The sequence below is a fragment of the Hyphomonas sp. genome, from assembly GCF_018402285.1.
Taxonomy (GTDB): domain Bacteria; phylum Pseudomonadota; class Alphaproteobacteria; order Caulobacterales; family Hyphomonadaceae; genus Hyphomonas.
In genome coordinates, this window is record NZ_JAGYJH010000006.1 from 407,398 (window position 1) to 522,397 (window position 115,000).

The window sequence follows — 115,000 nt, forward strand, 5'->3', positions numbered from 1 at the left end:
ACCCGTTCCACGCCTTCCTCGGCGTGCCGATCCTGCGCACCGGCGGGGTGATCGGCGTGCTGGTCGTCCAGAACCGCACCGAGCGATCCTACCGCGATGAAGAGATCGAAACCCTCCAGACCATCGCCATGGTGCTGGCCGAGATCGTCCACCGGATCGAGGAAGACCAGTCCAGTCCCCAGCCCGAACGACGTTTCCGGGGCCAGAGCGGGGGAAATCTGCGCGGCCGGATCTTCTGCGAGGGGCTCGGCTATGGCCGCGCCGTGCTGCACGATCCGGTGGTGCCAGCTGCTCGCTTCTTTGCGGCCGACCAGAAGCAGGAAGCCCTCCGCCTGACGCAGGGTCTTAAGGACCTGCGCGTCTCGATTGACCGGATGATGCTGATCGACGGGGCCGCGCTGGGTGAGGACCCGCGCGACGTGATGGAGGCCTACCGCCTGCTGGCGCACGATAACTCCTGGGCCGAAAAGCTGCAGGAAGGCGTGCGCTCTGGCCTTTCAGCAGAGGCCTCCGTCGACCGCGCCCGGCGCGAGCACCGCGCCAAGATGCAGGCTGCGCGCGATCCCTACCTGCGTGAGCGCCTGCATGACCTGGAAGACCTTGACAACCGCCTGCTGCGTATCCTCGGCGGGGATGAGAACAAGCCCCAGATCACCGGTGAAAACAGCGTGCTCGTCGCCCGGCGCCTTGGTCCGGCTGAGCTTCTGGAATACGCCAAGACCGGCCTCATGGGCATCCTGATGGAGGAGGCGGCGGCCTCGTCCCATGCCGCCATCGTGGCCCGCGCGCTCAGCATTCCTGCCATCGGTGGCATCGAGGGGCTGACCACCCTGATCGAGCAGGGCGATTATGTCATCGTCGATGCCGAACAGGGGCAGGCCCACATCCGGCCAGATGACGCCGTTTATGACGCCTACAAGTCCCGCGTATCGCTGCGCTCCGAGCGTCAGGCCATCTATGCCAGCCTCAAGGGGCTGCCGGCGCAGACAAAGGACGGCCAGGGGCTCTCCCTGATGCTGAACGCGGGTCTCGATCTCGACCTCGACATGCTGGATCAGGCAGGCGCTGATGGTGTCGGGCTGTTCCGCACCGAATTCCAGTTCCTTGTTTCCGAGACCCTGCCGCGGCTGGAAGACCAGGTGTCGCTCTACCGCCGCGTGCTGGAGCGGGCCGGTGGCCGACCGGTGATCTTTCGCACGCTGGACCTCGGCGGCGACAAAGTGCTGCCAATCCTCAACCAGCTGCGCGAGGAAAACCCGGCGCTCGGCTGGCGCTCGATCCGCTTTGCGCTCGACCATAAAGGCCTCTTCCGCCGCCAGCTGCGGGCGCTTGTCCGCGCGGCCGGGGAAGGGCCCCTGACCGTCATGTTCCCGATGGTGACGACGCCTGAAGAGTTCCGCGCGGCCCGCGCCCTACTCGAGGAAGAGGTCGAGTGGACGGCCGGGCGGACTGGCAAACGCCCGTCCAAGCTCGAGATCGGGGTCATGCTGGAGACCCCGGCGCTGGCCTTTTCGCTATCAGACCTGGCCGGGGAGGTCGACTTCCTCTCGGTCGGCACCAACGATCTTCTGCAATTCTTCTTTGCCGCTGACCGGATGACGCCTTCTGTCTCAGAACGCTACGACCTTATCAGCCCGGCGGCGCTGCGCTTCCTCCGGATGGTGGCCGAGACCTGCCGGACGGCAGGCATCCGCCTGTCGGTCTGCGGCGAGGCGACGGCGGCGCCGCTGGCAGCGTTCTGCTTTGCCGCTTTTGGCTATTCCAGCCTGTCTATGTCGGCCTCGGCCATCGGGCCGGTCAAACAGGCCCTAAGGTCCATTGATCTTGGCGGATTCCGGAAGGGGCTCGACAGCGCCCTCGAAAAGCCGAACGGAGCGTTCCGTAACCAAGTATTAGGGATCGCGATTGAACATGGGGCGGATATACCGGACGCATGAAGCCGGCTATGACGGGATGATGGCTTATTTTTCATGGCCTGGACCGTTTTTTGCCAAAATTGATACCCATATGGCAGCGGTCAGAAAGACTGGTAGACTATGGCACACAATATGACGCCCGAACCGGTAGAGGACGGACAGAAGTCCGAAGAAGCTGTGACGGAAAACGGAACGGATCGTTCGAATGTAACCCCCATCTCCCCGCGCGCCGCGCGTGAGCTGGAAGTGCGCGAAGGCCGTGTCCGCGCTGAAGAGATTTTCCGCACCGCAGAATATGAAGGCGAAGCGCTCCGCATGGGGCAGGTCCTGCGCCGCGTTCGCGAAGTGCTCGGCTATCAGCTGACCGAAATCGCCAAGGAAACCCGCATCCGCGACAATTTCCTGATGGGGATCGAGCGGATGGAAGTGCAGACCATCGCGCCGGGCTATCTGAAGGCGTACCTGCTGACTTATGCGCGTTATCTTGGCCTGCCAGAGCAGGAAGTCGTGCAGCGCTATACGCGTGAATGCGGCGGGCTTGATGAGGTCAAGTCGGCCGCGCCCGTGCCGAAAATGGGTCAGATCGATAAAAATGCCACCAAATGGCCCCTGATCGTGGCGGGCGCTGCTCTGCTGGCGGCGGTGGTCGCCGCCGGTGTGACGGCCATGGTCATGATGAACAACGCGCCCGAAGAGCTCCTGAGCGAAGCGCCGGTGGCCGTCTCCGGCGCCCGCGACAGCCTGTTTGCCGATGTGCGCCCGCAAGCTGGTGCCCCGGTGGAACTGCCGCTCGAGATTTTCGCCGCCCGCCAGGGCTGGCTGGAAGTGCGCGGCGCCGATGGCACCATCTTCCTCAGCCGCACGCTGGCGGAGGGGGAAACCTACTTCCCGCGCCTCAACGCCAGCTGGACCGTGTCAGCCCGCAATGGCGGCGATTTCCAGTGGCGCGTTGGTGACGTAGTGATCGGCCCCATCGGTCCGGATGGGGCGCAGGTCTTCTCGGTCTCGGTCGATGAGCAGCTGCCGCTGGCCGCCGAAATGCTGGCCCCGCCTGCCGTTCCAGCCGCCGAGGACGACCCGGCGACACAGTGAGGCCTTTACGGGGCCGCCTGCAGGCGCCACATCTGGCTTCAGCCTGCCTGCAGGTTCAGGCAAGATCCGTGATGCGAGACGCCCTATGAGCCACAATCCGATCCGTCCCTGGCGCAATATCGACCGGCGCAAGTCCCGTCAGATCCGGGTGGGCAATGTTCTGGTGGGCGGGGACGCGCCGATTGCCGTGCAGTCGATGACCAACACGCCGACCGAGGACGCGGCCGCAACCATCGCCCAGATCCAGCTCTGCGCAGACGCCGGCGCCGACATCGTGCGGGTGTCCTGCCCGACAGAAGAGTCAACCAAAGCGATGCGCGAGATTGTCAGGGCTAGCCCCGTTCCGCTCGTCGCCGACATCCATTTCCACTATAAGCGCGGCATCGAAGCCGCCGATGCAGGCGCTGCCTGCCTGCGCATCAATCCGGGCAATATCGGCTCGCCGGCACGGGTGAAGGAAGTCGTTGCCGCCGCGCGCGCAAACGGCTGCTCGATGCGGATCGGGGTCAATGGCGGCAGCCTGGAACGCCATCTTCTGGAAAAGTATGGCGAGCCCTGCCCGGACGCGATGGTGGAAAGTGCGCTCGAGCATGCACGCATCCTCGATGACCTTGGCTTCCACGACTACAAGATCTCGGTCAAAGCCTCCGACATGTTCCTGACCGTGGCGGCCTATCAGCTACTGGCAGAGGCCACCGACGCGCCGCTGCATCTGGGTATAACGGAAGCCGGCGGACTTCGTACGGGTACGGTCAAATCCTCCATCGGCATGGGCGCACTGCTCTGGGCTGGCATCGGCGACACGATCCGCGTTTCCCTCTCGGCCGAGCCTGAGGAAGAGGTGAAGGTCGGCTTCGAGATGCTCAAATCCCTCGGCCTGCGCACGCGCGGGGTGAATATCGTCGCATGCCCGAGCTGCGCGCGTCAGGGCTTCGATGTCATCCGTACGGTCGAGACGCTGGAGAAGCGCCTGGCACATGTGTCCGAGCCGATCTCGCTCTCCATCATCGGCTGCGTCGTCAACGGCCCCGGCGAAGCGGCCATGACCGATCTTGGCTTTACCGGCGGGGGCAAGGAAAGCGGCAAAATGTTCGTCAACGGACGGGCAGATCACAATGTTTCGAATGCCGACATGGTCGAGCACATTGTCAAGCTGGTCGAAGACAAGGCTGCGCGCCTCAAGGCGCAGCGCGAGGCCGAGACCGAAGAAGTTCCGGCAGAGTAGCTGTCGGCTCAGAGCGGCGCGCAGCGGCTCGCCGGGATCAGGGCTGCTGCGGCATCATAGGCCGCCTGCGTCGGGGCAAGTCTGCGAATGAGCGCGAGCGCCTGCGGCTTTGCCAGGATCACCTGTTCGGCATCGCCATAGTCATAAAGGTCCTGACCGTCCATCGCGACGATCACGCGGCGCACACCGGTCGCCCCTTCGGCCCGCGCGTCAAGTGACCCGGCATAGACATTGTCCGTGTCTGCCTCAAAGATCGACAGTGATCCATATTCCGGCCAGGCGGGCACTGACAGCTCCACCGGGCCTTCCGACACATCAATCAGGCAGATGGCATAGGCAAGATCAGGCGAGGGGCGCACCACCGACTGCGTCTCCGGGTTTATCCGCGCGCTCATGGTCCAGCTGTGCGCCGGGATACCGGTGTCGGCCATGCGTTCGCGGACGGTCGACATGATGCGACCGGGCAGGGCGCTGAGCACGGCAAAGTGCGCCAGAAGGAAGGTAACAACAAATGCGGCAAGGCCGGTCAGGAAGGGGCGCATCACGCGTCTCCTCCGCAGGTCAGGCGTTTCACGCTGGGCGTGGGCAGAACGCCTTCGGGATCGGCGATCAGCTCGGGTGTCGGCTTGTAAATGCGCAAGGTCATGTCGAAGTCGCCCGCCTTGTGGCTTGACACCCAGTTGCCGGTCTGGGGACCTTCGGCCGCGACCTTGAACGACCAGGCCGCGCTGTCTCCGGACACGGCCGCCTTGGTCATGTCGAACGACAGGGCGTTGTCCTTGTTGCGGGGCAGGTAGCTGGTTGCGTCATAGAGGGTGATCGACCACCACTGGCCGGGCATGTCCCCGCCGCTCACCTCATAAGTGCAGTCTTCGGACAGGCGGTTTCCGCCTGAGTCCACATTGGTCGTGAAATAGACCGCTTCTTCCTTGGTCAGCGCCAGGAGGCCATGCCGGGCGACCCGCGCGCGCGTCCAGGGGTTGGCCGCCGGAGAGCCTATGGTCCAGTCGCTGTTCCAGCCATTGACGCCGATCTGGTTGCCCACACTGGCCCCCGAGCCGATCATGCCGGCGGCAGACAATGCCGTGACAGCGCCCGCTGCAAGCCCGAGCACGCCGCCCATGAGAAGAGTGAGACTACGCATGGCCTCACGCTATCGTGACTGTGCAATACGGCAAGGGGCAAACAGAAGAGGGCTGGGACGCACCCCCGCGATGCGCTAGCACAAGTCGGTGTAATGGGCTTCTTTTCCGGGTGTATGTGATGGTGCTGCGGGTTCTTCGCTGGATTGGCATCGGCCTCCTGGCCGGCCTGATGCTGCTCATCGGGTCGAGCTGCACCCTGCTCGGCCTCAACTATGCGAGCCTCGACACTTACAACAAGCCCGCGGCCACTCCGCCTATTAATGTGGCCGCGCTGATCTCCGATCCGGCTGAGCGCGACCGGCTGAAGGGTCTCTTACAGGACACCCTCTATGGCAGCTGGCCAGGCGGTCTGGCGGTCTCCTTCGGGGACTGGCGGGTGATCGTGCCGGACTATCTGGAAGGGCGCGGGTCTCTGGAAGAGATCGACATCACGATCGGCGCCGGGGCAGGCGCGCGCACGTTCCAGCTGGTGGCAGCATTTCCCTACGGCGCTGCCGGCGCGCCGGTCGTGATCGCTCAGACCTTCGGCTCCAATTGCGCGACCTTTCCCGAACAACCCGTCACCAGCATGGATGGCGACCCCTGCGCGGTGCATGACTATGGGCCGATTGTCGGCTTCATCGTTTCGTCCGTGTTCGGGGAATACATCGCCGAAGCGCCGGTGAGCCTCTATTTCGATGCGGGCTTTGCCTATGCCAGCTTCCACGCCAGCGATTTCGTGCCCGATGACGCGGACGAAGCCGGCCCTGCCATCGCGGCGCTCGGCGGCGACCCGGCCCCCGGCAGCGCGCTCATGGCCTGGGCGTATGCTTTCTCGGCGGCCATCACGGCGCTGGAATCAGATGACCGCGTGGACGACAGCCGCATGGCGGTTCTCGGTCATTCGCGGCATGGCAAGGCGGCCTTGCTGGCCGCCGCCTGGGACAGGCGCATTGACGCGGTGATCGCCCATCAGACCGGTTTTGGCGGCGCGGCACTGTCGCGTTCGCCGTCGGGCGAGCGGCTGGACCGGATGGTGGCGTCCTATCCGCACTGGCTGGCGCCGTCGGCTCCCGGGTACGCCGCCGATCCCGACACATTGCCGTTCGACCAGCACCATCTGCTGGCGCTGATTGCCCCGCGCCCGCTGTTCCTGGGTAATGCGCGGCGGGACGTATGGTCAGACCCCAACTCCAGCTACCGCGCTGCCTATGCGGCCAGCGAGGTCTGGCGCGCTTTCGGAGAGACAGGCCTGAAGGATGAGATGACGCATTTCGATCCGGCGGCCGATATCGCGTTTTTCATGCGCCCCGGCGGGCATTCCATTGTGGATGACGACATAGAGGCGTTCCTGGCATTCCTGACGGCGCATCTGGGCACAAAGCGCCAGTTGCCAAACCCGATGACGGCGCCCTAACCTCTGCAGCAATAACAACGCTGTGGGAGGCACCATCAATGGCAATACCGGAAATCGAATTTCTCAAACCTGTCCTCGCGCTGGTCATCTGGACCTGCGTGATGTGGATCTGGATGTACGCGCTGCGCCTGCCGGCGTTCAGCAAGGCGGGCATCAAACCCGATGATGCGCGCCATCCGGGCACCTATTCGGACAAGCTGCCCCCGCATGTCCGATCGGCCGCGGACAATTACAACCACCTGCACGAACAACCGACCATCTTCTATGCGCTGATGTTCTTCATGGCGCTGACCGGAGGCGGGGACACTCTCTCCACCACCGTGGCCTGGGTCTATGTCGGCCTGCGCATCGCGCATTCCTTCGTGCAGGTTGTCATCGGTTCTGTGGCGCTGCGGTTCCTGGTGTTTGCGGCTGGCACGTTCTGCCTGTTTTTCCTGGCCGGTAAGGAAGCCCTGCGTATCTTCGCCTGACCGGCAGCCCGGGCTTCCAAGAAGCATGAAAGCGGATTAAAGGGCGGGCCATGTCAGCCTTGTCCCAATTGCGCCTGCAGCAGGTGATCGACCGGTATGAGGAGGTTGAGGCCCGTATGGGCGCAACCTCCGACACGTCGGAGATCATCACCCTTTCCAAGGAACACGCCGAGCTGCGCCCGGTGGTCGAGAAGGCGCGCGCGCTTCTGACTGCCCGGAAGGGACTTTCCGAGGCCGAGGCCATGATTGCCTCGGGCGACAAGGAGATGGCCGAACTCGCCGAAATGGAGATTGAAGATCTCCGCGAACGCCTTCCGGTGCTGGAGCAGGAAATGCAGCTCCTGCTGCTACCAAAGGATGTCGATGACAAGGCCGACATCGTGCTTGAAGTGCGTGCCGGCACGGGCGGGGATGAGGCGGCGCTTTTCGCAGGTGACCTCTTCCGCATGTATACCCGCTTTGCCCAGCTGATGGGCTGGAAAGTGGAGATCGTGGACGCCTCGGCGGGCGATGCGGGCGGCTACAAGGAAATCATCGCCAACGTGTCGGGCGACGGCGTGTTCGGGCGGATGAAATGGGAGAGCGGCGTGCACCGTGTGCAGCGCGTTCCCGCCACCGAAACGCAAGGCCGCATCCACACCTCGGCGGCCACGGTGGCTATTCTTCCGGCGCCGGAGAATATCGAGATCGAGGTGCGCCCGGAAGACATCCGTATCGATACCATGCGTGCGTCGGGCGCTGGCGGCCAGCACGTTAACAAGACCGACTCGGCGGTGCGCATCACTCACCTGGCAACGAACATTGTCGTGACCAGCTCGGAGAAATCCCAGCACGTCAACCGCGACAAGGCGATGGAACAGCTGAAGATCCGCCTTTACGAGCGCGAGCGCGCCGAGAAGGACGCGATCCGTTCCGAGGCGCGCGCAAGCCAGGTCGGCTCGGGCGATCGCAGCCAGAAAGTGCGCACCTATAACTATCCGGAAAACCGCCTGACCGATCACCGCATCGGACTGACGCTCTATTCGCTCGACAGGATCATCACCGGCGACAAGCTGGGCGATGTGATCGATGCTCTGATCACGGAAGACCAGTCCCGGCGCCTCGCCTCCCTGGAGGCAGGTGCGTGAGCGGCGGACTTGCCGGGCGGGTGACAAGCCTCTGGCGCCATCCGGTGAAGGGATTTACGCCCGAACGCCTGAGTGAAGTAGTCCTCACAGAAGGGGCCCATTTTCCGTGCGACCGGATGTTTGCAATTGAGGATGGCCCGTCGGGATTTGACCCTGCTGCGCCGGTGCATATCTCCAAGACGCGCTTCACGGTGCTGGCCCGCTTGCCGAAGATTGCTGCGATCCGTACCCGGTATGATGAGGCAACAGGCGTTCTGACCGCCTCACATCCTGACTTTGAAGACGTGCAGGCGCAAATGAATGAGGCAGCTGGACGGGACGCGCTGGCCGACTGGGTCGCGCAGGTTCTGGGCGAAGACGCGCGGGGGCGCTGAAGGTTCTTCCGGCACCGGACGGTCATCGCTTCATGGACAGCCGCTCAGGCTTTGTGTCGATCATCAATCTCGCCAGCCTGCGCGATCTGGAAGCCAGGACCGGCCGGGCGATCGATCCGCTGCGCTTTCGCGGCAACATCCTGGTCGATGGCTGGCCGGCCTGGAGCGAGCATACGCTGGCCGGAAAAACAGTGACACTGGGCGGCGCGGCGTTGAAGGGCATCAAACCCATCACCCGATGCACGGCCACGCATGTTGATCCGGTCACGGCGGAAGCCGACATGAACCTTACCGCCGCGCTCTATCAGAATTACGGCCATATGGAGTGCGGCCTCTATGCCGAAGTCATGGCAGGCGGGCGTATCTCGCCGGGCGATGAGGCGGGCGCGTGAGCGAAACACTGGCGGCGGCTGAGCGGCGTATTGCGCAGGAACTGGCCGCGGCCGGTATCGGCGAAGCAGCTCTGGAGGCGCGCCTTATGCTGTCGCACGTTACCAGGCTGAGCCGGGCGACGATGATTGCCCAGTCTGATCGGGCTCTGACGCCGGACGAAACGCAGGCATGCCGGCAGGCGCTCAGCCGCCGTTCGGCGCGCGAACCTCTCCAGCACATCCTGGGCGTGACGCAATTCTACGGCCTCGACATTCGCACGGACGCCCGCGCCCTCATTCCGCGCCCGGACAGTGAATGCGTCGTTGAAGCTGCGCTTGACCGGCTGCCGAAGGATCAGTCGCTCGCGCTTGCAGATCTCGGTACCGGAACAGGCTGCCTCCTCGCCGCGCTGCTCACCCAGCGGCCCCAGGCGCGCGGGGAAGGGGTAGAGGCAAGCCCTGAGGCGGCTGAACTTGCCCGCGAAAACATCGAAGCCCTCGGCCTGACAGACCGCGCCAGCATCTTTTCCGGCTCCTGGGCAGACTGGCACGGATGGGCCAGGGCTGACCTCATCATCTCCAACCCGCCCTATATTGCCTCGGGCGTGATCCCGGCCCTCGAGGCAGAAGTGCGCGATCATGATCCGATGAGCGCGCTGGACGGCGGCGCCGACGGGCTGGACGCTTATCGCCAGATCATTTTTCTGGCCAGAGCAGCGATGAAGCCCGGCGCCTGGCTGGTCCTGGAGACCGGCTACGACCAGAAAGCAGCCGTCATGGACCTGCTGGCCGCTTCCGGCTTTGTCGAGGCGGCGTCCGGGGCTGACCTTGGCGGCAATGACCGCTGGGCGGCCGCCCGCAGACCCCTTTAATTCTGCTCACATTTTCCCTTGGCGGACCCTGCGATACACGTTACATAAGGTGTCGGTGAGGGGCCGCCCGCAATTTGCGCGGGTGCAGATGCAAGCTCCCGCCCGGGATCGGTTGAAACGGCAGCGTCGATACTCAAGCCCCGTCTGCATGCAGAAGCTGATGGTTCTGACATATGCTTGCCGGCGATCACAGGCATACTTTGAAACAGGATACTCCGAATGAAACGCTCACGCGGGCGCAACAGACGCTCAGGCGGCAATCCGCAGAATGCTTTCAACAATCCCAACCGCCACTATGAGAGTGTCGGTCCGGACGTGAAAATCCGCGGCTCCGCTCAGCAGGTCCTGGAGAAATATCTCCAATATGCCCGCGACGCGCAGACCAGCGGTGACCGCATTCTCTCCGAAGCCTACTACCAGTTCGCCGAGCATTATCAGCGCATCGTCGCCAAGCAGACCGAAGCGCGTGTTCAGCAGCAACAACCCCAGCAGAACAGGGGCGACCGGCGCGATGATCGCGACAACCGCCCCAATGGTGACCGTGACTATCGCGGCAATCAGCCCTCTGAAGGCAGCGATGCCGGCGATGAGGCTGCCGGTGAAGCCGTCGTCACCTCCACGCATCCGCGTCATGATGATGAGGGCGAGCGCGCTGATTCGCTCCGCGTCATCGACAATGACGATGGCAGCGACGACGCCATCGCCGAAGAAGCCGGTGAAATCGCCGCCGAGGACGCCCCGGTCGAGCGCGACCGTGGTCCCCGCAGCAATGCCCGCCGCAAGCCTTACAAGGCACGTGAAGAGCGCGCGCCCCGCCAGAAGGAAGAGACGGCAGCTGAGCCTGCCTCGGAAACAGATGGCGTGATGAAGACCCTCTCCCGTGGCCGCCGCCGCCCTCAGCGGAAGAGGCTGCCCCGGCCGAGACGACCGACTGATCCGGTCACGCAAGGTCTAGGTAATTCTACTGCGACGCCCCGCCCTTCCGGCGGGGCGTTTCGTTTTGCGCCGCAGTGCTTGCGCGGCGGGCCCATCGTTCCCAAATCCACGTCAACACCGGCTGCCGCTGAGCGGGGCCGGGCGAACTCTTCAATCTGCCTCCAGAAGGGGATGAACCCATGAACCTTGACCAATACACAGAACGCGCCCGCGCCATCATCCAGGGCGCCCAGACATCCGCGCTGGCCATGGGCCATCAGGTGCTGACCCCGGCGCATATTCTCCAGACACTGCTGGAAGACCGCGACCAGCTGGCGGTGAACCTCATCCGCGCAGCCGGCGGGCGGCCGGAGCTGGCCGTGCAGGGCATCGACGCTGCGCTCGGGCGCGTGCCGAAAGTGTCCGGCGCCGGAGCAGGGGGCCTGCGCCTCGAACAGGCCGGCGCCAGGCTTTTCCAGGACGCCGAAGCCGGCGCCAAGAAGGCCGGCGACGCGTTTGTCACCGCAGAGCGCCTGTTGCTCGCCATTGCCGGGCTCGCTGGCGATCCGGCCGCGGATGTGCTCAAGGCTGCGGGCGTTACTCCCAGGACGCTTGAGGGCGCCATCGCCCAGCTGCGCCAGGGCCGCACGGCCGACACTCAGAATGCGGAAGAAGGCTATGAAGCGCTCAAGAAATACGCCCGCGACCTGACCAAGGATGCCCGCGAAGGCAAGCTTGACCCCGTGATCGGGCGCGACGAGGAAATCCGCCGCGCGATCCAGGTCCTCTCGCGCCGCTCGAAGAACAACCCGGTGCTGATCGGTGAGCCGGGCGTCGGCAAGACGGCGATCGCCGAGGGCCTTGCCCTTCGCATCGTCAATGGCGACGTGCCCGAGAGCCTTAAGGACAAGAAACTCCTGGCCCTCGACATGGGTGCGCTGATTGCGGGCGCCAAGTTTCGCGGTGAGTTCGAGGAGCGGCTGAAAGCCGTCCTGAACGAAGTTCAGCAGGCAGACGGCGGCATCATCCTGTTCATTGACGAGATGCACACGCTTGTGGGCGCGGGCAAATCTGAAGGCGCAATGGACGCATCAAACCTCCTGAAACCTGCGCTCGCGCGCGGGGAGCTGCACTGTATCGGCGCCACGACGCTGGACGAGTACCGCAAATATGTCGAAGGCGACGCAGCGCTCGCCCGCCGCTTCATGGCTGTGTTTGTGGATGAGCCGACCGTGGAAGACACAATCTCGATCCTCCGGGGTCTGAAGGGGCGCTACGAGGCCCATCACGGCGTGCGCATTTCCGACGCGGCCATTGTTGCCGCCGCCACGCTGTCAAACCGCTACATCACCGACCGTTTTCTACCCGACAAGGCCATTGACCTGATGGACGAGGCCGGGTCGCGCCTGCGCATGCAGGTCGATTCCAAGCCCGAGGAACTCGACGAGATCGATCGGCGCATGTTGCAGCTGAAGATCGAAGCTGAAGCGCTCAAGAAGGAAAAAGACACCGCCTCGCAGGACCGCCTGAAGACGCTGGAAGGCGAGATCGCGGGCCTCGAGACGCGCTCGCGCGAACTCACCACCGCCTGGAGCGCAGAGAAGGACAAGCTGAAAGGCGCCGCTTCTGCCAAGGAGAAGCTCGACCGGGCCTATTCCGACATGGCCGAAGCCCAGCGCCAGGGCGACCTTGCCAAGGCATCCGAGCTGAAATTCGCCACCATCCCGCAGCTGGAGAAGCTGATCGCTGAGGTGGAATCCAAGGGCGACGCAGAAGGCGGGCTCGTCTCAGAAGTCGTCCGACCAGAGCATATTGCCGGCGTGGTTTCAAAGTGGACCGGCATCCCGGTCGACAAAATGATGGAAGGCGAGCGCGAGAAGCTGCTGCGCATGGAAGATTCCCTGCGCGGACGGGTTGTCGGCCAGGAAGACGCCCTGCTGGCGGTCTCCAACGCCGTGCGCCGCGCGCGCGCAGGTCTGCAGGACCCCAACCGTCCGATCGGCTCCTTCCTCTTCGTTGGCCCGACAGGCGTAGGCAAGACAGAACTTACCAAGGCGCTCGCCGAATTCATGTTCGACGATGACACCGCCATTCTCAGGCTCGACATGTCGGAGTTCTCAGAGAAACACTCGGTTGCCCGCCTGATTGGCGCGCCTCCGGGTTATGTCGGCTATGATGAAGGCGGGGTCCTGACCGAGTCCGTCCGTAGGCGTCCTTATCAGGTCGTTCTGTTTGACGAAGTGGAGAAGGCCCATCCGGACCTTTTCAATACGTTGCTGCAGGTGCTCGATGATGGCCGCCTCACGGATGGCCAGGGCCGCACGGTGGACTTCAAGAACACGATTATCATCATGACCTCAAACCTCGGCGCCGACGCGCTGGCGAGCGGGGAAGAGGGAGAGGTGTCCGAGCAGGCCCGCGAGCATGTGATGGGCGCCATCCGCCGCCATTTCCGCCCGGAATTCATCAACCGGATTGACGAAATCGTCTTCTTCAAACGCCTTGGTCGCGGCGAAATCGATCATATCGTTGACATCCAGATGGGCCGCCTCGAGCGGCTCCTCAAGGACCGGAAAATGAAGCTCGACCTCAGCCTTGATGCGCGCAACTGGCTTGCGGCGCGGGGCTATGATCCGGTCTATGGCGCGCGCCCGTTGAAGCGCGTCATCCAGAAGGAGCTGCAGGACCCGCTCGCGCGGCTCTTGCTGGAAGGCCGCATCCTCGACGGAGAGACGATCCATGTCGGCGTCGAAGGCGACGGGCTCTCCATCAACGGCGTACCCAACGACTTCGCCAAGGGCCGGGCCGCGCTCAACTAACGCGGCCTGAAAATTGTGAAAGCGGATGAACTCGCCTCGGCGCCCTCAAGGCGCCGGGGCGTTTGTTATTCCGGAGGCTGCTGTGCTTGCGGCAAACAGCTGCCCGCCCGGCGCCTGATTGCGGAACGCGTCAATCGTGTCGCGGTAGGCTTCAAAGGCGGCGAAGACAGTTTTTTCCTCTGTCAGATCTCGTCCGGTTGGTAGCGCCAGCGTTACAGGGTTCACGTAGAAGCCGTTGCGCAGCACTTCATAATGCAGGTGCGCGCCCGTGCTGGATCCGGTCGAGCCGACATAGCCGATTACGTCGCCGCGCATCACGGTGCGTCCCGGGGTCAGGCCTTCGGCAAAGCCGGACATGTGGGCATAGACCGTCTCATAGCCGCGTTCATGCTGAATACGGATGAACCAGCCATAGCCGTCGCCCCAGCGCATGTCTGTCACAAGCCCTGATCCTGCCGCGCGAATGGGCGTGCCGATTGGCGCGCGGAAGTCGAGGCCCGCATGGAGAAGCATTTCGCCTGTAATCGGGTGAAGCCGGTTGCCGAACCCGGAATTGACCTCTGCCCCGCGCACGGGATCGCGCAGCAGGAACTCATCCCCGGCAATGCCGCTGCGGCTGTAGAATTCAGGCAGGCCAGTGTCTTCCGGGGTAAACCGGTACCAGCTGCCGGAAGCTTCTTTGCCATTGAACGCAGCAAAGACAAGGTCGCCCGCTTCCAGGAAATTGCCTCGCTCGTCGGTGACCACTTCGATCACGGCGTCAAACCGCTCGCCCTTGCGCCCACCTTTGGCGAGGGCAGGGTCTTCCGGGAAGAGACCGGCAAACATTTCGGCATGCTGGCGCGTGCCGCCGCCTTCGGTGATGGCATCGGCAAGGGTCGTGTCGATGCGGCCCGCCACGCGGTGGAGCACCGTTGTCGTGCGCGCCGAGAGCAGATTGGCCGTAAAGCCGCCTTCGGCGCTCCGGCTGGCAACGAGGGTCGCCTTGGGGCTTAGCTTGGCGCTGACGCCGGCGAGGCGTTCTGCGCCATCGCCGCTGTCTTCAAACCAGGCTGACAGCGGCGTTCCCGGCCGCAGGCGCTGGCCACGGGTGGGCGAGGCATCGCGCAGGGCCACGGCTGCGGCGGCCGCGTCTCCCGGGCTCGCGCCGAGAACTTCCAGGACATCGACCGTCGAAACGCTCGCCGTGACTGTCCCGGTCCGGGTCACGGCCTGGCTTTCGCCGGCTTCGGCGCGCAGGTCGTTGAACTGGAGAAGGCCCAGGGGCTTGAGGACTTCAGGCTGCGCCCGAACGAGCAGGAAGAGGGCCAGGATGAACACGATCACGGCGGCCCCGCCGATCCGCTCCATCGTGCGCGAAGACATGTCCAGACGCCGCACAGCGACCGGTATCCGAGGCGGCTTTCGCGTCCGTTTCATGCCGTGTCTCCCATCCTGGGCCCGTTAAGGGGCGAGGTCTGGCAGGGGCCAAGCAAGAAAGGGACCAGAATCGCCCCAGACGGGAGAAACTTCCGCAGACACTCACGCAGTTGGCTAGAAATTCAAAGATTTATCAGGGACCTACAGGCGTACCTTGAGGCCGCACTACCGCCGCCATCGGACCGGTCGAGCCACCCGTGCGAAGCGCGTCGATCGCTTCCTTGTGCTGGCGGAACTCGGCCAGCATCGCCGGGTCGTCGGCCAGCTTCCGCCCGGTCGGCAGCTTAAGCGACATCGCGTTGACCGGTTTGCCGTCGACATACACTTCGTAGTGCAGGTGCGGCCCGGTCGAGGCGCCCGTCGAGCCGACATAGCCAATGATCTCGCCCTGGCGCACCTTGCGCCCGGATTTCAGACCCTTGGCGTAGCGCGAAAGATGAGCGTACGCAGTTTCATACCCACGCGTGTGCTTGACCTTGATATAGTTGCCATAGCCGCCATTCCAGCTGGCCCGCTGGATGGTGCCCGAGCCGGCGGCATAAACCGGCGTACCGGTCGGCGCGGCAAAGTCAGTGCCCTTGTGCAGGCGGGTATAGCCGGAAATCGGATGCCGCCTTGTGCCGAAATTGGAAGAGATGCGCGCGCCATTGATCGGCGTCTTCATGAGGAATTTCGTGGCGCTTTCGCCATTCTCGTCGAAATAGTCCATCACGCCGTCATCGCTGGGCGCAAAGCGGTAGAAGCCGCGCTTCAGCGCTTTGCCGTCGAGGGCCGCATAGAGCACTTCGCCATTGCGTACGGAATTGCCGCGCTCATCGACAAAGGTCTCGAAGAAGATCTCGAACCGGTCACCCGGGTGAATTTCCCTTTGAAAGTCAATGTCATAGGCGAAGGCGCTGGCAAAATCGACGACCTGCTGATCCCCCGCACCCAGCTTCAGGGCCGCGTTGTAGATCGAGCCGTCAATCTCTGCGGCCACGCGCTTATAGCTAGGTGTCAGTTTCGCATTCAGCTCTGTCGCCTGCCATCCGCCTTCCAGCGTGCGCGTCACCAGCAAGCTGCGATCAGCGTCCGCCTTGATCGCCAGCGCCGTCAGGCGCCCGTCTTCTACAAAGGTTTCCGCTTCCAGACCGGGGCGCAGGCGCCGGTGGTCGATCAGGTCCTGCCCATAAACCGCCTGCAGCGCTGCATTGGCTTCGCCCACAGGCGCCCCCAGTCGCGTCACCAGGCCAGTGAGGGTTTCGTTTCGTTCCAACTTGCCTTCTGCCTTGATCAGTGCCTTGGGCGGGCCAGCCACATCCACTGCCGAAACAAGCCGCGCGGCCAGCGGGAGGGGCGTTGCGGCCTGGGCTGACTGCACCATCGCGGCGTCAGGACGCCCAGCCATTACCAGCCCGGCAATCGCCGAGGCAGAGCCAAGAACGCCGAGAACGACGAGGCTTTTCATGCCCTGGGAGAGGCTGCGTTTCGGCGGGTTTGCCGGGGCGATGTGTAGGTCGTCCTGGGTCAAGCTCGGTATCCTGTCTTAGACGCCCCCCGGCCGTTCGGGCTGGAAAGTAACTCCACGCCGCAAAATCGTCTCCTGATCAACTTAAGGATTCGAGAAGTTGGAACGTCTGAATTACATGCCACTTTAGGACTTTATGGCTTAGTAGAAGCAAGAAGCAAGCCGGTCGGACCAGTGAAACAAGTCGACTCTTCCGAGATGAGGCGCCTGTCTGAGGGGCCTATGCCGCGCTCTTTTGTGTGGGCGCGACGGTTAATACTGGGCTTTTTCCTGCTTCTGGGATTTTTCGTTGTTCTGTTGTGGCTGCTGCGCAAGCCGGTTGCCGAGCAGGCCCTGGAGGCCTGGTGCGCCGACCGCGACCTGACCTGTGATGCCAAATTCACCCATATTGGCGCGGGCGGCGCGACGCTCACCGGTGTGCGCATAACGTCTGGCGCAGATGTGCCCGCGCAAGCTGAAGAGATAAGCGCCCGAATCTCCTGGCCGGGCTTTTTCACCCCCCGCATCGACGGGGTCTCGATCACCGGCCTGCAGATGCAGGGCACGCTCGATTACACCGGCCTGAAATTCTACGGCCTGGAACGCCTTATTGCTCCTACCGGAGGGCAGGGGGGCGCTGCCCCGCCGATCACGATCCGCGATGCCCGCATTTACCTTGAGACACCCTTTGGCCCGGCGGCCGCAACGCTGAACGTCTCCGGCCAGGTGCCTGAAAACGCCGCTGCCTCCCTGGAACTCGATCCTGCGCGCCTGGCTCTGGGGGACGCCCGAATGGTGCTCGGCGAGGCGCTACTCCAGGCCCGCATCGTTGACGGGGCCGTCACCGGCGAGCTGCGCCTGGCGTCTGACGCGGCCGAGGCCAGCGGGCGCGCCGCCAGCGGCTTCAGCCTCGCCGCAGAAGCCGCTTTTCCGCTCAGTGGCGACGGGCCTGCCGCGCTCGAATGGTCGGCCCGCCTCGCAGAAGGCACAGCGCCGGAAGCCAGCGTTTCCGGCCTGCGCACGCGCGGCCGCGCCGAGTTCGACACGCTGCCGGAATTCTCCGCCAGCAGCCTTCTCGATGCGCTGACACTCGCGGTGGCGCAGGCAGAGTTCGACCAGGCCGCGTCCGGAGACTGGAAGATCGGCCAGACGGTTTTCAACACCGAGCTTGAAGGCAAGGACGGGGCGTTTCAGGGGCCGCTCGCCCTGGAAGCCGCCGCGCTGTCAGGCCCGCCGGGCACTGCCTTGCAACTCCGCCTCGCCGGAGACCTGATCCGGTCGCCGGACGCAACGGCGGTGTTCAATGGCGGCGTCCAGCTCAACGCGGCCAATCTGACATCCGACACGCTTGCCCCGGTCACCAATGCGCTGACCCTTACCGGCCCTCTGGAGGCACATGGGGCGGCGCTGTCAGGCGCTCTGCGCCGCGCAGCCCGGGATTTCGATACCGCTTTCGGCCTGCGCGCCAGCTTGAAGGATCGCAGCCTTCTGGCCGAGGCAGATGGCCCGTCAGCCCTCGCCGCCGCTTCCGGCATGCGCCTGGAGGCCGGCGGGCCCGATGGCAGCAGCTGGCTGCGCGTGGAAGATGGAGGCGTCCGGATGACCGGCGTCCTGCGCCTCTCGGGCGGCGGCGCGCCGGAGCTAACGGCCGACCTTGGAACGACGACCCTCAGCGCCGGCACGCTGGAACTCAGCGGCGCTGCGGTCCGCCTTGCGCCCTGGTCTGCGGGTGGCCGCACGATTGCCGCGGATCTTTCCGGTCTCGACTACGCGCAGCAGTCAGACGGCTTCCAGGCAAAAGGCACCGGCGCCTTCACGCTCACCGGTGAACTTGAAGGCGTCACGCTCGACCGCGCGCGGCTCTCGGGCGGTCTCAGCGCCGTTCAGGATGCTTCGGGCCTGCGGGTCCAGTCTGAAGGTGCGTCCTGCCTGAACGTCACCTCTGACGGCATCGTAACCGGCGGGGTCACGATCCCTGAAGCTGCTTTCGACATCTGCCCGGTTGACGGCCGTTTCATCCGTCAGGGCGGGCCGCTTGGCGGCCTGGCGCGGCTCGGCAATATCGATGTTCCTCTCCAATTTTCCGGCGGGCAGGGCACCCTCGGCCTGCGCGGCGCCGTGGTTGACTGGTCCCTGGTCCGGGGCTTCTCCATGCTGGTCAGCGCCGATACACTCAGTATGCCGATGATCCTCGGCGAGAACACGCTCACCCTTAACAGCAGTGACCCGGAAATCCGCCTCACCACGGGCTCAGGCCCGGTCGGTATCGATGCCGGCCTCGGCCAGACACAGTTTGGCGGCGGCATGATCCCGGCCAATGTGTCGGCGCGGGAATTGGGCTTTACCGGCACCAGCGCGCCGGGCGGCCTGTCAGGGGATGTCAGGGCCAGCGGCGTACGGATTGCCGATACGCTGAAAGACGCAATCTACGAGCCGGTCGTGGGCGACTTTGCCGGGCGGATCGAAGGTCAGCGTCTGGTGGCGTCCGGGCCGTTCCGGCTGGAAACTTCCGGCACCCGGATTGCGTCTGCAACCGCCGGCATCAACATATTTGATCTTCAGGGCACCGCCGCAATCGAGTCCGAACGTCTCGTCTTTTCGCCCGGCGGGTTCCAGCCCTCAATGATTTCAAAACGGCTTGTCGGCCTTTTCACAAGCGCCGAAGGAGAGTTCACCGGCGACGCCGCCTTCACCATCGATCGCGGCGACATTCAGGGTACGGCAAATCTGAGTCTTGCCCGTTTCGGTTTCCAGACAACCCGGCTGGGGCGTGTTTCGGGCATTTCAGGCGACGTACGTTTCACCGACCTGATGAAGCTCACCACGGCGCCAGAGCAGCAGATCTCTATCGACAGCGTCAATCCAGGCGTTCCGTTCTCCAACGGGCGTGTGGTGTTTGCGCTGGACGAAGGCAAGACGCTGAAGCTTGACTCGGTCGCCTTTCCCTTTGCGGGCGGGGAGCTGGCGCTCGCCCCGCTTGACTGGACGCTCGGCGAAGTCACGGGCCAGAGCGTGGAAGTGACCGCCAGCCGGCTCGACCTCACCCAGCTGATCGAGGTGCTCAAGCTGCCAGACACGGCCGCAGAGGGCACGGTCAGCGGCTCTTTCCCGATCGAGTTTTCCGCAAACTCCGTCATTGTCCGCGACGCGCGCCTGAAAGCTGACAGCGGCGGGCGTCTTTCCTATACAGGCGGCGCCGTGAACGCGGCTGCCGAAAGCGATCCGACCGCCGCCATGGCCTTCAATGCCCTGCGGGATCTGGAGTTCTACGTTCTGGAAGTCAGCCTCTCGGGCGATCTGGCAGACCAGATGCAGGCCGGCATAATTGTCGCCGGGCGCAACATCCGCTCGGTCCCGGTAGGGGACGCGATCACGATGCCGCCCGGCCAGGCGTTCGAGTTCTCCATGAACTTCAACCTGCCGCTCACCCAGCTGATCGAGCAGGGGCTCCAGTCGGCCAATGCCACCACCCTGATCGACCTCGCCATCCCGTCAGGCGAAGAGGAAGTGCCTGCGCCTGAGTGAAGCCATGTGAACGGTGGGCAACAGCCGCGTCGATTGACGTTAAGAACGGGCATGTCATTGTCCCCCCGTAATATGAGGAGTTCCGCCTTATGAGGTTCCAGCCAATCCTACTTGCCGCGGCAGGGGCAATTGCCCTGTCGGCCTGCACGCACACCGTGAAGCTCGAGCCGTCGGACAAGCCCATCAAGATCGATCTCAACGTCAACATCACGCAGGAAGTGCGCATCAAGCTGGACCGGGAAGTGTCCGACCTGATCGCCGAGAATCCTGACCTGTTCTGATTGCCTAGGTCCCCTGGGGAGACACACATGACCACATTTCGTACCCTGATCCTCGGCCTTGTTCTGCTCTTGGGCGGTGTCACCGTCACGCAGGCCTGGGCCCAGGGCAGCGCGCAGATCGAGACGGCCCGTTCTACAGGCGTCATCGGTGAACGCATCGACGGTTATCTCGGCGTGGTCGGCTCAGCTGACGCCGAGATCGTCCGCAAGGTGCAGGACATCAACAACCGCCGCCGCGCCCTGTATGAAAAGACTGCCAGCGAAACCGGCACAACGGTTCAACAGGTCGCCCGCATCGCCGGCGAGAAGCAACTCGCAGAGCGCGTGAAGCCCGGCGAGTTCTACATGGACGAGTCGGGCACCTGGAAACAGAAATAGGCTTCGGCCTGGATTGACCCCGGACAGGAAAACCCTGTCCGGGGTTTGTCTTTTTCTGGTTCCAGCTATGTCCTGAAAGGCGGGGATTGTCCCGGTCTTGCCAAAAATGGCACTCTTTTTGTCGCGGATTTTCCCGATGTCGCTACGCCTGATCCTGTGGATTGGCGGCGCTTTTGCCGCTCTCGCACTGCTCCTCTGGGGCGTCACCCAGCTCTGGGGCGGGGCCGCCTACGGCATGTCCGGCCATGGCTGGTTTGCCTATATTCTGGGCGGTGTGCTCACGCTTGCCCTCTCCATCGGCCTGTTCCTGCTGACATTCCACAGTGCCCGCCACGGTCACGACGATATAGACCGGCCTGACGCCTGAAACGGGGCAGGCTGTTACCAGAGTGTCATCGCTCGTTTGTTGACAGTCCCGGCGGCGCACCTGATCCTGCAGCACACGCTGACAACATACGGGCTGAACCAATGAACCTTGATCATGCGCGTTTCGCTGCATTCCTCTCCGCGCGGCTCTGTCACGACATTGTCTCGCCGGCGGCCACCATGTCGCTGTCGCTGGAAATGCTCGACAGTCCCGGCAGTGCCGAGGAGAAGGAGCATTCCGAGCGCACCCTGCGCGAGGGCGCCCATGGCGTGACCGCCACGCTGCAATTCCTGCGCTATGCCTTCGGCTCGATGGGCCTTCAGCCCGGCACGGCCGATGTCCACCAGTTCAAGAAGCTGACCGACGACTATCTCCGCTTCCAGAAGCCCAGCATCGAATGGGATCTGGGCACGCCGGAGCTGAACTTCTCCGAAGCCCGACTGATCATGAACCTCATCATGGTGTGCCTCACCGCGACCGTCCGGGGAGGGGTGATCCATGTGAATGTCCGCGAGGAAAACGGCCAGAAAACCTTAACGCTGACCTGCAAGGGCGACCGGCTGAAGCTCAAGGAGGACGTGGTCAAGGCGCTCAAAGGCGAGGAGCCCGAGCATGGCTGGCGCCCGGAGAACATCCAGCCCCTCTTCGCCAAGCTCACTTGCGATGGCCTTGGCGGCACGCTGCATGCCCGCCAGGCGCCCGATGGCACTGTCGTGTTCATGGCGACCGGGATCAAGCCGCAGAGTTAACCCTTTGCCGGTCAGGCTTTGTTAACCCGCTTGAGGCAGGCATGAGGCAAGTCTGCCCGCATTCCTGCCAGCCCGGAGCCCGCCCGCCATGCGCACCTGCCTAATCGTGGACGATTCCCGTGTTGTCCGCAAAGTCGCGTCCCGCATCGTCCGGGATCTCGGTTTCTCGGTCACCGAGGCCGGCGACGGCGCCGAAGCGCTGAAAATGTGCCGGGAATCCATGCCGGACGCGATCCTGCTGGACTGGAACATGCCGACCATGAACGGCATCGACTTCCTGCGTGCCCTGCGCCGGGAAGAGGGCGGCAAGGTACCGCGTGTTGTGTTCTGCTCGATTGAAAATGATCCCGAACACATCAATGAAGCCCTGCGCTCCGGGGCCGATGAGTTCATCATGAAGCCATTTGATGCCGACATTCTGGAGAGCAAATTCGCGGAAGTCGGGCTGATCTGAAGCCTTTCTTAAGAAAACGCGGCTTAACGGTAACCTTTGGGGCGCGCGCGCCTCTCTGGCGGAGCAATAGATGCAGGAGACGGTGTTCAACGCGCTCGCAGACCTGGCCCTGAAGGCCACCGGTCAGGCGATCCCGCCGTCGCGCGCCTATCTCATGGAGGCGCGCCTTGCGCCGCTTGCCCGCCGCGAGGGCTTCGGCACGATGGCCGATCTCGTCCACTGCCTTGACTCCCGCCAGAACGCGGTCTTCCGCAGCGAGATCGCCTCCGCTCTCCTGACCCATGACACCTGGTTCTTCAGGGAACGATCCGTCTTCGACATGGTGATCAACACCCTCCTGCCAGAGCGCCTGAACGCCACCCAGTCCGGCCGTTTGCGGGTCTGGTGCGCCGGCGGCAGCACCGGCCAGGAGGCCTACTCCCTCGGCATGTTGCTGGAAGACGAGCCCGGCGCCAGCCTGCGCAGCGCCAAGATCGAGATACTCTCGACCGATTTCTGCAAATACTCCACCGAACGGGCGCGGAGCGGGATCTACAACCATTACGAGGCCCAGCGCGGCCTCTCGATCTTCCGGCTGCTCAAACACTTCAACCGGATGGACAGCGGCGACTGGCAGGCAAACGAGACGCTGCGTTCCCGGGTCAGTTTCCGTCAGCACAATCTGATGGAAACCGCCTCGGGTCTCGGCAAGTTCGACCTGATCTTCTGCCGGCATGTCCTCTCGGGCATGGCCAAGCCCGCCCGCATGCGGGTGGCCGAAGTCCTCGCCGCCCAGATGGCGCCCGGCGCGGTCATCATCCTTGGGGAAGGGGAAAGCTTCCAGGGCCTCACCGAACTCCTGGAACCCGCCCGCGACATCCGCCAGGGCTGGGTAGCAGCCGGAACGGCGAACAGGGCAGCGGCTTGATCTGAGGTCAAAACCTCTCGCATCCCGGATAATCCTGCCCTATATCCCCCTCCAACCAGCTGCTCCGGGCCTTGACCCCGGTGGGAGTGAGAGATGACGACTGAGACCGCTGCGTGGCCCGAAGGCCGCGTCAATTCGCTTGGATTTGCCAAGCCTCCCCATGAAACGCGCGTTGTGGCGGCCATGTCTGGCGGCGTCGACAGCTCCGTTGTGGCCGCGATGCTGAAAGCCGAGGGCTATGACGTGATCGGCATCACGCTGCAGCTCTACGACCACGGCGCCGCCATCGAGAAGAAGGGCGCCTGCTGCGCGGGCCAGGACATCCACGACGCGCGCAACGTGTCCGACGCCATCGGTATCCCCCATTATGTGCTCGATTACGAATCCCGCTTCCGCGAGCAGGTAATGGAGGATTTTGCCGATACCTACCTCTCCGGCTCCACGCCCATCCCCTGCATACGCTGCAATCAGACGGTCAAGTTTGCTGACTTGCTGGCGACGGCAAAAGAGCTCGGCGCAGATTGCCTCGCCACCGGCCACTACATCCGCCGCTCGGACGGCCCGGAGGGGCCGGAGCTTCACCGCGCGCATGATGCGAGCCGCGACCAGTCCTACTTCCTGTTCGCCACCACGCGCGCGCAGCTCGATTTCCTGCGCTTCCCGCTGGGCAGCCTTCCGAAGAGCGAAGTCCGCGAACTGGCGGAAAAGTTTGGACTGCAGGTTGCCGCCAAGCCCGACAGCCAGGACATCTGCTTTGTGCCCGACGGCTCTTACGCCAAGGTCGTCGAAAAGCTGCGCCCCGGCTCAGGCCGCGGGGGCGAGATCGTGCATCTCGATGGCCGCGTACTGGGCCAGCATGAAGGCGTAATCCACTACACTATCGGCCAGCGCCGGGGCCTTGGCGTGGCGACCGGCGATCCGCTGTTCGTGGTGAAGATCGACGCGCCCGCACGCCGGGTCATCGTTGGCCCCCGCGAGGCCCTGATGACGCGCGGCCTGCTTTTGGAAGAGCTGAACTGGCTGGGGCAGGGCAGCCTGGAAGAAGCCGCCGGCAACGGCGCGCCCGTGCTGATCCGTGTGCGGTCCACCCGCCCGCCTGTGCCCGGACGTCTTGGCTATGAAGACGGAGCCCCCGCAGTGTTCTTCGATGCGCCCGAAGAAGGCGTCGCGCGGGGCCAGGCGGCGGTGCTCTACGACCCCGAAGGCAGCACCCGCATCCTCGGCGGCGGCTTCATCGCCCGGCCCCTTCCTGCCGACGAGCGCGTTGCGGCGGCCTGATGGCAACCGTAATCGTCCTCAACGGCACCAGCAGCGCAGGCAAGACGTCGCTCGCCCGCGCCATACAGGACCTGTCTGCGCATGCCTTCCTGCATGTTCAGATGGATAGTTTCCTCAGCATGCAGCCTGCCCGGATGGACAATCATCCGGACGCCTTTGTGTTCCGCCCGGTCGCGGGCGCCGTGCCACCGGAAGTCGCCATCGAAACCGGGCCATATGGCGCCCGGCTGCTGGATGGCATGCGCCGGTCAATCGCGGCGCTGGCGGACGCCAGCCTGAACGTGATTGTGGATGATGTCTGGCTCGGCATGGACGAGCAGCAGGCCTATGAAAGCCTGCTGCGCGGGCACGATGTCAACTTTGTTTGTGTGCGGGCTTCTCTGGAAGTCTGCGAAGCGCGGGAAAAGGTGCGCGGTGATCGGGATATCGGTCAGGTGCGCTGGCAATTTGCCCGGGTTCATCAGGGCGCCCGATATGATCTGGAAGTGGATACGACCGACAGCCCGCCCGAACAGGCTGCTCGCAAAATCGTCGATGCTTTCGCTCTTTAGAGCAGGGCTCAGTCCAGCCAGTCGGGCGCTGTCACGCTGGCGCCGCCACCAAAGGCCGGGGGCGGATAGCGCTCGAGCAGATTTTCGACAACAAGGTCAGCCACGCGCTCAGCTTCGCGCAGGGGCTCGTAGGACCATTGTTCGATCTGACCGGTAAACCAGCGCGCCACCCCGCGCTGCATGAGGCTCTCATGCAGCCGGTCAAACTTGTCGGCGCGCCCTTCCAGCTTGGCGATATGCACCGGCAGGCCATGCCAGGCCGCGTCTGACAGCATGTTGGCGCTGTCTTCGGTGACGATGGCGGCGTTGGAGAAAAGGAGCCACGCGACATAGGGGTTAGGCCCGTCCTGGGGCCCGGCCCAGAAGGACGCGCCCAGATTGCCCGCCATCTGACGGAACCGAGCGGCTATCGGTACCGGCGTGCGGCGCGAGGTGGTGATCCGCAGGCGCCACCCATCGGCGGCGAGCTCGCGCATCTGGCCTTCTAGCCGGTCTGCCGCGGCATTGGTGAAGGTGTGGACCCGGGAATCCCCGCCGAGGATCACGATCGCTGAGCGGCGGGTTTCATCGGCCAGATCGGCAAAGGCCTGCGCGGCCTCTTCCAGGGCTTCCGGCGTGAAATAAGACGGCGACCCAACCGTGCGGACAACATTTGGTCCGCTGAGGGCGTCATGCTCGGGCACAACCAGCAGGTCAAAATTCGATGGGGCGATGTAGGGGTCGAGGATCTGTACCGTGAAAGTTTTCCCGCCGGACATTTCCCGCGCAAACTTCGTCAGGGATGCAGAGCGGCGGCCAGCCGCGATCCATACGGTCGGCCAGGGCGCGGCCAGGCAGGCGCGCTGCGCCTTTGGCAACGCCTGAAGCGGGGAAGGCCACCTGTCCGCCGGCAGCCAGCGCCAGGGCGCGCGCGGCGTCAGCACCAGCGGCTCCTGACGGTGCGCCGCGCCCGCGATATGCGCAATCTTCAACCACCGGCCGGTCGCGCCCAGCGCAGCCGTAAGGGCACGCACCTGCGCCGCATTCCCGGCGCGGCCATCAGAGACCGCCCAGATAGATGGGCCGAGGGAGGCCATGGCGGCCGGTCCTTTGTTTGCGGTTAGGCCTTACTTGTAGACGACCTTGATCACTTCATAGGCGCGGGCGCCGGCGGGCGCGGCCACTTCGGCCTCGTCGCCTTCTTCCTTGCCGATCAGCGCGCGGGCGATGGGGGAGGTGACAGAGATCTTGCCCTGTTTTACATCCGCTTCATCCTCGCCGACGATCTTGTAGGTCTGCTCTTCTTCGGTGTCGACATCGGCAATGGTGACGGTGGCACCAAAGCGCACTTTCGCGCCGCCAAGCTTGGACACGTCGATAATGTCGGCCCGGGCGAGCTTGTCGTCCAGCTCGCTGATGCGGCCTTCGATGAAACTCTGCTTCTCCTTGGCCGCATGATATTCGGCGTTCTCCGACAGGTCGCCATGCGAGCGGGCTTCGGAAATAGCCGCAATGATGCTGGGGCGCTCAACGGATTTGAGCACCTTCAGTTCAGCCTGAAGTGCGGCGTGGCCTTCGGCGGTCATCGGTATGCGTTCCATTGTGAGTTCCCTCATCGTCAGCGGCAAAAAACGTTGTCGCAAAAACCAAGGGCGTCAAGTGGGAGCCATTCAGGCGCTTTGCAAGGCGCGCACCGAGATTTCCTGTGATTTCATGCTGGCGATGGCCTTAACCGCAGCCAGGGAAGCTGCAAGCGTTGTGAAATAAGGAATTTTTCTTGCGACAGCCGTCCGGCGAATGGACGCAGAGTCTGACAGAGAAGCGGCCCCTTCGGTGGTGTTGAACACCAGCTGGACATCGCCGTTGATCATGGCATCAACGATATGCGGCTGGCCTTCCAGCACCTTGTTGACCCGTTTGACCGCAATGCCCTTCGATTCGAGATGATCTGCGGTGCCGCTCGTCGCCAGGATCGTGAAGCCGAGCCCGGCAAGGCCGCGAGCGGCTTCTTCTGCGCCCTTCTTGTCGCTGTCGCGCACGGAAATGAACACCGTGCCTTCGGCTGGCAGGCGGATACCCCCGCCCAGCTGGCTCTTGAGGAAGGCCATGCCGAAATCATCGTCCCAGCCCATGACTTCGCCGGTCGAGCGCATTTCCGGGCCAAGCTGGGGGTCAACGCCCGGGAAGCGGGCAAACGGAAACACCGCTTCCTTGATGGCGATGCGGCGCGGGCGGGCATATGAGAGGTCGAAGCTGGAGAGCGCCTCGCCCGCCATCACCTTCGCTGCAATGGCGGCAATCGGTGCGCCGACAGCCTTCGCCACGAAGGGCACAGTGCGACTGGCGCGCGGGTTGGCTTCCAGCACATAGATTTCCTCACCCTTGACGGCGAACTGAATGTTGATCAGTCCCCGGACGTTGAGCGCCATCGCCAGTTGGGCCGCCTGGTCGCCGAGGCGTTTCTGCAGTTCCTGCGAGAGCGTGAAGGGCGGCAGGGCGCAGGCGGAGTCGCCCGAATGGACACCGGCTTCCTCGATATGTTCCATGATGCCGGCCACATGCACCGTCACGCCATCACAGATCGCGTCAACATCCACCTCGATGGCATCGGAGAGATAGCGGTCGATGAAGAGTGAGGCGTCGCCGGACACGCGCAGGGCCTCGGCGGCAAACTTGCGCAGGTCTTCATCATTGCGCGCAATTTCCATCGCCCGCCCGCCGAGCACAAAGGAGGGCCGCAGCATGACCGGATAGCCGATCTCGTTGGCCTTGACTTCGGCTTCTTCCACGCTGCGCGCCGTGCGCGAGGGTGCCTGCTGAATGCCGAGCTTGTCGAGCAGGGCTGCAAACTGTTCGCGGTCTTCGGCAAGGTCGATGGAGGCCGGGCTGGTGCCGAGAATGGGCACCTGCTCGTCAAACAACGGGCCAGCAAGTTTCAGCGGTGTCTGACCGCCAAACTGAACGATCACACCGGCGAGTTCACCGGCGGACTGTTCCACATGGATGATCTCAAGCACATGTTCGATGGTCAGCGGCTCGAAATAGAGACGGTCAGACGTATCATAGTCGGTAGACACCGTTTCCGGGTTGCAGTTGACCATGATGGATTCGATGCCGAGGTCTTCCATCGCAAAGGCGGCGTGGCAGCAGCAATAGTCAAACTCGATGCCCTGACCGATGCGGTTGGGCCCGCCGCCGAGGATGATCGCCTTCTTGCGCGTCGAGGGACCAGCCTCGCACTCTGCGGCGGCCTGTCCGAACGGGGCGTGTTCATAAGTGGAGTAAAGATAAGGCGTCTTGGCTGCAAACTCGGCCGCGCATGTATCAATACGCTTGTAGACAGGCCGCACGCCGAGGCGGTGGCGGTGGGCGCGCACGCCGTCCTCAGTGTTGCCGGTGAGTTCGGCCAGGCGCTTGTCGGAGAAGCCCATGGCCTTGATCTCGGTCAGGCTGGCAAGATTGCCCGGAAGGCCGTTGGCAACAATCAGGGCCTCTGTCTTCACGATCTCGTCGATCTGGCGGAGGAACCAGGGATCGAAGGAGGTGACTGTCTGCACGTCCTCGATGCTGAGGCCCATCCGGAAGGCCTGCGCGATGACGCGGAGGCGATCTGGCGACTGGATGCCGAGGGCCTGGCGCAGCGCGCTCTCGTCTTCAAAGGGCAGCTCGTTGAGGCCGGAAAGCCCGGTCTCCAGCGAGCAGAGCGCCTTCTGCAGGCTCTCCTGGAAGCTGCGGCCGATAGCCATTGCTTCGCCCACGGACTTCATCGCGGTGGTCAGGACAGGCTCGGCGCCCTTGTATTTTTCAAATGCAAAGCGCGGGATCTTGGTCACGACATAGTCGATCGTCGGCTCGAAGGAGGCGGGCGTGACGCCCGTGATGTCATTGTCGAGTTCGTCCAGCGTGTAGCCGACCGCGAGCTTGGCGGCGATCTTGGCAATCGGGAAGCCGGTGGCTTTCGAGGCCAGCGCGGAGGAGCGCGACACGCGCGGGTTCATCTCAATGACGACGAGGCGCCCGTCCTTGGGGTTCACCGCGAACTGAACGTTGGATCCGCCTGTCTCCACGCCGATCTCGCGCAGCACCGCGATCGAGGCGTTGCGCATCACCTGGTATTCCTTGTCGGTGAGCGTCAGGGCAGGGGCAACAGTAATGGAGTCGCCGGTATGCACGCCCATCGGGTCAATATTCTCGATCGAGCAGATGATGATGCAATTGTCCGCCGTATCGCGCACGACCTCCATCTCATATTCTTTCCAGCCGAGCAGGCTTTCATCGATCAGGATCTGGGCGTTGGGCGAGGCGGCAAGGCCCGAGCGGCAGATTTCTTCATACTCCTCGATATTGTAGGCAATGCCGCCGCCCGTGCCGCCGAGGGTAAAGGCGGGTCGGATGATGGCTGGCAGGCCGACCGTCTCCAGCGCGTCCATTGCCTCCTTGAGGCCCGTGAGGCGGTCATAGCGCTTGGGCTTGCCGGGCTCGGCGGGCAGCTCTGGCGAGGCAATGATCGCCGCGCGCGGATTTTCGAGGCCAAGGCGGTCCATCGCCTCGCGGAACAGCTTGCGGTCTTCGGCCATCTCGATGGCCTCGGCCTTCGCGCCGATCAGCTCGACGCCGTATTTCTCGAGGATGCCGGCATAATGCAGGTCCAGCGCGCAGTTCAGCGCTGTCTGACCGCCCATCGTCGGCAGCAGCGCGTCAGGGCGCTCGGCCTCGATGATCTTTTCGACCACTTCAGGCAGGATGGGTTCAATGTACGTCGCGTCGGCTAGCTCCGGATCGGTCATGATCGTGGCGGGGTTGGAGTTCACCAGGATCACCCGATAACCCTCTGATTTCAGGGCCTTGACGGCCTGAACCCCCGAATAATCGAATTCGCAAGCCTGGCCGATGATGATCGGGCCGGCGCCAATAACGAGGATCGAGGAGATATCTGTGCGCTTGGGCATGGGTTCGTGGTCTCCTCACAGGCGGTCAAACGGCTGCCCGATAGCAGGGAGTCGGGCGCGGGGGCAAGGCGCAAGGTGCGTGCCCGACCCCCGATACAGGGGGAAGCACGCTGCCTTGCGCGGTGCTACGGGGTGTAGCGAAGGAAATCCAGATGAAACGCTCTGCGCGCCGCATTTGTGTCCAGCCCGATTGCCCCGCGCGGTGACACAGAGGCGGCCCGATTCGCGATCGTTTCCGGAAACAGGGATCAGAGGAGGGACCAAACCATGAAAGCCACACTTTTCGCCGCCGCAGCGGCGCTGCTCCTGTCTGCTTGCCAGACAGCTTCTGAGGCCGCGCCGCAAGCTCAGCCGGCCGTTGAACGGATCGAAATCATCAAGGAAGTGCAGGTCGAGACCACACCCAATCTCTTCATTCTCTACACGCTGAAAGAGGGCGTCACGCCCGAGCAGTTCGAGAACTGGGTCGTCACCACCGACCAGCCCGCCATGCGCAGCCTCGCCCGCGTCCAGTCCTTCCGCACCTACCGTGCCGAGCGCCTGCTGATGGGCGAGGGCGCTCCCGGGGTCGGCTATATCGAAGCCTTTGCCATCCCCGACCTTGAAGGCTTCACCACTGAGGACATGGGCGGCGAGACCGTCCAGAAAGTGATGGGCGAATTCATGGGCCTTGTCGAAGCCCCCCAATTCATCATCGTCTCTGAGGTCAAATAGGTATCGCAGGGTTGGCATCCATTGCCAAAGCCCTGCATTCTGCCGCCTGAGTAGAGGAGGGAATGGACATGGTACTCAGATTTCGCATTGCAGCCTTTACCTTGCTGGCATGGGGAATGGCCGCAACCGGCGCCCATGCAGACACCTGTGACACCGAGCGCCTGCCGCAGGCGCTGGAAACCAGCATGCAGCAGATCACGAGCGCCGAGCAGTTCCAGAAATCCCTTCTGGAGATCGACGGGCATGTCGGGCGCTGCCCGGATCATCCCTGGATCAACCTGATGGGGGCAGCCATGGACATGCAGGTCTATGACGCGATGGTCCGAGGCTCCAATAATCAGATCAATCAGGACTCTTACAGCTATCTGTTGCGGGCCTTTTCCCGGTCCAACAAGTTCATCGAAGTTCCGGCCGAGAACCGGCAGGATCGTCTGGCCGTTCCGCTGCCTGGGGGCGGTGTGGGACAATTGAAGTACCAGGCTGCCTCCACCAATCGCAGGACCATCATTGAAACGTTGATGCAGATCGCCAGGCTCGGCTCCGTCCACCCCTATCTCGCTGCAGAGACCCCGCCCGCCTGCTCGGGCTGGCTCAACTCTGATACGCAGACGGTTGGCTACGCCATCAAGAAAGAGGCCGACCTGATCTTCCAGCCTTTCATGGACGCGGCGGCAGCTGCCTGCAGGGACCCTGAAGAAATCCGCCTCCGTTTGCCGCTGGCCGTCACCGCGACAACCTATGCGAACCTTGTCGGACGGGAGGAAGTCACCGAGCCTGAAAAGATCCGCGAACTGCTGGAGAAGGCGCGCGCGGCGCGGGACGCTTATCTGGATGGGCGCGATTTCGACACCTTCTATTCAAAATTTGATAATGGCCGGCTCGACACCCAACTGCGCAAGCATGGCATTGATCCGCAGGCGGGCCTCCTGCCGCGCGATCTCTGGTTCACGCCAGAGCATATCCGCAGCGAGAAGATGGTGTTCTCCCTCGCCATGGCGCTCAGCGAGGAATGGGCCGGTATTGCCGCCCGGATGGCAGCCGGTAGCGAAACTGCGTCCTCGGGCGGCGCGCTCTACACCCGGTTCGCGTACGGTGTGCTTAATGAAGGACGCGCGGCGGGGCTGGAGGATGAGACGCGCGGCGCCCTGCGGTCTGCGCTCCGGGATGTACAGGAAAGCCGCGTGCGTGCCCCTTCTATGGACGGGCAGGAGCTGCCGCCGCAATGGCTGTTCGACACGCTGATGAACACGGCCGCTGCTCTACCATCAGGAGATTGATATGATCCGTCGACTGAAATATGCGCTGATTGCCGGCATTGCTACTCTGACAGCGCCGGCGGCGATGGCAGAGGACTGCGGGCCAGAAGAGATCACAAAGGCAACACTGGACCTGCGGAAAATGCTGACGCTGGGGACGTCGGACGGACAGGCACAAGCCGCTGCGAGCCGGATCGATGCGCAGGCGCGCGCCTGTCCGGAAACAGCCTGGATCCGCGTGATCGCGGCTGGGGCAGAGATAAATCTGTTCGAGCGTCATGAGGCCGCCGAGCCGCAGGCTTCAGACTCAATGCTGGCGCAACGCTTCGGGCATGTTGAGCGGGCCTACGCGCATCTTGAGTATTTCCGCCTGAACAAGCCGGAGGATTTCCGGCACGGGGCTGTTCGCCTCGCCTATGATGAATGGGCCGACGTGGCGGAAAGGGTGATGCAGGCTATGCTGCGGGTTGCAGAGAAGGGGCATGTCCATCCGCTAGTTTCAGAGACACCGCCACAGCTGGCCTGCGACTATGTCGTCAAGCGCATGGCCACGACGGCGAGCGGTTACCGGTACAGGGCGAGCTTTCCGGCATTGAATTACCTGAACGCGGCCGCCGATGTCTGCCGTCAGTCGCAGGACCGGCTGGATTGGAGTGTGCTCAATCAGCGAGCCGAGCAGCTGGTGATCCGAGTAAAGGACGGGCACATATCCGATCCGCTCCGTGTCCGCTGGGCGCTGCGGGAAGCCTACCGGGATTCGCGCCAGTTTCTGGATGGGCGCCCGGCGCCTTACTCGTTTTGGGCACAGTCTGACGAAACGGCTCTCATGGAGCTGATCGCGCAACACAATGTCAGCCTGAAGTTCTACGACGACAGTACCGAAATTCCGAGGGCGGACTGGTTCACGCCGGAGAACACCGGCAGCGAAGACACGGTCTACTCGATTGGCCTTGCCGTCAGCCGGATGTGGACACCGCTGGCGGCGGGCGTGACAGATGCGCAGATTTCGGATGTGGCCAAGGCGCGCAACACCGTATTGATGGCAATTCGGGAATTTGGCGCCGAGGCGGACGCCGCCGGGCAAACCGTTGCCGGGCGCAAAACGATCCTCGAGGCTGTCTCTGCTTTCCAGGCGGGCGACATTCGCACCCCGGAAACAGCAACACTGCCGGCTATGCCGGATTGGTTGGTCAGTCTGATCGAAGGAACATTTCAAAACAGGATTGATGAAGCGGGTTGAAGCACGCCTCCGCGCGAGACCCTTTTGAATGAAAATCCCGTCCCCAGGGGAGGCGTGGGAACGGAGCCTTCACTTGCCATGGGCTGGAAATTACCAGCTGCGGCCGTCATTGGGATACCGGTCGCGGGCATCGACAACGCCGTCGCCATCGCTGTCATAGTTGTACGGATCATAATTGTCCGGGCGGTTGCCGGTTCCGCAGTCGCCTGCCTTGCTGCAACCGCGCGCCGCGCCGGCAACACCGCCGACCGCTGCGCCAATGGCTGCGCCGCGTGTGGCGTCGCCGTCACCAACATTGTTGCCGATGGCTGCGCCGGCTGCGGCGCCAAGGGCTGCGCCCGCGACGGCATTGCGCTCGGCTGTGCCGGAAGATGTGCAGGCCGCCATTGCCAGAGCGCTGGCGCCGATCGCGGCAAATTTCAGATAACCTGTCATGGGACGTTCCTTTTCTGTCTGATGGAGTAGGAACGTCGGGTCATCAGGTTTGTTCCGGCATATTACGCCGAGGTCAGCTCCAGCGCTTGGAGAGCCGCTGGCCGATAAGGTCCACATCGCCTTTTTCAGCGCCATTATAGCCGGTCACGGCATCAGCCACGAACGGGTTGTCCAGGCGCTCCTGGCCAAAGGTGGACATCGGCCCATGGCCGGGCACAAACCGCATGCCCTCGCCGAGCGGCCAGAGCTTTCCGGTGATCGAGTCGATCAGCTGCTGGTGATTGCCGCGCGGAAAATCCGTCCGCCCGACAGAGCCCCGGAACAGAACATCTCCGACAAAGGCCAGCGCGCCCTCCTGATGATAGATCACAACATGGCCTGGCGTATGTCCGGGGCAGTGGGCGACGCCAAACTGGTTGCCGGCAAGCTCCAGAACATCGCCGTCATCAAGGTAACGGTCGGGCGTCACATTCTTTCCGTCGCGAATGCCATAGCGCGCGCCGCTGGCTTCCACTTCGTCCAGAAGCCACTGGTCGTCCTCGTGCGGGCCGATGATCGGGCAGCCAGTGCGCTCTTTGACCGCCATGGCGGCGCCGACATGGTCTAGGTGCCCATGGGTGAGCCATACAGCGACAATCTTCACGCCGAAATGATCGGCCGCCTGCATCAGCTTGTCGATCTCCCCGCCGGGGTCCACGAACACGCCTTCCATGGTCTGGGTGGACCAGATCATCGAGGTGTTCTGCTGCAGCGGGGTCACCGGAATGATCCGGATCTCGAGTTTCGGGGCGGGGGTTTGCTCGGTCATCCTGGCAAGATAGCGATCCCGGCCGTCTTCGCAATGCAGCCTGTTCTCCCTTTTCGCCTGCCGGACGCCGGGTTAACTAGGTAACGACACGTTTTATCAGGAGCGCTCCGCCATGCCGCAATCCCGCCCCCCCATCCGCGCGAACGGACTTGGCGATATTCTGGGCGGGCGCGGCAGCATCATCCTGATCGCCCTGATCGGCCTCTTCATCTACTGGCAGTCCAACCAGAAGGAAGTGCCCTTTGCGCCCGGCAGCAAGCAGTTCAACACCATGTCAATCGCCGACGAGATCAAGCTCGGCCAGCAATCCTATCTTCAGATTCTCCAGCAGGAGCAGAGCCAGGGCAACACGGTGCTCTGCGCCGATGAGGCGAGCTGCCAGGGCGACGCGCGCGTGCTGACGGAAAAAGTGCGCGGCATCGGAGAGCGCCTGCAGCGCGCCGCCCTCGAGCTGGAAAACGATTATCGTCGCGCCGGCTACGACATGCCCGGCGTCGTGGAGCAGTTCAACTGGACCTATTATGTGGTCGACTCGGCAACACCCAACGCCTTCTGCCTGCCCGGCGGCTATGTGGCCGTCTACACCGGCATCCTGGATATCACCGGAAACTATGATGGCCGTGTCACGCTTGATGACGTTGCCGATGAGAACAAGCTCGCCGTGGTCATGGGCCATGAGATCGGCCACGCACTCGCCCATCACGGCGCGGCGCGGATGAGCACGCAGCAGATGATGCAGATTGGACAGGTCGCGCTCGCCGTGGGGGTAGGGGACATGGACGCGGGCCAGCGCATGGCGGTGCTCCAGGCGTTCGGCGTCGCTGCGCAGGGAGGCTTCCTGGCCTTCTCGCGTGACCATGAAACCCAGGCTGACAAGATCGGCCTCGATCTGCTGGTGCGCGCCTGTTACGACCCGCGCGAGGCGCCCGAGCTCTGGGAGCGGATGGGCGAGATCGGCGGCGGCCAGAGCCCGCCCGAATGGATGAGCACCCACCCGGCCTCTGAAACCCGCGCGGAAAACTTCCGCAAATGGATGCCGGACGCCATTGCCGAATATGAGCGCCGCTGCGGCGCGCTCAACTGAAAACGGCCCCCGCCGCAAAGCGAGGGCCGCCAAGGGCCATTCCCCATCGTGAAAGGGCGCAGCCTTGCGAGCCTTGCCCTTCCGCCCTTCAAATCTGAGTAATCCGCCAAACCTGAACCATCGGCAACAATGCCGGCAGTCACGGTTCAGTGAACTGTCTGGACGCCGAAACGGCCCGGCCCTAGCGTTGTCCGTCAAAAACCGGGGGAGACTATAGTCCGTGCAATCGATCTATTGGGTGCTCACCTGGGCATGCCACCGGCGCTGCGTGCATTGCTATGATGACCGCTTCCGCCCCTATGTCCGCAGCGCGCTGACCGACGTCGTCGCTGAAGGCCAGCGCGCCTATGAGGCAATCCTCGCCAATCTGCCCGATGACCTTGGCTGGACCGATGCCGAGGGCACCCGCCAGCCCACCACGCTCATCCTGGCGGGCGGCGAGCTCCTGATCGACGGGGTGCGCGAGGAGCTTTTCTACCCCGTGCTCGACGCCATCGCGCGGCGCTGGCCGGACAATCCGCCCCGCATCTCCATCCAGACAACCGGAGACGTCCTGACGCCCGACCATCTCGATGCCATTCTGGCGCGCGGCGTCTGCGCCATCGCGATTGCGTCCATTGATGATTATCATGTCGGCATGAAGGGCGAGCGCAAGTTCCGCTTCATGCAGGAAATCCGTACCCTGATGGCGTCGCGCGGCGTTCAGGAAACCTCCATTGGCGGCGCAAAGGACGCGCGCCTCAAATCACCGGATGCCTCCAGCCGACCGGAGAAAGGCGCGCCCACCTTCCTCTTCTTCGGCGCCCAGCCCGACCTCTGGATCGGCGAGCTTTGGCCACGCGGCCGCGCCTGGGCCAACGGCCTCTCGAATGCAGACTATTCGGTGAATTTCTGCGCGCGCTGGTCAGGCGCAAAAAACTTCCTGAAACTCGGGCAGGCGGGCAGCGAAATCGCGCTGGAGCCGGACGGCGCCATCTATCCCTGCTGTCTCAAGACCAAAGCCCCCCTCGGCTCGCTCGCCGAAGAGCGCCTTGAAGATATCCTCCAAAGCGTCGCAACCCTGCCAGCCATCCAGGCGCTCAACGCCGGAGACCCGGAAGGCATGGGCCTTACCTCTGGCTGGAGCCGCGAGGAATTCCGCCAGAAAGCCGTCGCCACCGATGGCAAGGGGCGCCAGGTCGCCAATGTCTGCCTCGGCTGCGACCGGTATTTCGACGAGCATCTCAGTGCAGAGCTTCGGGATCTGCGTGCCGTGCGCCGCTCCCGCGCCGCCCTGCCAGCCTGACCGGTGGCGCAAAAAAAAGCCGCGAAGGCTCCTCCTCCCGGAACCTTCGCGGCCATGCAATGCAGTCCGCGCCGTCCACCGGCGTCACCCAGCCTGCAGTGTATAAAGTGAGCAGCGTGGGCCCCTCCAGGCCCGCAACCAAAAAAGGCTACACTTTTTTACATACCACTGGTATGCTGGGACGCAAGGGGTGTGGGGATGCCTAAACGCACAAAAGAGCAGGCCGCTGAAACGCGCGACACATTGTTGCGCGCGGCCAGGGAATTGTTTTCAAATCAAGGCTTTGCGAATACCAGCCTGGCCGCCGTTGTGGCCGCAGCCGGCACGACCAAGGGCGCGCTCTTTCATTATTTTAGCAGTAAGGAAGTGCTTTTTCTCGAAGTCTGGACCGCGCTCCAGGTCGAAATGGACGCCGCCGCCCGCCAGGCCGCCGTTGCGGCGCGCTCCAGATCCGACCCCTACGCGGCTTTCCTTGCCGGCTGCCGGGTGTACCTGGAATGGGCGACAAGGCCGGATTATCAGACCGTCGTCCTCATCGATGGCCCCTCTGTCCTGGGCATGGCCCGCTGGCATGAACTCGATTTCCAGCTCGGCATGGACAACATGACCCGAGGCGCCGCCTACCTCGCCGGCCAGGGTCTCCTGCCGGAAGCCAGCATTCGCCCCGCCGCAGTCCTCCTGCAGGCCGCGCTCAACGGGGCGGGCTTTGCCCTTGCCTCCAGCTACCGGGATGTCACCGCCGAAGAACTCTTCGCCACCTTCGAGCAGATCCTGCGCGGGCTGAAGCATTCCGCATAGACTTCGCGCCTTGATGCCAGCTCGCGGGGTTTATTATGCGGCCGAAAGCCGATACGGGTCACCGCGAAAGAAACGGAAGGTCCTCTCCTCATGTCTCATTTCTCGCCGCTCTCCACCCTGCCGCCCGATGCCCTCCTTGGCCTGATGACCGCTTACCGCGCTGATGAGCGCAGCGAGAAGTTCGATCTCGGCGTGGGTGTCTACAAGGACGAGAATGGCGAAACCCCGATCCTCTCGGCGGTGCGCAAGGCGGAGGCAAAGATGCTCGCCTCTCAGACCACCAAGGTCTATGAGGGCCCGCGTGGCAACACCGATTTCTGCGCTCACATCGAAAAGTTCGTGTTCGGCAAGGATCATCCCGCGCTCAAGGAAAACCGGGTCCTTTCCTTCACCTCACCGGGCGGCTGCGGCGCGCTTTTCCTCGGTGTCGGCCTCATGCGCCGCATGGGGACGCGCCGCGTCTGGGTTTCGCGCCCCACCTGGCCAAACCACCCCAACGTCGTCAAATCCCTTGGCCTTGAGGTGAAGGACTACACCTATTCCCGTGATGGCGCGTTCTACCGGCTTGGCGCGCTCGCCGATCTGTCCACCGCAGAGCGCGGTGACGGCATCATCATCCAGGGCCCCTGCCACAACCCCACCGGGATCGATCCGTCAACGGAAGACTGGCGTGAGCTCGGCAAGCTCTGCAAGGACAAGGGCATCATCGCGCTCCTCGATGTTGCCTATCATGGCTTTGCCTCAGGGCTTGACCGCGACATGGACGGCGTACGCGCCTTCATTGATGAGGCCGGCGAAGCGATGATCTCCTATTCCTGCTCGAAGAATTTTGGTCTTTACCGGGAGCGCACCGGCTGCTTCCTCGCCATCGGCGCAGAGCCCGAAGGTATTGCGGCGGCCACCACGCATGTGGCCGACATGGGCCGCGCCACCTGGTCGATGCCGCCGGCGCATGGCGCTGGCATCGTGGCAACGATCCTTGATGATGCAGACCTGCGCGCAGAATGGGAGGCAGAGCTCTCGGCCATGCGTACCCGGATGATCGGCCTGCGCGAGGCCCTGTCCGATGCCCTGGTCAGCCATACCGGCTCAAACCTGCTGGCAGCCCTCAAGACGCAAAACGGCATGTTCTCCCAACTGCCGATCTCGGCAGAAGACACCGCCAAGGCGCGTGAGGCCGACGGCATCTACATGCCGTCCTCCGGGCGCATAAACATTGCGGGCCTGCACCCGAGTGACATTCCGCGCCTCGCCGAAATCCTCGCGGGCTATCTGGTCTAGTCAACCCTGCTCATTCCCGCCTGTGCGGGAATGAGCAGGGTTTTAAGGCCTAAACTAAACGCCTTCGACAAAGATCACGCGGTAATCAGCTGCCTGATACCGGTGGGCGCGTGCGGCGGTGTATTCCGGGCTGTCATACCAGGCCTTGGCCTCGGCCATGCTGGGGAAGGAGAGGATGACGACGCCGTCAGCGTCTGCCCCTTCGGTCACTTCATGTTTGCCATAGAAGGCCAGCGGCGTGATCTTGTGGTCGCCGCGTGCATCTCCGGCGGCTTTGGCATAACGCGCCATCGCTTCTTCGTCGCGCAGCTTCTCGCGGATCAGGATTACATGAGCGGCCATAGGTTTTCTCCCCGTTTCTGGTGGCCCACCTTCAGCGGGCAGGGCAGGATTTGTAAATCCCTGCCGTTGCGGCGGTCAGATCGAGAGGCCCCTGGGCGCAATCCTCTCCAGTTCGTCCAGCATTTCGGGCTGGGCGGCCACGGCCTTGCGCGCATCAAGGTCCAGCGTGATGGCCACCACTTCACTCGTCGCCCAGGGCTTGCCTGAGGCGGGGTCCATCACCCAGTGAACGAGGGAATGGGTCTTGCCGTTCACCCCGCCAAAGGATGAGTGGGCAATGAACCGGTCTCCCGCGCGCGGAAAACGGTGATAGCGCAGGCGGTACTCCAGAACGGCCGCGCCCATGCGCTTGCCGCCGCTCGTCGTGCCCACGCGCATGCGCCAGTCATAGAGAAGATTGGGCACCATGTCCGACAGGCGCCCGATAAACCAGTATGGCTCCATCCATCCGTGCACCCCGCAATGGCCGGGCGGCACCGCCCCCATGCCGATGCGCGGCGCGCCAACGGATGCCACATGATCCATCGTGATCTGCGAGACCGCCATGCCGGGTTTTTCAGGATCAAAACTACGGGGCAGGGCCTCTTCAGGCGTCGTGCCTACCAGCGCTTCCATCCGCGCGCGCGTCTTTCCTGTCCAGGGAAACGGCTCGCCCTCGGCCGTGTCAATATGCCTGATCCGGGTCCGGAAGGCGGCCGCAAGGGCGCCATCGGTATGGCGCAGTTCCTGATAGATGACTGCGTCGCACTCACCATATTCCAGAACGCAGCCCTGCATCGAGATCGGTTTGCCCGGCAGAACTTCGCGCACGAAGCGGATATGCTGGTCTACCGGTACGACCGTCGAAGGCGAATTCTGCCGGAAGGCTTCGGGCATGGCCAGTTCATGGGCGAATGCCACAAGCCCTTCCAGCTGTTTCTCGACATAGATGCGCACATTCATGTGCCCCATCTCATCGCAGTCCCACTGGTTACAGCTGCCCTGCCAGAGTGGGATCATGCGGTACATCTCCTGCAGCGCCCGCGCACTTCGATCACGGCGCGGGTCATCTGGAAGCCTGCGGCTTCAGTTTCTTTTTTGAGGGCCTGGCTGGTGGTCACGGCGTGAAGTTCTTCGGCGTTCCTGCAGACCTCACAGATCAGGAACACTGCCGAATGATTATGGCTCGTATGCCCGCACGCCACATAGGCGTTTAGGCTCTCGATCTTATGGACGAGGCCAGTCTCCTGGAGGAAATCCAGCGCGCGATAAATTGTCGGCGGCTTGGCCGCGCCTTCGCCGTCGAGATTTGCCAGCAGGTCATAGGCTTTGGCCGGCCCGTCATTTTCCAGCAGCAGGCGCAGCACCTTGCGGCGGATACGGGTCATACGCTGGCCCTGTCGAACCACGAGGGCTTCGGCCTCGGCAAGGAAGGCGTCCACGTCCTGCGGAGCGCAGGGCGTGTTGGCTGAGCTGTGGTTGTGAGTGTGGGAATGGGCCATGTCCCCAATGTCTGGTGTTTTGTGCCGAATGTGAAGGGGGCACGCCGCAAGAGGCACTGGACGGTGCCTGCAAATCACCTGAGATTCTGCCCTGTGCCGCAGTAATCGTAGCGTGGAGGATTGGCCGGGATGCAATTGTCGGAGCGGGAAGGGCTTGAGCTCTGGCGGAAATCGGTCACAGCCTCGGTGCGCTCGGATGCGCCAGACCTCACCGCGCGCCAGCAGGCAGTCCTCATGACCATCGCGCTGACGCCTGGCCCGCACACGGTGCGCGGTCTCGCCGAGCATCTGGGCATTGCCAAGCCGGCCGTCACCCGGGCGCTCGACGCGCTTGAACGCCTCGATTTCATCCGCCGCCTGCCTGACGATACCGACCTGCGCTCGATCTTCGTGGAACGCACGCCCGAAGGCATGGGCTATCTGCGCGCCTTTGCGCGGCTTGTGCTGGCGGCCGCTTCCGGCGAAGAAACCGGCTCGGGCAAGCCCCCGCGCCGCAATTCCGCGGTCGCCTGAGGCAGGTTGCCCGCTGGGAGGCCGCCCCCATGCTGGATTTCAATGACGTGCGCCTGGCCCGGCCGGAAGGGACGCCGTGCGCTTTTCAGGTATCGGCCGGCGCCACCGCCATCCGCCAGACACCCGCGCCCGATGGCCTGGTGATGACCTTTGCCCTGCACGGAGAGACGCTCGACCTCTTCCGGGAGGAAGGTGAGTTCGGCCTCGTTCAGTGCCGGCGGGACCGCTATATTGGCTGGACCCTTATGGAGGCGCTGTCTGCGCCTGTTCTGCCGGTCACCCACAAGGTGAAGGCCCTGCGCACCTACGCCTTTTCCCGGCCAGACATCAAATCCTCCCCCCATTTCATGCTCAGCCTCGGCGCCCGCGTGGCCGCCACCGGCCGCCAGGAAGGCCTCCTCGTCGAATGCGACCGGGCAGGGTGGGTTCACCAGCGTCACCTCGTCCCCCTCGACGCCTTCGAGGACGATCCGGCCGGTGTCGCCCGCCGCTTCCTGGAGGCACCCTATCTCTGGGGCGGAAGGGAGAGCCTCGGGCTCGACTGCTCGGGTCTCCTCCAGCAGGCCTTCGAGGCGTGCGGTGTCCTGCTGCCCCGGGATTCGGACATGCAGCATGCCTGGGCAGGGTCTGAAATGGCCGGAACTAGCCGGATCTGTCCTCAAAATGGCATGCTTTGGCGCGGAGATGTCGTGTTCTGGACCGACCATGTCGGCGTCCTGACCGGCCCTGACACGCTCCTCCACGCCAACGCCCATCACATGGCCGTGGCCGAAGAGCCCTTCGCTGAAGCCATTGAAAGAATTGAAAAATCAGCCGGACCTGTCCTGGAAATACGCCGGCTCGATCTCGCTGTCCTGCGGGGTCTGGGACCGGGCTGGCTCACCCCCTGAACGCAAGCGCCTTGTTTCCAAAAGAAAAACCCCGGTTCTCACCGGGGTTTTGTCATTCTGGTCTCAAGGCTGATCCCGTTTACTCGGCCGGAGCGTCCTCGACAGGGGCTTCCTCGGTCGCCGGCGCGGTCTCTGCAGGCGCAGCGCCCTCTGCTGCCGCTGCCGGGGCTTCTTCGCCTTCGGCTGGAACAACAGCGCCTTCAACCGGAACCGCTTCTCCGTCGATCAGCTCGCCTTCGCTGGGAACAGGGTCGACTTCGCCGTCATCTGCCGCTGGCAGAGGCGCCGGGAATGCCGGTGCATTCTCTGTATTGGCTGCCAGATAGGCAATCACCGCCGCCCGGTCCGTGTCCCGGCGAATACCAGCAAAAGACATCGATGTCCCGCGGACATAAGCGGCCGGATTCTTAAGCCAGGCGTCCATGTTTTCGTAAGTCCAGGCACCCTCTGCGTTCGTCAGGGCGCCCGAATAAGCGAAACCTGCAATGTGGGCCTTGTCGGCGCCAATCGTGTTGTAGAGGTTCGGGCCCGTGCCGTTTGCGCCGCCGGCATTGATGGTGTGGCAGGTCGAGCACTGGCTGGCGAACACGCGCTCGCCGCGCGACAGGTCTGCGCCTGCCAGCGCCGCGCCCAGGTCAAACAACTCTTCAACCGCTGCTGCCCCAGCACTGGCCGCCTCGGCCACTTCCACGCAATAGTGGAACTTCTTGCACATCTGTTCCGAAAGGGTCGCCGCTTCGCCGTTATCGTAACCATGGCCTGCGCTACCGGCGAACACGACGTTCGGGAGCTGCATGAGGAACATGATGCCGAGCGCGCTTGCGAGCACTGCGCCGATGATCTTGTTTAGACCGAGCTCTCCCATGGGGCATTCCTTCGAATCTGTAGCACTATTCTGTCTTGGCGGGCGCCTTTTGGCACGCTAACCGGGTGCGCACAATATAAGGGGTGCCTCTCCGGGGCGCTTCCCCCCGCACTCGCGGCGATCAGACGCATGCCGGGGCCAGTCAATACAGGGAATTCCGGCATGACCAGTAAAATTGCCTATCAGGGCGAACCCGGCGCGAACTCGCACATTGCCTGCGGTGAAGCGTTCCCGGGCTTTGAGCCAATGGCCTGCCGGACATTCGAGGACTGCTTCATCGCCGTCGAGCGGGGCGAGGCTGACCTTGCGATGATCCCGGTCGAAAATACCATCGCCGGACGGGTCGGCGACATTCACTACCTGCTGCCCACGACCCAGCTGCACATCACAGGTGAATACTACCTTCCGATCCGTTTCCAGCTGATGGCCCTGCCGGGAACGAAGCTTGCCGACGTTAAAAAGGCCCGCTCCCACATCATGGGACTCGGGCAGTGCCGAAACTTCCTGCGCAAGCATGGCATCGACCCGGTCACTGCCGCCGATACGGCCGGCGCCGCCCGGGAAGTGTCCGAGCTCAATGACCCGGCCATCGCCGCCATCGCCCCGCGCCTGGCTGCAGACGTCTATGGCCTCGAAATCCTTGCCGAAAACATTGAGGACGCCGCCCACAACACGACCCGCTTTGTCATCATGTCCCGGGACCCCGCCGAAATCGATGCGGAAGACGGTCCGGCGAAGACAGCCTTCATCTTCGAGGTCCGCAACATTCCAGCGGCGCTTTATAAGGGGCTCGGCGGGTTTGCGACCAACGGCGTCAACATGACCAAGCTTGAAAGCTATCTCGTAGGCGGCTCGTTTGAGGCTTCGCAATTCTATGCCGAGATCGAAGGCCATCCCGACGAGCGCCCCGTGCAGCTCGCGCTCGAAGAGCTTGGCTTCTTCTCGCAGTCGCTGAAGATCCTGGGGGTCTTTCCCAAAGCGCTCAACGCGCGGCTATAGCCGCCTCAAGCCGGGCCAGCGAACAGGCGTGGGCGATCGCCGGTTCGATATGCTCGACAAACAGCCGCGCCTTGCCGCGCAGCTTGCCTGAGGTCCATACAGCATGGATTGACAGGGAAGGGCCTTGCCAGTCCGGCAGCACACGGATCAGGCGTTGATCTCCAAAACACTCCGATGCCAGCCAGGCCGGCGCCAGCATGATGCCGAGCCCGCCGGCTGCTGCCTCCAGCAACGTCTCTCCCGATGAGGCCCGGAAGGGTCCGTCAACACGCGCCTCGAAATGTTCGTTGCCCCGCTTCAGGTCCCAGATCGTCTGGCGGGTGTGGCGAAACACGACGGCGTTATGGTTGACGATGTCTTCCACCCGCTCCGGTGCGCCATGGCGGGCCACATATTCCGGCGAGGCCCAGAGCACCTGCGGCGCTTCACCAAGCTTCTTCGCCATCAGGCGCGAGTCGCGCAGCTCGCCAAGCCGGAAGGCAATGTCGACGCCTTCAGCGACAAGGTCCGTAATCGCATCGTCGGATACGAGGTCAAACCGGATGCTGGGAAAGGCTGCCAGGAAACCCGGAACCGCCGGCGCCACAACCCGGCGCGCAAAGGAGTGCGAACACGAGACCCGCAGGAGCCCGACCGGCGAATGCTCGAGGCCGCGCGCTTCGGCCTCGGCTTCGTCATACTCGGTGAGGATGTCGACAGCGCGGCGATAGAAACGCTCGCCCGCCTCGGTGAGGCTCAGCGCCCTTGTCGTCCGCTGGAAGAGGGTTGTGCCAAGGCTCGCTTCCAGATCCTGAATCCGGCGTGACACCGTCGGCTGGCCCAGCTCAAGATCGGCAGCCGCCCGGGAAAAGCTGCCGGCATCGGCGACCCGAACGAATAGCTGCATGGCTTCAATTCTGTCCAAGCCTGACCCCCGGAAACTGACCCGCTGCAATCACGCGGCTGTGTAGGTTCCTCACGACTACTTGCTTTGCGGCCAAAACCCAAGCGGGAGTAAACCTTGCGCAAGCTGGATATGGGGAGACTTTCTTGGCCTTGAACATCAAAACAATTGTGCCGGCAGGCTACAGCGTGCTGGCGTCACTCGTCTTCCTCGACAGCCTGCGGTTCAAATTTACCGATGCGCCGGAGACGCAGACGATTTTCGGCAAACTCGATGCCTGGGCGATGACACTCGGGGCCGGTGGCCTGTTTGCCCAGACCGGGCTGTTCAGTCAGTATGTCATCGGCTCTGCCGAACTGCTGGCGTCTGCCTTCCTGCTCGCGAGCCTGGTGCCGCGCCTCAGTCGGCTGCGCGTGATCGGCGCGCTGATCGCGGTGGCGGTCATGTCCGGCGCCGTCAGCTTCCACCTCTTCACGCCTCTCGGCATTGACCCCAACAATGACGGCGGCGGTCTCTTCGCGATGGCCGTTGTCGTCTGGCTTTCCTCGATTGCCATGCTGGTGGCGGGCCGGGAAACGCTCGCGCGGCTTGCCGGCGCTGTCTGGCAAACCCTCGTCCCTCCGCGACCAGCCGCTTCGGCGCCGGGCCCCCTCAACACATAAGGAAAGACCTCTACGGATGAAAACGCGCCACCTCATCGCCGCGCTCGCCATTGCTGCTGTACCCCTCACCGTCATGCCCGCTCCGGCAATTGCTGAGCCCCCGATCTATACCGACGTATTTTCCGATGTCGCCGTGCAGGGCCACGACGCTGTTGCCTATTTCCGGGAGGGCAAACCGGTCAAAGGATCGAAAGACTTTACCGTTGACTATCAGGGCGCCAAGTTCCGCTTCGCCAGTGCAGCAAACCGCGACGCCTTCCTGGCAGACCCGGAGGCTTTTGCGCCTCAGTTTGGTGGCTACTGCGCATGGGCGGTAAGCCAGGGCTATCATGCCAAAGGCGATGCGCGCTTCTGGAAGATCGTCGATGGCAAGCTCTACCTGAACTACAACGCCTCGGTTCAGAAGAAGTGGGAAGACGACATCCCCGGCTTCATCAAAAGCGGACAGGACAACTGGCCCAGGATCAACAAGTAGGCACGCAGCCTTGCTGCGCTGCCAAGCGCCTGTTCCGGATCGGGGCAGGCGCTTTTCTTTGCCTCACCGGTTCCCCCGGGTTTGCATCTTGCGACTCTGGTATGTAAAATCGTTTTACGCAGGCGGGAGAAATCGGGCGGACTTGCGCCCGACCTCATCCTTCCGCAACCCCCTGATTTAAAACATAAAAAAACGGGCGAGACTGGCTCGCCCGTTCTATCAATTGAAAGTCCGTAGACTTACTTCTTTTTTGCGGCTGGCTTTTTTGCGGCCGGCTTTTTGGCCGGTGCAGCTTTAGCAGCAGGAGCTGCCTTGGCTTTCACTGCAGGCTTTTTGGCCGGTGCAGCTTTGGCAGCAGGCTTCTTAGCCGGTGCTACTTTTGCGGCCGGCTTTTTGACTGCCGGCTTTTTTGCCGGGGCTGCTTTGGTGGCAGCTTTAGCGGCGGGTTTCTTTGCAACTGCCATGTCTGATCTCCTATCATCTGGCCAGCCAATAATATCGTGATTCGGGAGAAATCAACCGCTGATTTTCACAAATGAGGAGAATCTGTGGAGCCTTCCGTACACGATCAATCGTTTCGGAAGGCCCAGACCTTCATGATGTGATGGGCAATGGCGGTCGCAGGCGGGCAGAATAGTTCGGCATGTTTGCCGTTGAGGATGTCCTGCATCTCTTCGCGCGAGACCCAGCGCGCGCTTTCAAGTTCGTTGGAGTCGATGACGATTTCATCCGAATCAGCCGGCAGGATGAAGCCCATCATGAGCGACGACGGGAACGGCCATGGCTGGCACGCAACATACTCGGCCCTGCGAGGATCACAGCGAATTCCGGCCTCTTCCATCATCTCTCTTGTGGCTGCCTGTTCGATCGTTTCACCCGGTTCGCAGAAGCCGGCAAGACAGGACATGAAGCCCGGCGGCCAGAACTTCTGCCTGCCGATGAGCGCGCGCCCGTCCTTCACCGCCAGCATGATGGCGACAGGATCGGTACGCGGAAAATGTTCAGCCCCGCACATGGCGCACTGTGCCTTCCATCCGGCTTCGACGATGCCATTCTGTCCGCCGCATTTTGCGCAGAAGCTGTGGCTCTGATGCCACAGGAAAAGACTGCGCGCAGTCGATGCGCAATTGGCGTCCATGTCAGGCATGCGTGCTGATGCCTGACGGAAGTCGAGAAACTCGCCCGCTCCGGCGATCAGGGAACCGGCAAGATCGAACTTCGCCGGTAGCTCGATTGCAAAAACCGGCGCGCCGGTCTTGTCTTCACCCAGGAAGAGGCGGGGACTGCCCGGCGATATGCGAAGGGCTTCGGGCCCGAACCAGTAGAGCGCCCCCTCCGGCGTAACGAACGGATCGCCCGCCCGAAGCATGAGGATGAGCGCCCTGTCTTCCTGGATGGCGGTTTCAAGCCAGGCTTCATTCGTGCGGCGGTGGGCAGCGCGGTCGATGGGCTTGGCGGCGAGAGGCATGTCGTTCGAGTTCGTCATGGGCCAGAGGACTAGATTGGTTTTTCCAGGAAGGGAACACCGGACGCAGCGCCAGCCTTGCCACGCGGCTGCCACTACTCCGCCGCAGTCGGATGGCGTAGTGTGCCTCAATGTTTGAGGGGACGCATATCATGAAATGGACTACCGGATTGCCGCTGATCGCGCTCGTACTGGGCGGATGCAGCCTTTTTGAATTCCGCCAGCCAATCCTTCCGGACTTGCCCGAGCCGCCCTCGCCGCACGAGAACCGCTTCGCGGGATATGAAGTGCCCGAGCAGGACGAAACGCGCGCCGTGTTCGAGGACCCGGCGCTGGACGCCCTGCGGTCTCCGGCGCTTTCCCGGTTTCGCAGCGAAGAGGAATTCAAGGACTGGATGAGCGCGGCGCGGGCGGCCGCTGAAGACCGCGGCATGGGATATGTCTACCCCGTCGCCACCGCGTCCGCGCCTTCAGACATGGCCATGGCGGTCGGCGAGGCACCGCAAATGGAATCGGCTCCTTCCGAAATCGTGGTTACGGGAAGCTCCATACCGGGCGCCGAGGAAAATCCCGAGATCACCAACAACCAGAAAGCCGGTGTTGATGAAGGCGGCATCCTTAAACAGATAGGCCAGCACCTGGTCATCCTTCAGGATGGGCGCCTCTTCGTCACTGATCTGATGCCGGAGGGTAGAGCCGGGTTGAAACTCACCGACCGCGCCGATGTCTATCGCTCGAGCGACGAAGACACCTGGTATGATGAGGTACTGGTTGCCGGGCGCACGATCCTCGTCACCGGCTATTCCTACCGCGAGGAAGCCACCGAATACACGGTGCTCAACCTGGGTGAGGACGGGAAGGTATCGCGCCAGGCCACCTTCTACATTTCCTCCAACGACTACTATTCCGGCTCCAACTATGCGACGCGCATGATCGACGGAAAGCTCGTCATCCATACGCCCATTTATCTGGCTGGACGCGGCTGGTGGGACGAACTCGATATCCCTGTCATCCGCGAATGGCGCCAGGAAGACGGTGATGGCTTCCGCGAGCGGACGGAACTGGAAGACGGCCGCCCGCTGTTCAGTGCTACCGACATCTGGATGCCTGTGCAGCAGACGCTGAAACCCGTGATCCATACCGTCACTGTCTGCGACATCTCCGGCGTCACCGACACAGCCATCCCGGCCTGCAAGGCGACCGCAATCGTTGGTACAGAGACCCATGAGTTCCTGGTTACCAGGGACGCCTTCTGGCTCTGGATGAGCCCTGCCGATGAAGAGCGCGATCGTGAGATCGAAGACCAGGCGGAAGAGTTTGACTGCTCGGCGGGCCCCCGGCCGGAACTTCCCGCGATCGCGCCGTCTGCGCTTGTCCGCCTGCCGATTGATGGCTCGAAGCCGGGTGTCCTCGGTGTTCGCGGAGAGCCCCAGAACCAGTTCTCGATGGACATGGACGCGGGCACTTTCCGAGCCGTCGTCGACTGGCGGCACAAGGACTGCTTGTCCTGGTACAGCAAGGACGAAGCTGACCTCGCTTTCTTCGATACGCCTCTCAGCGCGCTGGGCGATGTTTTCGAAGATACTGCCGGCGGACGCTATTTCGACCTGCCCACCCCGGGTGCCTCATCCTACGAAGCACGCTTCACCGAAAAGCACCTTGTCTACGGCGCCCGCGACGGATGGGGCAGCTGGCCACCCAATGAAGGCGAAACCCGCGAGGCTGGCCGCGCCATCATCGTCCCCGTGGACGCCCCGGCAAAACCGGTCACGGTGGAACTGTCGCATGATGTCATCCGCGCGGAACGGGCAGGCCCCTACATGGCGCTCACCGGTTATCACGACCATACCGGGCTCAGCCTCTCACTCATCGACTTGCGCGCAGAGCCCCATGTCTCCGGAACTCTGACACTGACGAGCCGTTTCGAGAGCGAAAGCCGGAGCCACGCCTTCAACAGCCGGATCGGTCCGGACGGCGCCGGCCTGATCGGACTTCCGACCGTTCAGATGTCTGAGGAGGCTGATCGCTGGTGGTGGTGGTCAAGCAGCTCCGACATGAGCTACATCGCGGCGGACGTGGACGGCGGCCTGTCAGAGGCCGGCACGCTCGCGGCGACCCGCCTGGACCCCGACCTGCCTTCGCAGACCGGATACACCTGCGAGGTGTCTTGCATCGACTGGTATGGCAACGCCCGGCCGATCTTCACCGGCGGGCGCCTTCTGGCCCTGATCAATTCCGAACTTGTCGAGGGCGCGCTTGAGAACGGCAAGGTCGCCGAGATCAACCGCATTGATCTCACCGCGCCATTGCTTTGACAGGGTAGGGCGGTCCGGCCGGGCGCGTCAGCCCCGGCCGCTGGCCGCTCCGGCATTGAGCCGTTCGATCAGCTCGGGCGTCACCGTTCCCGTCACGGCAATGCCCTGGCTGCGCTGATACTCGCGGATGGCGCTGGCCGTCTGTGATCCCAGCACGCCGTCCGCCTGGCCCGAGAGGTATCCCAGACGGGCGAGCGCGGTCTGCACGGCCTGAACCTGGAGCGGGTTGCCCGTGTTCCAGCGCTGGGCGCCGAACCGCCCATTGGCGAGCGCAATGCTTGGTGTTTCGGTCCAGCTATCAGCCGCCGTCATCACTTCCCGGACTGTTGCCGGAGGCAACCGGCCCGACAGATTGCGCGCTTCAAGGGCCGCGCCGCTGTCGCCCTGACGTGAGGCCAGCTCAAACCAGTACAGCGCTTCAGGCAGGTTCTGCTCGGCGCCGATTCCTTCTGCGAACATGACGCCCAGATTATACTGCGCGTCCAGGAAGCCGTGATCAGCCGCCTTGCGGAACCAGTCGACCGCGCCGCGCTCGTCAAGCGCGCCGCCTTCGCCTTCCGCCATGAACAGGGCGATGTCATACATCGCGCCGACATGGCCTGCTTCAGCGGCCTTGGAGATGAGGCTGCGTGCCTGGATCATGTCCTGGTCGACGCCGATGCCCTGTTCGTAGAGCTTGCCAAGATCATACTGCGCGGGCGCAGCGCCCTTCAGGGCAGCGCGGCGCAGCAGCGGAATGGCGGCGTCCAGATCGTCCTGCGCCAGATGGCTCTGGGCCAGCTGGTACTGCGCAATCGCGTTTCCGGCATTGGCTTCGGACTCAACAGTCACCACGGACGGGATGCGGGGATAGCTGGCGGCCGGCTGCGGGCTGAGCGAGGCAATCGTCGGGGTCTCTGCCGCCGCTGCTATCGCTGGCGGCGCCTCAACCTCATCCTCCTGCGCGCCGAAGATGTCTTCTTCGATGGCGCCGGCAGCGCTGTCGAACAACTCGTCTTCTTCGGCGGCCATGTCTGGCGCGATACCGAAATCATCAAGGTCCGCGAGGCTTGCAAATTCTGGCGCTTCGATTGGCGGCGTCGACGAAAAGACCGGGTCGACATAGGTGTCAACCGGCCCGGTCATCGCAGGTTCATGCGGCTGCTTTCCCCTCAGATAGAGATAGCCGCCAGCTGCGGCGCCCGTGAGCACGGCGGCCGAGGCTGCGATCAGCAGTGGCGCGCGGTTACTGCCCTTTGATTTCTGGTTGAGCGGCGCAACGGGTATACGGCGGGATTTCGATTGGGGCTCAGCGGCCGCGAGGGCCGCGCGGCGCGCACGCGCAATATAGTCGCTGGTCTCTGCGTCCATGTCGGTGACCGCATTGTCGAGCGTGTCGATGAGGCCGCTGTCTTCCTCGCCTGTCATTCCGGGTTTAGTTTCCGCAATGAAGGCCTCGCCTTCGTCCTCATCATCAAAGATGTCAGACTCCCGGGTTTCGCTGCGCGCGTCTTCCAGGCCGGCAAGTTCTGCCAGTGGATCATAATCATCGCCGCCAGTTTCGGCGGCCGCAGACGCTGGCACGCCCGGCGTGAAGGCTTCGTCTTCAAGATCGTCTTCAAAGTCGTTCTCGAAGGCATCGTCGAACATGTCTTCGGCGGGGGTGTTTCCGGGGCGGGTCTCGGCGGTGCGCGCCTCGTTCTCTGCGCTGGCGCTGCTCAGGCGTTCCACGGCGGCGCGGATTGCGTCGAAGTCGGAGCCATAGGGGCTGTCGTCGGCCTCGTCTGCTGCTGCTTCGGGCGAGGTGGGAATGGCTGGCTCATTCCAGTCGTCAAGTCCGGAACTGAAGTCTGATGTTTCAACCGACATCAGATCCGCGAAAGAAACCTCCGGAACACCGGCTTCGAATTCTGCCTCGTCCACCTCCTCTTGGCTGATCGCTTCAGCGGGCGGCAGCGTGTCCTGCTCGGCATAAGGGTCGGCGCGCCCGTCTTCTTCGGTGAAGGATGTCGGCGCTTCAGGCGTCAGGGCAGGCGGGGGCAGCTCTGCGCCGGGAGGAACGGTAAAGGCTTCCAGGCTCTCAAGGCGCGAGGCGAGCGTGGCAATTGCCCGCTGCATCGGAGAGAGGGAGTCGGTGGACTGGTTGTGGATTTCTTCCAGCCGTTCGGACACACCGGCAAGCGCATCGGAAAGTCGCGCATCGGTCGTCCTGCGACTCGCTTCGATTTCCTGGGCGAGGGCGGAAAGCGCTTCGTCCTGACGTTTCTGCAGGCGCACGGCGGCTACGGTAACCTGCTCGCCCACCTGTTCGATGGCCTCGGCGCTGCTGAATTCGCTTTCTTCCAGACGCGTCTCGACATGTTCGGCCAGCGCGTCGATCCGTTCCGAGACGGTCGAGCCAAGGCGCTGTATTTCTTCGCGGACGCCCGCGGTCAGCTCTTCAGGATCGCGCGATTCCACTTCGGCAAGGCGGGCCTTGAGTTCGCCAATCTCGGAGCGCAGCTGCGTCTCGGTTTCCGCGTCCTGCTCAGCTGCGCGGGTGATCTCGCCGGCAAGTTCCATGCGGGCATTGTCGACCGTTGAGCGCACGAGCTGCGTGATGTCTTCAAAGCGGGCATCGAACTCCTTGCGCAGGCGCTCGGCAAGTTCCGGGTCTACGGTCTTGGCAACGGCGTCTATCCGCTCGTCGAGCGAGGCAAAGGTGGACTCCAGGCCCTTGAGCGCTGCGTCAGTGGTCGTTTCGGCGCGGTTGAGCCGCTCCTGCACACGCAGGAGGGTTGCCTCCATCGAGGAGAGGGCGCCCGAGACATCGTCTTCGACAGCGTTGAGGCGTTCATCCGCTTTCTGAGCATCTGAAAGGCGCGCCGCTGTCTGCAATTCCAGGTCATCGACGCGGCCCTTGAGCTCGGCTTCCAGCTCGCTGGCGCGTTCGTCGAGACGCGTCTCAAGCTGGGCCGTCTGCTCACGCACTTCGCCTTCCAGCTTGCCCATCCGCTCCGACAGGTGGCGGGTAACGCCTTCCGCGCGTTGCTCAGCCTGCTCGACGGCGCGGTCGATGCGGGCGGCGGTTTCAGACAGGCTGCGCTGAACGCGCGTCTCCACGCCTTCGACACGCTCGGTAACTTCGGAAAAACCCGATTCGATGCGCCCCTTGATCGCAAGGGCTTCGTTCTGCGTCAGCTCGGCTTCTTCATAGACATGATTGGCGAGCTTCCCGAGCGCAGATTCGAGCGCCTTGAGCGCTTCAAGGTTCTGCTTTCCGGTTTCGTCCTGCTCCATCCGGCGGACCTTGGCCTGAAGCGCTTCATGCGTTTCACGCATTTCATCGATCAGGCCTTCGACATGGCCGGCAACGGCGGCGCTTGTCTGTTCAGCGTTCTGGATGCGGGCAACGAGGCCGAGCACGGTATGGTCGATGCCGGTGATGGCGAGGGTTGAGCGCGCTTCGGTTGCCTCGATCCGGCGGGAGAGGCGCTCCAGCGCCGAAGCAGCGTCCTGCTGCGGGGGCCGCTGCTCGGGGCGATACTCATTGCGCTGCGGGCGCGGCGGATTGCGATAGGACGGATTCCCATAGGACGGGCCGTCATAGAGCGAGCGCATGTCTTCATAGTGTGCGTCTTCCGCCGACATCAGCAGACGGTTGAGGTATTCGCCCAGCGTTATGCCTTCAGCCATTGCGGCTTCCCGCGCGGCCTCCCGGGCTCTCTGATCGATTCCCTTTACGCTCCAGGGTCCCGTCTGGCTCATTGCGCCCACTCCTTGCGCACCCATACCGCTCCACCAGGTTAAGGCGAGCGGCGGATTTGTTCACACTTCTGCAGAAATGCGGCGCATTCCCTTAAGGGCGCGTTAATTCTGTTAATTCCGGGGACTAGCTGAGAGGTGATCTGCTGTCAGAGGGCATGCCGACACTTTCCGTTCGCGTAAGCGGAAAATTGACGTTGACGTACGCGGAAAGCTGGATAGTCTGCGCTGACTAATAATAAAAACAATAAAAAAACCGGACATTCAAGGGAGACAGCCATGCACAAGCCGACCTCATCCATTTCCGCTGCGGAATCCCGCACCTACACGATCTCTGAACTCGCCCGCGAGTTTGGTGTTACCCCCCGCGCCCTGCGCTTCTATGAAGACAAGGACATGCTGCACCCGGCCCGTGACGGCATGATGCGCCTCTATTCCAACCGCGACCGTGCCCGCCTCACCATCATCGTTCGCCTCAAGCGCCTCGGCCTGCCGCTGGCCGATATCCGGGAAATCCTTGACCTTTACGCGCTGAATGACGGCAAACGCGCCCAGACGCGCATGATGCTGGAAAAATTCCGCAAGCAGGCCCGTGAACTCGAAGTCCAGCGCCAGGACATCGATACTGCTCTTACTGAGCTCTACAAAGGTATCGACTGGCTGCAGGGCATCGTCGAAAACCCCGGCCCGTCCGAGGAATCCAAGCGCCAGGCAGCTGCCTACGAGCAGGTTGCCCGCAAGCAGCTCGACGAAGTCTGATCGTCGGCTACTGACATTTTTGAAGATAATGAAGCGCGTTGGAATGACTTTTCCAACGCGCTTTGGCATTGAGGGCTCCTGAGTTTCTTTTCTTAGGAGTTTTCCAAAGATGCCCCGTTATGACGCCCCTGTTCGCGACATGCAGTTTGTGTTGCACGAGCTGCTGCAACTGCAGAACCATGCAAACCTCCCCGGCTTTGCAGACGCTTCACCAGAAACGATCGACCAGATCCTCGATGAAGGCGCAAAGTTCGCCAAGAATGTCCTCTTCCCGCTGAACGCCGTGGGCGACAAGCAGGGCTGCAGGCGCGCCGCCGACGCCAGCGTGAAGACGCCGGACGGTTTCCCCGAGGCCTACAAGCAGCTCGTCGAGAATGGCTGGCCGCTGCTGTCGGCTCACCCCGAAATGGGCGGGCAGGGGCTTCCCCACGTCGTCAACATCGCCTGGACCGAGATGGTTTCCTCCTCGAACATGGCGTTCGGCATGTATCCCGGCCTCACCCACGGCGCCTACCAGGCGCTGATGGCGGGCGGCTCTGATGAGCTCAAAGCCAAGTACGGCCCCAAGATGGCATCAGGCGAATGGGCCGGCACCATGAACCTGACCGAGCCCCATTGCGGCACAGACCTCGGCCTTATGAAGACGAAGGCCGTTCCCCAGGGCGACGGCAGCTACAAGATTACCGGCCAGAAGATCTGGATTTCCGGCGGCGAGCAGGACCTCACCGGCAACATCATTCACCTTGTCCTTGCCCGTATCGAGGGCGGCCCCGAAGGCATCAAGGGCATCTCGCTCTTTGTCGTGCCCAAGTATTTCGTCAACGAGGATGGCAGCCTCGGCGCGCGCAATGCCTGCCAGTGCGGCGGCCTCGAAGAAAAGATGGGCATCCACGGCAACGCCACCTGCGTCATGAACTATGACGGGGCGACCGGCTGGCTCGTGGGCGAAGAGCATAAAGGCATGCGCACCATGTTCGTCATGATGAACGAGGCGCGCCTCGGCGTCGGCCTTCAAGGCATGGCCCAGGCAGAAGTCGCCTACCAGAACGCCCTCGACTTCGCCAGGGACCGCGTCCAGGGCCGCTCGCTCACCGGTGTTCAGGCGCCGGAAAAGCCCGCCGACCCGATCATCGTCCACCCCGATGTGCGCCGCATGCTGCTGGAACAGAAAGCTTTCCTCGAAGGCGCCCGTGCGTTCGTTTACTGGATGGCCTTCCAGGGTGACCTGCAGCACAAATCCCCGGACGCAGCCGTCCAGCAGAAAGCCGAAGACTATATGGCGCTGCTCACCCCGGTCGTGAAAGCCTACCTCACCCATAAAGGCTATGAGAGCGCCAATCTCGGCCTGCAGGTGCATGGTGGTTCCGGCTTCACGCGCGAATGGGGTCTGGAGCAGATCGTCCGCGATTGCCGCATCAGCCTGATCTATGAAGGCACCAACGGCGTCCAGGCGCTCGACCTCGTCGGCCGCAAGCTCGGCGCAAATGGCGGCCGCGCTGTCTTCTCCTTCTTCGCTGAAATCGACGAATTCATCACCGAGAACGAAAAGATGGAGGGTCTCGAACTCTATATCGAAGGCCTCAAGACGGTCCGCGCCCAGCTGCAGGATGGCACGATGTGGCTGATGCAGAACGGCATGAGCGACTTCAACAATGCCGGCGCCTCCAGCCATGACTACCTTCACCTGATGGGTCTCACCGCGCTGGCCTTCATGTGGGCCCGCATGGCGAAGATCGCGCTTGAGAAGAGGGACAGCGGGGACCCGTTCTACGCTGCCAAGCTCGCCACCGGCCGGTATTTCGTCGAGCGCATGCTCCCTGATGCGCCCGCCCATCTCGCCAAGGTCAAGACCGGCGCCGCCGCCATGATGGCCCTCGACGCCGCGCAATTCTGACGCGCCATCCCTGACGTGGCGGCACGGCTGGAGAATCCGGGCCGCCACGCTTACATGCTGACGTGAACGTAAGCGGCAACTTTACGCTGCGACAAGTATGTGGAGAGACCGATGCATGAGAGCCCCCTGAACGTCCCCAAGGCCGCCTGGCGCCAGGACGAAGAGCTCGACATTTTCGCCGATGCCGTCGGCCAGTTCTTCGAGAAGGAATGCGCTCCGCATGTGCCTGCCTGGCGCAAGGCGGGTATCGTGCCGCGCGAGATCTGGAAGAAGGCCGGCGAAATGGGCCTGCTGGGCGCCTCGGTGCCGGAAGAATATGGCGGCGCAGGCGGTGATTTCCGCCATGAGGCCATCATTATCGAGCAGCAGCAGTGGAAGGGCATAGACGGCTTCGGCATTACCCTCCACAATGCCATTATCGCTCCCTACATCACCGCCTATGGCACGCAGGAGCAGAAGCAGCGCTGGCTGCCGAAAATCTGCTCGGGCGACCTCGTCACCGCCATCGCGATGACAGAGCCGGGCGCCGGCTCAGACCTTCAGGGCATGAAGACCACGGCAAAGCTTGATGGCGATCACTATGTCATCAACGGCTCGAAGACCTTCATCTCCAACGGCCAGACCGCGGACCTCATTCTCCTTTGCGTCAAGACCGACCCGACCAAGGGCGCCAAGGGCATTTCGATCATCTGTGTCGAGACAGATGCTGTCGAAGGCAAAGGCGGCTTCCGCCGTGGCCGCAACCTCGACAAGGTCGGCCAGCATGCCGCTGACACGTCCGAGCTGTTCTTCGATGACGTGCGCGTTCCCGCCGCCCACCTTCTTGGCGGTGAAGCCGGGAAGGGGTTCATCCAGCTGATGCAGAAGCTCCCGCAGGAGCGCCACATCATCGGCCTTCAAGGCGTCGGCATGATCGAACGCGCCATCCACGAGACCGTCAATTATGTCAAAGGCCGCAAGGCCTTCGGCCAGACCATCTTCGATTTCCAGAACACCCAGTTCAAGCTCGCTGAAGCCAAGACTGAAGCCACTGTCGCAAAAGTGTTCGCCGATCACTGTACAGAGCTTCTCCTGAAGGAGGAGCTTGATGCGTCCACGGCTTCAATGTCAAAATACTGGATCTCTGATCTTCAGTGCAAGATCATCGATGAGTGCCTCCAGCTGCATGGCGGCTTCGGCTATATGGATGAGTACCCCATCGCCCAGATGTATGCTGATGCTCGCGTCCAGCGCATCTATGGCGGCGCCAACGAAGTGATGAAAATGCTGATCGCGAGGACGCTGTAGAGGTATCATGCCTGACCGCCATCTGCTCCGCGAAACCTTTCCGACTCCTGCGCGCAGCTCGCTGTCCCTCGGCTTTGAGATCATTGAGCTGGACGCGAAGGCGATGACCACTCGCGTCCGGTTCAATGGCAGCCCCGACTTCACCAACCCCGCCGGCTATATCCAGGGCGGTTTCCTCGTTGCCATGATGGACGATGTCATTGGCATGCTGACGACCGTGAAGGCCGGTACGTCGAAATACCCCTCCACGGTAGACCTCCACGCGCACTTCCTCCGTCCCGTCCGCGTCGGCCCCATTGAAGTTGCCGCCCGCCTTCGCAATGTAGGCAGGGCCATGATCTTCGCCGAGGCTGACCTTTTCGACTCGCGCGGCAAGGAAGCCGCGCGGGCCACCGCCTCCCTCACGCTCAATCCGGTAAAAGCGCCGGCCAAAACACCCAATTCCTGAACTCCAAAGGAGCCACCCATGCCCGAAGCCTATATCTACGACGCCGTGCGCACCCCCCGCGGCAAAGGAAAATCCTCCGGCGCGCTGCATGAAATCACTGCGCTCAGCCTCGGCACGCAGGTGTTGCAGGCCATCCGGGACCGGAACAATCTCGACACTTCCAAGGTCGATGACGTGGTCTTCGGCTGCGTCTCGCCCGTTGGTGAGCAGGGCGGGGACATTGCGCGTATCGCTGTGTTGAACGCCGAATACGCCGAAACCACCGCCGGTGTTCAGGTCGACCGGTTCTGCGCGTCGGGCCTGGAAGCCTGCAACATGGCCGCCTCGAAAGTCATGACCGGCGAAGCTGACATGGCCATCGGCGGCGGCGTTGAATCGATGAGCCGCGTGCCGATGGGTGCTGCCGGCGGCGCCTGGTCTTCTGACCCGCAGATCGCGCTCAAATCCTACTTCACGCCGCAGGGCATCGGCGCCGATACCATTGCTACCAAGTACGGCTTCAGCCGTGATGACGTGGACGCCTTCGCCGTCGAGAGCCAGCGCCGCGCCGCCCAGGCCTGGAAGGAAGGCCGCTTCAAGAACTCGGTTGTTCCCGTCCGTGACCAGATGGGCGGTATCCGCCTCGCGCATGATGAATTCATGCGGCCGGATACCACCATGCAGAGCCTTGCCGCGCTCGACCCGTCCTTTGCCGGCATGGGCGCGATGGGCTTTGATGAAGTCATCAAGCAGCGCTATCCCGAGCTTGAGAAGATCAACCACGTCCATCACGCTGGCAACTCGTCGGGCATCGTGGACGGCGCATCCGCTGTCCTCTTCGGCTCGAAGGAGATGGGCGAGGCGATGGGCCTCAAACCCCGCGCCCGCGTCCGCGCCATGGCCTCGATCGGCTCGGAGCCCGGCATCATGCTGACGGGCCCGACCTATGTGACCCAGAAGGTACTCAAGAAGGCCGGCATGAATGTTGGCGATATCGACATCTACGAACTCAACGAAGCCTTCGCGTCGGTCGTCATGCTGATGATGAAGATGCTGGATATCCCGCACGAGAAGATGAACGTGAATGGCGGCGCCATCGCGATGGGCCACCCCCTCGGCGCAACCGGGGGCATGATCCTAGGCACAGTGCTCGACGAGCTTGAACGCTCCGGCAAGGAAACCGGCCTCGTCACGCTCTGCGTCGGCGCCGGTATGGGCACCGCCACGATTATCGAGCGCGTCTAGAGGGGCAGGCACAGGCGCAAGCGGCGATGGCATATAGCGAACTCCAATCCGACAAGATCGAAAGCACCGCGCGGGAGCTTGCCCTGCGCGTGTCGGAGCGGTTTCCGGAAAACGGAATCGCCCGGGTCGGTACGGCTCTGGCGGAGCTGAGCACGCTACATATTGCCTATGCCGGCAAGGCCCGCGACCGGAACTGGCTGATGCAGGTTATCTCTGTGCTGCTCGTTCTGGCCGGGCTTTCGGCGGCGGGGTGGGGCGTCTGGCAGTTGCTTGAGCTGTTCGGGATGGATGCCAACGAACTTGGGAGCATCCAGGGGCTCGATTCTGTCCTGAACATCATGATCGTGACGGGCGCGGCGATCTGGTTTGTGCTCAATCTTGAAACCCGCCAGCGGCGCGCCCGCGTCCTCGCCCGGCTGCACGAATTGCGCGCGCTTGCCCATGTCATTGACATGCACCAGCTGCGCAAGGACCCGACGGCCTACTACCGGCCGCCAACCGCGCACTCTCCCAACCGGGACCTCTCGGAATCCAATCTGATGGCCTATCTCGACTATTGCGCCGAGATGCTCGCGATCATTGGCAAGCTCGCCGCGCTCTACATGCAGAACATGAACGATGCGATTGTGATCGATGCGGCCAACGACATTGAGTCCCTGACGGGCGGCTTTTCGCAGAAAATCTGGCTGAAGATTAGCGTCCTCCAGCCCCTGGCAGAGGCTGAGCGTTGCGCCGCTGACCCCAGCCTCAACCCCTTATCCTGATACTGACGGAGTACGAACCATGAAACTGGAAACATTCAATTTCGACATCGATGCCGACGGCATTGCCCACGCCATCTTCGACGTGCCCGGCCGCAGCATGAACACCCTGACCGGCAAGGCCGTTCAGGACATCATCGCCATCGCCAATGAAGTCGCCGGCAACGAGAAAATCAAAGGCCTTGTCATCTCGTCCGGAAAGGAAAGCGGCTTCTGCGCCGGGGCGGACCTTGGCGAGATGGGCAATCGCGCAGGCGGTGCCGGAGAACAGAAGAAAAAGTCTGTGGACGAACTGAAGAAGGAACAGTTCGAGCAGGGCTTTGCTCTCAACGGCACGCTCCGCAAGCTCGAAACCTGCGGTAAGCCTGTAGCCGTCGCGCTCAACGGTCTCGCCCTTGGCGGCGGTCTTGAAGTGGCGCTCGCCTGTCATTACCGCGTTGCGGCCAATGACAATCCGCGCATCCAGTTCGGTCTGCCGGAAGCCAAGATCGGCCTTCTGCCCGGCGCCGGTGGCACGCAGCGTCTGCCGCGCCTTGTTGGCGTTCAGGCCGCCCTGCCGCTGATCCTCCAGGGCGAAAGCTTCAATGCCGAAAAAGCCCATTCAATGGGCGTCGTCCAGGAACTCGCTCCGGGCACAGAAACCGTCGCTCGCGCCAAAGCCTGGGTGAAAGCCAACCCCAAAGCCAAAGCCCCATGGGACGAAAAAGGCTTCAAAGTCCCCGGCGGCGTGCCGCACAAATCCCCGGGCGCCGGTCAGGTGGCTACCATGGCCAACATGATGCTGGCGGCCAAAACCTATGGCAATTATCCGGCCCAGAAGAACATCCTCTCCTGCATCTATGAAGGCATCCAGGTGCCTATCGATGCCGGCCTGCGCATCGAGACGCGTTACTTCATCAACACCCAGCAACGCCCTGAGGCAAAAGCGATGATCCGCTCGCTCTTCCTCTCGACGCAGGCCCTGTCGAAAGGCGCAAACCGCCCGGCAGGTTTTGAAAAAGCAGAGCTCAAGAAAGTCGGCATCATCGGCGCCGGCCTGATGGGCGCAGGCATCGCCTATGAACAGGCCCGCGCGGGTATCCGCACAGTGCTGGTGGACGTGAAGCAGGAAGCTGCCGACAAGGGCAAGCAATACTCTGTCCGCCTCGTCGAGAAAGACATCTCGCGCGGCAAGAGCACGAAAGAGAAGGGCGACGCACTCCTCTCCCTCATCACGCCGACCACGGACTATAAACTTCTGGAAGACTGCGACCTCATCGTCGAGGCCGTCTATGAAGACATCGACCTGAAGCACAAGGTCCTCTCTGAAGCGGAAGCTGCCCTCGGCGAAAACGCCATTGTCGGCTCCAACACCTCCACCCTGCCGATCACGCAGCTCTCCACACCGCTCAAGCGCAAGGACAAGTTCATCGGCATCCACTTCTTCTCGCCGGTCGAGCGGATGGGTCTTGTCGAGATCATCATGGGCAAGGAAACAAGCCAGGAAACTCTCGCCAAGACGATCGACTATGTCCTGAAGATCCGGAAGACGCCGATCGTCGTCAATGACAGCCGAGGCTTCTACACGTCCCGCTGCTTTGGTACCTACACACAGGAAGGCCTGGAGATGCTTTCCGAAGGCATCAAGCCGGCGATCATCGAAAACGTTGGCCGCCAGGCCGGCATGCCGATGGGCCCGCTGGAAGTCTCAGACTCTGTCGGTCTCGACACCGCCCTCAAGGTTGGCCGCGCGACTGCCAAAGCGGTTGGCTTCGATTATAATGAAGCCCCGCTTGGCCGCATGATGGCCTGGATCGTGGAAGACAAGGGCCGCGTCGGCCGCAAGGCGGGCAAGGGCTTCTATGACTATAACGAGCAGGGAAAGCCAGACCGTATCTGGCCCGACCTCAACGAGCAGGTCGAAGTCAAAATCGACGAATGCCCGCCCGCCCTCAAGAAAGAGCTCACCAACCGCCTCCTGATCCGTCAGGCGATCGAGGTCTCGCGCTGCTTCGAAGAAGGCGTGATCCAGGACGCGCGCGATGGCGACATCGGCTCGATCCTGGCCTGGGGCTTTGCGCCTTATACAGGCGGATGCGTCAGCTACATGGACCTCATCTGGGGCGTTCCAGCCTTCGTTGCCGAGGCAGACCGCCTTGCCGACAAGTATGGCGAACGTTTCCGTCCCGGCAAACTCCTGCGCGAAATGGCCGATAAGGAACAATCCTTCTACGACCGCTTCCCGCCCGCCGGAGAGAAGAAGGCGGCTGCGTAAAGCGGCCGCTGATTTCCTCGCCGACACCCAAAACAAAAGGCCGGAGCGATGCTCCGGCCTTTTTCACTGCTCGATTGTCAGCGGTCTGACGGCCGGGGAAATCACTTCTTGCCGCGGTTCCACCAGCCTGCGCGCTTGGGGCCGCTGGGCTCTGCGGGCGCAGGCGCGGCCGGTGCCACAGGCGCAGGGGCCGGCTCAGGCTCCGCCGCAGCAGGTGCTGCCGCTTCGGCCTCGACCAATTGCGGCTCGGGTTCAGGCTCGGCAACGGGCGCTGCTTCTGGCTCAGGCGCAGCTTCCACTGCCGGCTCGGCCACAGGCGCAACCTCTTCATCACCCTCAGCGACCGGCGCGTCCGCTTCGGGCGCGCTTTCGGCCGCGGCCTTGCCACCCCGGCCGCGGCGCGAGCGTGATCTTGCCGGACGCGGCGCGCTGGCTTGCGCTGCAGGCGCGTCGTCAGGGTCCACCGGCGCAGTCTCTCCGGCCACGGACGTTTCCGCCTCATCGTCGCCTTCGGCGTCATCTGTCACAGGCGATGGCAGACCAATCGCCGGCTCCTCCTCGGACAGCATCACATCGGCGCTGACAGACAGCCCGTCGAGGAAGGCCCCGCCATCGGCAATGGCGGCAATCTCGCTGCCCTCGCGGCCTTCGCCCCCTCTGCGGCGGCGGCGTCCGCCCCGGCGTCCCCGGCGGCGGCGCTTGCGCGCAGCATCACTGTCGTCACCTGCGGCCTCGGGGGCGCCATTAGCTTCCTCGCCATCATCCTCGTCGTCATCGTCATCTTCGCCAGCCTCTGCCGCGTCAGAGGGCTCGGCGTCGACCACTTCCAGCCCGGTTTCGCGCGGTTCGCCGCGATTGCGGCCTCCCCGGCGGCGTCGGCGGCGGCGTCCATTTCCCTGCTTGCCTTCAGAGGCGGCGCTGGGCGTCTCAGTGTCGTCGTCCTCATCGCCGGCATCATCACTGGTCTCGATGATATCATCCTCGTCGATGTCCTCATCGTCCTCGTCGCGGGCAGAGGGGGGCGTCGGCTTCATCAGCGAGCGCGGCGTCGGGCGCTTCTTCGGCTTGGCATTGGGGTCCCGCTCGGCATTGATCTCGAAATCGCCGGGCAGCATGTCCTCGGAGGAGTGGATCGAGATCGCAAAGCCCGCGAGCCGTTCGATTTCGATCAGCGCCTCGCGCTTGTTGTTGAGAATATAGAGCGCCACGTCGGTCGGCGCTTTCACGCCGATACCCTTTAGGCCGCCGGTGGCGGCGCGCGCTTCAATCGCCCGGATCAGCTGCAGCGCAGCCGACGGGATAGAGCGGCGGCGCCCGGTGCCGTTACAGGCCGGGCAGGGGTCGGAGGTCGCCTGTAACACGCCCTGGCGGCGGCGCTGGCGGGAAATCTCCATCAGGCCGAACTGCGAGATGCGGCCATGCTGGACGCGCGCCCGGTCCACCTTCAGGCATTCCTTCAGGCGCTTCTCGACCGCGCGGTTGTTCTTGTTCTCCTCCATGTCGATGAAGTCGATCACGATGAGACCGGCCAGATCGCGCAGGCGCATCTGGCGGCAGGCTTCTTCGGCCGCTTCCAGGTTGGTGCGCACAGCGGTCTGTTCGATATTGCGCTCGCGGGTCGATTTGCCGGAGTTCACGTCGATCGCGACGAGCGCTTCGGTCTGGTTGATCACCAGATAACCGCCCGATTTCAGCTGGACGGTCGGCGAATAGATCGAATCGAGTTGGTTCTCGACCGCCTCGGCCACGAACAGCGGATCATCTTCCTTCCAGACCTGAACCTTCTTGGCCTGGCTCGGCATGATGATCTTTGCCAGGTCCTTGGCTTCGCGATAGGCCGCTTCGCCCTGTACCCAGACTTCCTCAATCTCCTTGTCGAACATGTCCCGCATGGCGCGGTGAACCAGGCCGCCTTCGGCATTGATCAGGGCCGGAGCCTCCGATGAGAGGGTTTTCTCGACAATCTGTTCCCACAGCTTGGAGAGATAATCATAGTCGCGCTTGATCTCGATCTTGGTGCGCTTGGCGCCGGCCGTGCGCACGATCAGGCCCTGGCCCTCGGGCACATCCAGCTCAGAAACGATGGATTTCAGGCGCTTGCGGTCGGCCGAATTGACGATCTTGCGGGAAATGCCGCCCCCGCGCGGGGTGTTGGGCATAAGCACCGAATAGCGCCCGGCAAGGGAGAGGTAGGTCGTCAGCGCCGCGCCCTTGTTGCCGCGTTCTTCCTTGACCACCTGCACCAGCATCACCTGACGGCGGCGGATCACTTCCTGGATCTTGTAGCGCTTGGAAATCGGGGTCCGCTGGGTCTTTTTCGGGGCATTGCGGCGGGCAGGGCGGGCGGCGCGCGGGGCGCCCTCGCCCTCGTCCTCGTCGCCGTCCTCTTCGGCAGAGACGGTCTCGTCGTCGCCGTCCTCGCCGTTTTCGTCTTCTTCGTCTCCGTCCTCAGCGGATGCATCGGTATCATTATTGCCTTCCGCGCTCATGCCATGGGGCACATACGGGCCGTCATCATCGTCCTCGATGGCGGCGGCAGCCTCCTCGGCAGCTTCCTTCAGCAGCGCTTCGCGGTCTGCGGCGGGCAGCTGGTAATAATCCGGATGGATTTCGCTGAAGGCGAGGAAGCCGTGGCGGTTGCCACCATACTCGACAAAGGCGGCCTGGAGAGAGGGCTCCACCCGGGTCACTTTGGCGAGATAGATATTTCCGCGGAGTTGTTCGTTGCCGGTTGTCTCGAAATCGAAGTCATCAACCTGGCCATTGTTGACGATGGCCACCCGCGTTTCTTCGGTGTGGGCCGCGTCGATCAGCATTAGTCTGCTCATTAAACAGAACCTTTCGGTCCGGCGCCGCTCGCCAGGGCGCAGAGCGCCTCTGGTTGGCTGGCAGGCCGGAATAGGGGGGTAAGGGGAAGGTGCCTTGCGGGCGCAGGCAACCGTCTCGCCTCGGCGAGTCGATCAAACCTGCAATGATATTCGCGGCACCAGTGCGCATTTTTCCTGCTTTCCGGAGCGCGCCGCCCGCTTGCCTTTCCGGGGAAGCCGGGTCGGGGTGCGCTGTTGGGAAACCGTTGGGCCGACCCTTTACGGCGGCCACAAGGCAATAGTGCCCAATTTTCCCTGCAATTGAAAGAGGCAAATTCCCGCCCGGACCGCTGCAAGCGCTAAACGGCGGTCAAGGCGGGGTTAATCTTCCTGTGGGTATCCAGTTGGGTGACGTCAAAACGGGCGCTGGCCGCCCCTTCCATTCCGCCGAGCTGATGCTGACACGTGTTGTTTCAGTCTTGTTAACACTTTGCTTTGGCGCTGTTTTCGGCGCCTTTGCCGATGTCTCGCAGGTGCGGGTCGTCGGCGACGGCGCGCCCACGCGAATCACGATCTGGACCGACGCGGCCGAAGAGGCTGAAGCCTTCGTCAGCAACACCGCCGGTGTGCGGCGCATCATTTTCCCGCTTAGATCGAACGGCTACTCGGCAGAAGGCCTCGGCAATGGCGGGGTCTCGGTCTGGTCCCTGAACCCCGGCAGGCTGGAGTTCGAGCTAGACCGGCCGATGTCGGTCGCCCGTGTCCTGCGTCTGCCGCCCACCGGAACCGAAACCGCCTACCGGGTTATCATTGATCTGGAAACCGTTTCGGATGCCCGCTTCACCAGCGTCGCCAGGCGCGACCAGCGCCGCCTCGCCAAGGCGGAAGACGCGGCTGCCAAGGCGGTCGAAAAGGATGCCGTGCTGCTGGCGGGCGTCACCACCGGCCGCAAACCGGCGCCCCGCCGGACCGGAACTGGCCATGTCGTGGTCATCGATGCCGGCCATGGCGGCAGGGATCCCGGCGCAATAGCCATCACTGGCGGCCAAGAAAAGGACGTCACCCTCAAGGCGGCCCTCGCCTTGCGCGACCTTCTGGAAGCCGACGGCCGCTATGTCGTGAAGCTCACGCGCGATACCGATGTATTTGTCGATCATGAGGACCGGGTCACCAAGGCCCGCAACTGGAATGCCGAGCTGTTCATCTCGCTGCATGCCGATGCCGCCGGGGCCAGCTCTGTGTCGGGCGCCTCGGTCTATACGATCTCGGCGCGCGGGGAGGGGCGGATCGACCGGGAAGCCAGCAGGAACAACTGGATTATCCCGATCGAGGATGGCACGCCTGAACGCCTGACCGGCATCCTCGCTGACCTCGTCAAGCGCGAGACCAAGACCCGGTCGGCCGAGTTTGCCGAGCTCCTCCTGCCCGAGCTTGAACGCGCTGGCCCTGTCTTGCGCAACACCCACCGCAATGCCGGTTTCTACGTGCTCCTGGCGCCGGATGTTCCCGCTGTCCTTCTGGAACTCGGCTTCCTCACCAATGCGGCGGACGCAAAGCGGCTCCAGTCGGAGAAGGGGCTCGATGCGTCTACCCGCGCCATCAAGAAGGCCATCGACACCTATTTTGACCGGCAGGAACTCCGCGTCGCGTCCCAATAGCGGCCGCGGATGCGGCTGCAGGCCACTTGTCGCTTCCGGCGGATACTGCAAGTGTCCGGCCCATGAAACCTATCCTGTCGCCGCTGCTTATCGCCGGTCTCCTAACCTTTGCTGCTTGCGCCACCTCCGGTCCGCGCGGCCCGGCCTATGACTTTACCGATGACCGCCCGCCCGAAGCGATGGCCTACCGGGACTTCATGATCGCCCGCATCGCCTCGCTGACGAACGATCCTCAAACCGCCTCCCGCCGCTACGCCGCGATCATCGATGACATGCCCGAGCAGGCCTCCATCGCCGAGCGCGCCGTTTTCTCGGCCCTCCTGGCCGGTGACTATGCTGCCGCCACAGGTCTCTCCAGCCGCGCCATGACGGCGGGAAGCGACGCCAGCCTTGTCCGCCTCACCCTCGCCACCGACGCCCTCGTGCGCGGCAAGCCGAGGCAGGCGCAGCCATACCTGGAGGGCGCCCCCTTCCAGCCCTTCAACCGCAACATCGCCAATACGATGTCGGCCTGGCGCGCCCTCAGGCAAGATGGCCTCGACGCTGCCATTCCCTATATCGAGCAGGGCCTCACCGGCGACCTGCGCTATGACAGCCCGTCCCTCTACATGCTCGGGCTTCTCCAGCTGTCGGGCGGCGCCGAGGAGGACGCCCTTGCCACTTTCGAGCGCGTCTGGTCCTCCGGCGCCCGCCTCGCCATCGGGGTCGAGGCCCATGCCGAGCTTCTCGCCGCCCGCGGCGACCGCGCCCGCGCGCTGGAGGTCATCGAGGCGTTCCGCGCCGAAGTCGGCACCAACGCGGCCCTCGCCGCTCTCGCTGCCCGCATCGAGTCAGGCGCCCGCATCAAGCCGCGCCGCCTCACCACCCGCCAGGGCGCCGCGCTTGCCCTTTATGTGCCCGCCGCCGCGCTCATGTACCAGACCAATGACGACCTCGCCTCGGTCTACTTCGTTCTCGCCCTCGCGCTCGACCCTGACCTCCACGTCGCCCGCGCCCTCTGGGCCCAGGCGCTCGAAAACGGAGACCGCGCAGACGACGCCATCGCCATCCTCAGCCAGGTGCCAAAGGGCTCGCCCTACTACGCCAATGCGCAGGGCCAGCTCGCCGGCCTCCTCAACGCGCAGGGCAAGAGTGAGGAAGCCCTGAGCCTTGCCGCAGAGGCCCTCGCCGGCACGCCCGACCGCGGCCTGATGCTCCAGCTGGCCGACCTCTACATCTCGCTCGAGCGCTTCGCTGATGGCGAAGCTGTCCTCAGCGAGGTGATCACCGCAGACGGAGAGAACGAAGACTGGCGCGTGATCTTCTCCCGCGGCGCCGCGCGCGAGCGCCAGGGAAACTGGCCAGCCGCCGAAGATGACCTCAAGCGCGCCCTCCAGCTGCGCCCCGAAAGCGCAACAGTCCTCAACTATCTAGGCTACTCCTGGATCGACCGGGGCGAAAACCTCGAAGAGGGCTTCAACCTCATCCGCCGCGCCGTCGTCCTCGAGCCGCTCTCCGGTCACATCATCGACAGCCTCGGCTGGGCCCATTACAAGCTCGGCCAGTATGAAGAGGCCGTCGACTATCTCGAGCGCGCCGTCGAGCTGCTGCCGGGCGATCCGGTCCTCAACGACCATCTCGGAGACGCCTACTGGCGCGCCGGGCGCAGGCTCGAGGCCGGTTTCCAGTGGGAGCGCGCCCTCTCGCTCGACCCGCCGGAAAAAGACCGGGAACGGATCAAGGCCAAGCTTCATTCCAAGCTCGGCCCCGATGCGCCCGAGGCCGATGCCGCGCCGGCGCCCCAGCCTGTCCAGTCCGGCACGCCCTGAGAGACGCCCCTCCATGAGCATAGCGGAAAAGAGCCTTGGCCGCTTCGCCCCTGCAAAGGTGAACCTGTATCTGCATGTCGGCCCGCCAAAGGAAAATGGCCGGCACGATCTGGACTCGCTCGTCGTGTTCGGCGGCATCGGCGCCACCGATCATTTGCGGGCTGAACCTGCCGATGAGCTTTGCCTGCAGGTGACCGGCCCGCAGGCGGCCCAAGCCGGGGCGGGAGAAGACAATCTCGTCCTCAAGGCCGCCCGCGCGCTGCAGGCCGCTTCGGGCACGCGCAAGGGCGCCCGCCTGAGACTCGACAAGCATCTCCCTGTTGCCGCCGGTATCGGCGGCGGGTCTTCCGACGCGGCCGCAGCCCTCCGCCTGCTGACAGAACTCTGGGAGATCGATCCAGCCCATGCCGCCGCCATAGCCCCCGGTCTTGGCGGGGACGTGCCCGTTGCCCTTGCCGGTGTGCCTGCGCTGATGCGAGGGGAGGGTGAGCATGTCACGCCGCTGCCTGCCATCCCGCACCTTTCGGCCGCGCTGATCAATCCGCGTGTTCCCTGTCCCACAGGCCCTGTGTTTCGCGCCCATGATGCGGCCGGAGGCGGCGCCGGCTTCCGCGAGATCGATCCGCTGCCCGCCTTTCCCGATGCGAAGTCTCTGGCGTCCTGGCTGGCTGCCCAGCGCAATGACCTGGAGGCCCATGCCATCGCCAGGGTGCCGGAAATCGCCGATGTTCTGGAATTCCTGCGCGCCCAGCGCAGCGTCCTCTTTGCGCGGATGAGCGGATCGGGCGCCACCTGCTTTGCCCTGTTTGAAGACCTCGCCTCGGCCGAGCGCGCCACGGTCGTCCTCGGTAATGACGCAGACAGGAAGCATTGGTGGTCAGCCGCCACGCGCCTCGGTCCGGTGCTCGAATGATGCTGCTTCTTGTCTGGGTCGCCGCGCCCCTGCTTGTCAGCTTGCTCGTCTGCGCGCTGATGATCCGGCTCGGCCCGAAAGACGCGCCCGATGGCGGGCGCAAGACGCAAATCCGCCCCGTGCCCAGCGCGGGCGGCATCGGCGTGCTCGCCGGGCTCCTCGCTGCGTTCCTGCTCGCCGGGCTTATCCAGCCCGGCGGTCTTGGCAATCCGCTCGCTATGCTGGCCCAGTCCGCGCTTGCCGGGCCGATGCTCCTTGTTCTGATTGCCGGGGGGCTCGGCTTTGCCGATGACCGGCTCAACCTGCCGGCCGGCCGCAAGCTTCTCGTCCTTGCCGCCGCATCGGTGCTCGCCGCCATCTATGGCCCGCACGTCACCCATCTCTGGCTGCCCGGCGCGGCGGGGGAGGGCTTTGGGCTTCCGGTTCTCTTTGCCATCCTCTGCGCCGCCTTCTGGCTGTTCGTCATGAGCAATGCGGTCAACTTCATCGACGGCGCCAATGGCATTGCGCTCGGCAGCGCGGCCATTCTCCTGGCTGCAATGGCCTTCCTTGCCGCCCCGCCGCCGGGCGGCGCACCGGGCATTCTGTTCCTGCTGCTTCAGGCCGCCGTCGCCGCGCTCATCGGCTTCCTCGTCTGGAACCTGACCGGCCGTCTTTACGCAGGGGATACCGGCTCGCTGGCCATCGGCGCGCTGATCGGCGGGGCCGGGCTTGCCGTCGGCGCCATCTACTCAGTCTGGGTCCCGGCCATTCTGGCGCTGCCCTTCCTGATTGATGTCTTCCTCACGCTTGGCTGGCGCGCCCGCCTGCGCCGCCCGCTGATGCAGGCCCACCGCGATCATGCCTACCAGCTCTTCCTGCGGGCAGGCTGGAGCCATCTGAAAGTCGCTGCGCTCTGGTGGGTCTTTTGCCTCGTCGCCGCGCTTGCCGCCATCACCGGCGCGCGTCTGGGCGCAGGCCCGGCCTTCTGTCTCTTTGCCGTGTTGCTGGTAACCGGTTCAGCGCTCTGGATATCCCAGCGCGTCACGCTCGGCCGGCGCCTTGCCGCAGACGGCATATAGTTCAGTAAGCCCGGCTCACGCAGAAATCGGCGAGGTCTTCCAGCGCGTCGCGATAGGGCGAAGCGGGCAGGGTGCGCAGCGCGCCCTTGGCCAGCGCCGCATAGGCCTCGGCCTCCTGCACGGTCGCCTCGGCCGCGCCGGTAGCGCGGATCAGGTGCACGGCATGGGCAAGGTCTGAATCTTGCTGCGTCTGCGGGTTCAGCGCCCGGTCCCAGAACGCCCGGTCCTCGTCGGAGCCGCGCCGCCGAGCAATGATCACCGGCAGGGTGATCTTGCCTTCGCGGAAATCATCGCCGACGGATTTGCCGATGACTGATGTCGTCCCGCCATAGTCCAGCGCGTCATCGATGATCTGGAAGGCGAGGCCCAGATTCTTGCCATAGGTCGCCAGCGTCCCGGCATGTTCCAGGCTCCCGGCCGACATGGCGCCCGTTTCGGCGGCCGCTTCAAAAAGCGCCCCGGTCTTGGCTTCCACGATGGCGAGATATTCTTCGGTTGGCAGGTCACGCGCCGCCATCGCCGCCAGCTGGCGTACTTCGCCTTCGGCGATAACAGTGGAGGCCGTGGCCAGCCGGTTGAGGATTTCGAGGCTGTTGGCTTCGACCAGCAGGTTGAAGGCCCGCGCAAACAGGAAGTCGCCCACCAGGATCGAGGCCTTGTTGCCCCAGATCGCCTTGGCCGCGGGTTTGCCCCGGCGCAGGTCGCTCTCGTCCACAACATCGTCATGCAGCAGCGTGGCGGTATGGATGAACTCTACGGCAGCGGCCAGCGCATGGGTCGCTGCGTTCGCCTTGCCCACAGCATGGGCCGCGATCAGCGTGATCATGGGGCGCAGCCGCTTGCCGCCTGCAGAGACGATATAACCGGAAAGGTCGGGAATGACGGCCACCGGGCTCGCCGCGCGCTCCGCCAGCAAGCGCTCGACCGCCGCCAGATCGCCGGCCACAAGCGCCTGCATCCGCTCCGTGATCGAGGAGAGCTGCGCCTTGCTCTTCGGTTTGGGGGCGAGGGTCAAAACGGGGCACTCCGGGGGAACGGGTTAATTATACGTAAAATTACGCAATTACAGAGGAAAGCTCGACGTGGCACCGGGCCGCACGCTTTTGAGCGCATTGGCGCCGCACCGGCAATAGGATAGCGTGCAACCACCGGATTAGTATGTGCGTTTAGATCGGTATGGAAGCCATGAAACATCTCCTCATCGCCCTCGGGTCCCTGACGCTCGCTGCCTGCGCCAGCTCTCCGGCCTACGGCCCTGCCGCCAAAGAGGGCGCAATGGGCTACTCCTCCCAGCAGATCGAGGCCGGACGCCACAGGGTCGCCTTTACCGACGCGGATGCCGGCAAGGCCCGCAACATGGCCCTGCTTCGCGCCGCCGAAATCACCCTCATGGAGGGCAAAGACTGGTTCGAGGTGACCTCCGAATACGCAGACACCGAACAGGGCAGGGGTGGCGGCTCGTCCATCAGCATCGGCGGAGGCTCGGGCTCCTATGGCCGCTCCTCAAGCGTTGGCGTGGGCGTCGGCTTCGGCATCCCGCTCGGCGGAGGCGGCGCCAGCGGCAAGACAACCGCCGTTCTGGAAATCGTCACCGGCGCGGGTCCCAAGCCCGACAAGTCTGCCGTCTATGATGCCCGCTCGGTCGACATGAACCTGCGCGGCCAGATCTCGTAATGGAACTGGTCCTGCGCACCAATGACCTGGTGAAGCTCTCCTACGCCCAGCACCTCCTCTCCGAGGCGGGCATCGAGTATTTCGTCGCCGACCAGCACATCTCCGCCGTCGAAGGCAATATCGGCGCCTTTCCGCGCCGGCTTATGGTGCGCGAGGCCGACCTCGCCAATGCCCGTCTTGTCCTCTCCGGGGTCGAGCCGGGGTGACTGGGGACCTGCCGGAGACAACCGAAGACACTGTCTATCAGGGCCGCGTCCGGCTCGTTCAGCCCGCGCGCGGTTTTCGCACGGGGTTTGATTCCCTCCTGCTCGCCGCTGCCCTTCCGGTGCTCGACAAGGGCGAGGCGCTGGAGCTCGGATGCGGGTGTGGCGGGGCCCTCCTGCCGGCCGCCTTCCGGCTGCCGGGCGTGTCCTTCACAGGGCTCGAATTGGACCAAAGTGTCACCAGAATGGCCGAGACCGGCACGCAACTGAACGGCTTTGGCACGCGCGTGACCATCGAAAATACCGAAGCGTCAGAATGGGTTAAGCCCCACGAAAACCGTTTCGACCTCGTCTTCGCCAACCCACCCTACTTCGAACCCGGCAAGATCTCCGACCCAGGCGAGGGCAAGGCGTCGGCCTATATCGAGACGCTCTCTCTGGAGGGCTGGATCAAGGCCATGCTCCACGCCGCAAAGCCCCGCGCGACCGTCATCCTTGTCCACCGCGCTGCCGAGCTCGCCCGGCTGCTCGCCCAGCTCGACCGTCAGGCCGGCGAGATCACCGTGCTCCCCATCGCCTCCAAGGCCGCAGAGCCCGCCCGCCGCGTACTGGTGCGCGCCCGCAAGGGCCTCAGGCGCGGCCCGCTCACCCTCCTGCCACCCCTCATCACCCACACCGAAGATGGCAGCGCCCGCACCCCCGCCGCGCAGGCCATCGTCGAGGGTATCCCCCTCGTCTGGTAGAGCCGATTTCCCTTGAACCTTGCCGGAAAAGCCCCAAACTCAATGAAGTGCCATTCCGGCGCCGGGAGACCCTCCCATGTTCACACTGCTTTTCCTCGCCAGCCTCGCCTTTGGCCTGTTCATCGCCATCTTCGGCGCCTTCGGCACACGCGATCACAACAACCCCGGCAAGAAGAAAGGCTGGTGGTAGGCGTCCGCCCGGTTGCGAACCCGCCCGGGCAGCGCTAGGTGCGAGATCGCACCAAAGCCGGGATCATCCATGTCTGCCGCAAAAGCCCATTCAAGGCCCAAATCCTTCCAGGATCTCATCCTGACGCTCCAGGCCTATTGGGGCGCGCAAGGCTGCGCGATCCTTCAGCCCTATGACATGGAAGTCGGCGCCGGCACGCTCCACCCGGCCACCGTCCTGCGCGCCCTCGGGCCGAAGAACTGGCGCGCGGCTTATGTCCAGCCCAGCCGCCGCCCCAAGGATGGCCGCTATGGCGAAAATCCCAACCGGCTTGGCCATTACTACCAGTATCAGGTCATCCTGAAGCCAAACCCGGCCAATCTTCAGGACCTCTACCTTGAAAGCCTCTACCGCATCGGCATCGACCCCGCCGTGCATGACATCCGCTTCGTGGAAGACGACTGGGAAAACCCGACCGTCGGCGCCTGGGGCCTCGGCTGGGAAGTCTGGTGCGACGGGATGGAAGTGTCCCAATACACCTATTTCCAGCAGGTCGGCGGCCTCGACGTGTTCCCGGTCTCCGGCGAGCTGACCTACGGCCTCGAACGCCTCGCCATGTACGTCTTCGGCGTCGACAACGTCTACGATCTGCCCTTCAACGACCCGGACTCGGCCGTCCCGCTCACTTATGGCGACGTGTTCCTCGAGAACGAGCGCCAGCAGAGCGCGTTCAACTTCGAGCACTCAGATGTCGAGATGCTCAAGCGCTGGTTTGCCGATTGCGAAAGCCAGTCAGTCGCCCTGCGCGAAGCCGGCAAACCGCTGCCCGCCTATGACTACGCCCTGAAAGCCTCCCACACCTTCAACCTGATCGACGCCCGCGGCGCCATCAGCCCGACAGAGCGCCAGGCCTATATCGCCCGCGTGCGAGACCTCGCCCGCGGCGCCGCTGCTCAGTGGGCTGAGCAAGAAGAAGCGCGGAGCTGAGAGACCCCATGTCCGACCTCCTGATCGAACTCTTCTCCGAAGAAATCCCCGCGCGCATGCAGGCAAAGGCGGAGGCTGACCTTCTGGCGGCCCTTACGGGCAAGCTGAAAGAGGCGGGTCTCAGCCTGGAAGACCGCCTTTGCCGTCTCCGGCCCGCGCCGCCTCACTGCCGTGGTCGAAGGGCTCGACGCGCGCTCGGCCGATGTGCGCGAAGAGAAGAAGGGCCCCAAGGTTGGCGCGCCGGAGCAGGCCATCGCGGGCTTCCTGCGCGGGGCAGGCTTGAGCGATATCAGCGAAGCCTCCGTCGTCTCCGATCCCAAGAAGGGCGACTTCTACGTGGCCTATTCCACGGTGCCGGGCCGCGACGCGAAAGACGTGATCGCGCAGGCGGTGCCCGCGATCATCCGCGATTTCCACTGGCCCAAATCCATGCGCTGGGGCGACCGGAGAACTGCGCTGGGTGCGCCCGCTGCAGCGCATCGTCTGCGTGCTCGATGGCGCGGTTGTGCCCTTTCGAAGTGGGCGGCATCACCAGCGGCAACGAAACCGAAGGCCACCGCGTCCATGGCCGTGGTCCCTACACGGTCACTGGCTGGGCGGATTACAAATCCCAGCTCGAAGGGAAGGGGTATGTCGTCCTCTCCCGCGATGATCGCCGCGCCGCCATCCTCGAAGGCATCGAACAGGTCTGCGCGCAGCGCCGGTCTGCAATGGATCGAAGATAAGGGCCTCCTCGAAGAGGTGGTCGGCCTTGCCGAGCATCCCGTGGTCGTCCTTGGGCAGATGGACCCGGATTTCCTCGACCTGCCGCCCGAAGTCATCACGCTGTCCATGCGCACGCACCAGAAATACTTTGCGGCCAATGACGCAAAGACCGGCAAGCTCGCGCCAAACTTCATCGTCGTTGCCAACATCACCGCCAGTGATGGCGGCAAGAAGATCGCCGAAGGCAATGCCCGCGTGCTGTCGGCCCGCCTGTCAGACGCCCGCTTCTTCTGGGAGAAGGACAAGGCAACGGCGCTGGAAGTCATGGGCGGGAAACTGAAAACCATCGCCTTCAAGGAAGAACTTGGCAGCCTCGGCGACAAGGTCGAACGCGTCGCCGCGCTGGCCCGCGAACTTGCCCCGAAAGTCGGCGCAGACCCTGATCTTGCCGAACGCGCCGCGCGCCTCGCCAAGGCGGATCTTGTGTCTGAAATGGTCGGTGAGTTCCCTGAGCTTCAGGGCGTCATGGGCCGCTATTACGCGCTCGCCGCCGGCGAAGACGCAAGCGTCGCCGACGCCATCCGCGACCATTACAAACCGCAAGGCCCGAGCGACTCCGTCCCCGCCGATCCGGTCTCCATCGCGGTCGCGCTTGCCGACAAGCTCGATACGCTAACCGGTTTCTGGTCGATCAATGAAAAACCGACAGGCTCGAAAGACCCGTTTGCGCTGCGCCGCGCAGCGCTGGGTGTTGTGCGCTTAATCCTGGACCATGACCTTCGGTTCAGTCTCGACCGGTTCAACGATGCGCAGGTTCTCAAACACCAGACACGAACACTGTCCACAGACTGGACAACCCCCGACATGACCGCTCTGGCAAGCGCGATCATGCGCCATGGAGTATTCAGCCAGGAGGCCCGATCGGCTCTCGGCGCTGTGGAAGGGCGCGCTCCGGTATGGGCCGACAGCGTTACCCGGCACGATCCCTCTGTCAGCGACAGCTTGCTGGATTTCCTTCATGAGCGTCTCAAAGTCCATCTCCGGGAGGAAGGTCTGCGTCACGACCAGATTGACGCCTGTCTGGCCATGCCAGAACGGTGTGACCTCGTTCTGATCGTCAAGCGCGTCGAGGCCCTCGCTGCCTTCCTCGCCACCGAGGACGGGGCGACGCTCCTCGCCGGTTATCGCCGCGCCGCCAACATCCTGAAGGCCGAAGAGAAAAAGGGCGCGCTGCCTGAAGGGCTCAAAGTGGACCCCGTCCTGATCGGGAAGGGGCCAAGGGAAGAACAGGCGCTCTGGAACGCGCTGGAAGCGGCCGAGGCAAAGCTTGAAGCGCCGCTGGCGGCGGAAGACTTTGCCGGCGCCATGAGCGTCCTCTCCGGCCTGCGCGCGCCGGTCGATGCCTTCTTCGAGGGCGTCATGGTCAATGATTCGGACGCTAAAGTGCGCGAAAACCGGCTTGCCCTGCTGCTGGCAGTGCGCGGCGCGCTCCACAAGGTCGCCGATTTCTCGAAAATCGAGGGCTGAGCGCGCAGCGGCAACCTTGTCACCTTGCGTCAGGGCGCCCCATGACGTTTGCATGACTGGCAATTGCCTCGCGGTTGCAGCATAGGACTTGCAAGCTGGCGCCCAGGATTGGCCGCCGGAATATCAAAGTTGAACACGGGGAACGCTTCGTATGGGCAACGCCGCAGTAAAAACCGCTGACGAAACATGGGTTTACGCCTTCGGAGGCGGAACCTCGGATGGCGACGCCTCGATGCGCAACCTGCTCGGCGGCAAGGGCGCAAACCTTGCCGAAATGGCAAAGCTCGGTTTGCCTGTCCCGCCCGGCTTCACGATCTCGACCGCCGTCTGCGTCGCCTATTATGAAAATGCCCGCGCCTATCCCGCCGCGCTGGAGGCCCAGGTCGCAGCCGCGCTGGCAGACCTTGAAGCCAAGACCGGCAAGGGCTTCGGCGACCCTGCCAACCCGCTGCTCGTCTCGGTCCGCTCGGGCGCGCGCGCCTCAATGCCGGGCATGATGGATACCGTGCTCAATCTCGGCCTCAACGAAGAAGTCGCCGCTGGCCTCGCCGGCAAGGCAGGCGACCGCTTCGCCTATGACAGCTACCGCCGCTTCATCCAGATGTATTCCAACGTCGTCCTCGGCATGGGCCATGACGAGTTCGAGCACATCCTCGACGACTATAAGGAGCGCGAAGGTCTCGACCTCGACACGGACCTCTCGGCCGACAACTGGCAACAGGTCATCGTCCGCTACAAGGACGCCGTGCAGAAAGAGCTCGGCCGCCCCTTCCCGGAAGACCCGCGCGAACAGCTCTGGGGCGCCATCTCCGCGGTCTTCAATTCCTGGATGTCGGACCGCGCGATCATCTATCGCAAGCTCAACGACATTCCCGAAAGCTGGGGCACGGCCGTCAACGTCCAGTCCATGGTGTTCGGCAATCTCGGCGACACCTCCGCCACCGGCGTTGCCTTCACGCGCGACCCGTCGAACGGGTCGGCGATCTTCTATGGCGAATACCTGATCAACGCCCAGGGCGAAGACGTCGTCGCCGGCATCCGCACGCCCGCGCCGATCTCGCGTGAGCGCGCCAACACGCTCGGCTCTTCTGACGCCCCGCTCGAAGAGGCCATGCCGCCGGTTTACAAACAGCTGGTCGACGTCGCCAACACGCTGGAGCGTCACTACAAGGACATGCAGGACATCGAGTTCACCGTCGAAGACGGCACGCTCTACATGCTGCAGACCCGCAATGGCAAACGCACCGCCGCAGCCGCGGTGAAGATCGCCGTAGACATGGTGCGAGAAGGTCTGATCACGGAAGATGAAGCGCTGATGCGCATTGATCCGGCCGCGCTCGACCAGCTTCTGCATCCGCGCATCCCCAGCGATGATGAGAACAAGAAAGCCGGCAAGCCCGCCTATGACGTTGCCTTCAAGGGCTTGCCCGCCAGCCCCGGCGCCGCCGTCGGCAAGGTCGTGTTCGATTCCGAAGAAGCCTTCACTCTCTCCGCAAAAGGGGAGGACGTGATCCTCGTCCGTGTCGAGACGAGCCCGGATGACATCAAGGGCATGCACGCCGCCCGCGCCATCGTCACCGCCCGTGGCGGCATGACCAGCCACGCGGCCGTTGTTGCGCGCGGTATGGGCCGTCCCTGCGTCTGCGGCGCGTCTGACCTTCGCATCGACATTGCCAAGGGCGAATTCACCGCCCGCGGCCGCACTTTCAAGAAGGGCGAGATGATCACCGTTGACGGCGTGAACGGCCGCGTCATCGCGGGCGCCGTCGAGCTGATCAATCCTGATCTCTCCGGCGATTTCGGCGAACTGATGGGCTGGGCCGACAAGCGCCGCAAGCTCAAGGTCCGCGCAAACGCCGAAACCCCGCTGGATACACGCACCGCCGTCGAGTTCGGCGCCGAAGGGGTCGGCCTCTGCCGCACCGAGCACATGTTCTTCGACGAAGAGCGTATCCCGGCTGTGCGCACGATGATCCTCTCCAATGACGAAGCCGGCCGCCGTGAGTCCCTCGCCAAGCTGCTGCCGATGCAGCGCTCGGATTTTGAAGAGATCTTCCGCATCCTGGGCGAGCGCCCGGCCACCATCCGCCTCCTCGATCCGCCGCTGCACGAGTTCCTGCCACATACGGATGAAGATATCGCCGGCGTTGCCAAGGCCTCCGGCCTCAGCGCCGAGGAACTTCGCCGCCGCGCGGCTGATCTGCACGAGTCCAACCCGATGCTCGGCCATCGCGGCTGCCGCCTCGGCATCACCTATCCTGAAATCTACGAGATGCAGGCCCGCGCCATCTTCGAGGCCGCCGTGAACGTCTCGAAAGAGGGCACGTTCCGACCCGTCCCCGAAGTGATGATCCCGCTGGTCGCCACCCATCGCGAGCTGGAAATCCTCAAGAAGCTCGTCGACGAGACCGCCAAGAAGGTCTTCGCCGAAACCGGCATCACCATCGACTATATGGTCGGCACGATGATCGAGCTGCCGCGTGCGGCCCTCGCGGCCGGGGCGATCGCGGAAGCGGCTGAATTCTTCTCCTTCGGCACCAACGACCTCACCCAGACAACGCTGGGTATCTCCCGCGATGACGCCGGCAAATTCCTGCCCGCCTATTCGGAAAAGGGCATCTACGAAAAGGACCCGTTCGTAACCCTTGACCAGGAAGGCGTGGGCGAACTTGTTAAGATTGCGGCCGAGCGCGGACGCAAAACCCGGCCCGGGATCAAACTCGGCATCTGCGGCGAGCATGGCGGCGACCCCGCGTCTGTGGAATTCTGCCACCGCGCCGGTCTCGATTATGTTTCCTGCTCGCCTTACCGGGTGCCGATTGCCCGTCTCGCAGCGGCACAGGCCGCCATCCGAAGGGCCGGAAAGTAGGGGTTTCAGGGGTTTTCCCTGCCAAATCTCGAGGCGCTTGAACGTTGCATTTGTGCAACAACTTGACATTTAAAATCTCTGGAGCGGGGCCGTAACGGGCCCCGTTTTTCTTATATTTTTCAGAGAATTGAACCGGACTGCTCGCGTGTTGCGAGAACCTGCCGATTCGGGCGGGTTGCGAGCCTTGCTGAATTGTCACTCAGGAATCTGGCTGAAATATTGCTAGATGGGTTCGGGTGGGCCAAGTCCTTCCGGTCCCTGCGGGGTCTGGCCGGACACTTTCGGCCGTCAGAAACTTATAAATCTCGGACACTCCGGGGCATCAGGCAGAGCAATAACTGCCGGCCGGAGATAATGAGGAGCGGTGATGTTAAGCTTTCTTAAACCAGGCCGGGCGACAGTCTTCCGGGTTAATGGGCTACGTGAAAAGCTCACACGGTGGTGGCTTGGAATGACCGACCAGGAACAGCGCGATGTCTTCATTCGCGGCGGCATGGTTGCCGTTGTGGCGGTTACGGCGTCTGTCTCTTTTCCCGCAATCTCCCAGCAGCAGGCGGGCCTGCGCGCTGATGCTGAATTCCGCGCCGAAGCCGAGCGTCTTGCCCTCTATGAAGATGGCGGCCTCGCTGTGCGCACCGCCAGCCACACGCCGTCCCTGATGGACTCGCCCTGGCTGCGCACTGTCGAATACACCCTCAAGCGCGACATCGACTCCTCGATGAGCCGCTATGCCATGCGCGACCGTGATGGCGCCGCGCTTGCCTCCCTTGCTTCTTTCCGCCCCGAGCAGATCCAGCGCGCCGAGACCATCGATGCCGAGCTGATGTGCATGGCGCAGGCGGTCTATTACGAATCTGCCTGGGAGCCCCTCAACGGCCAGCTCGCCGTGGCCGAAGTCATCGCCAACCGCGTCCGCGACCATCGCTATCCTGACAGTGTCTGCGACGTCGTCTTCCAGGGCGCAACCCGCACCACCGGCTGCCAGTTTACCTTCACCTGCGACGGGTCGATGGACCGCAACAAGCCGGCGGGTGAAGCCTGGGCTCGTGCCCAGCGTATCGCCGCGCATGTGTTGATGGACCTCAATGAGGACCGCACCGGCGGGGCCACCCATTATCACGCCACCTATGTCGATCCGGTCTGGAATTCGGGCCTGATCAAGACAAGCCAGGTCGGCCTGCACATCTTCTATCGCTTCCCGCGCGGCGCCGAATGGGCGAGCGTGGAACGCAATTTCGAGGCCCGCAAGCGCCAGACCGAGCTGCGCCTCGCTGAGCTCGACGCCACCAAGGAAGCCGACATGGCCGCCCTGGACGAAGGCCTGCTGTTCGCTGACGCCTCTACCGCCGCCGATGACGGCTATTACACCATTACGCCGGCTGTTGCCCCGGCCGGCGTCACCACCTCCACACGCACGGTTTCGGCCCCTGCGCCGCGCCTGATGTCGGTCCAGACGGTGAAGAAGGCCGGCCCCGAGGCCGCTCCCGTCCTGGAAATTGCGCCGCAAGTGGAGCCCGCCGAAGCTGTCCCGGCACCGGTCGTCCTGGACGACTACCTCGCCCGCCAGCTCGAAGCCGCACGCGCCGCTGCCAACTGAAGACTGCCGGAGCGATACAAGATCAAAGGCCGCTGATGAAACCCATCAGCGGCCTTTTCGTTTCAGAAAGATCGGAAAGGGGCGCCTCTAGTCCCGCGCCGGCACGTTCTTGCGGATGGCCTTGCGCACCACGCCCGGCAGCCAGCGCGTCATGAAGCGCGCCCGGTCGGCCTCAGCGCCCACCATGTAATAGATGTCCTCGCCATGTACGGCGTCCCAGACCTTCTCCGCCGCCATCGACACGGGATAAACTTTCGCGCCGTTGGCCTTCATCTGGTCAGACATCTTCTCGTTCGCCCCGGCGGTCTTGCCCATCTCCAGGATCGGCGTGTCTACAAACCAGGGCATCAGCGTGGTCACCCGAATGCCCAGGTCCCGGAACTCCGCGTCGAGGGCCTCGGTCAGCCCCCGCACGGCCCATTTCGACGCCGAATAGACCGAGAGCTGCGGGGCCCCGACTATTCCGGCGGACGAGGCCGTATTCACGATCCGTGCGCCGGGCGTCTGCTTCAGCAGGGGCAGGGCGGCATAGACCCCGTTCACGACACCCTTCACATTGATGTCGATGATGAGATCGGCTTCTTCGGCCGGGATCTCTTCAAACCAGCCATGGCGCCCGATGCCGGCATTGTTGAAGAGGACGTGCATCTTGCCGCCTGTCCCGGCGCTGAAGCCGTCCATCGCGGCGGCCCAGTCGGCCCGCTTGGTCACGTCCAGTTTTGCCAGATGGCAATTCTCCGCGCCGATCTCGGCCGCCACGGATCTGAGGCCCATCTCGTTGACGTCGTAAAGCCCGCAGAACCAGCCCTTGCGTGCAAAATGCCGCGCCGTTTCTGCGCCGATGCCTGAGGCTGCGCCCGTGATGAAAATCGCCTTGCGGCCGTTTGCGCCTGCCATGTTGTTCTCCGCCAGTATCTGTCACTGATCCCGTGTCAGCGTGTCTGGCAGAGACTGTCAGACCACATCGAGGCCAAGGTCAAGATTGGGCGCAGAATGGGTCAGCGCGCCCGAAGATATGAAGTCCACCCCCGTCTGCGCGATTGCCGCAACGGAACCCAGCGTCACGCCGCCCGAGGCTTCCAGCGGTACGCGGCCCGCCGTTATCGCCACCGCCTCGCGCAGCTGATCGAGGCTCATATTGTCCAGAAGGATCGCATGCGGACCATATTTCAGCGCTTCTTCAAGCTGGGCCAGCGTATCGACCTCTATCTCGATCATCCGAAGGTGCCCGGCATAGGCCTTGGCGCGTTCCAGGGTTGTCGCAATGGAGCCGCCACAGGCCGCAATGTGATTGTCCTTGATCAGGATCGCGTCATCCAGGCCATAGCGATGAGACGTGCCCCCGCCACACCGCACGGCGCGCTTCTCCAGCGCCCGGTGGCCGGGCGTCGTTTTCCGTGTGCAGACGATACGCGTCTTCGTGTGCGCCACCGCGTCCACATATTGCCGCGTCAGGCTGGCCACGCCCGACAGGCGCCCGAGGAAGTTCAGCATCGTGCGCTCTGCCGTCAGGATTGACCGCGCAGACCCCGACAGACGCGCCACGACATCTCCCGGCGACAGTGCGCTGCCATCAGGCTTCCCGATCTCCAGCTTCAGTGCCGGATCAACCAGCTGAGCTGAGTAGGCCGCCACATCCAGACCGGCAATCACGCCGGGCTTGCGCGCGGCAATCACCACCGAAAGCTGCGTCTCCGGCGGAATAGTTGCATCGCTCGTCAGGTCGCCGGCCCGGCCGAGATCCTCGGTCAGCGCCAGGCGGACAATCGGATCAAGGATGATCGGGGAGAGCGGAGGAATATGGATCGTCATACGACAAGCGCCTCGCGGTTCGTGTGGAAGAGGAACTGGCGCTCGGGCGCGCCGGTGTCAGGAAAATCAGACCGGAAATGTCCGCCGCGGCTTTCAGTTCGGGCGAGCGCGCCGCTGGCAATCAGGCGGGCGGCTGTCAGCTGCGGCGCGCCGGGATGGGCCGCCTCCAGCCGCTCGATCAAACTCAACAGCTCGGTCAGCCCGCCGGCCTCGCGCACCACGCCGCAATGACGCGACATCGCTTCGCGCAGTTCCAGCATGTCCGCGCCCGTCAGTGGCCGCGTCGCCGCCGCCTTGCTCACGCCCGCTTCTTTGAGGTCAGCGTCGCGCAGGCGCCGGGCAATCCGCTCGGCAAAGACAACGGCTTCCAGAAGCGAGTTCGACGCCAGCCGGTTGGCCCCATGTGCGCCGGTGGAAGTACATTCTCCGCAGACGGATAGCCCGTCCAGAGTTGCGCGGCCCCAGAGGTCGGAAACGATCCCGCCCATATGGTAATGCGCGGCCGGGGCGACCGGGATCATGTCCTTGCGCGGGTCTATGTTGGCGCTCATACAGGCACCAAAAACGGTCGGGAAGTGGTGCGGGAATTCTTCGCCCACCGCCTTGATGCAGTCGAGAAACGCGCCGCGCCCGGCAGCTCGCTCAGCATGGATGGCGCGCGCCACTTCATCGCGCGGGGCAAGCTCTGCCAGCGGATGATAGTCTGCCATGAAGGCGCGACCGCCGGAATTGTGCAGCGTTGCGCCTTCTCCGCGCAGAGCCTCGGTTGCCAGAGGGGCAGGGTCGCGGCCAATGTCGATCCCGGTCGGATGAAACTGCACGAACTCGAGGTCGGACAGCACCGCGCCGGCGACATGCGCCATCGCGATGGCTTCGCCCTGGGCTTCCTTCGGATTGGTCGTCACGCGGAAAAGCCCGCCGGAGCCGCCGGTGCACAGTACCGTCTCCCGCGCCGTTTTGACAAACGGCCGCCCGGTATTTCCGCGAAGTACAACCCCGGCCACCCGTCCGTTCGTATCCTGAAGAAGCGCTTCGGCCCGCGCCCCTTCGATCAGTTCGATATGCGGGGCGCAGGCAACCGCCGCCACCAGCGCGTCCATGATTGCCTTGCCTGCAAGGTCGCCTGAAACCCGCGCCACGCGCGGATGCGAGTGGGCCGCTTCGAGAGACAGGGCAAGCTGGCCATCGGGCGTGCGGTCAAACGGCACGCCCAGGGCGACCAGGTCGCGCACGCGCGCGGGCCCCTCTTCGGCAATCAGCCGCGCAATCACCGGGTCCACCAGCCCCGCGCCCGCCGCTACCGTATCGGCGGCATGCTGGGCCGGGCTGTCCAGCGGGTGCAGCGCGGCAGCGAGCCCGCCCTGCGCCCAGGCTGAGGAAGACGCCTGCCCAAGCGGGGCAGGCGACACCACGACACAAGGCCGGGGCGCCAGTTTCAGCGCCAGGAACAGGCCGGCAAGGCCCGCGCCGACGATCAAGACATCGGTTGCCGCCCCCGCGCCGGCCGTGAGGCGGTCATCTGTGCCTGCAAGCATGGTCTTGGTCCGATCAGGAAATGCCGTCATTCGCGCGGCGGAACTCCACCGGCGCTGTGACAGCAGAGACGAGGGCCCCGAACATGCGTTCCTGGGACTGGATCGTCAGCGTGAAATTATCCGGCACATAGACCAGGCCCTCGAGCTTGGACTCCAGCATCTCCTCGATGGTGGAGCGGATCGACACCTGATCGCCAAAACGGCGGGCCTCGCAGGACTGGCGCACGACCGAGCGGCCCCACATGGAACACATCTCCACCGCGGTCAGCTCGCATCCATACCGGCCTTCGTCAGGGTGCGGGGAGAGGCGCATTGTGCCGCTCATCACGCATTGTCCGCTGCGATAGGGGCTCGTCTGGAAGCTCCAGCTGCCCAGCACATCGGACGGGTCCTTGTCCTTGCCGGAATTGGCCAGCGCCGGGCCCGCGATCGTCCAGGCAAGCGCCAGCGCCGCCAAAGTGCGTCCACCGAATATCCGCAAGGTCACCCTCCTGAACACGCCTGTTGACTTCACTGCGGCCCGCCTCCTCTGGCAAGCCGGTTTGCGCACTAGTTGACCAGTTCCAGTTCCATCGGCTTGAGACCGGTCACGAAATCCAGCGGCCGCTCCATTTTCGGCAGGGCCAGCATGGCGTCCAGCGCCTGTTTCGCGCGCAGTCGCACGTCTTCGGGAATTGTCACCTCATGCTGGCCTTTCACAAGGCAGTCATAGATGTTTTCCAGTGTGATGCGCTTCATGTGCGGGCAAAGATTACACGGCCGGATGAAATTCACGCCCGGGTTCACCGCCGCCACATTGTCGCTCATCGAACATTCGGTCAGCAGCACCACCTTGCCGGGGCGTTTCTCCGACACATAATTCGCGAGCGCCGCCGTCGAGCCGGCATAGTCGGCCACTTCCAGCACTTCAGGCGGGCATTCAGGGTGCGCCAGGATCACGACACCCGGATGGGCCTCGCGCAGCTGCGCCACGTCTTCAGCCGTGAACTGTTCGTGCACCTCGCAGGCGCCCGGCCAGGTCAGGATGCGGATATTTGTCTGCGCCGCCACATTCTTCGCAAGGTACTGGTCCGGCACCAGGATCACGGTGTCCGAGCCCCATTCCCTGGCGATGGCTTCCACCACCTGCGCGGCGTTGGAGCTCGTGCAGGTAATGTGGCATTCGGCCTTCACCTCGGCTGTGCAGTTGACATAGGTCACGATCGGATAGTCCGGGAACTTCTCCTTGATCAGGCGCACATCAGCGCCGTTGATCGAGCTTGCCAGCGAGCAGCCTGCCTCCAGCGACGGGATCAGCACGGTCTTGTCCGGCGCGAGGATCTTCGAGGTCTCTGCCATGAAATGCACGCCCGCCTGCACGATCACCTTCGCGTCCACTTTCGAGGCTTCCCGCGCCAGCTGAAGACTGTCACCGCGGAAATCACCCACCAGGCTGAAAATGTCCGGCGTCATGTAATTGTGCGCCAGGATCACCGCATTCTTCTCGCGCTTCAGCCGGTTGATGCCGGCCACAAGCGGGGCAATCGCGGGCCATTCCATCGGCGTCACGAAATCCTCTACCAGCCGATACAGCGGATCGGTCTCCGCCTTCACGGCGTCGTCATAGACCAGGCCCCGCGCAGCTGCGCCGGATTTGCCGCGCAACGGGGTGGGGGTAGGGCAGCCGGGACCGGCATCGATAAGACGTGCCATGGAGAACCTCCTTCAACCAACCGAGTAACTTTTGCTCGGTTTGAGTATAAGTTGGGCCTGAAAAGAAGCGTTTCAAGGGGCATCCTCAAAACGCTCTGGCTTTCAGGGCTCTTTCGCGACGGAGGCGTGAACCTTTTACGCAGTCTGAGCAAAAGGGTATCTAGCGCAGAGACCGCTCCAAGGCAAGGCCGCTGCCTAAATCCTGCCTTTATTGAAACTGCGCCGTGTCGCCTTCTGTCAGAGCAGGGCGATGCGTTCGCGCTGCGCCGGATCGGGATAGGGCCGGTAAAGTCCGATCTGCATGGACGCAATCATCGCGTGCATCCGCTCATAAAGCCGTGTGCTGTCTTCATCCATCTTTGCCAGGCTGCTGAACGTGTCCTCAAGCGCGCCCATGCCATCAATCTCGATTTCGATCAGGAAATCGGTGTGCGCGCCGGAGGCCAGTCCGAACTTGCGCCGCAGCATCCGCCAGCTGCGAATGAGGCGCTGCTTCTCCAACAGTCCGAGCCACGCATCCACAGCGGCCGCAAATGCCAGAGAACGATCAGGATCTTTGAGCTCAACCATGCAATGGTAGAGGTTCATTGGCTTGTTCCTATACGTTTTTAACTGGCCGCACTTTACGCACACGGATGTTTAACAAGCCTTACCAGCGAGCTTTCAGTTCAACACGAGACTTTGAGGAAGCCGGCATGCACTGCCTGCCCCAGGCACGCCAGCCCCAGTTTCTGCCCCTGACTGACGCGGTGGGGCTTCAAACCTGGGACAATGCCACCGCCATCGCCGGGTCGGTGCCTGCAGCAATGCTCGCAGCCTCGATTTCAGGTTCGATGCCGGCGCCGGGCCCTGGCTCCAGCGGAAAGGTGGCGATCAGGGGCAGGTCCACCTCCCGCCCGGAATTATAGCGATAGAGCCCTGGATGCAGCAGGGTATAGGCGCGGCGCAGAAGTCGGACATCCGATGCGAGGGCCTGGCCGCGCGCCGGGTCTCCGGTCGAGGCGCAGCCTCCGGCCAGGACGGCCAGCCCTCCGGCTCCTGCCGTCATCAAGTTCCGCCGTGTCAGCAGGCCCTGGATCCTTCGCTTCCCGCGAGGCAGGCAGCACGAGGCGAGCCGACTTCAATCCTTGAAGAGATCAATTGCCGCGGTGGTCATCGCTTCCACACCGGTGGCAATCGCCGGGTCATAGTCCGGGCCAAAAAGAGGCGAGTGCAGCGAGGGCAGGGGCATGCCGTCGATCTGCGAGGCGGCAAACTTGTCCGGGTTCACAGCGCCCAGCCAGAAGATCACACCGGGCACCTTCTCGTCGGTACGGGCAAACTGGCTGAAATCCTCCCCGCCCATCACCGGCGGCACGGCGCGCACATTCTCCTCGCCGAGCTTCTTGGCCACCGCCTTCATCGCCCGCTCGGTCAGCGCCGGGTCGTTATAGGTCGCAGGCGTATAGTCGCTCTCGATCCTGATCTCCGGGGCAGGCGCGCCAAAGGCGGCCGCCTGGCCCTCGGCAATGCGCCTGATCCCGTCGAGCAGCATCTGGCGCGTCTTGTCATCATAGGAGCGCACGGTGATCAGCAGTTCGGCTTCGTCGGAAATGATGTTGTGCTTGGCGCCCGCCTTGAACGAGCCGACCGTCACGACGGCGGAGTCCAGCGGATTGGTGTTGCGCGAGACAAGGCTCTGCAGCGCAGTGACGATATGGGCCCCGATCAGGACCGGGTCACGTGTGGTCTGCGGATAGGCCCCGTGCCCCCCGGCGCCTTTCACCTTGATGTCGACACTGTCGACATTGGCGAGCGCGTAGCCGGAGGAATAGTTGATCACGCCGGCTGGCGCACTGGCGGACACATGCAGGGCGATATTATAGTCCGGGAGCGGAAATTTCGAATAGAGGCCATCGGCCAGCATCGCCTGCGCGCCAAGGCCGATCTCCTCGGCGGGCTGGGCAATCATCACCAGCGTGCCCTTCCATTTGTCGGCATTCGCGATCAGTTCCCGCGCCGTGCCCACCCATACGGTCATGTGGATGTCATGCGCGCAGGCATGCATCACCGGGCTCTCCACGCCAGTCCAGGTCTGGGAGACCACCTTGGACGCAAACTCAAAGCCCGTCTGGTCGGGCACCGGCAGGCCGTCCATGTCGGCGCGGATAAGCACGGTCGGCCCGCGCCCGTTCTCGAACACGCCGACCACGCCATAACCGCCCACCCCGGGCAGCACCCTGCCTACATCCTTCATCGCCTTTTCGCGCACCCAGGCATCCCCCAGGCCCTCTGTCACTGTGAAGCCCAGCGCCCGCAATTCGTCTGCCATCAGCTTCGATGTCTCCACCTCGCGGAAGGAGAGCTCGGGATTGGCGTGCAGCTTCTTGTAGAGCTCGATCAGGGCCGGGTCAGCGCTCCGCGTCTCCCCCACTGGCATACCCGTCACCGCGCTCTGGGTGGATACCGCCGCGCCCCCATCCGGCCGCAACTCGCCCGGGGTGCCATCCGCGCCCTCGCGGTCATCCCCGCCGCAGGCGGCCAGCCCCAGCGCCATTACGGCAACAAGCAAACTCCGTCGGATCATCATGGCTTCACCCCTTGAACCAGTTTCCCTTGAACTCGCCCCAAGCCTAGTCATGAATGTCCCGGTGGGGAAGGGGCCAGGTCCGGCCAGGTTCGGCCAGGTTCGGCCAGGTCCGCATTGGGTACCCTTGTGGTCTGCGGGCGCCGTTGGAGTTTCGGAAGCTTCCCGCAAAAACTTCAACCGGGCAGCCCTGTCCAACACAAATCCCCCGCATCTAAGCCCAGCTGTTGCCTGTCTTCGGGCCATACCTCTGGTGACAGCTGGGCCGGATCTTCACATGTCAGGATCAGGAACGCCCGCCCTCCTCATCGCCCTCACCAGATGGGGCCATGTCCACATCGTCCGCGCCGGCTGCCGTTCGCGCCAGCCGGGTCGGAAGGGGGGGGCAAGCGCCGACACCTCCCTGCAATCCCTCAAAACCCCGCTCACCCCCCCGCGCAGGCGGGGGTCTCTCGCGGCTCGGTCCCCTCCCTCATCCTGGGCTTGCCGAAGGACGCGGGGATGAGCGGACACTGAAATCCCCAAACGCAAACCGGCCGCAACCCGATCAGGGCGCGGCCGGCTAAAGGCGCTGGAAGAACCGCCTCAGCGCTTCAGGAAGTTGGGAACATCGTTGCCAAAGCCGACCACGCGGTCAGGCGCAGGCTCCAGGATCAGGTCGTCATCCTTGCGCTTGTAATCGCGCTGCGGACGCTCCCGCTCCCGGTCGCCGCGCTCGCTGCGGTCGCGCTTTTCGGCGCGCGGCTGGGGCGTTTCATCCGTCCGCTCACGGCGTTTTTCGCCGCGCGGGCTGCGCTCGCGCCGGGGCTTTTCGGCCACAGCGGCTGTTTCCGCCGGCTCAGCCGTTTCGGTTGCGGTCGTCTCGACAGGCACTTCGGCCACGGCCACATCGCTGGCTTCGGTGTCGCGGCGGCGGGGGCCCCGCTCGGCGCGGTCGCTCCGCTCGCTGCTGCGGCCACGGGCGCTGCTGCGGCCGCCGCGGTCACGGTCTCCGCCGCGTCCGCCGGTCTTGCGGTCGCGCTTTTCTTCCGGGGGAAGGGTTTCAAGCTCTTCCAGAAGGCCGTCCGGCATGAATTCCGGAACGTCCTTCTTGATCATCTTCAGCACGAAGCCCCAGGATTTATCATCCGCAGGCGTCACAACCGTATAGCTCTCGCCGGTGCGTCCGGCCCGGCCCGTGCGGCCGATGCGGTGGACATAATCTTCATCCTTCGGCGGCGGGCCGAAATTGAACACATGGCCAACGTCGGGAATGTCGAGACCGCGCGCGGCTACATCCGAGGCGACGAGCAGTTTCAGCTTGCCGTCGCGAAAGCGCTGCAGCGTTTCAGACCGCACGCTCTGCGGCAGGTCGCCATGGATCGGCGCGGCATCATGGCCATGCTTGGTCAGCGAGGCGGCAACGATGTCCACCTCGACCTTCCGGTTACAGAACACGATACCGTTCTTCACATTCGTTGCTTCGATCACGCGGCGCAGCGCCGTGCGGCGTGCCTTGCCGTCATTGGTCGGCAGCTTGACGACAAATTGCGAAATCGTCTCGGCGGTCTGGGCCGGCCGTGTGACTTCGATCTTCTTGGGATCTTTCTGGAAGGTCTTGGCAAGGCGCTGGATATCCGTCGGGAAGGTGGCGGAGAACAGGAGCGTCTGGCGGTTTGCCGGCAGCTTGGCACAGATCTTCTCGATGTCAGGAATGAAGCCCATGTCCAGCATCCGGTCAGCCTCGTCGATGATCAGCGTCTCGACGCCCATCATCAGGATCTTGCCGCGATCAAACTGGTCCATCAGGCGGCCCGGCGTCGCGATCAGCACGTCCACGCCGCGCTGGAGCAGAGTTTCCTGGTCCTTGAAGCTTACCCCGCCGATCAGCAGCGCCATGGTGAGTTTGAGGTATTTGCCATACTTCTCGAAGTTCTCGGCAACCTGCGCGGCAAGCTCGCGCGTCGGGCAGAGGATCAGGCAGCGCGGCATCCGTGCGCGGGCCCGGCCGGTCGAAAGGCGCTGAATCATCGGCAGCACGAAAGCGGCCGTCTTGCCGGTGCCCGTCTGGGCCACGCCCGTCACGTCGCCACCCATGAGGATATGCGGAATAGCTTCGCGCTGGATCGGGGTGGGGATGGTATAGCCGGACTCGGTCACGGCCTTGAGGATGTTCTCGGCCAGGCCGAAATCCGCAAATGTTGTCTCAGTCAAAGGGGTAGTCTCCGGGATGTCTGGTTGATTTGCCCGGCCGCCCATATTGGCGGCTCTGTCCTGCAGCTGCTGATCCCCATGACCGGCAAGCCGCAGCCGGGCGAATCCCATGCCCGGAGCGTTTGATGAGCCGCCTTTATATCAGAAACGCCCGCCATGGAAGGGCGGGCGTTCTTATTTTGTGCAAATTCAGGAAAGGCCTATGCGCCCGCGTCCGCGAGGTTCTGGTTCACGAAGTCCCAGTTCACCAGGCTGCCAAGGAAGGTATCCATGTAATCCGGGCGGCGGTTCTGGTAGTCCAGATAATAGGCATGCTCCCAGACATCCATGGTCATCAGGGGCGTTGTGCCCTCTTCGGTCAGGGGTGTTTCGGCGTTCGGCGTCTTGGAGATCACCAGCTTGCCGCCCTTGTAGGAGAGCCAGGCCCAGCCAGACCCGAACTGCGTGGCGCCGGCCTGTTTGAACTCTTTGACGAAGTTGTCATAGCCGCCAAGGTCGCGCTCGATCAGTTCGGCCACCTTGCCGTGGGGCTTGCCGCCGCCACCGGGTTTCATCGAGTGCCAGTAGAAGGTGTGGTTCCACACCTGGGCGGAGTTGTTGAACACGCCGGCCTTGGACTTGTCGGCGGCTGAAATCTTGATGACTTCCTCCAGAGACTTGCCGGCAAGGTCAGTGCCTTCAACCAGCCCGTTAAGGTTGGTCACATAGGCCTGATGGTGCTTGCCATAGTGGAAGTTCAGGGTCTCTTCCGAAATGTGCGGGGCAAGCGCATTGCGGGCATAGGGAAGGTCGGGAAGGGTGAAGGCCATGGCGGTGTCCTCTTTGCGCGTTTTTGGTCTCTTTCGCTCGCGAGCGGTTTCGCACATATGGGGTTCATGTCAAACGAGACCAGACCTCTGACCCAAACACCCTGGGAAGAAATCGACAAAAGAGTCCGCCGGGTAGACGAGGACCGGTGGATTTCCAGCCGCTTTGCGCCCGCCGCCGAGCGCCGGGCGCTGGTCGCGCTCTATGCCCTGGCTTACGAACTTGTAAGGGTGCGCGAGGCGGTTTCGGAGGAAACCCTCGGCCTCATCCGCTTCCAGTGGTGGCGCGAGGCCATCCAGGAGATCGAGGCGGGCAAGCCCCCGCGCGGGCATGATGTCTGCCTGGCGCTGGCTGAAGAGATCGCCGCCGGCCGCCTGAAGCCGGGCGCCCTGCAGAAGCTGGTCGACGGGTATCAGGCCGCCTTTGTCGAGAACGACCGCGCCCGCGAGCCGGAAGGCTGGCTCGGGCTGACAGCGGCCAATGTGCTCATCCCGGTTCATAACTGGGCCGGTGACCTCCAGGCCGTTGCGGCGGCGTATGCGGCCTCGCGCCGCCATGCCTCCAAGGCATTCGGGCCTATCGCTTCGCCCGCGCCAAAGGAGCTGCGCGCAGCCATCGCCCATTACCGCCTGCGCAAGCTTTACTGTGAAGGCAAGACGCCCAACCCCTTCACCAAGCGCTTCTCGATCATGAAGGCGATGAACACCGGGGAAGTGTGACGCCGATTCAGAGAACGCCCGCGGCTTTCCAGGCCTCCTTGGGCCAGCGGCGGTGTTGCCAGAACCATTGGCCGGGCTCCGCCCGCACCTGCGCTTCGATGAAGCGGGTGATCCTCTGGACCGCGCGTTCAATGTCCGCCTCCGGATGACCGGTGTCCTCGGGTACGAAAGGCGAGTGGAACTCGATACGGAATCGGGCAGGGCCCGTGCGCACGGTGGAGACCGGAACGATGGGCACGCCATATTTCAGCGCGAGCCGCGTCGGGCCGGGCGCGGTCATGGCGTCATGGCCGAAGAAGGAAACCGGGATGCCTTCATTGAACTTCTGGTCATTCATCAGCGCGACAGGCGCCCCCTTGGCCAACGCCCGCATAAGCTCGCGCGTGCCGATGCCCTTTGGGGCGTTCACAGCGGTGCCGTAGTCATGGCGCAGATCGGCAATGCGCTTGTCGATATGCGGGTTGTTCAGGGCACGGTAGGTCATCACCGCATGCGGGATGCGCTTGACGATGGCCGCTGGCATGATCTCCCAGTTGGCGAAGTGGCCGGAGATGAACACCGCGCCCTTGCCGCTGGTATTGATCTGGTCGAGCACATCGAGCCCGATGATCTCGACGCGGCCACTGGTGTAAGGATCGATGCTTGGCAGATGCGGCAGCTCACCCGCCGTGCGCCCGGCATTCTCCCACGCGGCCAATGCGGTGTCTTCGATCTGCTGCGCGTTCCAGTCCGGGAAGGCGAGGCGGAGGTTACGCTTCGTGGTCTTGTGCTGGGAGAGAAGCGGGCCGATCTTCTTCACCAGCCAGCCGCCGAAGTCTGATGCCTTGTCCGGCCCCAGCATCTTCATGGGCCCCCAATAGATCAGATCCCAGGCAATCGTTTCCAGCCGCCAGGCAATGCGCTGGCCAAAGGTGGCGCGGTTGTCGATGTCCTTCGGGCGGACATAGGCGGTGGGGGGCTGGCTGTTCATGGCAGGCTCAGGCGTTTGAAGATCGGCGCGAGCACGGCGTCAAGCGCTGCGGTGTCCTCGAAGACGGCCTTGACCGGCCAGGCGCGGATTTCCTGCCGCACGTCCGGGTGCAGGCGGACATGATCTTTCGACGTTGTAATCAGACCGGCCCCATGATCGCGCGCCAGGCTGCGCAGGAACTGCACGTCGCCTTTTGAATAAGGATGGTGATCGGCAAATGGCACGGCATCGGCAACCTGCCCACCAGCCTCTGCCAGGCTGTCGAAGAATTTCTGCGGCCGGCCGATGCCTGCAAAGGCGACGAGCGGTCCAGGCGGGGGCGCCTCTACCGGCACGAGCCGGGCGCGCAGAACCGGCAGGCCGCTGGCAGTCACCTCGCGCGGCACCGGGCCTTCCCCCATCAGCACCACGGCCTGAGCACGGGCGAGGCCCTCGGGCACTGTCTCCCGCAAGGGTCCTTTGGGCAGGACTTCGCGATTGCCGAAAGGCGCCCCGGCATCAATGACGATCAGGGTCAGGTCTTTCTTCAGGGACGGATTCTGGTGACCGTCATCCATGATGATCGCCTGCACGCCGTCCTCTGCCATCGCCTTGGCCGCGACAGGCCGCTCGCGTCCGATCCAGGCTTCGCCGGACTGGGCCAGCAGAAGCGGCTCGTCGCCCACATCGCGCCAAGCGTGCAAGCTAAGGTCTGCTTTCAGCGGGCCGCGCTCGGTGCCACCATGGCCGCGCGACAGGCTGGCGGCGCGCGCTCCGGCCGCATTGATCCGGCTGCGGATGGCTTCGGTCACCGGCGTCTTGCCCGCCCCGCCTGCGGTGAGGTTGCCAATACAGATCACCGGGACGGGGGCTGTCTCCGGCTCTGCTCGCGCCAGCTTGCGGCGCAGGCCCCAGAGATAGGCTATCGAGAAAGGTGTCAGCAGGAGGCGGGTGAGGGGCGCAGCTTCGCGGGATTTCGGGTCAAGCCCGGCCGACCAGAAGTAGGGCGCCTTCACCGCCGCGTCTCCCAGTTGCCATCGGAGCCTTCCAGAAGCGGCCTCGGCAACAACGGCAGGAGCGCGCCAAGGGTAAGCAGCATGGGCTCTTCAGACCGGGCAGCGAGCACGGCGAGCGCGTCTGCAGGCACCGGCGTAGGGGCATGCAGGAAGTCTGCGAGCGAAGCTGTGTCTGTCACGGTGTGGACGAGACCGCTCGCTTCGAGGCCTGCCATCAGCTCGGCAAAATTGTGAACGTGCGGTCCGGTCGCCACGGGGCGGTTGAGACGGATTGGCTCGAGAGGATTGTGTCCACCGACACCTTCGGCATGCCCCCCGCCGAGATAGACTGCTGACGCTGCGCGCAGCCAGATGCCCATCTCGCCCATCGTGTCGGCCAGCAGCACCCGGTCGCGTTTGTCGGGCTGCACGCCCTTGGAGCGGCGCGCATGGCGCAGGCCGCGCTGCTTCAGCAGGGCTTCGATCTCTTCGCCGCGTTCGGGATGGCGCGGGGCAATGATGAGGGCAACGTCCTCGTCCAGCGCGGCAGCCGCGTCGAGGAAGATTTCCTCTTCACCCGGATGAGTGGACGCCGCCAGGAGGCAGCGCCGCCCGGCAATGAAATTGGTCACGATCCGCGTCAGTTCCACCTCGTTGGCGGCCGGCGGCGGCAACGCGGATTTGAGGTTTCCTGCTGCACGCACCGGGCGGCCGAGCAGGTTTTCGAGGCGCTGGCCGGTATCAAGGTCGGCGGCGAGCACGATGTCGAACCGGCCGACAAGCTGACGAAACAGGCCGCGCACCTTGTGCCAGCCTTCGGCCGATTTCTGCGTCATGCGCGCATTGACGAGCGCGGTGCGCGCGCCGCTCTTGCGGGCTTCATGGATCAGGTTGGGCCAGATCTCGCCCTCGGCGAAAACGCAGAGGTCGGGCTTCCAGTGGCGGATAAAGCGCCGGGCGGCCTGAGGCGTATCCAGAGGTGCCATCGCATGGATGGCATTGTCCGGCAGCAGCGGGCCGAGAAGCCGGGCTGAGGTTTGCGTCTGGCTGGTGAAGACGAGCATCACGCCGGGACGGGCCGCGATCAGGCGCCGGCCAAGTTCCAGCAGCAAGCCGCTTTCGCCGACGCTGGCGCCGTGCAGCCAGATCAGCGGGCCGGGCCGGCGGGGTGGCAGGCGTTTGGCATAGCGCTCATGCAGGCGCAGATAGTCTTCCTTACCTGACCTGGCCCGGGCGCGCAGCACGAAGCCAAGGAAAGGGGACATCGCATAAGTGGCGAGCCGGTAGGCGAACAACGCAGGCGTCATTCAGACAGAAGCTCCGGCTTGGCTGGCGTGGACAGGGTGCCCGGCAAGGGTTTCGGCCCGGCCGGTCGCCTCATCCATGCCGCGTTGCAGCGCGTCTTGCAACGCTTCGGGCTCGGCTGAGCGTGGGCACTCGATCAGGGGACCGAAGACAATGGCGCCTTTGGTGAAGGGCAGGGGAATGATGAACCGGTCCCAGCTCTTCAGACGCAGCACCGGCTTAGCGCTGACGGCATAGGGCAGGACAAGGGCGCCGGCGCGTTGGGCAAGGGTGACGGCGCCCTGGCTGGCGACGCGCCGGGGGCCGCGGGGGCCGTCGGGCGTCATGCAGACAGATTCGCCTGCGCGAAGCCTGCCGGCAGCTTCGGCAATGGCGCGCAGGCCGCCCTTGTCCTTGTTGCCTTTCTTCTTGTTGCCTGCCGAGCCGCGTATGAGATCGATATCCAGCCTTGTCACCGCCCGGGCAACAGATTCCCCGTCCGGCGACAGCGAGATCATCATGGCGGTGCGGCCGCGGCGTTCAGGCCAAAGGCGAATGGCGCGGTTCCAGCCCGACGGCATCAGGAGGATGGTCTCATGCCAGCAGGCGATCACGAAGCCGGAGGGCCCGGCTGCCGCCAGCGCGGCGCGTGTTTCTGCCTCGTTTTCTATGGTCCAGCGGATCGTGCGGCCAACCAGCGCCATCCATGCCCAGATCATGAATCCAAGCACGGCAACAACAGGGGCGGAGCGGAAGAACGCTTTCATCGGGCGGCTTATACTGCGCTTCGCAGGGCGCGCCATGCATCAGTTCAGCGAGACATGCGGGCAGGAAGGATGGTGGGCGATACAAGGTTCGAACTTGTGACCCCTGCCGTGTGAAGGCAGTGCTCTACCGCTGAGCTAATCGCCCGACCGCGAGCGCGCTGCCTAATCCTGGTGCGAGGGCAGGTCAAGCACATATCTCAATGCAGGAAGGGCGTAGGCAAGGGCGGTGTTTCGTGTTTATCTACAAGATCATGGACGCATGGTTCCGGCCACTTGCCATGCAGATTTGCAACGCGCGGGTCTGATACCTGGTGAAGCCTTGCTGTGGTGGCTGACACCGGTGGAACTTCGCCAGTTAGCGCTGAGCCTGCAACCGGTTGCATTTAAAAGCCGATTGCCTCCTTCCGGATCATGTGATGAACGCCAGATGAACGCCTGTTCATTATGAACAACTGTTCATATTCTTTGATTAAGCAAATGTTATATAGATTTCCTCTTGAGAAACCCTGCAAACATTGTCATTTAGCGGACATACACAGACGGGCCGGCAAGGTCCGCGTGATGAACCTTAAGAAGGACAGGCACAGATAGCCCCCCATCGGGCTGTCTTAACATCTAGAACGATAAAATCGCCTGGAGAGAGCAGAGTGAAAGATTGGTGTGACGAAGAAGGCGCTAAGCGCCTCCGTGAAAAAATCAATTCGTATTGGGCAGAACGCGGTTACGAGGTCGATGTCGACCTTGTGGACGCCGGGTTTGTCCCTGCGATGCGGAGCGCACGTTGTGACGTGCGGTCCAACATGGTCAATGGCATGCCGCGCCGCCGCGCTGCCGGTGAAGTGGGCTCCTCCCGCCCGACTTACCGTCCGCGCAATGAGGCGATGGCCTGATCCCTCAGGACTGACAAGGCTGGAAGCAATTGGGAATAGTGACCGATGACACTGTCGGGCGCGATATCTTCGATAGCTTCTGCTTCGTAGCCAAAGGTCACGAACAGGAAGGGCAGCCCGGCATTCCGGGCTGCCCTTTCATCTGTGCGGCTATCCCCCACGAACAGGGCGCGTTCCGGCATGCCGCTTGCGGCGGCAATCGCCTCGAACACGTGATCCTGATGGGGTTTGCGGTTGGTGGCGCGATCCGCGCCAAGGATGGCAGCAAACCGGCTTGTGAGACCAAGCTCATCAATCAGACGCTCGCTGAGGTCCTGCCGCTTGTTGGTACACACGCAGAGTGTGGCGCCCGCATCCAGCAGCGCGTCCAGCGCTTCGGGGCAGCCGTCAAACGGGCGCGAGCCGACAGCAATATTGTCGACATAGTAGGCGATGAACCGGTCAAAGGCCGCGTCCATCTCGGCGGCCGGGAGCGTGACACCCTGAACGCCGAAGCCCTTTTCCATCATGGCCCGGGCGCCGTTGCCGATCAGCGTGGCGATGGTTGGCAGGTCGACCGGAGCGAGGCCTGCCTCAACCAGTACATGGTTGAGCGCGCCCAGCAGGTCCGGCGCGGTGTCCACCAGCGTGCCATCCAGATCGAACGCGATGGTCCAGCCTTCAAAGGCGCCTGTTTCAGCCATCAGATACCCTCCTTCGCCCTCGCCAAGATGCGGGGTTTCGTCTAGGCGATGGGGCAGAGGAAAGCGAGAGGGAGCCCGCATTTGACCGACACTGCCAGACCGCGCGCCGCTGTTATCCTTGCTGCCGGCAAGGGAACCCGGATGAAGTCGCCCCTGCCCAAGGTGATGCACGCCGTGGGCGGGCGCCCGATGATGGACTGGTCGATTGCGCTGGCCCGGGAAGCTCGCGCCGAGCGGATCGTTGCGGTTGTGCATCCTTCGCAGGACGTGCTGATCGGACACCTCAGACAACACCATCCCGATATTGCGATTGCCTTCCAGGACCCGCCGCAGGGAACAGGGCATGCCGTGCGCTGCGCGCAAGGCGCGCTTGCCGACTTCGAGGGCGACCTGGCTGTGCTCTATGGCGACAGCCCCCTGGTCCCGGCAGAGACAATCGAAGACCTTTTCGGGACACTTTCGGCCAACACCGGCCTCGGCGTGCTCGGCTTTGACGCCGAAGAGCCCGGCCTCTATGGCCGTTTGATCACCGCAGAAGACGGCAGTCTCGAGGCCATCGTCGAGGCGCGCGAGGCCAGCCCCGATCAGCTCAGGGTGCGCCTGTGCAACTCAGGGGTCATGGCAGGGCGCGCGGGCGACATGTTCCGCCTCCTCGCAAAGGTCACCAACGCCAATGCCAAAGGCGAATACTACCTGACCGACCTTGTGGGCCTCGCCCGCGCCGAAGGCATACGCTGCGCCGTGGCGGTCTCGGGCGAGGACGACCTCATCGGCTGCGATTCCAAGGCAGACCTCGCCGAGGCCGAAGGCATTTTCCAGCAAAAGCGCCGCCGCGCGCTGATGGATGCGGGCGTCACCCTGGTGGCCCCTGAAACCGTGTTCCTTTCCCATGATACCGAGATCGGCGCCGACGCCGTGATCGAGCCCAATGTCGTGTTCGGCTCCGGCGTGAAGGTGGCGGGCGGGGCGCAGATCCGCGCGTTCAGCCATCTGGAAGGCGCCATTGTCGGCGAGGGCTGCAGCGTCGGGCCCTATGCCCGCCTGCGGCCGGGCACGGTGCTGGCGGCCAACGTTCACATCGGCAATTTCGTCGAGACCAAGAACACGGCCATGGGCGAAGGCGCCAAGGCCAATCACCTTGCCTATCTCGGCGACGGCACCATCGGCGCGGGCGCCAATATCGGCGCGGGCACGATCTTCTGCAATTATGACGGCTTCCTCAAACATCAGACCGATGTGGGCGAAGGCGCGTTTGTCGGCTCGAACTCTGCCCTGGTCGCGCCGGTGAGAATCGGCGAAGGCGCCTATGTCGGCTCCGGCAGCGTGATCACCAAGGATGTTCCCGATGACGCCCTGGCGGTGGGGCGCGGCCAGCAGATCACCCGCGAGGGCTGGGCCAAGAATTACCGGGCAAAGAAAGCCGCCGAAAAGGCCGCCCGCACTGCAGGCAAGGACAAGAAGGGCTGAGGGCCGGACATGGCGAGCGAAAACGAAAAGCAGAATGCGGCCGCCGCCGCGATGGACTTTGTCGAAGAGGGCATGACGATTGGCCTCGGCACAGGCTCGACGGCGAAATTCTTCGTCGAGATGCTGGCCGACGAGATCGCCGATGGCCTCATCGTGCGGTGCATCGAGACGAGCAACCAGACCCGCGAGCTGGCGCGCAGCCTCGGCGTGCCACTGATCCCGTTCGAGCAGGTGGACCGCATCCACCTCACCGTGGACGGCGCCGATGAGGTCGGCCCTGGCGGCGTGCTGATCAAGGGCGGCGGGGCGGCGCTGCTGCGCGAGAAGATCATCGCCAACGCGTCAGATCATATGGTCGTGATCGCGGATAGTTCGAAAGAAGTGCCCCATCTGGGCGCATTTCCGTTGCCGGTGGAAGTCACCCCGTTCGGTTACACGATCACGGCCAAGAAGGTGCATGACGCCCTCGTTGCCTCCGGCGTTGAGCGCCCGCGGATCGAGCTGCGCAAGGCGCCCGGCAGCGTCGACATGCTGGTGACCGATGGCGGCAATTACATCCTCGACTGCCATTGCGGGCGTATTCCTGACCCCGCCAAGACAGGCGCCTATCTCTCCGGCGTGCCGGGCGTTGTAGAGCATGGCCTGTTCATCGGCATCGCCCGCACGGTGATCATCGGCGAGGAAAATGGCGCACACATCATTGAATACTGAGGCGGGGCCCTCACATCTGCTGGCGAAAACACGCTGACCTTCAAGGACCTTCCCATGACCGACACCGCCTACGACTATGACCTGTTCGTGATTGGCGGCGGCTCGGGAGGCGTGCGCGCGGGCCGGATTGCAGCGCAGGCAGGCGCCCGGGTCGGCCTGGCCGAAGAATACCGGATGGGTGGCACCTGCGTCGTGCGCGGCTGCGTTCCGAAGAAGTTCATGGTGTATTCCAGCACCTATGGCAAACATATCAAGCTCTCTGCCGGGTACGGATGGTCTGTGGGCGAAGTATCCTACGACCACAGCGATTTCATGGTGGCGCTGCATGCCGAGGTCGAGCGCCTTTCGGCTATCTATGACCGCAACCTCAAGAATGCGGGCGTTGATGTGTTCGATGATCGCGCCGAATTCGTGGACGCACATACGCTGCGCCTGAAAAAATCCGGCAAGACGGTCACGGCCGCGAAAATCCTGATCGCGACCGGCGGCCGCCCCTGGATGCCGTCTGCCGATGAGCTGCCCGGTATCGAACACGCCATCGACTCCAACGGCGTTTTTGAAATGGACACGCTGCCGGGGCGCATGCTGATCGCAGGCGGGGGCTATATCGCAGTCGAGTTTGCCCACATCTTTGCCGGGCTCGGCGCCGAGGTCACCCTCGTCTATCGCGGCGAGACGGTGCTGCGCGGTTTTGACGATGAAATCCGGCTCGCCGTGCATGAGGGGCTTAAGGAAGCAGGCGTGCGCGTTGTCACAAAATGCACCTTCAAATCCATCGAGAAGACCGCAGACGGCCTCAAGGTCACCCTGAGTAGCGGCAACGAGATCGAGACCGACGTCGTGCTGATGGCGGTCGGGCGCCGGGCGAATACGGACGATCTTGGCTGTGAAGAGGCGGGCGTGAGACTGGCAGAGCAGGGCGAGGTGATCGTCGATGAATGGTCGCGCACCAATATCGAGAACATCTGGGCTGTGGGCGATGTCACAGGCCGCGTGGCGCTGACCCCGGTGGCAATCCGCGAGGGCCATGCCTTTGCCGACACAGAGTTTGGTGGCAAGCCCTGGAAGATGGATCACAGCAACATTCCGACCGCTGTGTTCACCCAGCCGGAAGTCGGCACAGTCGGCATCTCCGAAGCCGAGGCCCGCAAGACCTTCGGCGAGATCGACATCTACAAGACGAAGTTCCGCCCGATGAAAAACATGCTCAACGGCGACCAGACACGTACCTTCATGAAGATCGTGGTGCGCGCGTCCGACCAGCGCGTGCTGGGCGTGCACGTCGTGGGCGAAGACGCCGCCGAGATGATCCAGACCGCTGCGATTGCCGTGAAGATGGGCGCGACCAAGCAGGATTTCGACGAGACCTGCGCGCTGCACCCGTCTGCAGCTGAGGAACTCGTCACGATGCGGACGAAATGGGTGCCTGAAGGGGGCTAGTGCCCCTTCTTCCCCTCGTTCAGTGCCCGGATCTCCAGAGCAACCTGCTTAAGGCTTTCGCGGATGGCCTTGAGCCCCCCGCCGCGCCCGGCATGGGTGACGAGCTGGCGCCAGGCAGGCTGGTCTTCCTGCGGGGCCCTGACCGCAAAATGGGCCGAGCGGGGCAGGGCGGCGGTCAGAAGCGCCTTTGACAGGGCAAAGCCTGCCACGCCATCAAACACGCCATTGCGCGCATCGGCCTCGAAGGTCGACTGTTCGTTGCGGTTGACCGCATTGAACAGGATGCAGAGCTCCGGGCGCTTGCTCTCCTCCACCTGGTTCTGGATCACCTGATTGAGCAGGCGCACCCCGCGCAGGGAATAGATATCCGCATGCATCGGGGCGATCACCCGGTCGGCCGCTTCCAGCGCGCAGCGGGTGAGGAAGGTGGCGTTGGGATTGGTGTCGAACACGATGAGGTCATACTCGCTGCGATAATGTTCCACGCAGCGCAGGAAATGCTGTTTCACGGCGGCCAGCGCGTCCGGGTCGCCTGAGAAGGCGTATTTGGAAATCTCGAACTGCCCGGAGATGATGTCGAGCCGGCCCGGCGGGCCCTCAACGCCGAGGATGGAATGGACAAACTGGTCCCGCGGCGCCGGCGTGAAAGGCTGGGTGGTGAGGCTCAGCCAGTTCTCGGCCGGAGACGCCGCGTCGCGCGCGTGGAGGCGCGAGCGCTCGAACAGCGATATGACCGACCGGTCCTGCGCGGAGGAGGCGTCGGCCGCCTCCATCGAATAGAAGGTCTGGGTGAGGTTGTATTGCGGGTCGAGGTCGATCAGCAGGACGCGCCCGCCAAAGGCTTCCTGCCACGCGCCGAACACTTGCGCGCTGACGGTGGTCTTGCCGACCCCGCCCTTGAGGTTCATCACCGCGATGACCGGGCACTTCTTCCGGTAGGCGTCCTGCGCTTCTGCGACGAGCTGCGCCAGCCCGTCCGGGAGGGAGGATGAGAGGCGCAAGTGCGGCTGGACTTCCTGCTTGAAGAAGCCGTTGAGGCGCGCCTTGTCGACCTGGTAGGGGATGAGCTTGAGACCAAGCGCCTTGGCCGCTTCGACATCCTGGCGCACCCATTTGGAACGCACGGCAGCGGCCGAAACCAGCATGATAACGGCAAACGCCTTGTCGATGGCGGCGTCAGCCTCCTCGCGGGAGGTGTCCTCTCCGGGGTAGTATACCGTTACGGACGCAGCCCGCAGCGCTTCATGCAATGCGAGCAGGGCGTCCGGGTCTTTGCCCGAATGGCTTATGTATATGTGCGACATGTGGCCCCGCGCCTCATGGATATTCTGTCTGGATGGGCCTTTTAACGGGCCAATCCGCGATTCCGCCATCTTCTTGCAGTGAAATTATGGTGAAACTTGAGCAAGGGGCGCTCATATGTTTTATGCGGCAAAACTTCTAGTGAGACCCGAGCAATGACCTGGCATCCTTCCGACTGGCGTAACCTGCCTGCCAAGCACATCCCGCAGGATTATCCTGACGCGGCCGCCCTGGCAGCTGTTGAAACCCGCCTGAGAAGCTTTCCGCCGCTGGTTTTTGCCGGCGAGGCACGCCGCCTGAAGGCGCGGCTGGCCGATGTGGCCGCGGGCAAGGCGTTCCTGCTGCAGGGCGGGGACTGCGCCGAGAGCTTCAAGGAGTTTCACCCGGACAATATCCGGGACACGTTCCGCGTGATCCTGCAGATGGCCGTTGTGCTGACCTTTGCAGCGGCCAAGCCGGTCGTGAAGGTGGGCCGCATAGCCGGGCAGTTCGGCAAGCCCCGCTCCGAGCCGACCGAGACGATCAATGGCGTGACGCTGCCCTCCTATCGGGGCGACAATATCAACGGGATGGAATTCACCCCTGAGTCCCGTATTCCGGACCCTGAGCGTCTGATCCAGGCCTATTCGCAATCGGCCGCGACGCTCAACCTCCTGCGCGCCTTCAGCCAGGGCGGCTATGCGAGCCTTGCCAACGTGCATCGCTGGATGCTCGGCTTCGTGGACCGCTCGCCGCAGGGCGAACGCTATCAGAAGCTGGCCGACCAGATCTCTGCCTCGCTGCGTTTCATGGAGGCCGTTGGTCTCAACGCCGAGAGTGTTCCGCAGATGTCTCAGGTGGAGTTCTACACCAGCCATGAGGCGCTGCTTCTGGGTTATGAGGAAGCGATGACCCGCATCGATTCCACGAGCGGCGACTGGTATGACACCTCCGCCCACATGCTGTGGATCGGCCACCGCACGCGCCAGATCGATCATGCCCATGTCAATTTCTGCAAAGGCGTCAAAAATCCCATCGGCATCAAATGCGGCCCCGGCCTTGAGACCGACGAGCTGCTGCGGATGATTGATACGCTGAACCCGGCTGACGAGCCTGGCCGCATCACGCTGATTTCGCGCTTCGGCTCGGACGGCGTGGCCAAAGGCCTGCCCCCGCTTGCCCGCGCAGTGAAGAAATCCGGCCGCACGGTGGTCTGGTCCTGCGACCCGATGCACGGCAACACGCTGAAAACCGGCACTGGTTTCAAGACGCGGCCTGTAGACCGTGTGCTGTCTGAAGTGCGCCAGTTCATCGATGTTCTGTCGGCGGAAGGCTGCTATCCGGGCGGGGTCCATTTCGAGATGACCGGCCAGAATGTCACCGAGTGCATCGGCGGCGCGCAGGCGATCTCGGAAGAAGACCTCTCCAGCCGCTACCACACCCATTGCGACCCGCGTCTCAATGGCGAACAGGCGCTGGAGCTCGCCTTCCTCGTGGCAGAAAAACTCCAGGCCGCAGAAGCCGGCGCGGACGCGGCTCGTAAGGCGAGCTGAGCCCGGCTTGTTCTAAGCGGAAGAGAGCCTCTTAGAGGCCGTAGGTTTCCATGAGTTTCAGGGCGAACGCCTTTGCGCGTTCGTCCTTGGAGGCCTTGGCGGCGTCGTCATCGCGCATCGTTTTCTGGGCGTTGAAGAGGATCATCGCTGTTTCTTCGTCCGCATTCGGAAAAACCGAAAGCCTGCCCCGGTCGCGGCGGTAAATCGCCGTGACGGTTCCGGTTGGTTCGCCGATAAGGCTGAAACCGCCCATTTCTCCGGCCAGCTTGATTTGCTCGGCGCGCTCGCCGGCAAGATTGGCGGCGCTGTCCCAGGTCTGCACGCCGGCGCTGAAAATCTGGGCGCCGCCGGCGTCTGTCCAGAGACAGCGTGTTTCGGTTGAGGTGGTTTCGAGCGTGCCTGTGGCAGTGATGCCCAGGGCGGCGAGTTCTTCTGCGGGCAGCCAGTTACAGGGATTTTCATTCACCAGGGCGGCCCATTTGTCCCAGTCGAAATTACCGGCAGGCGCGGTAACGGGCGCTGCGGCCTCGCCGGGTTCGGCGGCCGCCGGGGCCGCCCCGGGTGTGGCGGGCGCCTCCACTGGCGTGGCAGGTTCGCTGCCGCCACAGGCGGCCACAGAGAGGAGGGCGAGGAGGGGCAGGATTTTCAGCGCCTTCATGGGATCACTCCGTCAGATAGCCCTTCTTGCCGGGCAGGATGAGAATATCAACGCGCCGGTTTTCTGCGCGGCCTTCCTCGGTGGCATTGTCTGCCACCGGACGGCTCGCGCCATAACCCTTTATGGTCACGTCTGCGGGAACCGGCGATATCTTGGCCGACAGGTTTGCCCAGACAGATTTTGCCCGGTTCTCCGAAAGCGTCTGATTGGACGCGGCCGAGCCGGTTGAATCGGTATGACCCTCGACCGTCACGCGGATGTCGGCGCCATAGTTTTCCAGCTGGGCGGAAAGGTCGCTGAGGGCAGCTTCCGCTTCCGGCCTGATCTCGAACTTGCCCACATCAAACAATAGCGCGCTGTCGAGCGAAAGACGGATCTCAGCGCCGACGGCGGCGATGGCGTCAATGTCGGCCCCGGAGTGATTGCCGCCGCAGGCCGCGCTGGCATTTGTCAGCCGGACGAACGGAAACTTGTCGCCCTTCTGGACGAACGGGCCGATATCGACGTCCGAACGGGCGCCTTCGATCTCGCCCACTTCGATCCAGTTTTCTCCATCTGAGGATATGGCGAGCTCGGTTTTCTCGATCACCGGCCCGATCTCGAAGATATAGAGGTCCACCCCGTCCACATCGACAAGGATATTGTCCGTAAACTGCGTGACGAGAGCGCCGTTACAGCCAAGGGAGATGAAGTCTGCGCTGTAGGTGTTGCGGTAGTCGGGTTCGCCCAACGCAGTCTCCGGGAAGTCAAACGGCGGCTTGGAGGGCCGCTCGCCCGGCGTGAAGCTCACGACCCGGTCGGCAAAGGAAAGGGCGCCGAGCGGCAGGCAGATTTCCCGCTTGCCGCTGCCATAGACACGGCCGGGGCAGTCATCGCTTTCGCGGCCCTTGCCCGGGGCGTCCCGGTCGATTTTTGGCGGGGGCGCTTCAAGTGTCTTGGGCAAGAGAAGGCGGATGTCTTCTTCAGTGATGCCCGCCCCGCCGCTGCCCTTGATCAGGGCCTTGAGCTCGGCATTGGTGGCGGTGAAGCGTCCGTCGGATTGCTCTTTCAGCAGTGCGTCGAGTTCCTCCTTCGTCATCGTGAAGGACCCGCCCATGCTCTCGACCAGATGATGCAGCGTCGGGCCCGTCAGTTCCAGGACCGGGCCCATCCGGGCGAGCTCCAGCGCCTTCTGGGCGCCGGGCGTTGCGGCCACCAGCCCGTCCTGCGCCGCGCGCAGGGCGCCGGTCCCGCTGCCGGTGTCGTCCTCGGCAGCGGCCTCCTCGGCGAGCGCCATCTGGTCGGCCAGCGGGCTGAGGTCGAGGGTGGGGTAGGCGTCCTGCAGCTGGCTGAATTCCCCCGCCGTCGCGCCCACCTGTCCATCACTGGTGAAATTCCACAGCGCGACACGGCCATCGCCGCGCGCCTCGACCCAATAGACCGTGCCATCCAGATCCGTGACGGGGATAGCGGTTTCCGGCAGGCCTTCCGGGCGGACAAATCCGTCATCGGCCGCAGCGGCGGCTTGCGGCGCGCCGCCTTCATCAGACGTCATGGGTGGCTCAGGTGCTTCCGGACTGGCCGGGGCAGGGCCGCTACCCCCACAGGCTACAAGCAGAACGAGGCCGGCGCTGGCCAGCAGGGTCTTCATAGTCGCCATCAGTTCGTCCTCTGATAACTGGCCTTGATGGTCTGGTAGAACATCTCGCCCTCGGTGGCGCGCCACATCGGGTTATTGTTGTGCTCGGCTTCGCATCGGCCAAGCTCGTCGAGCACGCCGACCATCTCCTGATTGAACTCAGCCCATTTGGCGTCATAGGCTTCCTTTGTGCCCTGGAAGCTTTTCTGGATGTCGGCCTTCTGCTGGGCCCAGGACATTTCGACAAACTGGTGGGGCTTGGGCACCGTGTCGCCCATCGTGATCGCCGTACTGACGAAATCAGCCGTGCTCATATAGATGATCCGCAGGCGCTCATAATTTAACAGAAGCTCGTCCAGCTCCCGGAACGGCTCGCGATAGCATGCTTCGCAGGCGTCATAATTGTCCCAGGCTGCGCTCATTTCCTCGTCAAATTCGTTTTCGACAGCCGGCGGACGGCAGGTCAGCGGCATGGGCGGGAGATTGGACGGGTCAGGCTCCATCTCCCGGTCAGACTCCACCAGCATCCGCAGCCGCTCGATCTCCGCCCGGTTGGCAGAAGCCTGCCGGTTGAGATCGTTGATCCGCCCTTCGGCCTGCGCCAGGCGATCGGCATATCCCTCATCCACCGGAGCAGGGCCGGGGTCTGCGGGAGCGGTCTCGTCCCCTGCGCCCGGCTCGTCCTTGGGCGCATTGCCGGGCTCAAAATCTTCCGGTTTCAGCTCGATCGGGCGGCCCGAGCCGGTTGTCGTCTCGCCCGTGAACGGATTTGGCGGGCCATCCTCTTTCGGCTTGTCCCCGTCCTTGCCCGCCGTCGCATCCTTGTCCTTGTCGCGTGCTGTTTCCGGCGGCGGCTTGTCGACATCGAACGGGTTGGGCGGCTCAGCTGGCTTACCTGCAGTCACATCCTTGTCGCTCTCGCGCGGGCCATCCACCGGCGGCGGGTCTTCGACTTCAAACGGATTGGGCACGCCGCCGGGCGGGGGCAGCTCCTCGCCCTGCGCATAGGCCGGGGCGGGCGCCTGCACCGCGACCATCGTCAGCCCCCCGATCAAAACCAGGGCGGCCGCTCCGCTCTTGTTGCGGCGGACCAGCATCACGGCAAGGAACAGCGCGATCACCCCAAGCAATCCCGCGATTACATAGAAGATGGGAGACGTCCCCCCGCGCGCACCGCCTGGGCGTTCGCCGCCGGCTTTCCCGGCCGCCGCAGCGATTTCCGGATTGGAGTAGACGCGCGCCATGCTCGGCGGCGCAGGCGCTCCCTGCCAGAAAACAAGCGTGGCGCGGGCGGGCGCCCCGCCCGGTGAGGCCAGCTGCACGCCGACATCGCCATGGGCGCGGCCTTCAAACACGAAATTGCCGCTGCTGCCGGTGGAGCCCGACTGAACCGCCTTGCCCCAGTTCTGACGATGCAGGGTCACCTCCAGCGGACGCGCCTGGCTGGCCGCGATCACGTGCACGGAGAAGGGGGCGGAAACGTTTGTGCCGCGCACATAATACCGGACGGGCGTTTCCCCGACAGTGACCTCGGCGGCAGCAAACCGCCCCTCCTTGCCCGGACGGTCGCCATAGTCGAGCTTCACGGCCTTGATCTCGTCGCCAGGCGGGGTTCCGGGCTCGGCAAAGGCGAGCGCCGCAAAGAAGAGCGTGGCCAGGAAGGCCACCAACACACGTCCGTGCAGCATCGGTCACATCCCCTTGTCGAGCCGGAGGAGTCTCAATTTGCGCTGAAATTGTCGCAGGCCGCTGCGTTGATCAACCCCAAAAGAAGAAGGCCATGGCTAACAGCCAGGTAACACTGCGCGCCTTGTGTTGTGTTTGCTCGGTATTGCGCCCTGGGAGCGGGGCAGCCTTCAGCCGGGCTTGCAGACAACCCTGACGCAAAAATTTCATTACCCGGATATCTTGCTCTCAATCGGCCTTTCAGGCATCAGGCCCGGCTGCTCAGAAATCAGGCATACGCCTGGAAAAGATCCAAGGGAGGGCAGTCATGACGGCGACGTCGCGCCTGCCCGCCTGGGCAAGGCCAAGGGATATCGCGGACCTGATCCGCCTGTCGGTGCCCATCGCCGTCAGCCGCATGGCCATGATGCTCATGGGCCTGACCGATGCCATCGTGCTCGGCCAGTATGCGCCGGGGGAGCTGGCATACGTGCTGTCGGCCTGGTTGCCGATGAGCATCTCGCTTGGCTTTGGAGTCGGCATCCTTCTGGGTATCCAGGTGCTGACTTCTGAAATGCTCGGAACGGGCAGGGAAGCCGGCTCGGGGCGGATTTTCCGGCGCGGTCTCTGGTGGGCCGTCCTGATGGGCGCAGTATTCACTGCGGCGCTCCTGCCGTTTGCCGATCCGTTTTTCCATTGGGTGTTTGTCACGATAGCGCCGGTCAGCGAGACCCCGTCGTCCGTTTCGCCAGAGATCGTCGCCAGCTCGACTGCGTCGGTCACGCGCATCCTGGCTCTCGGCCTTGCCGGGCACATGATCTCCCAGGCCTGCTCCTACTATCTGGAGGCGCTGCGCCGGCCGCTGCTTGTCACCATCGTCATGTATACCGGCGTGGTCATAAACCTCTTCGCAAACCTCGCCCTTGTTGCGGGCTGGTGGGGCTTTCCGCAGATGGGCGCCGAAGGCGTGGCCTGGGCCACCACCGGCACGCGCTGGCTCATCGCAGCTATCCTGCTGATCTTCGTGGCGGCGCTCACGCCCGCCTTCCGCCGCTCTCCGCCGGCGGCAAAGGAAGAACCGCGCCGCCAGCTCGCCGTTGGCGTGGGCACGGCCATTTCCAATATTGCCGAATATGGCGGCTTCAACATTACCTTCATCATCGCCACCTGGGTCTCCATCGCGGCCAACGCCGTCTATGGCTATTCGGTTCAGATCATCGGCGTGTGCTTCATGTTCTATCTGGGCATCGCCACGGCGACATCCGTGCGCGTGGCCGAAGCGATCGGGCGGGGCAGCCAGGAAGAAGTCCGCAATGCCGGGCGCCTGGGCGTGGCGGCAACTTTCGTGATGGGGGTCATCCTCGGGGTACTGCTGGTGATCTTCGCCGGGCCGGTCTCGCGCCTGCTGGTTCGGGAGGACGCTGTCATTGGCGGTATCGCCATTGCGCCCGCCATTGCGGGCCTCCTGTGGCTGGCGGCGGCGGTGACCGTGTTTGATGGCCTTCAGGCGACCGCCTCCTTTGCCCTGCGGGCGCAAGGTATGGTCTGGCTGCCCAGCGCCATCCATATCAGCTCGTTTTTCCTGGTAATGATCCCGGTCTGCTACTGGCTGGCCATTTCGCTTGGCCGCGGAGCCGCGGGTGTTCTCGAAGGCGCGTTCATCGCCGTCTTCTTTGCCGGGATGGCACAGCTTGTCCTGCTGGAATGGAAAACGGCGCGCCCCGATATGGTGCGCGCCGCCTGATCCGGAACAGTCCCCGCAAGGACCAGAACCTTAGATGTCCTTCAGTGCCGAAGCCGGCTTGAACGCCATCGAGGTTTTCTCGGGAATCTTGATGGTCTCTTTGGTTGCCGGATTGCGGCCTTCGCGCGCATTCCGGGTTTTGGCCGAGAAAGTGCCAAAGCCGGCGATTGCAACCTGCTGGCGTGACTTCACTGCCGCAGCGACGGTGTCAAAGAGTGCGTCGACGGCTTTGCCAGCGTCGCTTTGCGACAGGCCGGAAGCTGATGCCACCGCTTTGGTCAGTTCACCCTTGTTCATAGGGGTTCTCCTCTAGGTTAAATGACGTTTACACGCCATTGCCCCGACTTACCCACGATTCGTTACCCGTGAATATGCCGGACGCCCTATAAACACGGGCTAAACCCCGAGAATCCAGCCCTCTTCTTCGGCCACGTGCTGGTTTTGTTCAGGGGAAAGTGATTTGGCTGTGGAAAAAGCCGCGCCAAGTGTGCCTTTTTCGTCCAGATCGGCGTAGTGGCGGGCTATCTGGCGAACCTGGGCCTCGTCGGCAACTTCGCCCTTTTCCGGTTTTGCCTTCACGAGGGCGGGGTAGATCTCTGCCATCACGACGTCGATACCCTCCAGAGACCCGGCGGTAAGGGGCTCGGTGCCAAGCTCGAATGGCCAGATTCTGGAGGTCGGCCAGGCCTGTCGCAGGGCATGCACATGCGGGATGCCGGTCAGCGTCTGACTGCCTACAGAGCCTGTGTAGGCAAGCTGCCAGACAGACTTTGGCTGGCCTGTCTTTTTCTCTTTAAGATAGTTTTCGCAGGCTCGGAATTCGGCCAGCGCCGCGCCGGCATAGTCCGGGCGGGTGGCCGAAAGCGTCGAAACCACATCCCGCGCGGGCGCGCCCCAGAAGGGGAAAGCGCCTTTGGAGATCGCATAGTTGAGACCGGCCGCGATGGCGTAGCGGGCATTGGAATTGTCCGGCTTGTCCTTCAGCTTGGTCGCCAGGTGGGCATAGGTGGCCGCCCACGGTGCCTGTTTCGATATATCCAGGCCAAGTGCGGCGGCCGTGCCCGCCGGGAAGCCGAGCGAGAAGTCAAATCCGATCAGGATCTTGTCGCCCCGCTTGGTCAGCTTGGTGACCATGTCTTCGATGAAAGCCCGTGCCTTCAGGCGCGTGTCGATATTCACGCCGCGATATTGCAGCTTGAGGCGCGCATCCTTGGCCAGGACCCCGATCCAGATCGAATTGGCGCCGAGCGACGGCTTGGCCGCCGCGCTCCAGTCCACCATGATATAGGCGTCAAACAGGGCAGCCATGGTCAGCCTAGCTTGACCAGCATCTTGCCGGTGTTGGCACCGGTGAAGAGGCCGAGGAAAGCGTCAGGCGCCTTCTCGATACCGTTCATGACTGTTTCCTCGTATTTCATTTGGCCGCTCGCGATCCATTTCGCCATGTCGGCGTGGAAGGCGGGCGTCATATCTGCATGTGTGGAAACGATAAAGCCCTGAAGTTTGAGCTGTTTGCCAACGGCCTGGATAATGTTGTGCGGGCCTTCCGGTTTGCCGGTCGCGTTGTACTGGGCGATCATTCCGCAGAGGGCAAAGCGCGCCATCGGCCGCGCCGCTTCGATGGCAGCCGAGAGGTGGTCGCCGCCGACATTGTCGAAATAGACATCGATGCCCTTGGGTGCAGCGACCTTCAGCGCCGCCACCAGGCCGTCAAAGCCGTTTGCCTGCTTGTAGTCGATTACATGATCGGCCCCGAGGGATTTGACGAAGTCGCACTTCTCCTTGCCCCCCGCCGTACCGATGACGGTGCAGCCCTTTATCTTGGCGATCTGGACGACCGTTGAGCCGACCGCGCCGGCGGCGCCCGAGACGAACACCGTGTCGCCCTCCTTGAGCTCACCCACCCGCAGGAGGCCGGCATAGGCTGTCAGGCCGGGCATGCCGGCGACGCCCAGATAGGCACTCTCCGGCAGGCCGGTATTGGGCAGCTTCTGCACCATCGCGGCGTGCGGCGGGGCCACCCAGGCCGTGCGCCAGCCAAGCATGGAGGAGACAAGGTCGCCTGCCTTGAAGTCGGGATGTGCCGACGCGGTGACCCGCCCCACCGCGCCGCCCTGCAGCGTCTCGCCGATCTGAAAGGGGGGCACATAGCTCTCCCGGTCATACATCCGCCCGCGCATGTAGGGGTCCACCGACATCCATGTGTTGACGACCTGGATCTCGCCATCCTTCGGATCGGCCACGTCAACGGAGCGGCTGGCAAAGTCGGAGAGCTTGGGCATGCCGACGGGACGTGCGGCGAGGCTCCAGTCAGTTGAGGTCAGTTTGGACATGGGCGTTCCTTCCTGGGAGTGTCTTGTGGGGCCCGGAATGGCCGGGATTGTCCCCGATCTGTCCGGTCTTGTCTCTCCCAGATGACCCGGCAGGCACCGGATGTGAAGGGGGTGACCCGAAGAAACCGCTGAACCTGCGCCTGTCCCGGCCTGAAGCCAGCACTTGCAGACGCCGCCCGGCACATGTCATGTCCCCCAAGAAAAAAGGGATCAGGGCAGGAATGACAAGGCTCAAGGTAGGCGTCGCGGGCGCCGGTGTTTTCGGCAATTACCACGCTCAGAAGGCCGCAGCATCGGCGCGCGCCGACCTTGTCGGCATCTTCGATGTGGACCTCGATCGCGCCCGGCATCTCGCCGGCACCTTCGGTGCCAGGGGTTATTGCGATTATCCCGAATTCCTCGGCCTCTGCGACGCGGTGGTCATCGCTGTCCCCGCCGTATGGCACGAGCGGCTCGCCCGCCAGGCCATCGAAGCGCACTGCCACGTACTGGTCGAAAAGCCCCTGGCGCTTACAGGTATTGCGGCACGGGATCTTGCCGATGAGGCCGCTGCCCGCGGTCGCATCCTGCAGGTTGGCCATCAGGAGCGCTTCGTCGCCATGGCGATGGGCGTGCTGGCGATCGAGGAAACCCCGCTGCTGATCGAGTCGGTACGCTCCGGCCCGCCTGCGCCCGGTGGCCGGGCAGGGGACGTGTCGGTGATCTGGGATCTCATGATCCATGATCTTGATCTTGCCGCCATGATGCTGGGCCGGGAGTTCACCCATGTCGAGGCCACCGGCCGCAAAGTGCATTCAGCCCATATCGATGAGGCCGAAGCCGTGTTCCACTATGCTGGCGGCGGGCAGGCGAAACTGCGCGCCAGCCGCGCGGCCGATCTGCGCGAACGCACCATGCGGGTCGTCTATCCCTCGGGCGAGATCGACATCGACTTCCTGACGCGGCGCCTGAAGAACACGACGCCCTATGAAGTGCGCGTGGACATAGCTGCCGACCTGCCCGACCCGCTCGGCGCGGCGGATGAAGGTTTCTACGCGGCGTGCCTTGGCCTGGCGCGCAGCCCCGTGCCCGCCCATGGCGCGGTGGCAGCCGTCGCAATGGCCGAAGCGGCCGAGGCGAAGGCCCTCGCCGGTATCGCCGCGCTCTAGGCGCGCCTCCGGCTTTTTTGCTTTTTTCCGCATCGGCGCAACCATCTGGATGGAGCGCGTCGTGCTAGCTGCCACCAGCAGCAGTCCCGCAGTGCCAAACACGGCCACGCCGCCCATGTCGCGATGCCGTTCAGCATACGGATGACATCGGGCTGGATCACGAAGTCGTGGTATGCCGCAAACGCGGCGCCCGCAGCGCCGGGCCCGAGCAGAATTCGCCAGAGGATCTCAACGCCGACCAGCGGCGCATGATACTCGTCTTCAAGGCGGGCCACAGGAGGCAGGGCGCCGGGAAGATAATCAGCCTGGCGATCAGATCAGTGCGTGACCAGGTCCCGGTAGACGATCCTTTGCCCGGTGCGTGTTTCTTCCGGCGCCACGAGCTTCACGATCTCCCTGGCCACATCTTCCGGTGTCGGCAGGGTCATCGGGTCTTCGCCCGGCATTGCTTCGGCGCGCATCCCGGTGCGCACGGCGCCCGGATCGAAAAGGTTGGCACGCAGCGCCATTTTCTCGCTCTCGTCTGCCCACGCTTTGACAAGCGCCTCCAGGCCCGCCTTGGACGCCTGATAGGGCCCCCAGAACGCGCGCGGGCGGGGCACCACGCCGGAGGTGATGAAGACGGCCCGCGGGCTTTCCGAGCGATGCAGGCAGGGGCCGAGCGCGCGGATGAGATGCGCGTTGGCCGTCAGGTTTACCTGAATGGTTTCCTCAAAGCTGCGGGGACCGCAGGTCTCCAGAGGTCCAAGCGTGCCGAGCAGCGCCGCATTGGCGACAAATCCGTCAAGCGCGCCGAACTTGTCCGCGATGACCTTGCCGAGCGTTTCGATGCCCTTGGTGTCCTTGAGGTCCATCGGAACGAGGACCGCTTCGGAGCCAAGCGCCCGGATTTCATTGTCGAGCTTCTCAAGCGCCGCTTTGGATCGGGCAATGGCCAGGACAATGCTGCCCTGACGGGCGAGCTCGAGGCTGATCGCACGGCCAATGCCGCGCGAGGCGCCGGTGACGAGGACTAATCTGGGTTTATCGGTCATACGGGGAGTGTTACGGCGAACATCAGACATCGTCCAGCAGGGACAATTGCCGCTCTTTGTCGGCCTGGTCGCGCTGGTGATCCAGGAGTTGAGTTGGATAGTCTCCGGTGAAGCAATGGTCTGCGAACTGCGGCTGCATCCCGTTGCGGACCGGCTCGCCAATCGCCTTGTAGAGGCCGGGCACCGAGAGGAAGCCAAGGCTTTCAACTTTCAGCTCACGGACCATTTCTTCATGGGTATGGATCGCGGCGAAGAGTTCGGACTTTGCAGCCATGTCGATGCCGTAGAAATCCGGGTTCACGATCGGCGGGCTGGCCGAGCGGAAGTGGATTTCGCGGGCACCGGCCTCTCGTACCATCTGCACGATCTTCTTGGACGTGTTCCCGCGCACGATGGAATCGTCCACCAGGATGACGCGTTTGCCCTCAAGCACGGCGCGGTTGGGGCTGTGCTTCTTGGAGATAGCCGTCTGACGCCCGGTCTGGGTCGGCTGGATGAAAGTACGGCCGACATAATGGTTCCGGATAATGCCCATCTGGAAGGGGATGC

At 63.6% G+C, this 115,000-nt stretch carries 101 protein-coding genes, 1 tRNA gene and 1 pseudogene (2 of these 103 running past the window's edge); 59 read left to right on the top strand and 44 right to left on the bottom strand.

Annotation, left to right across the window (positions count from 1 at the left end; genetic code table 11):
• The 3 genes from ptsP to ispG all read left to right on the top strand — a co-directional run.
• Positions 1–1,937, top strand: the 3' portion of a protein-coding gene (ptsP, locus tag KG722_RS13795) for a phosphoenolpyruvate--protein phosphotransferase (RefSeq protein WP_213272507.1). Its footprint begins 331 nt before the window's first position; 1,937 of the gene's 2,268 nt are visible here — the last part of the coding sequence; the start codon falls outside the window, past its left edge; it ends in the stop codon at positions 1,935–1,937.
• A 99-nt stretch (positions 1,938–2,036) separates the two neighbouring features.
• Positions 2,037–3,008, top strand: a complete 972-nt coding sequence (locus tag KG722_RS13800) for a helix-turn-helix domain-containing protein (protein WP_213272508.1) — start codon at positions 2,037–2,039, stop codon at positions 3,006–3,008.
• A gap of 85 nt (positions 3,009–3,093) precedes the next feature.
• The gene (ispG, locus tag KG722_RS13805) at positions 3,094–4,233 is read left to right on the top strand and encodes a flavodoxin-dependent (E)-4-hydroxy-3-methylbut-2-enyl-diphosphate synthase (RefSeq protein ID WP_213272509.1); all 1,140 of its coding nucleotides are present in this window, start codon (positions 3,094–3,096) and stop codon (positions 4,231–4,233) included.
• An 8-nt stretch (positions 4,234–4,241) separates the two neighbouring features.
• Here ispG and KG722_RS13810 read toward each other — a convergent pair whose 3' ends face one another.
• Positions 4,242–4,775: a DUF1254 domain-containing protein gene (locus KG722_RS13810; protein ID WP_213272510.1), complete on the bottom strand. Its 534-nt coding sequence runs from the start codon at positions 4,773–4,775 to the stop codon at positions 4,242–4,244.
• The gene (locus KG722_RS13815; RefSeq protein WP_213272511.1) at positions 4,775–5,377 is read right to left on the bottom strand and encodes a DUF1214 domain-containing protein; all 603 of its coding nucleotides are present in this window, start codon (positions 5,375–5,377) and stop codon (positions 4,775–4,777) included. The genes KG722_RS13810 and KG722_RS13815 overlap by 1 nt, the downstream gene beginning before the upstream one ends.
• A gap of 119 nt (positions 5,378–5,496) precedes the next feature.
• On the opposite strand from KG722_RS13815, the gene KG722_RS13820 reads away from it, so the two are divergent.
• The 8 genes from KG722_RS13820 (at position 5,497) to clpB (ending at position 13,722) form a co-directional block, all read left to right on the top strand.
• Positions 5,497–6,774, top strand: a complete 1,278-nt coding sequence (locus KG722_RS13820) for a hypothetical protein (RefSeq protein WP_213272512.1) — start codon at positions 5,497–5,499, stop codon at positions 6,772–6,774.
• Positions 6,775–6,812: 38 nt separating this feature from the next.
• Positions 6,813–7,244: an MAPEG family protein gene (locus tag KG722_RS13825; RefSeq protein ID WP_213272514.1), complete on the top strand. Its 432-nt coding sequence runs from the start codon at positions 6,813–6,815 to the stop codon at positions 7,242–7,244.
• Positions 7,245–7,294: 50 nt separating this feature from the next.
• The gene (gene prfA, locus KG722_RS13830) at positions 7,295–8,371 is read left to right on the top strand and encodes a peptide chain release factor 1 (RefSeq protein ID WP_213272516.1); all 1,077 of its coding nucleotides are present in this window, start codon (positions 7,295–7,297) and stop codon (positions 8,369–8,371) included.
• On the top strand, positions 8,368–8,745 hold the full coding sequence (locus KG722_RS13835) for an MOSC N-terminal beta barrel domain-containing protein (protein WP_213272518.1): 378 nt from the start codon (positions 8,368–8,370) through the stop codon (positions 8,743–8,745). The genes prfA and KG722_RS13835 overlap by 4 nt, the downstream gene beginning before the upstream one ends.
• A gap of 32 nt (positions 8,746–8,777) precedes the next feature.
• A complete protein-coding gene (locus KG722_RS13840) occupies positions 8,778–9,137 on the top strand; it encodes an MOSC domain-containing protein (RefSeq protein WP_213272520.1) in 360 nt (119 codons plus the stop codon).
• Positions 9,134–9,988: a peptide chain release factor N(5)-glutamine methyltransferase gene (gene prmC / locus KG722_RS13845; RefSeq protein WP_213272522.1), complete on the top strand. Its 855-nt coding sequence runs from the start codon at positions 9,134–9,136 to the stop codon at positions 9,986–9,988. The genes KG722_RS13840 and prmC overlap by 4 nt, the downstream gene beginning before the upstream one ends.
• 219 nt (positions 9,989–10,207) lie before the next feature.
• Positions 10,208–11,107 carry a DUF4167 domain-containing protein gene (locus KG722_RS13850; RefSeq protein ID WP_213272523.1) on the top strand — a complete coding sequence of 300 codons (900 nt, stop codon included), beginning with the start codon at positions 10,208–10,210 and terminating at the stop codon, positions 11,105–11,107.
• A complete protein-coding gene (clpB, locus tag KG722_RS13855; protein WP_213272525.1) occupies positions 11,104–13,722 on the top strand; it encodes an ATP-dependent chaperone ClpB in 2,619 nt (872 codons plus the stop codon). Before KG722_RS13850 ends, clpB begins: the two co-directional genes overlap by 4 nt.
• 45 nt (positions 13,723–13,767) lie before the next feature.
• Here clpB and KG722_RS13860 read toward each other — a convergent pair whose 3' ends face one another.
• Together KG722_RS13860 and KG722_RS13865 are read right to left on the bottom strand one after the other, a co-directional pair.
• Positions 13,768–15,141: a M23 family metallopeptidase gene (locus KG722_RS13860; protein ID WP_213272527.1), complete on the bottom strand. Its 1,374-nt coding sequence runs from the start codon at positions 15,139–15,141 to the stop codon at positions 13,768–13,770.
• Between the two features lie 133 nt (positions 15,142–15,274).
• Complete coding sequence (locus KG722_RS13865; RefSeq protein ID WP_213272529.1) at positions 15,275–16,651, bottom strand: M23 family metallopeptidase; 1,377 nt, start codon at positions 16,649–16,651, stop codon at positions 15,275–15,277.
• Positions 16,652–16,870: 219 nt separating this feature from the next.
• On the opposite strand from KG722_RS13865, the gene KG722_RS13870 reads away from it, so the two are divergent.
• The 9 genes from KG722_RS13870 (at position 16,871) to KG722_RS13910 (ending at position 25,117) form a co-directional block, all read left to right on the top strand.
• On the top strand, positions 16,871–20,152 hold the full coding sequence (locus KG722_RS13870) for a YdbH domain-containing protein (RefSeq protein WP_213272530.1): 3,282 nt from the start codon (positions 16,871–16,873) through the stop codon (positions 20,150–20,152).
• A gap of 89 nt (positions 20,153–20,241) precedes the next feature.
• Positions 20,242–20,433 carry a YnbE family lipoprotein gene (locus KG722_RS13875; RefSeq protein ID WP_213272532.1) on the top strand — a complete coding sequence of 64 codons (192 nt, stop codon included), beginning with the start codon at positions 20,242–20,244 and terminating at the stop codon, positions 20,431–20,433.
• A gap of 27 nt (positions 20,434–20,460) precedes the next feature.
• Positions 20,461–20,811 carry a YdbL family protein gene (locus KG722_RS13880; protein WP_213272534.1) on the top strand — a complete coding sequence of 117 codons (351 nt, stop codon included), beginning with the start codon at positions 20,461–20,463 and terminating at the stop codon, positions 20,809–20,811.
• Between the two features lie 136 nt (positions 20,812–20,947).
• Positions 20,948–21,178, top strand: coding sequence for a hypothetical protein (locus tag KG722_RS13885; protein WP_213272536.1), 231 nt, complete (start codon positions 20,948–20,950; stop codon positions 21,176–21,178).
• A 101-nt stretch (positions 21,179–21,279) separates the two neighbouring features.
• Positions 21,280–21,927 carry a histidine phosphotransferase family protein gene (locus tag KG722_RS13890; protein ID WP_213272538.1) on the top strand — a complete coding sequence of 216 codons (648 nt, stop codon included), beginning with the start codon at positions 21,280–21,282 and terminating at the stop codon, positions 21,925–21,927.
• Between the two features lie 88 nt (positions 21,928–22,015).
• Positions 22,016–22,381, top strand: a complete 366-nt coding sequence (locus tag KG722_RS13895) for a response regulator (protein ID WP_213272539.1) — start codon at positions 22,016–22,018, stop codon at positions 22,379–22,381.
• Positions 22,382–22,451: 70 nt separating this feature from the next.
• Entirely contained in the window at positions 22,452–23,288 is an 837-nt protein-coding gene (locus KG722_RS13900) for a protein-glutamate O-methyltransferase CheR (protein WP_213272541.1), read from the top strand.
• 93 nt (positions 23,289–23,381) lie between these two features.
• A complete protein-coding gene (gene mnmA, locus KG722_RS13905; RefSeq protein ID WP_213272543.1) occupies positions 23,382–24,566 on the top strand; it encodes a tRNA 2-thiouridine(34) synthase MnmA in 1,185 nt (394 codons plus the stop codon).
• Positions 24,566–25,117, top strand: coding sequence for an AAA family ATPase (locus KG722_RS13910; protein ID WP_213272545.1), 552 nt, complete (start codon positions 24,566–24,568; stop codon positions 25,115–25,117). Before mnmA ends, KG722_RS13910 begins: the two co-directional genes overlap by 1 nt.
• A gap of 8 nt (positions 25,118–25,125) precedes the next feature.
• On the opposite strand, the gene KG722_RS13915 is transcribed toward KG722_RS13910, so the two are convergent.
• The 3 genes from KG722_RS13915 to carB form a co-directional block, all read right to left on the bottom strand.
• Positions 25,126–26,193, bottom strand: coding sequence for a mitochondrial fission ELM1 family protein (locus tag KG722_RS13915; RefSeq protein WP_213272547.1), 1,068 nt, complete (start codon positions 26,191–26,193; stop codon positions 25,126–25,128).
• A gap of 30 nt (positions 26,194–26,223) precedes the next feature.
• Positions 26,224–26,697, bottom strand: coding sequence for a transcription elongation factor GreA (greA, locus tag KG722_RS13920; RefSeq protein ID WP_213272549.1), 474 nt, complete (start codon positions 26,695–26,697; stop codon positions 26,224–26,226).
• Positions 26,698–26,766: 69 nt separating this feature from the next.
• The gene (carB, locus tag KG722_RS13925) at positions 26,767–30,045 is read right to left on the bottom strand and encodes a carbamoyl-phosphate synthase large subunit (protein WP_213272551.1); all 3,279 of its coding nucleotides are present in this window, start codon (positions 30,043–30,045) and stop codon (positions 26,767–26,769) included.
• A gap of 267 nt (positions 30,046–30,312) precedes the next feature.
• Here carB and KG722_RS13930 point away from each other — a divergent pair, with 267 nt between their 5' ends.
• The 3 genes from KG722_RS13930 to KG722_RS13940 all read left to right on the top strand — a co-directional run bounded on the left by KG722_RS13930 (position 30,313) and on the right by KG722_RS13940 (position 33,255).
• Positions 30,313–30,759 (top strand): REDY-like protein HapK, encoded by a 447-nt coding sequence (locus KG722_RS13930; RefSeq protein ID WP_300998522.1) that lies wholly within the window; start codon positions 30,313–30,315, stop codon positions 30,757–30,759.
• A gap of 68 nt (positions 30,760–30,827) precedes the next feature.
• Positions 30,828–32,036: a hypothetical protein gene (locus KG722_RS13935; protein ID WP_213272553.1), complete on the top strand. Its 1,209-nt coding sequence runs from the start codon at positions 30,828–30,830 to the stop codon at positions 32,034–32,036.
• 1 nt (position 32,037) lies between these two features.
• Entirely contained in the window at positions 32,038–33,255 is a 1,218-nt protein-coding gene (locus KG722_RS13940; RefSeq protein ID WP_213272555.1) for a hypothetical protein, read from the top strand.
• 90 nt (positions 33,256–33,345) lie between these two features.
• Here KG722_RS13940 and KG722_RS13945 read toward each other — a convergent pair whose 3' ends face one another.
• Together KG722_RS13945 and KG722_RS13950 are read right to left on the bottom strand one after the other, a co-directional pair.
• Positions 33,346–33,690: a YMGG-like glycine zipper-containing protein gene (locus tag KG722_RS13945; RefSeq protein ID WP_213272557.1), complete on the bottom strand. Its 345-nt coding sequence runs from the start codon at positions 33,688–33,690 to the stop codon at positions 33,346–33,348.
• 73 nt (positions 33,691–33,763) lie between these two features.
• Positions 33,764–34,498 (bottom strand): MBL fold metallo-hydrolase, encoded by a 735-nt coding sequence (locus KG722_RS13950; RefSeq protein WP_213272559.1) that lies wholly within the window; start codon positions 34,496–34,498, stop codon positions 33,764–33,766.
• Between the two features lie 112 nt (positions 34,499–34,610).
• Between KG722_RS13950 and KG722_RS13955 the strand changes: the two genes are divergently transcribed.
• The 4 genes from KG722_RS13955 (at position 34,611) to KG722_RS13970 (ending at position 38,946) form a co-directional block, all read left to right on the top strand.
• Positions 34,611–35,582, top strand: a complete 972-nt coding sequence (locus KG722_RS13955) for a M48 family metallopeptidase (RefSeq protein ID WP_213272561.1) — start codon at positions 34,611–34,613, stop codon at positions 35,580–35,582.
• Between the two features lie 220 nt (positions 35,583–35,802).
• Entirely contained in the window at positions 35,803–36,867 is a 1,065-nt protein-coding gene (locus KG722_RS13960) for a radical SAM/SPASM domain-containing protein (protein WP_213272563.1), read from the top strand.
• 198 nt (positions 36,868–37,065) lie between these two features.
• Positions 37,066–37,665: a TetR family transcriptional regulator gene (locus tag KG722_RS13965; RefSeq protein WP_213272565.1), complete on the top strand. Its 600-nt coding sequence runs from the start codon at positions 37,066–37,068 to the stop codon at positions 37,663–37,665.
• A gap of 90 nt (positions 37,666–37,755) precedes the next feature.
• Positions 37,756–38,946: an amino acid aminotransferase gene (locus KG722_RS13970; protein ID WP_213272566.1), complete on the top strand. Its 1,191-nt coding sequence runs from the start codon at positions 37,756–37,758 to the stop codon at positions 38,944–38,946.
• 54 nt (positions 38,947–39,000) lie between these two features.
• Here the strand turns inward: KG722_RS13970 and KG722_RS13975 are convergent, their stop codons facing one another.
• From KG722_RS13975 to KG722_RS13985, 3 genes are all read right to left on the bottom strand, one after another.
• Positions 39,001–39,288: a DUF1330 domain-containing protein gene (locus KG722_RS13975; protein ID WP_213272567.1), complete on the bottom strand. Its 288-nt coding sequence runs from the start codon at positions 39,286–39,288 to the stop codon at positions 39,001–39,003.
• Positions 39,289–39,363: 75 nt separating this feature from the next.
• A complete protein-coding gene (locus KG722_RS13980) occupies positions 39,364–40,287 on the bottom strand; it encodes a thioesterase family protein (protein ID WP_213272569.1) in 924 nt (307 codons plus the stop codon).
• Positions 40,284–40,769, bottom strand: a complete 486-nt coding sequence (locus KG722_RS13985) for a transcriptional repressor (RefSeq protein WP_300998523.1) — start codon at positions 40,767–40,769, stop codon at positions 40,284–40,286. Before KG722_RS13985 ends, KG722_RS13980 begins: the two co-directional genes overlap by 4 nt.
• 129 nt (positions 40,770–40,898) lie before the next feature.
• Between KG722_RS13985 and KG722_RS13990 the strand changes: the two genes are divergently transcribed.
• Both KG722_RS13990 and KG722_RS13995 read left to right on the top strand, forming a co-directional pair.
• On the top strand, positions 40,899–41,282 hold the full coding sequence (locus KG722_RS13990; RefSeq protein WP_213272573.1) for a MarR family transcriptional regulator: 384 nt from the start codon (positions 40,899–40,901) through the stop codon (positions 41,280–41,282).
• Positions 41,283–41,311: 29 nt separating this feature from the next.
• The gene (locus KG722_RS13995) at positions 41,312–42,172 is read left to right on the top strand and encodes an NlpC/P60 family protein (RefSeq protein ID WP_213272574.1); all 861 of its coding nucleotides are present in this window, start codon (positions 41,312–41,314) and stop codon (positions 42,170–42,172) included.
• Between the two features lie 79 nt (positions 42,173–42,251).
• On the opposite strand, the gene KG722_RS14000 is transcribed toward KG722_RS13995, so the two are convergent.
• Entirely contained in the window at positions 42,252–43,037 is a 786-nt protein-coding gene (locus KG722_RS14000; protein ID WP_213272576.1) for a cytochrome c family protein, read from the bottom strand.
• Between the two features lie 162 nt (positions 43,038–43,199).
• On the opposite strand from KG722_RS14000, the gene KG722_RS14005 reads away from it, so the two are divergent.
• On the top strand, positions 43,200–44,036 hold the full coding sequence (locus KG722_RS14005) for a prephenate dehydratase (protein WP_213272578.1): 837 nt from the start codon (positions 43,200–43,202) through the stop codon (positions 44,034–44,036).
• Here KG722_RS14005 and KG722_RS14010 read toward each other — a convergent pair.
• On the bottom strand, positions 44,020–44,922 hold the full coding sequence (locus KG722_RS14010) for a LysR family transcriptional regulator (RefSeq protein WP_300998524.1): 903 nt from the start codon (positions 44,920–44,922) through the stop codon (positions 44,020–44,022). The two genes, KG722_RS14005 and KG722_RS14010, sit on opposite strands and share 17 nt — an antisense overlap.
• Before the next feature lie 143 nt (positions 44,923–45,065).
• Between KG722_RS14010 and KG722_RS14015 the strand changes: the two genes are divergently transcribed.
• Positions 45,066–45,581 carry a hypothetical protein gene (locus KG722_RS14015; protein ID WP_213272581.1) on the top strand — a complete coding sequence of 172 codons (516 nt, stop codon included), beginning with the start codon at positions 45,066–45,068 and terminating at the stop codon, positions 45,579–45,581.
• 16 nt (positions 45,582–45,597) lie between these two features.
• Positions 45,598–46,056, top strand: coding sequence for a YHS domain-containing (seleno)protein (locus KG722_RS14020; RefSeq protein ID WP_213272583.1), 459 nt, complete (start codon positions 45,598–45,600; stop codon positions 46,054–46,056).
• Positions 46,057–46,295: 239 nt separating this feature from the next.
• Here KG722_RS14020 and KG722_RS14025 read toward each other — a convergent pair whose 3' ends face one another.
• Positions 46,296–46,520: a hypothetical protein gene (locus KG722_RS14025; RefSeq protein WP_213272585.1), complete on the bottom strand. Its 225-nt coding sequence runs from the start codon at positions 46,518–46,520 to the stop codon at positions 46,296–46,298.
• 104 nt (positions 46,521–46,624) lie between these two features.
• Complete coding sequence (gene nudC / locus KG722_RS14030) at positions 46,625–47,542, bottom strand: NAD(+) diphosphatase (protein WP_213272586.1); 918 nt, start codon at positions 47,540–47,542, stop codon at positions 46,625–46,627.
• Between the two features lie 131 nt (positions 47,543–47,673).
• Here nudC and KG722_RS14035 point away from each other — a divergent pair, with 131 nt between their 5' ends.
• Positions 47,674–49,836 carry a beta-propeller domain-containing protein gene (locus KG722_RS14035; protein ID WP_213272587.1) on the top strand — a complete coding sequence of 721 codons (2,163 nt, stop codon included), beginning with the start codon at positions 47,674–47,676 and terminating at the stop codon, positions 49,834–49,836.
• A 27-nt stretch (positions 49,837–49,863) separates the two neighbouring features.
• On the opposite strand, the gene KG722_RS14040 is transcribed toward KG722_RS14035, so the two are convergent.
• Positions 49,864–53,562 (bottom strand): peptidoglycan-binding protein, encoded by a 3,699-nt coding sequence (locus tag KG722_RS14040; RefSeq protein ID WP_213272588.1) that lies wholly within the window; start codon positions 53,560–53,562, stop codon positions 49,864–49,866.
• Positions 53,563–53,838: 276 nt separating this feature from the next.
• On the opposite strand from KG722_RS14040, the gene KG722_RS14045 reads away from it, so the two are divergent.
• The 7 genes from KG722_RS14045 to KG722_RS14075 all read left to right on the top strand — a co-directional run bounded on the left by KG722_RS14045 (position 53,839) and on the right by KG722_RS14075 (position 62,186).
• On the top strand, positions 53,839–54,318 hold the full coding sequence (locus KG722_RS14045; protein WP_011645696.1) for a MerR family DNA-binding transcriptional regulator: 480 nt from the start codon (positions 53,839–53,841) through the stop codon (positions 54,316–54,318).
• 109 nt (positions 54,319–54,427) lie between these two features.
• The gene (locus tag KG722_RS14050; protein ID WP_213272589.1) at positions 54,428–56,212 is read left to right on the top strand and encodes an acyl-CoA dehydrogenase C-terminal domain-containing protein; all 1,785 of its coding nucleotides are present in this window, start codon (positions 54,428–54,430) and stop codon (positions 56,210–56,212) included.
• 111 nt (positions 56,213–56,323) lie between these two features.
• Positions 56,324–57,499, top strand: coding sequence for an acyl-CoA dehydrogenase family protein (locus KG722_RS14055; RefSeq protein ID WP_213272590.1), 1,176 nt, complete (start codon positions 56,324–56,326; stop codon positions 57,497–57,499).
• A gap of 7 nt (positions 57,500–57,506) precedes the next feature.
• A complete protein-coding gene (locus tag KG722_RS14060) occupies positions 57,507–57,947 on the top strand; it encodes a PaaI family thioesterase (protein WP_213272591.1) in 441 nt (146 codons plus the stop codon).
• A gap of 18 nt (positions 57,948–57,965) precedes the next feature.
• A complete protein-coding gene (locus KG722_RS14065) occupies positions 57,966–59,171 on the top strand; it encodes an acetyl-CoA C-acetyltransferase (protein WP_213272593.1) in 1,206 nt (401 codons plus the stop codon).
• Positions 59,172–59,197: 26 nt separating this feature from the next.
• Complete coding sequence (locus KG722_RS14070) at positions 59,198–59,935, top strand: hypothetical protein (RefSeq protein WP_213272595.1); 738 nt, start codon at positions 59,198–59,200, stop codon at positions 59,933–59,935.
• A gap of 19 nt (positions 59,936–59,954) precedes the next feature.
• Complete coding sequence (locus KG722_RS14075; RefSeq protein WP_213272597.1) at positions 59,955–62,186, top strand: 3-hydroxyacyl-CoA dehydrogenase NAD-binding domain-containing protein; 2,232 nt, start codon at positions 59,955–59,957, stop codon at positions 62,184–62,186.
• Between the two features lie 101 nt (positions 62,187–62,287).
• On the opposite strand, the gene KG722_RS14080 is transcribed toward KG722_RS14075, so the two are convergent.
• On the bottom strand, positions 62,288–65,014 hold the full coding sequence (locus KG722_RS14080; protein WP_213272599.1) for a ribonuclease E/G: 2,727 nt from the start codon (positions 65,012–65,014) through the stop codon (positions 62,288–62,290).
• A gap of 383 nt (positions 65,015–65,397) precedes the next feature.
• On the opposite strand from KG722_RS14080, the gene KG722_RS14085 reads away from it, so the two are divergent.
• The 4 genes from KG722_RS14085 (at position 65,398) to KG722_RS14100 (ending at position 70,433) form a co-directional block, all read left to right on the top strand.
• Positions 65,398–66,651, top strand: coding sequence for an N-acetylmuramoyl-L-alanine amidase (locus tag KG722_RS14085; RefSeq protein WP_213272601.1), 1,254 nt, complete (start codon positions 65,398–65,400; stop codon positions 66,649–66,651).
• A gap of 62 nt (positions 66,652–66,713) precedes the next feature.
• Positions 66,714–68,459 (top strand): tetratricopeptide repeat protein, encoded by a 1,746-nt coding sequence (locus tag KG722_RS14090; RefSeq protein WP_213272603.1) that lies wholly within the window; start codon positions 66,714–66,716, stop codon positions 68,457–68,459.
• 13 nt (positions 68,460–68,472) lie between these two features.
• On the top strand, positions 68,473–69,372 hold the full coding sequence (locus KG722_RS14095; protein ID WP_213272605.1) for a 4-(cytidine 5'-diphospho)-2-C-methyl-D-erythritol kinase: 900 nt from the start codon (positions 68,473–68,475) through the stop codon (positions 69,370–69,372).
• The gene (locus KG722_RS14100) at positions 69,369–70,433 is read left to right on the top strand and encodes a hypothetical protein (protein ID WP_213272607.1); all 1,065 of its coding nucleotides are present in this window, start codon (positions 69,369–69,371) and stop codon (positions 70,431–70,433) included. The genes KG722_RS14095 and KG722_RS14100 overlap by 4 nt, the downstream gene beginning before the upstream one ends.
• A gap of 1 nt (position 70,434) precedes the next feature.
• On the opposite strand, the gene KG722_RS14105 is transcribed toward KG722_RS14100, so the two are convergent.
• Positions 70,435–71,448, bottom strand: a complete 1,014-nt coding sequence (locus KG722_RS14105) for a polyprenyl synthetase family protein (RefSeq protein WP_213272608.1) — start codon at positions 71,446–71,448, stop codon at positions 70,435–70,437.
• Between the two features lie 170 nt (positions 71,449–71,618).
• Here KG722_RS14105 and KG722_RS14110 point away from each other — a divergent pair, with 170 nt between their 5' ends.
• From KG722_RS14110 to KG722_RS14140, 7 genes and pseudogenes are all read left to right on the top strand, one after another.
• Positions 71,619–72,107: a hypothetical protein gene (locus tag KG722_RS14110; RefSeq protein ID WP_213272610.1), complete on the top strand. Its 489-nt coding sequence runs from the start codon at positions 71,619–71,621 to the stop codon at positions 72,105–72,107.
• On the top strand, positions 72,107–72,313 hold the full coding sequence (locus tag KG722_RS14115; RefSeq protein ID WP_213272612.1) for a DUF2007 domain-containing protein: 207 nt from the start codon (positions 72,107–72,109) through the stop codon (positions 72,311–72,313). The genes KG722_RS14110 and KG722_RS14115 overlap by 1 nt, the downstream gene beginning before the upstream one ends.
• A complete protein-coding gene (locus tag KG722_RS14120; RefSeq protein ID WP_213272614.1) occupies positions 72,310–73,053 on the top strand; it encodes a methyltransferase in 744 nt (247 codons plus the stop codon). The genes KG722_RS14115 and KG722_RS14120 overlap by 4 nt, the downstream gene beginning before the upstream one ends.
• A gap of 259 nt (positions 73,054–73,312) precedes the next feature.
• Positions 73,313–74,209 carry a glycine--tRNA ligase subunit alpha gene (locus KG722_RS14125; RefSeq protein ID WP_213272616.1) on the top strand — a complete coding sequence of 299 codons (897 nt, stop codon included), beginning with the start codon at positions 73,313–73,315 and terminating at the stop codon, positions 74,207–74,209.
• 8 nt (positions 74,210–74,217) lie between these two features.
• Positions 74,218–76,441: pseudogene (gene glyS, locus KG722_RS14130) on the top strand (glycine--tRNA ligase subunit beta).
• A 151-nt stretch (positions 76,442–76,592) separates the two neighbouring features.
• A complete protein-coding gene (ppdK, locus tag KG722_RS14135; protein ID WP_213272618.1) occupies positions 76,593–79,310 on the top strand; it encodes a pyruvate, phosphate dikinase in 2,718 nt (905 codons plus the stop codon).
• A 451-nt stretch (positions 79,311–79,761) separates the two neighbouring features.
• Positions 79,762–80,907 carry a cell wall hydrolase gene (locus KG722_RS14140; protein WP_300998527.1) on the top strand — a complete coding sequence of 382 codons (1,146 nt, stop codon included), beginning with the start codon at positions 79,762–79,764 and terminating at the stop codon, positions 80,905–80,907.
• Between the two features lie 87 nt (positions 80,908–80,994).
• Here the strand turns inward: KG722_RS14140 and KG722_RS14145 are convergent, their stop codons facing one another.
• The 10 genes from KG722_RS14145 to KG722_RS14190 form a co-directional block, all read right to left on the bottom strand.
• Complete coding sequence (locus tag KG722_RS14145; protein ID WP_213272622.1) at positions 80,995–81,804, bottom strand: SDR family oxidoreductase; 810 nt, start codon at positions 81,802–81,804, stop codon at positions 80,995–80,997.
• A 57-nt stretch (positions 81,805–81,861) separates the two neighbouring features.
• Positions 81,862–82,719 carry a carboxylating nicotinate-nucleotide diphosphorylase gene (gene nadC / locus KG722_RS14150; protein WP_213272624.1) on the bottom strand — a complete coding sequence of 286 codons (858 nt, stop codon included), beginning with the start codon at positions 82,717–82,719 and terminating at the stop codon, positions 81,862–81,864.
• Positions 82,716–84,254: an L-aspartate oxidase gene (locus KG722_RS14155; RefSeq protein WP_366910254.1), complete on the bottom strand. Its 1,539-nt coding sequence runs from the start codon at positions 84,252–84,254 to the stop codon at positions 82,716–82,718. The genes nadC and KG722_RS14155 overlap by 4 nt, the downstream gene beginning before the upstream one ends.
• A 13-nt stretch (positions 84,255–84,267) precedes the next feature.
• Positions 84,268–84,735 (bottom strand): hypothetical protein, encoded by a 468-nt coding sequence (locus KG722_RS14160; protein ID WP_213272627.1) that lies wholly within the window; start codon positions 84,733–84,735, stop codon positions 84,268–84,270.
• A 68-nt stretch (positions 84,736–84,803) separates the two neighbouring features.
• Positions 84,804–85,946 (bottom strand): quinolinate synthase NadA, encoded by a 1,143-nt coding sequence (nadA, locus tag KG722_RS14165; protein ID WP_213272629.1) that lies wholly within the window; start codon positions 85,944–85,946, stop codon positions 84,804–84,806.
• 237 nt (positions 85,947–86,183) lie between these two features.
• The gene (locus KG722_RS14170; RefSeq protein ID WP_213272631.1) at positions 86,184–86,534 is read right to left on the bottom strand and encodes a DUF6614 family protein; all 351 of its coding nucleotides are present in this window, start codon (positions 86,532–86,534) and stop codon (positions 86,184–86,186) included.
• A gap of 169 nt (positions 86,535–86,703) precedes the next feature.
• The gene (locus KG722_RS14175) at positions 86,704–86,994 is read right to left on the bottom strand and encodes a hypothetical protein (RefSeq protein WP_213272633.1); all 291 of its coding nucleotides are present in this window, start codon (positions 86,992–86,994) and stop codon (positions 86,704–86,706) included.
• A gap of 72 nt (positions 86,995–87,066) precedes the next feature.
• A complete protein-coding gene (locus KG722_RS14180) occupies positions 87,067–88,515 on the bottom strand; it encodes a M20 family metallopeptidase (RefSeq protein ID WP_300998528.1) in 1,449 nt (482 codons plus the stop codon).
• A 582-nt stretch (positions 88,516–89,097) separates the two neighbouring features.
• Positions 89,098–90,705, bottom strand: a complete 1,608-nt coding sequence (locus KG722_RS14185) for a DEAD/DEAH box helicase (RefSeq protein WP_213272635.1) — start codon at positions 90,703–90,705, stop codon at positions 89,098–89,100.
• Between the two features lie 200 nt (positions 90,706–90,905).
• On the bottom strand, positions 90,906–91,514 hold the full coding sequence (locus tag KG722_RS14190; RefSeq protein ID WP_213272637.1) for a superoxide dismutase: 609 nt from the start codon (positions 91,512–91,514) through the stop codon (positions 90,906–90,908).
• A 57-nt stretch (positions 91,515–91,571) separates the two neighbouring features.
• Between KG722_RS14190 and KG722_RS14195 the strand changes: the two genes are divergently transcribed.
• Positions 91,572–92,231 (top strand): squalene/phytoene synthase family protein, encoded by a 660-nt coding sequence (locus tag KG722_RS14195; protein ID WP_213272639.1) that lies wholly within the window; start codon positions 91,572–91,574, stop codon positions 92,229–92,231.
• Between the two features lie 7 nt (positions 92,232–92,238).
• Here KG722_RS14195 and KG722_RS14200 read toward each other — a convergent pair whose 3' ends face one another.
• From KG722_RS14200 to KG722_RS14220, 5 genes are all read right to left on the bottom strand, one after another.
• On the bottom strand, positions 92,239–93,201 hold the full coding sequence (locus KG722_RS14200; protein WP_213272641.1) for a lysophospholipid acyltransferase family protein: 963 nt from the start codon (positions 93,199–93,201) through the stop codon (positions 92,239–92,241).
• Entirely contained in the window at positions 93,198–94,196 is a 999-nt protein-coding gene (gene lpxK / locus KG722_RS14205; RefSeq protein ID WP_213272643.1) for a tetraacyldisaccharide 4'-kinase, read from the bottom strand. Before lpxK ends, KG722_RS14200 begins: the two co-directional genes overlap by 4 nt.
• Positions 94,193–95,482 (bottom strand): glycosyltransferase N-terminal domain-containing protein, encoded by a 1,290-nt coding sequence (locus KG722_RS14210; protein ID WP_213272645.1) that lies wholly within the window; start codon positions 95,480–95,482, stop codon positions 94,193–94,195. The genes lpxK and KG722_RS14210 overlap by 4 nt, the downstream gene beginning before the upstream one ends.
• Positions 95,483–96,178, bottom strand: coding sequence for a lysophospholipid acyltransferase family protein (locus tag KG722_RS14215; RefSeq protein WP_213272647.1), 696 nt, complete (start codon positions 96,176–96,178; stop codon positions 95,483–95,485).
• A 118-nt stretch (positions 96,179–96,296) separates the two neighbouring features.
• A tRNA-Val gene (locus tag KG722_RS14220) sits at positions 96,297–96,371 on the bottom strand.
• 502 nt (positions 96,372–96,873) lie between these two features.
• Between KG722_RS14220 and KG722_RS14225 the strand changes: the two genes are divergently transcribed.
• Positions 96,874–97,116: a hypothetical protein gene (locus KG722_RS14225; RefSeq protein ID WP_041298761.1), complete on the top strand. Its 243-nt coding sequence runs from the start codon at positions 96,874–96,876 to the stop codon at positions 97,114–97,116.
• Here the strand turns inward: KG722_RS14225 and KG722_RS14230 are convergent.
• The gene (locus KG722_RS14230) at positions 97,086–97,799 is read right to left on the bottom strand and encodes an HAD-IA family hydrolase (RefSeq protein ID WP_213272649.1); all 714 of its coding nucleotides are present in this window, start codon (positions 97,797–97,799) and stop codon (positions 97,086–97,088) included. The genes KG722_RS14225 and KG722_RS14230 overlap by 31 nt on opposite strands.
• Positions 97,800–97,880: 81 nt before the next feature.
• On the opposite strand from KG722_RS14230, the gene glmU reads away from it, so the two are divergent.
• Genes glmU through gor form a run of 3 tightly spaced genes read left to right on the top strand, consistent with a single transcriptional unit; the run spans position 97,881 to position 101,417 of the window.
• The gene (gene glmU, locus KG722_RS14235; protein ID WP_213272651.1) at positions 97,881–99,266 is read left to right on the top strand and encodes a bifunctional UDP-N-acetylglucosamine diphosphorylase/glucosamine-1-phosphate N-acetyltransferase GlmU; all 1,386 of its coding nucleotides are present in this window, start codon (positions 97,881–97,883) and stop codon (positions 99,264–99,266) included.
• Between the two features lie 9 nt (positions 99,267–99,275).
• A complete protein-coding gene (gene rpiA / locus KG722_RS14240) occupies positions 99,276–99,977 on the top strand; it encodes a ribose-5-phosphate isomerase RpiA (RefSeq protein ID WP_213272653.1) in 702 nt (233 codons plus the stop codon).
• Between the two features lie 54 nt (positions 99,978–100,031).
• Positions 100,032–101,417: a glutathione-disulfide reductase gene (gor, locus tag KG722_RS14245; RefSeq protein ID WP_213272654.1), complete on the top strand. Its 1,386-nt coding sequence runs from the start codon at positions 100,032–100,034 to the stop codon at positions 101,415–101,417.
• Here the strand turns inward: gor and KG722_RS14250 are convergent.
• Positions 101,414–102,721 (bottom strand): AAA family ATPase, encoded by a 1,308-nt coding sequence (locus tag KG722_RS14250; RefSeq protein ID WP_213272655.1) that lies wholly within the window; start codon positions 102,719–102,721, stop codon positions 101,414–101,416. The genes gor and KG722_RS14250 overlap by 4 nt on opposite strands.
• Positions 102,722–102,874: 153 nt before the next feature.
• Between KG722_RS14250 and KG722_RS14255 the strand changes: the two genes are divergently transcribed.
• On the top strand, positions 102,875–104,251 hold the full coding sequence (locus tag KG722_RS14255; RefSeq protein WP_213272657.1) for a class II 3-deoxy-7-phosphoheptulonate synthase: 1,377 nt from the start codon (positions 102,875–102,877) through the stop codon (positions 104,249–104,251).
• Between the two features lie 31 nt (positions 104,252–104,282).
• Here the strand turns inward: KG722_RS14255 and KG722_RS14260 are convergent, their stop codons facing one another.
• The 3 genes from KG722_RS14260 to KG722_RS14270 are packed head-to-tail and all read right to left on the bottom strand — an operon-like array spanning position 104,283 to position 108,215.
• Positions 104,283–104,909: a DUF3558 family protein gene (locus KG722_RS14260; protein WP_213272659.1), complete on the bottom strand. Its 627-nt coding sequence runs from the start codon at positions 104,907–104,909 to the stop codon at positions 104,283–104,285.
• Between the two features lie 4 nt (positions 104,910–104,913).
• Entirely contained in the window at positions 104,914–106,548 is a 1,635-nt protein-coding gene (locus KG722_RS14265; RefSeq protein WP_213272661.1) for an OmpA family protein, read from the bottom strand.
• Complete coding sequence (locus tag KG722_RS14270; protein ID WP_213272663.1) at positions 106,548–108,215, bottom strand: hypothetical protein; 1,668 nt, start codon at positions 108,213–108,215, stop codon at positions 106,548–106,550. Before KG722_RS14270 ends, KG722_RS14265 begins: the two co-directional genes overlap by 1 nt.
• Before the next feature lie 305 nt (positions 108,216–108,520).
• On the opposite strand from KG722_RS14270, the gene KG722_RS14275 reads away from it, so the two are divergent.
• On the top strand, positions 108,521–109,936 hold the full coding sequence (locus tag KG722_RS14275) for an MATE family efflux transporter (protein ID WP_213272664.1): 1,416 nt from the start codon (positions 108,521–108,523) through the stop codon (positions 109,934–109,936).
• Between the two features lie 30 nt (positions 109,937–109,966).
• On the opposite strand, the gene KG722_RS14280 is transcribed toward KG722_RS14275, so the two are convergent.
• From KG722_RS14280 to KG722_RS14290, 3 genes are all read right to left on the bottom strand, one after another.
• On the bottom strand, positions 109,967–110,233 hold the full coding sequence (locus tag KG722_RS14280) for an HU family DNA-binding protein (RefSeq protein WP_213272666.1): 267 nt from the start codon (positions 110,231–110,233) through the stop codon (positions 109,967–109,969).
• 99 nt (positions 110,234–110,332) lie between these two features.
• Positions 110,333–111,244, bottom strand: coding sequence for a hypothetical protein (locus KG722_RS14285; protein WP_213272668.1), 912 nt, complete (start codon positions 111,242–111,244; stop codon positions 110,333–110,335).
• Between the two features lie 2 nt (positions 111,245–111,246).
• Positions 111,247–112,269 carry an NADP-dependent oxidoreductase gene (locus KG722_RS14290; RefSeq protein WP_213272670.1) on the bottom strand — a complete coding sequence of 341 codons (1,023 nt, stop codon included), beginning with the start codon at positions 112,267–112,269 and terminating at the stop codon, positions 111,247–111,249.
• A gap of 221 nt (positions 112,270–112,490) precedes the next feature.
• Here KG722_RS14290 and KG722_RS14295 point away from each other — a divergent pair, with 221 nt between their 5' ends.
• Positions 112,491–113,417, top strand: coding sequence for a Gfo/Idh/MocA family oxidoreductase (locus tag KG722_RS14295; RefSeq protein ID WP_213272672.1), 927 nt, complete (start codon positions 112,491–112,493; stop codon positions 113,415–113,417).
• A 317-nt stretch (positions 113,418–113,734) separates the two neighbouring features.
• Here the strand turns inward: KG722_RS14295 and KG722_RS14300 are convergent, their stop codons facing one another.
• Positions 113,735–114,451, bottom strand: coding sequence for an SDR family NAD(P)-dependent oxidoreductase (locus KG722_RS14300; protein ID WP_213272674.1), 717 nt, complete (start codon positions 114,449–114,451; stop codon positions 113,735–113,737).
• A gap of 22 nt (positions 114,452–114,473) precedes the next feature.
• A protein-coding gene (purF, locus tag KG722_RS14305; protein WP_213272676.1) for an amidophosphoribosyltransferase crosses the window boundary here: on the bottom strand, positions 114,474–115,000 show its 3' portion. It continues 925 nt past the right edge of the window; the window shows 527 of its 1,452 coding nt (coding positions 926–1,452); its start codon lies beyond the right edge, outside the window — the gene reads right to left on this strand; its stop codon occupies positions 114,474–114,476.

Coding starts and splice junctions, on each gene's coding strand:
- KG722_RS13800 (WP_213272508.1), top strand. CDS start 2,037: ATGGCACACAATATGACGCCCGAACCGGTAGAGGACGGACAGAAGTCC.
- ispG (WP_213272509.1), top strand. CDS start 3,094: ATGAGCCACAATCCGATCCGTCCCTGGCGCAATATCGACCGGCGCAAG.
- KG722_RS13810 (WP_213272510.1), bottom strand. CDS start 4,775: ATGCGCCCCTTCCTGACCGGCCTTGCCGCATTTGTTGTTACCTTCCTT.
- KG722_RS13815 (WP_213272511.1), bottom strand. CDS start 5,377: ATGCGTAGTCTCACTCTTCTCATGGGCGGCGTGCTCGGGCTTGCAGCG.
- KG722_RS13820 (WP_213272512.1), top strand. CDS start 5,497: ATGGTGCTGCGGGTTCTTCGCTGGATTGGCATCGGCCTCCTGGCCGGC.
- KG722_RS13825 (WP_213272514.1), top strand. CDS start 6,813: ATGGCAATACCGGAAATCGAATTTCTCAAACCTGTCCTCGCGCTGGTC.
- prfA (WP_213272516.1), top strand. CDS start 7,295: ATGTCAGCCTTGTCCCAATTGCGCCTGCAGCAGGTGATCGACCGGTAT.
- KG722_RS13840 (WP_213272520.1), top strand. CDS start 8,778: ATGGACAGCCGCTCAGGCTTTGTGTCGATCATCAATCTCGCCAGCCTG.
- KG722_RS13850 (WP_213272523.1), top strand. CDS start 10,208: ATGAAACGCTCACGCGGGCGCAACAGACGCTCAGGCGGCAATCCGCAG.
- clpB (WP_213272525.1), top strand. CDS start 11,104: ATGAACCTTGACCAATACACAGAACGCGCCCGCGCCATCATCCAGGGC.
- KG722_RS13860 (WP_213272527.1), bottom strand. CDS start 15,141: ATGAAACGGACGCGAAAGCCGCCTCGGATACCGGTCGCTGTGCGGCGT.
- KG722_RS13870 (WP_213272530.1), top strand. CDS start 16,871: ATGCCGCGCTCTTTTGTGTGGGCGCGACGGTTAATACTGGGCTTTTTC.
- KG722_RS13875 (WP_213272532.1), top strand. CDS start 20,242: ATGAGGTTCCAGCCAATCCTACTTGCCGCGGCAGGGGCAATTGCCCTG.
- KG722_RS13880 (WP_213272534.1), top strand. CDS start 20,461: ATGACCACATTTCGTACCCTGATCCTCGGCCTTGTTCTGCTCTTGGGC.
- KG722_RS13885 (WP_213272536.1), top strand. CDS start 20,948: ATGTCGCTACGCCTGATCCTGTGGATTGGCGGCGCTTTTGCCGCTCTC.
- KG722_RS13890 (WP_213272538.1), top strand. CDS start 21,280: ATGAACCTTGATCATGCGCGTTTCGCTGCATTCCTCTCCGCGCGGCTC.
- KG722_RS13895 (WP_213272539.1), top strand. CDS start 22,016: ATGCGCACCTGCCTAATCGTGGACGATTCCCGTGTTGTCCGCAAAGTC.
- KG722_RS13900 (WP_213272541.1), top strand. CDS start 22,452: ATGCAGGAGACGGTGTTCAACGCGCTCGCAGACCTGGCCCTGAAGGCC.
- mnmA (WP_213272543.1), top strand. CDS start 23,382: ATGACGACTGAGACCGCTGCGTGGCCCGAAGGCCGCGTCAATTCGCTT.
- KG722_RS13910 (WP_213272545.1), top strand. CDS start 24,566: ATGGCAACCGTAATCGTCCTCAACGGCACCAGCAGCGCAGGCAAGACG.
- KG722_RS13915 (WP_213272547.1), bottom strand. CDS start 26,193: ATGGCCTCCCTCGGCCCATCTATCTGGGCGGTCTCTGATGGCCGCGCC.
- greA (WP_213272549.1), bottom strand. CDS start 26,697: ATGGAACGCATACCGATGACCGCCGAAGGCCACGCCGCACTTCAGGCT.
- carB (WP_213272551.1), bottom strand. CDS start 30,045: ATGCCCAAGCGCACAGATATCTCCTCGATCCTCGTTATTGGCGCCGGC.
- KG722_RS13930 (WP_300998522.1), top strand. CDS start 30,313: ATGAAAGCCACACTTTTCGCCGCCGCAGCGGCGCTGCTCCTGTCTGCT.
- KG722_RS13935 (WP_213272553.1), top strand. CDS start 30,828: ATGGTACTCAGATTTCGCATTGCAGCCTTTACCTTGCTGGCATGGGGA.
- KG722_RS13940 (WP_213272555.1), top strand. CDS start 32,038: ATGATCCGTCGACTGAAATATGCGCTGATTGCCGGCATTGCTACTCTG.
- KG722_RS13945 (WP_213272557.1), bottom strand. CDS start 33,690: ATGACAGGTTATCTGAAATTTGCCGCGATCGGCGCCAGCGCTCTGGCA.
- KG722_RS13950 (WP_213272559.1), bottom strand. CDS start 34,498: ATGACCGAGCAAACCCCCGCCCCGAAACTCGAGATCCGGATCATTCCG.
- KG722_RS13955 (WP_213272561.1), top strand. CDS start 34,611: ATGCCGCAATCCCGCCCCCCCATCCGCGCGAACGGACTTGGCGATATT.
- KG722_RS13965 (WP_213272565.1), top strand. CDS start 37,066: ATGCCTAAACGCACAAAAGAGCAGGCCGCTGAAACGCGCGACACATTG.
- KG722_RS13970 (WP_213272566.1), top strand. CDS start 37,756: ATGTCTCATTTCTCGCCGCTCTCCACCCTGCCGCCCGATGCCCTCCTT.
- KG722_RS13975 (WP_213272567.1), bottom strand. CDS start 39,288: ATGGCCGCTCATGTAATCCTGATCCGCGAGAAGCTGCGCGACGAAGAA.
- KG722_RS13980 (WP_213272569.1), bottom strand. CDS start 40,287: ATGATCCCACTCTGGCAGGGCAGCTGTAACCAGTGGGACTGCGATGAG.
- KG722_RS13985 (WP_300998523.1), bottom strand. CDS start 40,769: ATGGCCCATTCCCACACTCACAACCACAGCTCAGCCAACACGCCCTGC.
- KG722_RS13990 (WP_213272573.1), top strand. CDS start 40,899: ATGCAATTGTCGGAGCGGGAAGGGCTTGAGCTCTGGCGGAAATCGGTC.
- KG722_RS13995 (WP_213272574.1), top strand. CDS start 41,312: ATGCTGGATTTCAATGACGTGCGCCTGGCCCGGCCGGAAGGGACGCCG.
- KG722_RS14000 (WP_213272576.1), bottom strand. CDS start 43,037: ATGGGAGAGCTCGGTCTAAACAAGATCATCGGCGCAGTGCTCGCAAGC.
- KG722_RS14005 (WP_213272578.1), top strand. CDS start 43,200: ATGACCAGTAAAATTGCCTATCAGGGCGAACCCGGCGCGAACTCGCAC.
- KG722_RS14010 (WP_300998524.1), bottom strand. CDS start 44,922: ATGCAGCTATTCGTTCGGGTCGCCGATGCCGGCAGCTTTTCCCGGGCG.
- KG722_RS14020 (WP_213272583.1), top strand. CDS start 45,598: ATGAAAACGCGCCACCTCATCGCCGCGCTCGCCATTGCTGCTGTACCC.
- KG722_RS14025 (WP_213272585.1), bottom strand. CDS start 46,520: ATGGCAGTTGCAAAGAAACCCGCCGCTAAAGCTGCCACCAAAGCAGCC.
- nudC (WP_213272586.1), bottom strand. CDS start 47,542: ATGACGAACTCGAACGACATGCCTCTCGCCGCCAAGCCCATCGACCGC.
- KG722_RS14035 (WP_213272587.1), top strand. CDS start 47,674: ATGAAATGGACTACCGGATTGCCGCTGATCGCGCTCGTACTGGGCGGA.
- KG722_RS14040 (WP_213272588.1), bottom strand. CDS start 53,562: ATGAGCCAGACGGGACCCTGGAGCGTAAAGGGAATCGATCAGAGAGCC.
- KG722_RS14045 (WP_011645696.1), top strand. CDS start 53,839: ATGCACAAGCCGACCTCATCCATTTCCGCTGCGGAATCCCGCACCTAC.
- KG722_RS14050 (WP_213272589.1), top strand. CDS start 54,428: ATGCCCCGTTATGACGCCCCTGTTCGCGACATGCAGTTTGTGTTGCAC.
- KG722_RS14055 (WP_213272590.1), top strand. CDS start 56,324: ATGCATGAGAGCCCCCTGAACGTCCCCAAGGCCGCCTGGCGCCAGGAC.
- KG722_RS14060 (WP_213272591.1), top strand. CDS start 57,507: ATGCCTGACCGCCATCTGCTCCGCGAAACCTTTCCGACTCCTGCGCGC.
- KG722_RS14065 (WP_213272593.1), top strand. CDS start 57,966: ATGCCCGAAGCCTATATCTACGACGCCGTGCGCACCCCCCGCGGCAAA.
- KG722_RS14070 (WP_213272595.1), top strand. CDS start 59,198: ATGGCATATAGCGAACTCCAATCCGACAAGATCGAAAGCACCGCGCGG.
- KG722_RS14075 (WP_213272597.1), top strand. CDS start 59,955: ATGAAACTGGAAACATTCAATTTCGACATCGATGCCGACGGCATTGCC.
- KG722_RS14080 (WP_213272599.1), bottom strand. CDS start 65,014: ATGAGCAGACTAATGCTGATCGACGCGGCCCACACCGAAGAAACGCGG.
- KG722_RS14090 (WP_213272603.1), top strand. CDS start 66,714: ATGAAACCTATCCTGTCGCCGCTGCTTATCGCCGGTCTCCTAACCTTT.
- KG722_RS14095 (WP_213272605.1), top strand. CDS start 68,473: ATGAGCATAGCGGAAAAGAGCCTTGGCCGCTTCGCCCCTGCAAAGGTG.
- KG722_RS14100 (WP_213272607.1), top strand. CDS start 69,369: ATGATGCTGCTTCTTGTCTGGGTCGCCGCGCCCCTGCTTGTCAGCTTG.
- KG722_RS14110 (WP_213272610.1), top strand. CDS start 71,619: ATGAAACATCTCCTCATCGCCCTCGGGTCCCTGACGCTCGCTGCCTGC.
- KG722_RS14115 (WP_213272612.1), top strand. CDS start 72,107: ATGGAACTGGTCCTGCGCACCAATGACCTGGTGAAGCTCTCCTACGCC.
- KG722_RS14125 (WP_213272616.1), top strand. CDS start 73,313: ATGTCTGCCGCAAAAGCCCATTCAAGGCCCAAATCCTTCCAGGATCTC.
- ppdK (WP_213272618.1), top strand. CDS start 76,593: ATGGGCAACGCCGCAGTAAAAACCGCTGACGAAACATGGGTTTACGCC.
- KG722_RS14140 (WP_300998527.1), top strand. CDS start 79,762: ATGACCGACCAGGAACAGCGCGATGTCTTCATTCGCGGCGGCATGGTT.
- KG722_RS14145 (WP_213272622.1), bottom strand. CDS start 81,804: ATGGCAGGCGCAAACGGCCGCAAGGCGATTTTCATCACGGGCGCAGCC.
- nadC (WP_213272624.1), bottom strand. CDS start 82,719: ATGACGATCCATATTCCTCCGCTCTCCCCGATCATCCTTGATCCGATT.
- KG722_RS14155 (WP_366910254.1), bottom strand. CDS start 84,254: ATGCTTGCAGGCACAGATGACCGCCTCACGGCCGGCGCGGGGGCGGCA.
- nadA (WP_213272629.1), bottom strand. CDS start 85,946: ATGGCACGTCTTATCGATGCCGGTCCCGGCTGCCCTACCCCCACCCCG.
- KG722_RS14170 (WP_213272631.1), bottom strand. CDS start 86,534: ATGAACCTCTACCATTGCATGGTTGAGCTCAAAGATCCTGATCGTTCT.
- KG722_RS14175 (WP_213272633.1), bottom strand. CDS start 86,994: ATGACGGCAGGAGCCGGAGGGCTGGCCGTCCTGGCCGGAGGCTGCGCC.
- KG722_RS14180 (WP_300998528.1), bottom strand. CDS start 88,515: ATGATGATCCGACGGAGTTTGCTTGTTGCCGTAATGGCGCTGGGGCTG.
- KG722_RS14190 (WP_213272637.1), bottom strand. CDS start 91,514: ATGGCCTTCACCCTTCCCGACCTTCCCTATGCCCGCAATGCGCTTGCC.
- KG722_RS14195 (WP_213272639.1), top strand. CDS start 91,572: ATGGGGTTCATGTCAAACGAGACCAGACCTCTGACCCAAACACCCTGG.
- KG722_RS14200 (WP_213272641.1), bottom strand. CDS start 93,201: ATGAACAGCCAGCCCCCCACCGCCTATGTCCGCCCGAAGGACATCGAC.
- KG722_RS14210 (WP_213272645.1), bottom strand. CDS start 95,482: ATGACGCCTGCGTTGTTCGCCTACCGGCTCGCCACTTATGCGATGTCC.
- KG722_RS14215 (WP_213272647.1), bottom strand. CDS start 96,178: ATGATCTGGGCATGGATGGCGCTGGTTGGCCGCACGATCCGCTGGACC.
- KG722_RS14230 (WP_213272649.1), bottom strand. CDS start 97,799: ATGGCTGAAACAGGCGCCTTTGAAGGCTGGACCATCGCGTTCGATCTG.
- rpiA (WP_213272653.1), top strand. CDS start 99,276: ATGGCGAGCGAAAACGAAAAGCAGAATGCGGCCGCCGCCGCGATGGAC.
- gor (WP_213272654.1), top strand. CDS start 100,032: ATGACCGACACCGCCTACGACTATGACCTGTTCGTGATTGGCGGCGGC.
- KG722_RS14250 (WP_213272655.1), bottom strand. CDS start 102,721: ATGTCGCACATATACATAAGCCATTCGGGCAAAGACCCGGACGCCCTG.
- KG722_RS14255 (WP_213272657.1), top strand. CDS start 102,875: ATGACCTGGCATCCTTCCGACTGGCGTAACCTGCCTGCCAAGCACATC.
- KG722_RS14260 (WP_213272659.1), bottom strand. CDS start 104,909: ATGAAGGCGCTGAAAATCCTGCCCCTCCTCGCCCTCCTCTCTGTGGCC.
- KG722_RS14265 (WP_213272661.1), bottom strand. CDS start 106,548: ATGGCGACTATGAAGACCCTGCTGGCCAGCGCCGGCCTCGTTCTGCTT.
- KG722_RS14270 (WP_213272663.1), bottom strand. CDS start 108,215: ATGCTGCACGGACGTGTGTTGGTGGCCTTCCTGGCCACGCTCTTCTTT.
- KG722_RS14275 (WP_213272664.1), top strand. CDS start 108,521: ATGACGGCGACGTCGCGCCTGCCCGCCTGGGCAAGGCCAAGGGATATC.
- KG722_RS14280 (WP_213272666.1), bottom strand. CDS start 110,233: ATGAACAAGGGTGAACTGACCAAAGCGGTGGCATCAGCTTCCGGCCTG.
- KG722_RS14285 (WP_213272668.1), bottom strand. CDS start 111,244: ATGGCTGCCCTGTTTGACGCCTATATCATGGTGGACTGGAGCGCGGCG.
- KG722_RS14290 (WP_213272670.1), bottom strand. CDS start 112,269: ATGTCCAAACTGACCTCAACTGACTGGAGCCTCGCCGCACGTCCCGTC.
- KG722_RS14295 (WP_213272672.1), top strand. CDS start 112,491: ATGACAAGGCTCAAGGTAGGCGTCGCGGGCGCCGGTGTTTTCGGCAAT.
- KG722_RS14300 (WP_213272674.1), bottom strand. CDS start 114,451: ATGACCGATAAACCCAGATTAGTCCTCGTCACCGGCGCCTCGCGCGGC.